127 protein-coding genes and 3 pseudogenes (2 of these 130 only partly in view) are annotated in these 113,641 nt (G+C 37.4%); 102 read left to right on the top strand and 28 right to left on the bottom strand.

Annotated features, from left to right (window positions below):
• The 7 genes from ftsB to A7P54_RS05405 all read left to right on the top strand — a co-directional run.
• Positions 1-104, top strand: the end of a protein-coding gene (gene ftsB, locus A7P54_RS05375; protein WP_004806821.1) for a cell division protein FtsB. It extends 268 nt beyond the left edge of the window; only the last 104 of its 372 coding nucleotides appear in the window; the start codon falls outside the window, past its left edge; it ends in the stop codon at positions 102-104.
• Complete coding sequence (ispD, locus tag A7P54_RS05380) at positions 88-792, top strand: 2-C-methyl-D-erythritol 4-phosphate cytidylyltransferase (protein WP_171548873.1); 705 nt, start codon at positions 88-90, stop codon at positions 790-792. The genes ftsB and ispD overlap by 17 nt, the downstream gene beginning before the upstream one ends.
• 149 nt (positions 793-941) lie before the next feature.
• Positions 942-1,418 carry a DUF6438 domain-containing protein gene (locus tag A7P54_RS05385; protein WP_171548874.1) on the top strand — a complete coding sequence of 159 codons (477 nt, stop codon included), beginning with the start codon at positions 942-944 and terminating at the stop codon, positions 1,416-1,418.
• A gap of 132 nt (positions 1,419-1,550) precedes the next feature.
• Positions 1,551-1,967 (top strand): YeeE/YedE thiosulfate transporter family protein, encoded by a 417-nt coding sequence (locus A7P54_RS05390; protein ID WP_171549203.1) that lies wholly within the window; start codon positions 1,551-1,553, stop codon positions 1,965-1,967.
• On the top strand, positions 1,967-2,377 hold the full coding sequence (locus A7P54_RS05395) for a DUF6691 family protein (protein WP_005313588.1): 411 nt from the start codon (positions 1,967-1,969) through the stop codon (positions 2,375-2,377). Before A7P54_RS05390 ends, A7P54_RS05395 begins: the two co-directional genes overlap by 1 nt.
• A gap of 10 nt (positions 2,378-2,387) precedes the next feature.
• Complete coding sequence (locus A7P54_RS05400) at positions 2,388-3,263, top strand: MBL fold metallo-hydrolase (RefSeq protein ID WP_171548875.1); 876 nt, start codon at positions 2,388-2,390, stop codon at positions 3,261-3,263.
• A 133-nt stretch (positions 3,264-3,396) separates the two neighbouring features.
• Positions 3,397-5,727 (top strand): TonB-dependent receptor, encoded by a 2,331-nt coding sequence (locus A7P54_RS05405; protein WP_171548876.1) that lies wholly within the window; start codon positions 3,397-3,399, stop codon positions 5,725-5,727.
• A 59-nt stretch (positions 5,728-5,786) separates the two neighbouring features.
• Here the strand turns inward: A7P54_RS05405 and A7P54_RS05410 are convergent, their stop codons facing one another.
• Complete coding sequence (locus A7P54_RS05410; protein WP_171548877.1) at positions 5,787-6,281, bottom strand: DUF2867 domain-containing protein; 495 nt, start codon at positions 6,279-6,281, stop codon at positions 5,787-5,789.
• Between the two features lie 314 nt (positions 6,282-6,595).
• Between A7P54_RS05410 and A7P54_RS05415 the strand changes: the two genes are divergently transcribed.
• The 5 genes and pseudogenes from A7P54_RS05415 to A7P54_RS05435 all read left to right on the top strand — a co-directional run.
• Positions 6,596-7,687, top strand: a complete 1,092-nt coding sequence (locus A7P54_RS05415; RefSeq protein ID WP_171548878.1) for an LLM class flavin-dependent oxidoreductase — start codon at positions 6,596-6,598, stop codon at positions 7,685-7,687.
• 155 nt (positions 7,688-7,842) lie between these two features.
• Entirely contained in the window at positions 7,843-8,103 is a 261-nt protein-coding gene (locus A7P54_RS05420; RefSeq protein ID WP_171548879.1) for a hypothetical protein, read from the top strand.
• Positions 8,104-8,181: 78 nt separating this feature from the next.
• The gene (locus A7P54_RS05425) at positions 8,182-8,973 is read left to right on the top strand and encodes a class I SAM-dependent methyltransferase (RefSeq protein WP_171548880.1); all 792 of its coding nucleotides are present in this window, start codon (positions 8,182-8,184) and stop codon (positions 8,971-8,973) included.
• 739 nt (positions 8,974-9,712) lie between these two features.
• Positions 9,713-10,162: a hypothetical protein gene (locus A7P54_RS05430; protein WP_171548881.1), complete on the top strand. Its 450-nt coding sequence runs from the start codon at positions 9,713-9,715 to the stop codon at positions 10,160-10,162.
• A gap of 49 nt (positions 10,163-10,211) precedes the next feature.
• Positions 10,212-10,352: pseudogene (locus A7P54_RS05435) on the top strand (G:T/U mismatch-specific uracil/thymine DNA-glycosylase); the annotation flags it as partial.
• Between the two features lie 139 nt (positions 10,353-10,491).
• Here A7P54_RS05435 and A7P54_RS05440 read toward each other — a convergent pair.
• The 4 genes and pseudogenes from A7P54_RS05440 to A7P54_RS05455 all read right to left on the bottom strand — a co-directional run bounded on the left by A7P54_RS05440 (position 10,492) and on the right by A7P54_RS05455 (position 13,333).
• Positions 10,492-11,613, bottom strand: a complete 1,122-nt coding sequence (locus A7P54_RS05440) for a phage integrase Arm DNA-binding domain-containing protein (RefSeq protein ID WP_171548882.1) — start codon at positions 11,611-11,613, stop codon at positions 10,492-10,494.
• 2 nt (positions 11,614-11,615) lie between these two features.
• Positions 11,616-11,845: pseudogene (locus A7P54_RS05445) on the bottom strand (hypothetical protein).
• A gap of 211 nt (positions 11,846-12,056) precedes the next feature.
• The gene (locus A7P54_RS05450) at positions 12,057-12,776 is read right to left on the bottom strand and encodes an ERF family protein (protein ID WP_171548884.1); all 720 of its coding nucleotides are present in this window, start codon (positions 12,774-12,776) and stop codon (positions 12,057-12,059) included.
• 11 nt (positions 12,777-12,787) lie between these two features.
• Positions 12,788-13,333, bottom strand: coding sequence for a hypothetical protein (locus tag A7P54_RS05455; protein ID WP_171548885.1), 546 nt, complete (start codon positions 13,331-13,333; stop codon positions 12,788-12,790).
• A gap of 406 nt (positions 13,334-13,739) precedes the next feature.
• Between A7P54_RS05455 and A7P54_RS05460 the strand changes: the two genes are divergently transcribed.
• A complete protein-coding gene (locus A7P54_RS05460; RefSeq protein WP_171548886.1) occupies positions 13,740-14,861 on the top strand; it encodes a DNA cytosine methyltransferase in 1,122 nt (373 codons plus the stop codon).
• Positions 14,862-14,863: 2 nt separating this feature from the next.
• On the opposite strand, the gene A7P54_RS05465 is transcribed toward A7P54_RS05460, so the two are convergent.
• Together A7P54_RS05465 and A7P54_RS05470 are read right to left on the bottom strand one after the other, a co-directional pair.
• Positions 14,864-16,768 (bottom strand): ATP-binding protein, encoded by a 1,905-nt coding sequence (locus tag A7P54_RS05465; protein WP_171548887.1) that lies wholly within the window; start codon positions 16,766-16,768, stop codon positions 14,864-14,866.
• Between the two features lie 178 nt (positions 16,769-16,946).
• The gene (locus A7P54_RS05470) at positions 16,947-17,318 is read right to left on the bottom strand and encodes a hypothetical protein (RefSeq protein ID WP_171548888.1); all 372 of its coding nucleotides are present in this window, start codon (positions 17,316-17,318) and stop codon (positions 16,947-16,949) included.
• 178 nt (positions 17,319-17,496) lie between these two features.
• On the opposite strand from A7P54_RS05470, the gene A7P54_RS05475 reads away from it, so the two are divergent.
• The 10 genes from A7P54_RS05475 (at position 17,497) to A7P54_RS05515 (ending at position 22,641) form a co-directional block, all read left to right on the top strand.
• Positions 17,497-17,748, top strand: coding sequence for a hypothetical protein (locus tag A7P54_RS05475; RefSeq protein WP_171548889.1), 252 nt, complete (start codon positions 17,497-17,499; stop codon positions 17,746-17,748).
• Between the two features lie 24 nt (positions 17,749-17,772).
• A complete protein-coding gene (locus tag A7P54_RS05480) occupies positions 17,773-18,225 on the top strand; it encodes a phage regulatory CII family protein (protein ID WP_171548890.1) in 453 nt (150 codons plus the stop codon).
• A gap of 75 nt (positions 18,226-18,300) precedes the next feature.
• The gene (locus A7P54_RS18820) at positions 18,301-18,492 is read left to right on the top strand and encodes a hypothetical protein (RefSeq protein ID WP_216077033.1); all 192 of its coding nucleotides are present in this window, start codon (positions 18,301-18,303) and stop codon (positions 18,490-18,492) included.
• Positions 18,489-19,358, top strand: coding sequence for a hypothetical protein (locus A7P54_RS05485; protein ID WP_171548891.1), 870 nt, complete (start codon positions 18,489-18,491; stop codon positions 19,356-19,358). Before A7P54_RS18820 ends, A7P54_RS05485 begins: the two co-directional genes overlap by 4 nt.
• Positions 19,355-19,957 (top strand): restriction endonuclease, encoded by a 603-nt coding sequence (locus tag A7P54_RS05490; protein ID WP_171548892.1) that lies wholly within the window; start codon positions 19,355-19,357, stop codon positions 19,955-19,957. The genes A7P54_RS05485 and A7P54_RS05490 overlap by 4 nt, the downstream gene beginning before the upstream one ends.
• 25 nt (positions 19,958-19,982) lie before the next feature.
• Complete coding sequence (locus A7P54_RS05495) at positions 19,983-20,480, top strand: hypothetical protein (protein WP_171548893.1); 498 nt, start codon at positions 19,983-19,985, stop codon at positions 20,478-20,480.
• A 201-nt stretch (positions 20,481-20,681) separates the two neighbouring features.
• Complete coding sequence (locus A7P54_RS05500) at positions 20,682-20,966, top strand: hypothetical protein (protein WP_004772361.1); 285 nt, start codon at positions 20,682-20,684, stop codon at positions 20,964-20,966.
• 80 nt (positions 20,967-21,046) lie between these two features.
• Complete coding sequence (locus A7P54_RS05505) at positions 21,047-21,307, top strand: hypothetical protein (protein ID WP_171548894.1); 261 nt, start codon at positions 21,047-21,049, stop codon at positions 21,305-21,307.
• 324 nt (positions 21,308-21,631) lie between these two features.
• Complete coding sequence (locus A7P54_RS05510; protein ID WP_171548661.1) at positions 21,632-22,072, top strand: hypothetical protein; 441 nt, start codon at positions 21,632-21,634, stop codon at positions 22,070-22,072.
• 26 nt (positions 22,073-22,098) lie between these two features.
• Positions 22,099-22,641, top strand: a complete 543-nt coding sequence (locus tag A7P54_RS05515; protein WP_171548895.1) for a hypothetical protein — start codon at positions 22,099-22,101, stop codon at positions 22,639-22,641.
• Positions 22,642-22,693: 52 nt separating this feature from the next.
• On the opposite strand, the gene A7P54_RS05520 is transcribed toward A7P54_RS05515, so the two are convergent.
• Positions 22,694-23,128 (bottom strand): hypothetical protein, encoded by a 435-nt coding sequence (locus tag A7P54_RS05520; RefSeq protein ID WP_171548896.1) that lies wholly within the window; start codon positions 23,126-23,128, stop codon positions 22,694-22,696.
• A 168-nt stretch (positions 23,129-23,296) separates the two neighbouring features.
• Between A7P54_RS05520 and A7P54_RS05525 the strand changes: the two genes are divergently transcribed.
• Positions 23,297-23,971, top strand: a complete 675-nt coding sequence (locus tag A7P54_RS05525) for a hypothetical protein (protein ID WP_171548897.1) — start codon at positions 23,297-23,299, stop codon at positions 23,969-23,971.
• A 36-nt stretch (positions 23,972-24,007) separates the two neighbouring features.
• Here A7P54_RS05525 and A7P54_RS05530 read toward each other — a convergent pair whose 3' ends face one another.
• The 4 genes from A7P54_RS05530 to A7P54_RS05545 all read right to left on the bottom strand — a co-directional run bounded on the left by A7P54_RS05530 (position 24,008) and on the right by A7P54_RS05545 (position 27,032).
• Positions 24,008-25,060 (bottom strand): hypothetical protein, encoded by a 1,053-nt coding sequence (locus tag A7P54_RS05530; RefSeq protein WP_171548898.1) that lies wholly within the window; start codon positions 25,058-25,060, stop codon positions 24,008-24,010.
• A 94-nt stretch (positions 25,061-25,154) separates the two neighbouring features.
• Positions 25,155-25,520, bottom strand: a complete 366-nt coding sequence (locus tag A7P54_RS05535) for a MazG nucleotide pyrophosphohydrolase domain-containing protein (RefSeq protein ID WP_171548899.1) — start codon at positions 25,518-25,520, stop codon at positions 25,155-25,157.
• Entirely contained in the window at positions 25,507-26,634 is a 1,128-nt protein-coding gene (locus A7P54_RS05540; protein ID WP_171548900.1) for an HNH endonuclease signature motif containing protein, read from the bottom strand. Before A7P54_RS05540 ends, A7P54_RS05535 begins: the two co-directional genes overlap by 14 nt.
• A 209-nt stretch (positions 26,635-26,843) precedes the next feature.
• Complete coding sequence (locus tag A7P54_RS05545) at positions 26,844-27,032, bottom strand: hypothetical protein (protein ID WP_171548901.1); 189 nt, start codon at positions 27,030-27,032, stop codon at positions 26,844-26,846.
• Positions 27,033-27,659: 627 nt separating this feature from the next.
• Here A7P54_RS05545 and A7P54_RS05550 point away from each other — a divergent pair.
• From A7P54_RS05550 to A7P54_RS05600, 11 genes are all read left to right on the top strand, one after another.
• Entirely contained in the window at positions 27,660-27,893 is a 234-nt protein-coding gene (locus tag A7P54_RS05550; protein ID WP_171548902.1) for a hypothetical protein, read from the top strand.
• Between the two features lie 296 nt (positions 27,894-28,189).
• Complete coding sequence (locus tag A7P54_RS05555; protein WP_171548903.1) at positions 28,190-28,735, top strand: cysteine hydrolase family protein; 546 nt, start codon at positions 28,190-28,192, stop codon at positions 28,733-28,735.
• Between the two features lie 152 nt (positions 28,736-28,887).
• Positions 28,888-29,118, top strand: a complete 231-nt coding sequence (locus A7P54_RS05560) for a hypothetical protein (protein ID WP_171549204.1) — start codon at positions 28,888-28,890, stop codon at positions 29,116-29,118.
• A gap of 148 nt (positions 29,119-29,266) precedes the next feature.
• Complete coding sequence (locus tag A7P54_RS05565; RefSeq protein WP_171548904.1) at positions 29,267-30,178, top strand: hypothetical protein; 912 nt, start codon at positions 29,267-29,269, stop codon at positions 30,176-30,178.
• 11 nt (positions 30,179-30,189) lie between these two features.
• On the top strand, positions 30,190-30,717 hold the full coding sequence (locus tag A7P54_RS05570) for a hypothetical protein (protein ID WP_171548905.1): 528 nt from the start codon (positions 30,190-30,192) through the stop codon (positions 30,715-30,717).
• 47 nt (positions 30,718-30,764) lie between these two features.
• Positions 30,765-31,409, top strand: a complete 645-nt coding sequence (locus tag A7P54_RS05575) for a putative metallopeptidase (RefSeq protein WP_171548906.1) — start codon at positions 30,765-30,767, stop codon at positions 31,407-31,409.
• 46 nt (positions 31,410-31,455) lie between these two features.
• Complete coding sequence (locus A7P54_RS05580) at positions 31,456-32,007, top strand: DUF2280 domain-containing protein (RefSeq protein ID WP_171548907.1); 552 nt, start codon at positions 31,456-31,458, stop codon at positions 32,005-32,007.
• Positions 31,991-33,307: a terminase gene (locus tag A7P54_RS05585; protein ID WP_171548908.1), complete on the top strand. Its 1,317-nt coding sequence runs from the start codon at positions 31,991-31,993 to the stop codon at positions 33,305-33,307. The genes A7P54_RS05580 and A7P54_RS05585 overlap by 17 nt, the downstream gene beginning before the upstream one ends.
• A 39-nt stretch (positions 33,308-33,346) precedes the next feature.
• Positions 33,347-34,687 carry a DUF4055 domain-containing protein gene (locus A7P54_RS05590; protein ID WP_171548909.1) on the top strand — a complete coding sequence of 447 codons (1,341 nt, stop codon included), beginning with the start codon at positions 33,347-33,349 and terminating at the stop codon, positions 34,685-34,687.
• A gap of 9 nt (positions 34,688-34,696) precedes the next feature.
• On the top strand, positions 34,697-35,803 hold the full coding sequence (locus A7P54_RS05595) for a minor capsid protein (protein WP_171548910.1): 1,107 nt from the start codon (positions 34,697-34,699) through the stop codon (positions 35,801-35,803).
• Between the two features lie 20 nt (positions 35,804-35,823).
• Positions 35,824-36,039: a hypothetical protein gene (locus A7P54_RS05600; protein WP_171548911.1), complete on the top strand. Its 216-nt coding sequence runs from the start codon at positions 35,824-35,826 to the stop codon at positions 36,037-36,039.
• Between the two features lie 144 nt (positions 36,040-36,183).
• Here A7P54_RS05600 and A7P54_RS05605 read toward each other — a convergent pair whose 3' ends face one another.
• Positions 36,184-36,531: a lysozyme inhibitor LprI family protein gene (locus tag A7P54_RS05605; protein WP_171548912.1), complete on the bottom strand. Its 348-nt coding sequence runs from the start codon at positions 36,529-36,531 to the stop codon at positions 36,184-36,186.
• A 58-nt stretch (positions 36,532-36,589) separates the two neighbouring features.
• On the opposite strand from A7P54_RS05605, the gene A7P54_RS05610 reads away from it, so the two are divergent.
• A complete protein-coding gene (locus tag A7P54_RS05610) occupies positions 36,590-36,901 on the top strand; it encodes a DUF4282 domain-containing protein (protein WP_004653661.1) in 312 nt (103 codons plus the stop codon).
• Positions 36,902-37,297: 396 nt separating this feature from the next.
• A complete protein-coding gene (locus A7P54_RS05615; RefSeq protein ID WP_171548913.1) occupies positions 37,298-38,755 on the top strand; it encodes a hypothetical protein in 1,458 nt (485 codons plus the stop codon).
• A 323-nt stretch (positions 38,756-39,078) separates the two neighbouring features.
• On the opposite strand, the pseudogene A7P54_RS05620 reads toward A7P54_RS05615, so the two are convergent.
• Both A7P54_RS05620 and A7P54_RS05625 read right to left on the bottom strand, forming a co-directional pair.
• A pseudogene (locus A7P54_RS05620) lies at positions 39,079-39,213 on the bottom strand (Arc family DNA-binding protein); the annotation flags it as partial.
• 133 nt (positions 39,214-39,346) lie between these two features.
• On the bottom strand, positions 39,347-39,688 hold the full coding sequence (locus A7P54_RS05625) for an Arc family DNA-binding protein (protein ID WP_252728592.1): 342 nt from the start codon (positions 39,686-39,688) through the stop codon (positions 39,347-39,349).
• A 37-nt stretch (positions 39,689-39,725) separates the two neighbouring features.
• Between A7P54_RS05625 and A7P54_RS05630 the strand changes: the two genes are divergently transcribed.
• From A7P54_RS05630 to A7P54_RS05685, 12 genes are all read left to right on the top strand, one after another.
• On the top strand, positions 39,726-39,881 hold the full coding sequence (locus A7P54_RS05630; RefSeq protein WP_171548914.1) for a toxin-antitoxin system HicB family antitoxin: 156 nt from the start codon (positions 39,726-39,728) through the stop codon (positions 39,879-39,881).
• On the top strand, positions 39,878-40,606 hold the full coding sequence (locus A7P54_RS05635) for a phage antirepressor KilAC domain-containing protein (RefSeq protein WP_171548915.1): 729 nt from the start codon (positions 39,878-39,880) through the stop codon (positions 40,604-40,606). Before A7P54_RS05630 ends, A7P54_RS05635 begins: the two co-directional genes overlap by 4 nt.
• Positions 40,607-40,686: 80 nt before the next feature.
• The gene (locus A7P54_RS05640) at positions 40,687-40,983 is read left to right on the top strand and encodes a hypothetical protein (RefSeq protein WP_171548916.1); all 297 of its coding nucleotides are present in this window, start codon (positions 40,687-40,689) and stop codon (positions 40,981-40,983) included.
• A 143-nt stretch (positions 40,984-41,126) separates the two neighbouring features.
• Positions 41,127-42,359 carry a hypothetical protein gene (locus A7P54_RS05645; protein ID WP_171548917.1) on the top strand — a complete coding sequence of 411 codons (1,233 nt, stop codon included), beginning with the start codon at positions 41,127-41,129 and terminating at the stop codon, positions 42,357-42,359.
• A 122-nt stretch (positions 42,360-42,481) separates the two neighbouring features.
• The gene (locus tag A7P54_RS05650; RefSeq protein ID WP_171548918.1) at positions 42,482-42,877 is read left to right on the top strand and encodes a hypothetical protein; all 396 of its coding nucleotides are present in this window, start codon (positions 42,482-42,484) and stop codon (positions 42,875-42,877) included.
• Positions 42,878-42,896: 19 nt separating this feature from the next.
• A complete protein-coding gene (locus A7P54_RS05655; protein ID WP_171548919.1) occupies positions 42,897-43,361 on the top strand; it encodes a hypothetical protein in 465 nt (154 codons plus the stop codon).
• A gap of 531 nt (positions 43,362-43,892) precedes the next feature.
• A complete protein-coding gene (locus A7P54_RS05660) occupies positions 43,893-44,042 on the top strand; it encodes a hypothetical protein (RefSeq protein WP_167247743.1) in 150 nt (49 codons plus the stop codon).
• Positions 44,043-44,125: 83 nt separating this feature from the next.
• Positions 44,126-44,917 carry a hypothetical protein gene (locus A7P54_RS05665; protein WP_171548920.1) on the top strand — a complete coding sequence of 264 codons (792 nt, stop codon included), beginning with the start codon at positions 44,126-44,128 and terminating at the stop codon, positions 44,915-44,917.
• A gap of 12 nt (positions 44,918-44,929) precedes the next feature.
• Positions 44,930-45,880, top strand: a complete 951-nt coding sequence (locus A7P54_RS05670) for a major capsid protein (RefSeq protein WP_171548921.1) — start codon at positions 44,930-44,932, stop codon at positions 45,878-45,880.
• Between the two features lie 39 nt (positions 45,881-45,919).
• Positions 45,920-46,243 carry a HeH/LEM domain protein gene (locus A7P54_RS05675; protein ID WP_171548922.1) on the top strand — a complete coding sequence of 108 codons (324 nt, stop codon included), beginning with the start codon at positions 45,920-45,922 and terminating at the stop codon, positions 46,241-46,243.
• A 3-nt stretch (positions 46,244-46,246) separates the two neighbouring features.
• A complete protein-coding gene (locus tag A7P54_RS05680; protein ID WP_171548923.1) occupies positions 46,247-46,627 on the top strand; it encodes a hypothetical protein in 381 nt (126 codons plus the stop codon).
• The gene (locus A7P54_RS05685) at positions 46,627-46,998 is read left to right on the top strand and encodes a glutamate 5-kinase (RefSeq protein ID WP_171548924.1); all 372 of its coding nucleotides are present in this window, start codon (positions 46,627-46,629) and stop codon (positions 46,996-46,998) included. Before A7P54_RS05680 ends, A7P54_RS05685 begins: the two co-directional genes overlap by 1 nt.
• A 27-nt stretch (positions 46,999-47,025) precedes the next feature.
• On the opposite strand, the gene A7P54_RS05690 is transcribed toward A7P54_RS05685, so the two are convergent.
• On the bottom strand, positions 47,026-47,337 hold the full coding sequence (locus A7P54_RS05690; RefSeq protein WP_171548925.1) for a hypothetical protein: 312 nt from the start codon (positions 47,335-47,337) through the stop codon (positions 47,026-47,028).
• The gene (locus A7P54_RS05695) at positions 47,327-47,521 is read right to left on the bottom strand and encodes a hypothetical protein (RefSeq protein WP_171548926.1); all 195 of its coding nucleotides are present in this window, start codon (positions 47,519-47,521) and stop codon (positions 47,327-47,329) included. Before A7P54_RS05695 ends, A7P54_RS05690 begins: the two co-directional genes overlap by 11 nt.
• A gap of 77 nt (positions 47,522-47,598) precedes the next feature.
• Here A7P54_RS05695 and A7P54_RS05700 point away from each other — a divergent pair, with 77 nt between their 5' ends.
• The 7 genes from A7P54_RS05700 to A7P54_RS05730 all read left to right on the top strand — a co-directional run bounded on the left by A7P54_RS05700 (position 47,599) and on the right by A7P54_RS05730 (position 52,365).
• Positions 47,599-47,967 (top strand): HK97 gp10 family phage protein, encoded by a 369-nt coding sequence (locus tag A7P54_RS05700; protein ID WP_171548927.1) that lies wholly within the window; start codon positions 47,599-47,601, stop codon positions 47,965-47,967.
• Complete coding sequence (locus A7P54_RS05705) at positions 47,924-48,367, top strand: hypothetical protein (protein WP_354667334.1); 444 nt, start codon at positions 47,924-47,926, stop codon at positions 48,365-48,367. Before A7P54_RS05700 ends, A7P54_RS05705 begins: the two co-directional genes overlap by 44 nt.
• Before the next feature lie 223 nt (positions 48,368-48,590).
• Positions 48,591-49,214: a hypothetical protein gene (locus tag A7P54_RS05710; RefSeq protein WP_171548929.1), complete on the top strand. Its 624-nt coding sequence runs from the start codon at positions 48,591-48,593 to the stop codon at positions 49,212-49,214.
• A gap of 98 nt (positions 49,215-49,312) precedes the next feature.
• The gene (locus tag A7P54_RS05715; RefSeq protein WP_171548930.1) at positions 49,313-50,233 is read left to right on the top strand and encodes a phage tail tube protein; all 921 of its coding nucleotides are present in this window, start codon (positions 49,313-49,315) and stop codon (positions 50,231-50,233) included.
• Positions 50,234-50,274: 41 nt separating this feature from the next.
• Complete coding sequence (locus A7P54_RS05720; RefSeq protein WP_171548931.1) at positions 50,275-50,793, top strand: hypothetical protein; 519 nt, start codon at positions 50,275-50,277, stop codon at positions 50,791-50,793.
• Between the two features lie 350 nt (positions 50,794-51,143).
• The gene (locus A7P54_RS05725) at positions 51,144-51,785 is read left to right on the top strand and encodes a hypothetical protein (RefSeq protein WP_171548932.1); all 642 of its coding nucleotides are present in this window, start codon (positions 51,144-51,146) and stop codon (positions 51,783-51,785) included.
• A gap of 145 nt (positions 51,786-51,930) precedes the next feature.
• The gene (locus A7P54_RS05730) at positions 51,931-52,365 is read left to right on the top strand and encodes a hypothetical protein (RefSeq protein WP_171548933.1); all 435 of its coding nucleotides are present in this window, start codon (positions 51,931-51,933) and stop codon (positions 52,363-52,365) included.
• 58 nt (positions 52,366-52,423) lie between these two features.
• Here the strand turns inward: A7P54_RS05730 and A7P54_RS05735 are convergent, their stop codons facing one another.
• On the bottom strand, positions 52,424-52,732 hold the full coding sequence (locus A7P54_RS05735; RefSeq protein WP_171548934.1) for an Arc family DNA-binding protein: 309 nt from the start codon (positions 52,730-52,732) through the stop codon (positions 52,424-52,426).
• 279 nt (positions 52,733-53,011) lie between these two features.
• On the opposite strand from A7P54_RS05735, the gene A7P54_RS05740 reads away from it, so the two are divergent.
• The 18 genes from A7P54_RS05740 to A7P54_RS05825 all read left to right on the top strand — a co-directional run bounded on the left by A7P54_RS05740 (position 53,012) and on the right by A7P54_RS05825 (position 71,578).
• Positions 53,012-53,527, top strand: a complete 516-nt coding sequence (locus tag A7P54_RS05740; RefSeq protein WP_171548935.1) for a Rha family transcriptional regulator — start codon at positions 53,012-53,014, stop codon at positions 53,525-53,527.
• Between the two features lie 75 nt (positions 53,528-53,602).
• Complete coding sequence (locus A7P54_RS05745) at positions 53,603-53,899, top strand: hypothetical protein (RefSeq protein ID WP_171548936.1); 297 nt, start codon at positions 53,603-53,605, stop codon at positions 53,897-53,899.
• Positions 53,900-54,010: 111 nt separating this feature from the next.
• The gene (locus A7P54_RS05750) at positions 54,011-54,763 is read left to right on the top strand and encodes a DUF4882 family protein (protein WP_171548937.1); all 753 of its coding nucleotides are present in this window, start codon (positions 54,011-54,013) and stop codon (positions 54,761-54,763) included.
• Positions 54,764-54,945: 182 nt separating this feature from the next.
• A complete protein-coding gene (locus tag A7P54_RS05755; RefSeq protein WP_171548938.1) occupies positions 54,946-55,710 on the top strand; it encodes a DUF4882 family protein in 765 nt (254 codons plus the stop codon).
• Positions 55,711-55,870: 160 nt separating this feature from the next.
• Positions 55,871-56,545 (top strand): hypothetical protein, encoded by a 675-nt coding sequence (locus tag A7P54_RS05760; protein WP_171548939.1) that lies wholly within the window; start codon positions 55,871-55,873, stop codon positions 56,543-56,545.
• Positions 56,546-56,645: 100 nt separating this feature from the next.
• The gene (locus A7P54_RS05765; protein ID WP_171548940.1) at positions 56,646-60,590 is read left to right on the top strand and encodes a tape measure protein; all 3,945 of its coding nucleotides are present in this window, start codon (positions 56,646-56,648) and stop codon (positions 60,588-60,590) included.
• A gap of 250 nt (positions 60,591-60,840) precedes the next feature.
• Positions 60,841-61,002: a hypothetical protein gene (locus A7P54_RS05770; RefSeq protein ID WP_171548662.1), complete on the top strand. Its 162-nt coding sequence runs from the start codon at positions 60,841-60,843 to the stop codon at positions 61,000-61,002.
• A gap of 44 nt (positions 61,003-61,046) precedes the next feature.
• The gene (locus A7P54_RS05775; protein WP_171548941.1) at positions 61,047-61,535 is read left to right on the top strand and encodes a hypothetical protein; all 489 of its coding nucleotides are present in this window, start codon (positions 61,047-61,049) and stop codon (positions 61,533-61,535) included.
• Entirely contained in the window at positions 61,528-62,013 is a 486-nt protein-coding gene (locus tag A7P54_RS05780; RefSeq protein ID WP_171548942.1) for a hypothetical protein, read from the top strand. Before A7P54_RS05775 ends, A7P54_RS05780 begins: the two co-directional genes overlap by 8 nt.
• A complete protein-coding gene (locus A7P54_RS05785) occupies positions 62,013-62,333 on the top strand; it encodes a hypothetical protein (RefSeq protein WP_171548943.1) in 321 nt (106 codons plus the stop codon). The genes A7P54_RS05780 and A7P54_RS05785 overlap by 1 nt, the downstream gene beginning before the upstream one ends.
• Positions 62,330-65,122: a host specificity factor TipJ family phage tail protein gene (locus A7P54_RS05790; RefSeq protein WP_171548944.1), complete on the top strand. Its 2,793-nt coding sequence runs from the start codon at positions 62,330-62,332 to the stop codon at positions 65,120-65,122. Before A7P54_RS05785 ends, A7P54_RS05790 begins: the two co-directional genes overlap by 4 nt.
• Before the next feature lie 286 nt (positions 65,123-65,408).
• A complete protein-coding gene (locus A7P54_RS05795; protein ID WP_171548945.1) occupies positions 65,409-67,934 on the top strand; it encodes a hypothetical protein in 2,526 nt (841 codons plus the stop codon).
• Between the two features lie 59 nt (positions 67,935-67,993).
• Complete coding sequence (locus tag A7P54_RS05800) at positions 67,994-68,275, top strand: holin (protein WP_171548946.1); 282 nt, start codon at positions 67,994-67,996, stop codon at positions 68,273-68,275.
• Complete coding sequence (locus A7P54_RS05805) at positions 68,265-68,471, top strand: hypothetical protein (protein WP_171548947.1); 207 nt, start codon at positions 68,265-68,267, stop codon at positions 68,469-68,471. The genes A7P54_RS05800 and A7P54_RS05805 overlap by 11 nt, the downstream gene beginning before the upstream one ends.
• A 221-nt stretch (positions 68,472-68,692) precedes the next feature.
• Positions 68,693-69,382, top strand: coding sequence for a hypothetical protein (locus tag A7P54_RS05810; protein WP_171548948.1), 690 nt, complete (start codon positions 68,693-68,695; stop codon positions 69,380-69,382).
• A gap of 169 nt (positions 69,383-69,551) precedes the next feature.
• The gene (locus A7P54_RS05815; RefSeq protein WP_171548949.1) at positions 69,552-70,343 is read left to right on the top strand and encodes a DUF4882 family protein; all 792 of its coding nucleotides are present in this window, start codon (positions 69,552-69,554) and stop codon (positions 70,341-70,343) included.
• 104 nt (positions 70,344-70,447) lie between these two features.
• Complete coding sequence (locus A7P54_RS05820; protein ID WP_171548950.1) at positions 70,448-71,005, top strand: lysozyme; 558 nt, start codon at positions 70,448-70,450, stop codon at positions 71,003-71,005.
• Between the two features lie 129 nt (positions 71,006-71,134).
• Positions 71,135-71,578: a hypothetical protein gene (locus tag A7P54_RS05825; RefSeq protein ID WP_171548951.1), complete on the top strand. Its 444-nt coding sequence runs from the start codon at positions 71,135-71,137 to the stop codon at positions 71,576-71,578.
• A gap of 189 nt (positions 71,579-71,767) precedes the next feature.
• On the opposite strand, the gene A7P54_RS05830 is transcribed toward A7P54_RS05825, so the two are convergent.
• Together A7P54_RS05830 and A7P54_RS05835 are read right to left on the bottom strand one after the other, a co-directional pair.
• Positions 71,768-73,732 carry an AAA family ATPase gene (locus A7P54_RS05830; protein WP_171548952.1) on the bottom strand — a complete coding sequence of 655 codons (1,965 nt, stop codon included), beginning with the start codon at positions 73,730-73,732 and terminating at the stop codon, positions 71,768-71,770.
• 133 nt (positions 73,733-73,865) lie between these two features.
• A complete protein-coding gene (locus A7P54_RS05835; RefSeq protein ID WP_171548953.1) occupies positions 73,866-75,980 on the bottom strand; it encodes a 3'-5' exonuclease in 2,115 nt (704 codons plus the stop codon).
• 425 nt (positions 75,981-76,405) lie between these two features.
• On the opposite strand from A7P54_RS05835, the gene A7P54_RS05840 reads away from it, so the two are divergent.
• Positions 76,406-77,416: a hypothetical protein gene (locus A7P54_RS05840; RefSeq protein ID WP_252728593.1), complete on the top strand. Its 1,011-nt coding sequence runs from the start codon at positions 76,406-76,408 to the stop codon at positions 77,414-77,416.
• Positions 77,417-77,439: 23 nt separating this feature from the next.
• Positions 77,440-78,030 (top strand): hypothetical protein, encoded by a 591-nt coding sequence (locus tag A7P54_RS05845; protein ID WP_171548954.1) that lies wholly within the window; start codon positions 77,440-77,442, stop codon positions 78,028-78,030.
• A 318-nt stretch (positions 78,031-78,348) separates the two neighbouring features.
• On the opposite strand, the gene A7P54_RS05850 is transcribed toward A7P54_RS05845, so the two are convergent.
• Together A7P54_RS05850 and A7P54_RS05855 are read right to left on the bottom strand one after the other, a co-directional pair.
• Positions 78,349-79,215, bottom strand: coding sequence for a hypothetical protein (locus A7P54_RS05850; protein WP_171548955.1), 867 nt, complete (start codon positions 79,213-79,215; stop codon positions 78,349-78,351).
• Between the two features lie 52 nt (positions 79,216-79,267).
• Positions 79,268-79,696 (bottom strand): Arc family DNA-binding protein, encoded by a 429-nt coding sequence (locus A7P54_RS05855; RefSeq protein WP_171548956.1) that lies wholly within the window; start codon positions 79,694-79,696, stop codon positions 79,268-79,270.
• A gap of 119 nt (positions 79,697-79,815) precedes the next feature.
• On the opposite strand from A7P54_RS05855, the gene A7P54_RS05860 reads away from it, so the two are divergent.
• From A7P54_RS05860 to A7P54_RS05885, 6 genes are all read left to right on the top strand, one after another.
• A complete protein-coding gene (locus A7P54_RS05860; RefSeq protein WP_171548957.1) occupies positions 79,816-79,974 on the top strand; it encodes a toxin-antitoxin system HicB family antitoxin in 159 nt (52 codons plus the stop codon).
• Entirely contained in the window at positions 79,971-80,744 is a 774-nt protein-coding gene (locus A7P54_RS05865) for a phage antirepressor KilAC domain-containing protein (RefSeq protein ID WP_171548958.1), read from the top strand. The genes A7P54_RS05860 and A7P54_RS05865 overlap by 4 nt, the downstream gene beginning before the upstream one ends.
• A complete protein-coding gene (locus A7P54_RS05870; RefSeq protein WP_159724749.1) occupies positions 80,741-80,947 on the top strand; it encodes a hypothetical protein in 207 nt (68 codons plus the stop codon). Before A7P54_RS05865 ends, A7P54_RS05870 begins: the two co-directional genes overlap by 4 nt.
• A 103-nt stretch (positions 80,948-81,050) precedes the next feature.
• Entirely contained in the window at positions 81,051-81,350 is a 300-nt protein-coding gene (locus A7P54_RS05875; RefSeq protein WP_171548959.1) for a hypothetical protein, read from the top strand.
• A 248-nt stretch (positions 81,351-81,598) separates the two neighbouring features.
• Positions 81,599-82,189, top strand: a complete 591-nt coding sequence (locus tag A7P54_RS05880; RefSeq protein WP_171548960.1) for a uracil-DNA glycosylase family protein — start codon at positions 81,599-81,601, stop codon at positions 82,187-82,189.
• A gap of 20 nt (positions 82,190-82,209) precedes the next feature.
• Entirely contained in the window at positions 82,210-82,833 is a 624-nt protein-coding gene (locus A7P54_RS05885) for a class I SAM-dependent methyltransferase (RefSeq protein ID WP_171548961.1), read from the top strand.
• Here the strand turns inward: A7P54_RS05885 and A7P54_RS05890 are convergent.
• Both A7P54_RS05890 and A7P54_RS05895 read right to left on the bottom strand, forming a co-directional pair.
• Complete coding sequence (locus A7P54_RS05890) at positions 82,830-83,318, bottom strand: pyridoxamine 5'-phosphate oxidase family protein (RefSeq protein ID WP_171548962.1); 489 nt, start codon at positions 83,316-83,318, stop codon at positions 82,830-82,832. The genes A7P54_RS05885 and A7P54_RS05890 overlap by 4 nt on opposite strands.
• A gap of 119 nt (positions 83,319-83,437) precedes the next feature.
• Positions 83,438-84,946 carry a phospholipase D family protein gene (locus A7P54_RS05895; protein ID WP_171548963.1) on the bottom strand — a complete coding sequence of 503 codons (1,509 nt, stop codon included), beginning with the start codon at positions 84,944-84,946 and terminating at the stop codon, positions 83,438-83,440.
• A 296-nt stretch (positions 84,947-85,242) separates the two neighbouring features.
• Between A7P54_RS05895 and A7P54_RS05900 the strand changes: the two genes are divergently transcribed.
• The 12 genes from A7P54_RS05900 (at position 85,243) to A7P54_RS05955 (ending at position 99,487) form a co-directional block, all read left to right on the top strand.
• The gene (locus A7P54_RS05900; protein ID WP_004653592.1) at positions 85,243-85,518 is read left to right on the top strand and encodes a metal/formaldehyde-sensitive transcriptional repressor; all 276 of its coding nucleotides are present in this window, start codon (positions 85,243-85,245) and stop codon (positions 85,516-85,518) included.
• 306 nt (positions 85,519-85,824) lie between these two features.
• The gene (locus A7P54_RS05905; protein ID WP_167247836.1) at positions 85,825-86,934 is read left to right on the top strand and encodes an S-(hydroxymethyl)glutathione dehydrogenase/class III alcohol dehydrogenase; all 1,110 of its coding nucleotides are present in this window, start codon (positions 85,825-85,827) and stop codon (positions 86,932-86,934) included.
• Between the two features lie 59 nt (positions 86,935-86,993).
• Positions 86,994-87,350 (top strand): LysR family transcriptional regulator, encoded by a 357-nt coding sequence (locus tag A7P54_RS05910; protein WP_171548964.1) that lies wholly within the window; start codon positions 86,994-86,996, stop codon positions 87,348-87,350.
• 250 nt (positions 87,351-87,600) lie between these two features.
• A complete protein-coding gene (gene atzF, locus A7P54_RS05915; RefSeq protein ID WP_171548965.1) occupies positions 87,601-89,442 on the top strand; it encodes an allophanate hydrolase in 1,842 nt (613 codons plus the stop codon).
• Between the two features lie 19 nt (positions 89,443-89,461).
• Entirely contained in the window at positions 89,462-93,067 is a 3,606-nt protein-coding gene (gene uca, locus A7P54_RS05920) for an urea carboxylase (protein WP_171548966.1), read from the top strand.
• 6 nt (positions 93,068-93,073) lie between these two features.
• A complete protein-coding gene (locus tag A7P54_RS05925) occupies positions 93,074-93,778 on the top strand; it encodes a GntR family transcriptional regulator (protein ID WP_171548967.1) in 705 nt (234 codons plus the stop codon).
• Positions 93,779-94,098: 320 nt separating this feature from the next.
• Positions 94,099-94,380 (top strand): hypothetical protein, encoded by a 282-nt coding sequence (locus A7P54_RS05930; RefSeq protein WP_252728594.1) that lies wholly within the window; start codon positions 94,099-94,101, stop codon positions 94,378-94,380.
• Between the two features lie 157 nt (positions 94,381-94,537).
• The gene (locus A7P54_RS05935; RefSeq protein ID WP_171548968.1) at positions 94,538-95,416 is read left to right on the top strand and encodes an AraC family transcriptional regulator; all 879 of its coding nucleotides are present in this window, start codon (positions 94,538-94,540) and stop codon (positions 95,414-95,416) included.
• A gap of 4 nt (positions 95,417-95,420) precedes the next feature.
• On the top strand, positions 95,421-96,434 hold the full coding sequence (locus A7P54_RS05940) for an NAD(P)H-quinone oxidoreductase (protein ID WP_171548969.1): 1,014 nt from the start codon (positions 95,421-95,423) through the stop codon (positions 96,432-96,434).
• 99 nt (positions 96,435-96,533) lie between these two features.
• Positions 96,534-97,409 carry a glyoxalase III HchA gene (gene hchA / locus A7P54_RS05945; protein WP_171548970.1) on the top strand — a complete coding sequence of 292 codons (876 nt, stop codon included), beginning with the start codon at positions 96,534-96,536 and terminating at the stop codon, positions 97,407-97,409.
• Between the two features lie 243 nt (positions 97,410-97,652).
• On the top strand, positions 97,653-98,348 hold the full coding sequence (locus A7P54_RS05950) for a winged helix-turn-helix domain-containing protein (protein ID WP_171549207.1): 696 nt from the start codon (positions 97,653-97,655) through the stop codon (positions 98,346-98,348).
• A 119-nt stretch (positions 98,349-98,467) separates the two neighbouring features.
• Entirely contained in the window at positions 98,468-99,487 is a 1,020-nt protein-coding gene (locus A7P54_RS05955; RefSeq protein ID WP_171548971.1) for a 2-dehydropantoate 2-reductase, read from the top strand.
• A gap of 50 nt (positions 99,488-99,537) precedes the next feature.
• Here A7P54_RS05955 and A7P54_RS05960 read toward each other — a convergent pair whose 3' ends face one another.
• Positions 99,538-100,410 (bottom strand): bile acid:sodium symporter family protein, encoded by an 873-nt coding sequence (locus tag A7P54_RS05960; RefSeq protein ID WP_005203803.1) that lies wholly within the window; start codon positions 100,408-100,410, stop codon positions 99,538-99,540.
• Between the two features lie 742 nt (positions 100,411-101,152).
• On the opposite strand from A7P54_RS05960, the gene A7P54_RS05965 reads away from it, so the two are divergent.
• The 6 genes from A7P54_RS05965 to A7P54_RS05990 all read left to right on the top strand — a co-directional run bounded on the left by A7P54_RS05965 (position 101,153) and on the right by A7P54_RS05990 (position 108,845).
• Positions 101,153-102,214, top strand: coding sequence for an HlyD family secretion protein (locus A7P54_RS05965; protein WP_171548972.1), 1,062 nt, complete (start codon positions 101,153-101,155; stop codon positions 102,212-102,214).
• 25 nt (positions 102,215-102,239) lie between these two features.
• Positions 102,240-103,787, top strand: coding sequence for a DHA2 family efflux MFS transporter permease subunit (locus A7P54_RS05970; RefSeq protein ID WP_005203801.1), 1,548 nt, complete (start codon positions 102,240-102,242; stop codon positions 103,785-103,787).
• Between the two features lie 156 nt (positions 103,788-103,943).
• Positions 103,944-104,765 (top strand): hypothetical protein, encoded by an 822-nt coding sequence (locus A7P54_RS05975; protein WP_171548973.1) that lies wholly within the window; start codon positions 103,944-103,946, stop codon positions 104,763-104,765.
• A complete protein-coding gene (locus tag A7P54_RS05980) occupies positions 104,762-106,348 on the top strand; it encodes a GH3 auxin-responsive promoter family protein (protein WP_171548974.1) in 1,587 nt (528 codons plus the stop codon). Before A7P54_RS05975 ends, A7P54_RS05980 begins: the two co-directional genes overlap by 4 nt.
• On the top strand, positions 106,345-107,679 hold the full coding sequence (locus tag A7P54_RS05985) for a TolC family protein (protein WP_216077034.1): 1,335 nt from the start codon (positions 106,345-106,347) through the stop codon (positions 107,677-107,679). Before A7P54_RS05980 ends, A7P54_RS05985 begins: the two co-directional genes overlap by 4 nt.
• A complete protein-coding gene (locus A7P54_RS05990) occupies positions 107,679-108,845 on the top strand; it encodes a hypothetical protein (protein WP_005203790.1) in 1,167 nt (388 codons plus the stop codon). Before A7P54_RS05985 ends, A7P54_RS05990 begins: the two co-directional genes overlap by 1 nt.
• Before the next feature lie 72 nt (positions 108,846-108,917).
• Here A7P54_RS05990 and A7P54_RS05995 read toward each other — a convergent pair whose 3' ends face one another.
• The 3 genes from A7P54_RS05995 to A7P54_RS06005 form a co-directional block, all read right to left on the bottom strand.
• The gene (locus A7P54_RS05995) at positions 108,918-109,388 is read right to left on the bottom strand and encodes an SRPBCC family protein (protein WP_171548975.1); all 471 of its coding nucleotides are present in this window, start codon (positions 109,386-109,388) and stop codon (positions 108,918-108,920) included.
• Positions 109,366-109,725, bottom strand: coding sequence for a metalloregulator ArsR/SmtB family transcription factor (locus A7P54_RS06000; RefSeq protein ID WP_004653570.1), 360 nt, complete (start codon positions 109,723-109,725; stop codon positions 109,366-109,368). Before A7P54_RS06000 ends, A7P54_RS05995 begins: the two co-directional genes overlap by 23 nt.
• Positions 109,726-109,811: 86 nt before the next feature.
• The gene (locus A7P54_RS06005; protein ID WP_171548976.1) at positions 109,812-110,711 is read right to left on the bottom strand and encodes a DMT family transporter; all 900 of its coding nucleotides are present in this window, start codon (positions 110,709-110,711) and stop codon (positions 109,812-109,814) included.
• 89 nt (positions 110,712-110,800) lie between these two features.
• On the opposite strand from A7P54_RS06005, the gene A7P54_RS06010 reads away from it, so the two are divergent.
• A complete protein-coding gene (locus tag A7P54_RS06010; protein ID WP_032859019.1) occupies positions 110,801-111,673 on the top strand; it encodes a LysR family transcriptional regulator in 873 nt (290 codons plus the stop codon).
• A gap of 247 nt (positions 111,674-111,920) precedes the next feature.
• Positions 111,921-113,641 carry the 5' portion of an OsmC domain/YcaO domain-containing protein gene (locus A7P54_RS06015; protein ID WP_171548977.1) on the top strand. It continues 484 nt past the right edge of the window, so only the first 1,721 of its 2,205 coding nucleotides appear in the window; its start codon is at positions 111,921-111,923; its stop codon lies off the right edge, out of view.

A 113,641-nucleotide genomic window follows, 5' to 3' on the forward strand; every position in this document is an offset into this window, starting at 1 on the left:
ATGAAACCTTCGTACAAATGAGTACCATTAGTACCCATTACAAACCAATTTATATCGATCCAAACGCAAAAGAAGACACTGCAACCAATGAAAACCCAGACTAAGCTATGGGCGGTTGTACCAGCAGCAGGTTCGGGCAGTCGTTTTTCAAAAACTGAATTAAAACAATATCAGTATATTCAAGATCATACTGTACTTGAACATACGGTTAATCGACTGAATTCCTTAGATTTGGCAGGTTGTGTACTCGCCATTGGTGCACAAGATAATTTCGCCAAAACTCTCTCTTTTCAGCACAAAGATAAACTACATTTTTGCATTGGTGGTACAGAGCGAGTACATTCTGTTTTAAACGCCTTGATCTATTTATCTGACATTGCTCATGAAGATGATTGGGTGTTGGTCCATGACGCTGCACGGCCATGCGTAACTGTAAATTGCCTAACAAAGTTAGTCGAATCAGCACAGCATTCAAATCAAAGTGCAATTTTAGCGATTCCTGTGCGTGATACGCTAAAACAGGTGGCTCAGCAAAATCAGATTGAGAAAACCGTGAGCCGTGAGTTATTGTGGCAAGCACAAACGCCACAAATGGCGAAACTCGGCGTTCTTAAAAATGCGATTGAACAAGCTTTAGCCAATCACATCGTGATCACTGATGAAGCAAGTGCTTTGGAATATATGAATGAGCCTGTACACGTGGTGCAGGGACGTTCAGATAATATCAAGATTACCTATACAGATGATTTAGAGCTTGCTCGTTTAATTCTACAATCTCAAAACCTCGCTTAATTCGCCTCAGAGTAGGCCTTATTTTTTATTTAACTCAAAATAGCCTAAGTAGATTTAAGTGATTTTTCCATTTTTTTTACATCAATCTAAATGACAAAATTTCTACGATTTGTTAAATTTGAATAACATACTTTATAACGGATCAACAAATGAAAAAATTATTCATTGCGGGCCTTTTTACTTTTTCTTTAGTTGGCTGTGCAACAACACCTCAACAAGCTCAGGATACGGCGCAAGAAACTATCCGCTATTCATCTAGTCCATGTTTTGGTGCATGCCCAATCTATTCTGTTGAGATTACCCCTGAAGGTGCTGTTCATTTCGATGGTAAACAATATACCAAAGTAACAGGTACTCAGGATTTAACTGTTGATCCTTCTGTTTATAAGAAATTACAGCAAGAGCTAAAGACTTATCGTCCTGCGACGGGTGCAAATGTAAAGACAACTGGCTGTGAAGAAACCGCAACTGACCAGCCAAGTGCTTATTTCTCATGGAAAAAGCCTGATGGTACTGTAACAAAGCTTAGCCATTACACAGGATGTATTTCTCCGGCAAATGCTGAGTTGAATAAGGTAATTGATAAATTACCAAAACTGATCGGTATTGAAGATCTAGTGCGCTAAGTGCAGTTTTGATTTTTAGAAGGCTTAATTACCAAAGGTAGTTAAGCCTTTTTTAGTTATAGATCAATTTGTTCTTTAGTTAATATTTATAATAATATATTATAAAAACATATATTGATGAGTGAGAGGATGATGACAAGTATTATTCTAGCTTTAATTGGTGGCGCGTTAATTGGATTAGCGGCTGTTGGTTATTTATACGTCAATGGGCGTGTCGCGGGTTTGAGTGGTTTGATTGCCCAATTATTACAGCCAAAAACCTTTTTTAAAAGTTCAGCTTTTTGGTTCTTATCTGGCCTAGTCATCGCGCCATTTATTTATCAAATTTTTGTAAAACCTGAAATTATCATGCAGTCATCTCCGCTCACTTTGATCATTGCTGGACTGTTGGTGGGTTTTGGAACACGTTTAGGTTCAGGTTGCACCAGTGGACATGGAATCTGTGGGATTAGCCGTTTATCGCCACGTTCAATGGTTGCCACAATTACATTTATGATCGCTGGTTTTGTGACAGTGTATGTGGTGCGTCATATTCTGGGAGCAGCGTAATGAAGAATTTGTTTGCTTTGATCTTTGGTAGTCTATTTGCACTAGGGCTCTTGGTTTCTGGAATGTCAAATCCTGAGAAGGTATTAAGTTTTCTAGACATTTTTGGCACATGGGATATTAGTTTGATGTTTGTGATGATTGGTGCAATTGCAGTTGCATTTATCCCATTTCAGAAAGCCTTGCGCAATCCCAAAACATTATCAGGTGAGGCGATTGCTTTACCAAACAATAATCAAATTGATAAGAAGTTGATTACAGGTGCGATATTATTTGGTATGGGTTGGGGAATTGCAGGCATTTGCCCAGCACCCGCAATTACCCTAATCGGACTGGGTTATTTTGAAATTTGGTATTTTATTGGAGCAATGCTGCTCGGCATGTTGATCCATCGTCTTTGGGCCAAACAGTAGGAGAAATGCAGTGCAACATCCAACAGTCAAAGCCTTTTTTGATGAGCAAAGTAATACCTTTAGTTATGTTGTACATGATGCTGAAACAAAACATTGTGCAATTATTGATAGTGTTTTGGATTATGATGCTGCCTCGGCATCAACATCTACACAGCACGCAGATGAGATCATTGCTTATATTGAATCTCAAGCCCTTACCGTTGAATGGATATTGGAAACCCATGTTCATGCCGATCATTTAACGGCGTCGCAATATCTGAAATCTAAGCTTGGCGGCAAGATTGCCATGAGTGAGAAAATTGCCATTGTTCAGGAAACATTTAGTGCAATTTATCATATTGATATGAAATATTTTAATACGCATCAAGTGTTTGATTATCTGTTCAAAGACCATGAACACTTTAGTATCGGAAACTTAGCGGCATATAATATACCGACACCAGGACATACACCTGCGTGTTTAAGTTATGTGATCGGTGATGCTGTTTTTATCGGTGATACCTTATTTATGCCCGATTATGGAACGGCGCGTTGTGATTTCCCAAAAGGCAGTGCAAATATCTTATTTGATTCTGTGCAAAAACTGTATCAATTGCCAGAACTTACACGTGTCTTTTTATGTCACGACTATAAACCAGAAGGTCGTGATACATATAGTTATGAAACAGATATTCGAGCACAGAAGCAAAGCAATATTCACTTAAATGCAAAAACACTGAAGCATGAGTTTGTACAAATGCGTCAAGCACGTGATGCGACTTTGTCGATGCCTAAGCTTATTCTACCGGCAATTCAAATCAATATGGATGCAGGCCGATTCCCAGAATCTGAGTCTAATGGAATCCGCTACTTAAAGTTGCCTCTGAATTACTTTAATCAATCATAGAATACTTAATTGCTCAAAAGGATTTGAGCGATGTCTTTTTCACGCACATTAAGAATAAAAAATGAAGCTTAGGTTTTGTTTGAATACCCAATTGCTATGTTATAACATAACAATTGAAAATAAGGAGTTCAATGTGCGTTATAAAGCCTTGGCAATAGCCATTCTATTCATTCATCAGCAAGCATCTGCAGATGAGCAGGACAGTTCTGTCATTTTGCCAAAAATCAGTTTAAAAGCAGAAACAGATCTTTCAATCGGGAACAATATTGTTGTAGAGAATCGAAATACACAAAATCAAACTTTAGGGGATGCACTCAAGCAGGTGTCAGGTGTACAGAGTAGTGCTTTTGGTCCCAATGCAGGAGCACCAGTTATCCGCAGCTTAAGTGGCAATCGTGTACAAATTCTTGAGGATGGACTATCGATTTATGGCATGAATGCTATCAGTGGTAATATTGCCATTCCATTTGATCCATTATTTAATCAATCTATTCAGGTAAATAAGTCATCGGATAGTGTGCGATACGGCGGAAATGCCATCGGTGGTAGTGTAAATGTAGAGAATGGTCTGATTAGCAAAGAAATTCCCAAGAAAGATCATAATTTAGAGTTGGCTGTGCGAAAAGGTTGGAATAATACAGATGCACATGGTTTTAAGCTGAATTTAAATAATCAAAGCAACTTTTCAACCAATTTTTTATTTTCTAAACAAGACATTTCTTCTTATAAAATTCCAGGTGACAGCAAGGCTGAGCAATGTAATAGCGCAGTATTTCCTGCAACAGGTGGTGTGAATTCAGCGTTGGCAGATGCTTGTCAAAAAGATACGCGCATACAGCAGATCTATAACACCGCATCGCAAAAATATATTGACCAATTTATGACTGAAAATCCAGATTGGGCAGATGGGAAATTTTCATTCTATACCGATAAGCCGTCATCTGTTTGGAGTGGTAAGACATATATCAACCCAGAAAATCCTGAATATATTGCTGATACACCCAAGTTTAAAGAAAACAGAATTAATAACGATGTGACACCAAATTACAATCGAAAGCTAGGCAATAGCTATTTGGAAAATCAGCATTATGCGATCGGAAGTACTTACTTTCTGCAAAATGGCTATATTGGCTTGAGTGCAGATTCCCAGAAAAATGCATACGGTGTACCAGGCTTTTCTTTAGAAAATAAGTCGTTTCAATCTTCTTATGATGATGGTCTACCTGTAGGAATAAAGACGGATCAACGAAAATATACATTGGATAGTCAATATAATTTTGATACACCATTTTTGAAGGGAATCGACTTCAAAGCGAATCAAGTGATCAATCGTTCAGGTGAATATCTCGGGACACAGTTAGCAAATGATTACCGCTTTGATACCAAACAAGCTGAAATACTATTCAGACATCAACCTTTGCCGTATTTAAATGGTCTACTTGGGCTGAGTCAGAGTAATCGAACTGTTGAAGGACAGGGGAAACTACGCTATTTACCCAATGTAAATACCAAGACACACGCCATTTTTGTTCAAGAGAAAATTGATCTAGATTGGCTTTCTTTCGATGCAGGTTATCGCCAAGAACGTATTGATCACTCGATCAAAGACAGTGATTTTAAAGTCTCTCGCAACTCGCCGAATTCTAAGTTGCAAGATACTAATTTCGATTTAGAAAGCTATAGTTTTGGTTCATATCTCAGAATGAATGACTATCTAGGCATGAAGCTTAGATATTCAGTATCGGAGCGTGCGCCTGAGCTGAATGAACTTTATGCCAGTGGTAATCACTATTCGATCATGGTTAATGAGCAAGGAAATCAAAAGTTAGCGCCTGAAAAATCTAAAAATACAGAGCTGACCGCTTTATTCAATTATCAAGATTTTAATCTTGAGGCTACCGTGTATAAGATGAAATTTGAAAACTATCTCTATCTCACTCATTCTGGCATGCAAACGGCGAACCGCTTACCACTCAAATACTGGACTCAAACAGATACTGAAATCACAGGTTTTGAAGTTGATCTAAAACAAAAAATTAATACACAGCATTTGGGGCTTTTTACCCTAGGCGTGTTTGCTGATTTTGTGAAAAATAAAAATTTAAATCCGAATCGAACGAGCTTGTTTAATGATGGCAATTATTTACCAAACATGCCAACCAGTCGCTACGGTGCAAGCGTAGAGTGGAGTAAAGGGGATTGGGCGGCACGTCTCTCAAGTATTTATTATGATAAACCGAAATACCTAGGCAAGAATGTTTCGGAGGAAGAGCCATTGCCAGCCTTCAATATGGTCGATATGCAGATTAGCAAGCATCTAAAATTAAAGAACTCTGATATTGACGTGTTCCTAAACGGTTCAAATTTACTGAATGAGGAGGCGAGACCGCATAATTCCCCATTGAAATATATTGCACCATTGCCAGGGCGTGGTTTTCAGCTTGGTGTAAGTATGAAGATATAAGGTGATATAAATCTGGCCACTGAAAGAAAATCGCAAGAAGCGCTTTCAGTGATCGCCACTTAACACGATTGATTTAAATTTTTTAATGAATTTTTGACGATTAGATCATGTACCAAGGAGACCGGAAGCATATAAATCTTTCCAAAAAGATTGTAAGTAATCACACTGGTTGTGACTGTCAACTCATTCTCCTGTTCATTATGTTCCTGAAGCTGTAATGCGACCAATACGCTGAGATGTTTATCTGTAGATTGTAAATATAATTCCTTGTCCGTAATTTTCACCACATCAAAAAAATCCAACTTTTCATTGATCTGAACATTTTCGGGTTTAACCGAATCAAAGCCGCTGATCGGTTGGACACCTCCTAACCTTAAACTTAAAAAATCTCTGATTTTAAATGCAATACGTAACCAAAAGGGTGGATGTCCTGTCATTAAATTATAAACTTGCATCACTGTTAGGTTCTTATCGATGTATTGATGTGCTTCATGTAGGTAGTTAAGCGCTGCTAATGGAGCAACCAAAGGATGAAGATCATTCTGATGTTCCATTGTGCTTATTCCTAGATTTTATAGATATATGAAATTTATAGTAATTTATAGATGAATTTCTGGATATTTGTCAATCACATAATCTCAATTATATTCTGAATGAGATGGGTGCTTCTCACCTAAAATAGCTTATTCATTTGATATTTATTTTGTTAAACTGAGTTATATTTCACATAATTTATAAAAATTTAAGTACAGTAAGATTGATTTTATAAGATAGAAACTAAGTGCTTATTACGATAAAGACAGGCTTTTTTCGAGAAGTAGGCTTTTCCATTCCACATTTTAACGATTTATATTAAAAAGGAAAAATCATGCATCAACACAACTTCAACTTATCTGATCACTTTAAATTAGGCATTTTTGCCTCTAATTGTTCTGGAGGTTTAACACCTTCGACTCTAGATGATGGTTGGGATGCGAGTTGGAGCCAAAACTTGGAATTGGCACAAATGGCCGATGATGCAGGAATTGATTTCATGTTATCCGCGGCACGTTTTATTGGTCATGGTGGCAAAAAGGATTTTCATGGAACGGTATTAGAGACCGTGACATGGACATCAGCATTATTGGCAAAAACGAAAAATATTCAGATTTTTGCGACATTGCATACGGTACTGAATCATCCAATTGTGGTCGCAAAACAAATCGCAACCATGGCCCAAGTCAGTGATAATCGTGTCGGCCTAAACATCGTCGCAGGGTGGAATAAGCCTGAATACGACGCGATGGGTTTACAATTGCCTGATGATCATGAGACACGATACGGTTATGCACAAGAATGGTATGAATTAATTAAAAAAACATGGCAAAGCACTGAGCCATTCAACTGGGACGGTAATTTTTTTCAAACGCAAGGCACTTATGGAAAACCAGCTCCTCAAGTTTTTCCACCCATTTTTAATGCCGCTGGTTCAAAAGAAGGCCGTGAGTTCGCCATTAAAAATTCAGATTTTTTATTTACGCCTGCTGCCGATCTAGCGCGTTCAATGACAGAAATTAAAGAACTTAAAGATGAAGCCGAAACATTAGGTCGCAAAATTAAAGTCTTGACCTTTGCCCATGTGATTTGCCGTGCTACTGAAGAAGAAGCCAAAGCTGAGTGGGATCGACAATTAAATAATGCAGATCACGGTGCCATAGAGCAATTGATGAATACCTTATTTTCGTTTTGCAAATCTTTTCCAGCTGATTTACGTGAACAATTACGCCAACGTATTGCCGTAGGTCATGGTGGTTTTCCGTTGGTTGGGACGCCTGAACAAGTGGCAGAAGGCTTGATACTGTTACATGAAACAGGTTTTTCAGGTAGCACCTTGTCTTTTCTCAACTACAATCAAGAATTTCCATATTTCAGAGATCATGTTTTACCGATTTTAAAGGACAGTGGCTTACTGAAAGCTTAGGCTGATGGGGTTTGAGATGATCTTTTGATGTATCAAAGATCATCTCAATTTGTTGTGAGTCCTTTATTTATATGAAAAAAATGATGGATTTTGAGTAAGCATCTTTACTTTTTATGTTATAAAAATAGCTCAATAATTAAACTTGAGAATAACAAATGTCTGAACAGAAATATCATTGGTACTTAATTGCTTATACGTTTAATGATAAGAGCAATAACGGCAATACAAGGAATTTCAGTATTCAGCTGCCGCTAGAAACATTCTTGCCCCCAGTTTCCAAATCTAAATTAAATGAATTAAGCGTTATTGGTGCCGAGTGGATCCAAAAGAATGATCCCACGACTCAGCCAGAGAATTTATTTGCGATCTCGATTTGCTATTTAGGTGAAATGACTCAATCACAATTTAATGCTTAGGTTAGATGTAAAAGAAGGCCCTAAAGAGCTTTCTCTTTATAATTAAAACTAATTTTTAAGTTCCTAAAAGGATAAAAGATGAGTGAATATATCAGTATTAATAAGAATGCTTGGAACCTAAAAACCAATGCACATATCAACAGCGAGTTTTATGACAATATTTCCTTTCTAAAAGGAAGAAATACGCTAAATCCAATAGAACTAGGTATTTTAGGGGGCATTTCAGGCAAATCCATACTACACTTGCAATGTCATTTCGGACAAGATTCTATGTCTTTGGCTCAACTTGGAGCTAATGTTACAGCTATAGATTTTTCAGAAGAAGCCATAAAAAAAGCAAAAGAGTTCAACGATGAACTAGGTTTAAATGTAGACTTTATTTGCTCCGATATTTATGAACTACCCAATATTTTAGACAAAAAGTATGATTACGTTTTTACGAGCTACGGTGTTATAGGATGGTTAGAAAATTTAGATTTATGGGCTAACGTGATATCCAATTTTTTAAAAATTGGGGGCAAATTTTTGATTGTTGAATTTCATCCATTCATATGGATGTTTGATGATGAGATTAAAAATATAACATATAGCTACTTCAAAAATGACCCTATAAATGAAACATCTACTGGCTCTTATGCAGATAAATCAGCAGAAATAAACTATCAAGCAATCACTTGGAATCATAGCCTGAGTGAAATATTTACAAGTTTAATCAATCATGGAATAAATGTTCTGGAATTCATAGAATATGATTACTCATTCTATAACTGTTTTGCCAATATGACGAAAGAGAATGAAAAATACAGGATTGAGCATTTTGGCAAAAAATTACCATTGATGTTTTCTATACTGGGTGAAAAGAACCAATAAATTTATTAAATATTAATAACTTGTTTTTTGAAACTCTTTAATTTTTTGGATGTTATATGAAAAAAGTGATGAATTTTGAGTAAGCCTCTTTACTTTTTATGCTATAAAGTTAGCTCAATAATTAAACTTGAGAATAACAAATGTCTGAACAGAAATATTATTGGTATTCATTTTCTATTTAGGTGGATTGACTCAATTACAATTTAATGCTTAAGAAAGCAGATGTTGTAAGTCCCTAATTTAATAAAATGCCAGTTTTAGAGATTGCTGTTTTATTTGGAATAAATAAAAACTATGAGGCAAGTTCGTTAGTAAAGAAAGATTTTTTAAGGTTAATTCACCCAATTTAAAAATACTTGATAAATAAAGGTGAGATTAGCAATATTGATTTGAACAATAGAGCCTAGATAGGTTTTACATTAATCAATATATTCAATAAGTTGCTGTGGAATTCAATGGATGTGACTTAGGTTGTATCGGTGTATATTTCAAAAAAAAGCAGAAGAAAATTTTTTAGTTGGCCTAGGAGTAAAAATATTCCATCCACTTTAAATATTATAAGTAATCAATTTTATACGGAACTGGTCACTGACCGCTCTAAATTACAGAATATCTACCCAACAGGAGTAAAAGTTATCTGTGGAAAAATTATCTAGGTATAAACACTTAATCCATATCATCTAAACTTTAAAAATGTTACATTTCCTTAAAAATTATCGTGTTTTTTAGGACAAATTAGATGAATGCAAAATTCAAAAATTTAATGATATTAATTCTATTTATGGCTCAGTCGACTTATGGTAAAGAAGAATTGACTAAAGATGAGTTTTTTATGAAATCAGAATTAATAAAATTAGCTTTTAGTTGTTCAGAATTAAACAATATTGCAAAAAATGATAATAATTCAAAAAGGTTAGGTGTAATAGCTATGGCTCACGGATTTGAAATTTCTAAATTTACAATTAAAGAATTAAAAAAAGATAAAAAAGTTGATCAATTTTTAATGGATTTGAATAAACACTATAAGATCAACAATGATGTATATGCTGGTTTTTTGCTTGGTAAACAACAAAATGAGATAGAAAATAAAACCAATCAATTAGTGAATGACTTGAGCGAAAATAATTATGATAAAAGAGAAAGTGTTGCTAAGCAGTTGATTATTCATAAACAATGTAATTTACTATAATAAGTTCAAAAGTTTTTTCACTTAATTTAAAATTTGGCTCTTGGTATAAATGACTGATATAGAAATAGAAACTCATCCATTGCAACCTTTTTTACCTGCGACTGCTAAGCTGCTGATGCTCGGCAGTTTTCCACCGCCACAAACTCGTTGGAAGATGGATTTTTACTATCCTAACTATCAAAATGTAATGGCGATAAATTAAATTAAGATATTGATTTATATGGATTATTATAGTAAAAATTAGCGCTTTTTAACGTAAAAATGGGACTTATAGAAACCATAGAAAACAATAACTTAGAAATCCCATTTGTGAAGCGTATTTATGTCATTTAGGCAAATGGCAGGGCAATTCCAACATCAACATCATTCCAAACAATTTCATGTCCAGCCTCGTAATGTTCGGTCATTTTTACTGAGCTATGGCCAGCCAAAGCTTGAGCACTTCGACCTGCTTTTTTATGTAAGAAAATAGCCAGTGATCGTATTTCATGAAAAGTCGGAATTTGCCTGCCTTTCAAATCAGGATATGCCTTAGCAAGTTTAACGATCTTCAAGAACTCCTCGGATAAATACTGAGGAAGAATTTGAGTCCAGTGCTCTTTATTCGCATTCTTAGTTTTACGCTTAGGGATTTGATAAATTACAAACGGAGTAACAACTTTAGCTGATTTGCATCGATCTAAAACCTTTTGCAGTTCTGCATCAATTTTAATTCGAACATATCCAGCACCTTCCATCACCTCAAATTCATCGAATGAATCAGTAGTGGTTTTCTGTTGTGCAATATGAATATATCCATCATAAATATCAGTCCAACGTAGAGCCACAATATCAGTGCGTCTTTGAGTGGTTAAAAGAGATAGGTCAATTGCGTTCTGGAGCCATAATGGGGAATGAGCCCTAATCTGTTGTAGTCCCGCAATTGTATGGCGCTTACGTTGTCTCTGAACATGCTTTGTCAAAGTAATACGGGCAGGGTTATCAGGGCAGATCCCTTTGCTCATTGCTACATCAAAAATATTACAAAGCAAGCTTCTAAGCGCCTTACGGTTTGAGGGTGTCAGCTCATCTAATTGATCATTTACCATTTTTAAAGTAATGGAGTCTAAAGACTTATTACCCCAAACTTTGAAAATTCGGTTCAGCTGAATTTGATAATTCTTCTTTGTGTTGTCCGATATAGGGCGGCCATCTTTACGTCTCTTTTCCTCAAGGAACTGTTCGCAAAAATCTTTAAATGAGACTGCTTTGCCAGTTACGCTAGAAACATAATCTTCTTCCTGAATCAGGAGTGAGTTAAGTTTACGTGCAGCTTGAACTGCAATAGCCTTGTTACTCCCCATAGAATGAAATTTACCAGTTTCAGGATGGCGATATCGCCACGATTTACCATTATCCCTATAGAGATTCGCAGGCAAGTCTTTGTTGCCTGCATTTCTAGAACGTGACATTTTTAACCTTGCAGTACTTTATTTACTAACTCATCGCCAGTTTGCTTTTCATAAGCTTCCCAGTTGATGTACCAGGTACCGCGTTTGCCATCTTCTGCGCCATGTAATTCTGCAGGTAATTTACCGATGCGGCATTTACGGGTGATGGTTTGGGGAGTGGGAGGAGTGGCGCCATTTTCAGCGTCGCCATAGACTCGTTTGATAAATTCAGAACTCGAATTAAGCAAGACATAAATATTTCACCTCAAATTAATTATTTATTTTTTCAAAAGACTGCGCACGAGCAGCCTTTTGATTGGTTAATAGCGAAACCGAGACATCCTTGATCAATTCATTGCCTTGCAATATCTGCTGTTTTGCTTGGAGAGCTGTCGTAGCCTCTACACGTCCTCGTAAGCTGCCTTTGCCGTGAAGCTTGGCCACATACTTAAAGATGTAGGTTTTTACGCACTCCAACCCTCCATGTCCTTTTTTGCCTTACATGCCTGCACAATCTGACTTTCATAGCGTGTGCCTTTAAACTGTTTATAGATCGCACCTAGATCTGCTTCTTTGTCGGTGTGATGAATTGCGTTTAAAGCTTGCTGAAAATCATTGGTTAGTTGTATTGCAGCATTGGCTGGAGCCGTCTGGTTATACTGCTGACGTTGTTGTTGAGCAGGTTGTTTGTTCTGGTTGCGTTGCTGATTTTGAGCAGGGGCATTTTGTTGATTGTTGCGAGTCTGCGTATTGGTTTGCTGATGGTATGCATCAGTATCGGCATCTTGAGTATCATCAATCAGGAACAGACCATTCAAAGCATATTTACGGGCATAGGAACTGGATGATCCAAAAGTCTGAGCAACATCCATCCCTTTTTTATTGATCTCCACGCCAGCATGTGCGGTAGTCATGGTTTGTTTGCCTTGAGAATCGGTAAAGACCGCTTTGGCTGTAATCACCACGACTGGCCCAATCTCTTGTACTTCATCGCTAACAACAAGGGTAGCACCGTACTTTTGCAATAGTGGTTTAACACCTTCAAGAATGTCTTCAAGACTACGGTAATGGAATTTACCAAAGCTGTTGAATTTGCTCTTTGGTGCTTTTAATTCAAGCTGAATAAGTTGTAAGGCATCTTGTGTACTGGTTGATGCCATTTGTTGATTCACGGCTGCATTCATCATAAATCTCCTTAGGCACCGTTATATTGGGCGTTGCGGTAATCAATCCGTTGTTCTTTGCTATAGCGTGGGGTTTGGCTTTTAACTCTGCGTTCTATGGCACGTTGGTAATTTACGATTTTCTTGATATTACCTTTTAGCCAATACACAGCTAATTCTTCATCTGTGATTGGGCGTGCTTGGCTATCTAGGGATTCTTTTACCAAAATTGAATGCCATTCAAAGCATGAAGCTTGAGCACCACCAAAGAATTCACTATCAAAATCAGGGGTGTAATTTAACGATACTTTGACCAGATAAATTTTTGGGCCAAGGCGTACGTTGTAGTAGCCGTTCACGTCTTTACAGATGAATTGCGCGAAAGGTGTGGTATAGCGTTTCTTTTGCATGACAGGCTCCAAATTCTTGGTTTTACCCTGTGTATATGATGCTGAAAACCCAGTATTTACAGGGCTTACAAGTCGCTGTGCGTCATAGCTTGTCGGTTGTATTTTGTTCGATAATGAGCCGTTGAAAGGCTTGGTTTTTGGGTTAGAAGCTGTATGTAATGGTCCCATGTGCTTATCCTCCAAAGATGCCGTAAATGACAAAGGTGAGGAGGAGCCAGAGCAAGAAAACCACTAAAATAATAGGGAAGAGCTTAAGCGCATCCTTTAGATTGGCTTTGATGAAGTCGAGTGTACTGACCTGATAATCAGTAGCAGAAGGGTGTTGGTGTAAACGTTGGGACGTTTGACTATGTATAGGCTTTTGTTTCATACTTATCTCGCTTAATTGCAAAGCCCCGTCGCCGTCCAAAGTTTCGGGGTTTTTTGTTGTCTGTGAGATAAATATTACCAAAAAGGTAATTTATTGCAAGTTAAATATTATCTTTATTTTGAGTAAATAAAAAACGGTTGACATAAAGAACGGTCGTAATTCAAGGAAAAAAAATGTATGATGCATGTGTTTGAGGGGGAGAACATGACAAAAAAAATTATTGACTTATTCGCTGGAGCTGGTGGTTTAAGCTTAGGAGCCGTTCGTGCAGGTTTTGATATAGCTGGTGCTATTGAGTTGGATCAGCATGCCGTTTCAACTCATATTAAAAATTTTCCGCTGACATCTCACATTCAAAAAAATATTTCTGAGCTTAGCGGAGTTGAAATTCTAAAAGAATTAAAAATATCAAAAAAGGATTTAAGAGGTATTATTGGTGGCCCTCCTTGTCAGGGCTTTAGTACTATGGGTAAACGTGAATTAGAAGACCCTCGGAATAACTTATTTAATGATTTTTTTCGTATTGTGAAAGAACTAGAACCTGATTTTTTTGTTGCAGAAAATGTTACAGGTATTTTAAACGAAAAATATGCCGAAATAAGAGAATCTGCTTTTTCACTTGTTAGTGAAAAATATGATTTACTCCCACCTTTAAAAATTAAAGCTTCTGATTATGGAACACCAACAATCAGAACGCGTATTTTTTTCATTGGTTTTCATCGAAAAAAAATTAAAAACCCATTACAAGAGCAAGACTTTTATCAACAAGCAGTTAAAGCGGTGACTGTAGAAGAAGCACTTAAAGGTTTACCTAAAGATATTAAACCAACATGGTTAAAAGAAGCTGATTCTTGGCAGTCAATCGATAAAGAAAAATTCGGTATAGATGAATTCTTTCAAAAAGTTGCGGGCCAAATTCCAGTGGGTGTCGGAGATCCAGTTAGTTTAGAAAGATATTTGGAACAAAACCTAGTATCAGGATGTCATGGAACAAGACATTCTCCTGAAGTTGAAAAACGATATAAAGAATTAGAGTTTGGTGAGCAGGATAAAATATCTAAATCAGTTAAATTAAAACCCAACGGTTATTGCCCAACATTACGAGCAGGAACTGGAAGTGATAAAGGAAGTTATCAAGCTGTAAGACCAATTCATTATTTAGAGCCGAGGGTAATTACACCTAGAGAAGCAGCAAGATTACAGGGCTTCCCAGATTGGTTCGTTTTTCATGAAACAAAATGGCATAGCTTCAGACAAATTGGAAATAGTGTAAGTCCAATTGTTGCAGAAGCTATTTTAAAACCAATTTTCGAAATCTTAATTTAAACTCACTCATAGCACTTTATTAGAAAAGGTAATATAGAATACCAAAAAGCATTTATATTATCTTTATCCCAAATATTTTTAGGATGATGAAGAGTATTTTGTAAGTATTGTATGCTACGAACAGTTTTTTGAGATGGATTTATATTACATAAAGCTCTAATTGAATCGACGTCTCTAGTATCATCATCAAAAGCATTTTTGCTTACCATATGGTCTAGACAACGTTCAACTTGTTCTGCTAATGAGTCGAGCTGACTTAAATTAATTTTTGATTTTTTAGTTTTAATATAATATTTACAACTAAGCTCAATAAATGCTCTTAATAAAAATAAAACAGCATAAGGAGATCCTTTTTGAGGATCTAATCTTAGTTTAGACATTTCATTAATAATTGCACATAATTTTTTTTCATCAGGTGGAATATTAAACGGGTGTTTTCCTTTGGGGAAAAGCACATTTTGACTCAAAGCGTGTGGTGGAATATCGTATAGCAATTGCTCATGAGAAGGTAACTCTTCTTCTTCATCCTCTTCTTCCAGCTGTTGGTCTTGCTGAGCTTGCTGTTGATCTTGCTGTTGGTCCTGCTGAGTTTGCTGTTGATCTTGCTGACCTTGTTGTTGGTCTTGCTGAGCTTGCTGTTGATCTTGCTGACCTTGCTGTTGGTCCTGCTGAGTTTGCTGTTGATCTTGCTGACCTTGTTGTTGGTCTTGCTGAGTTTGCTGTTGATCTTGCTGACCTTGTTGTTGGTCTTGCTGAGCTTGTTGTTGGTCTTGCTGAGCTTGTTGTTGGTCTTGCTGACCTTGTTGGTCATTACCAAACAAATCATTTTGTATAGGATTTTCTTCAGTTATCGGTCTATAACCTTTTTTTAAGACTTTAGAAACATGTGTTCTCCATGATTCAGAAAAGCTTTTCATTGTTTGTAGAGCTTTTTTATATGTAACATGATTTAAGTCGATATCTGTTTTACTAGTATTCCATGGTAAAGAGCCAGCTTGCCCAATAAAATACGCCTTGCCAATAAAACCATTATGTTCACTATGAAATTTTGTATGCCATCCTGTATCAGCAGTCCAATCAAATAATTTTACTGCTCGATCATTACAAAATACAAACCATCCACAGTCTTGTGGAGTAGCATTTGGTTTTTTGTTATAACTCTTTTCATAATTAAAAAAATGATCAGAATTTTGACCTAGCTCAATTACTACCTTAATGCCGTTATGATTAAATTCTTTTTTTCTTTTTGTAAAACCACTTGTGTCTCGTATCTTAATATTACAAGCTTCAACTAACTTTTCATTAACTGAAATATGCAAATTCTTATTTATAAATTCACTATATCTAATTGATATTTCTTTAGTAAAAGTTTTGATCCATTCTGAGTTGATAAAACTATTGCTTACGTCATTATTTAAATTATTAATTTTTATTAAAGTACCATTGGTTCCTTTTCTGGTCTCATCAGTTATTGGAAGCGTCCACTCATTATTATTTAGAAATTCTGAGACGTCGAGATTGATTTTTGAACGTTCATTGACAGTCTCTGTGCAAATATGAATCTTCCTACCTAGTTTAAATAAAGCTCTATTTAAACCAATACCATAGAAGCCGATACTAGTTGAATGATGCTGAGTTTTTGTACCGAATCTCAGTGTTTCAGAGATTAAGGAAGTACGTGGAATTCCACATCCTTTGTCTTCGATTGAAAAACATTCTTTATTAAAGTTGATTTCAATTAAATAAGGTTGGTAATCAGAAATTAGTTCTTTGTCATGCAAAGGATAAGCATCAATTGAGTTATCAATTAAATCAAATATACATTCTTCTATAGTTACATCTTTTGTAATTCCATTAACTAAATAATCTTTAGCTGGTCTTGTATCTGCTAAATAATCTTTGCTCATGCTTTTTCCACTTGAAATAAATATTTAAAAAACTTATAGAAACGATATTCTGATCTTAATTAATTAACGACTACACATACAACTTAAGTTTTGATTTTTACTTGATACAAAATTTTTAAATTCCTTTTTATAAAACAAAAAAATTGACCTATTTAAAGAATAATATTTTACTAGAAATCTAAGAAGCTAAATTTACAATTGTTTTAAGAGCTTTGATTAAATCTGGTGAAAGTCTTCCTTTTGAATCTAGATAGTTTAAAGATCTAATTAACTCTTCTAAATCCCCATTGCCTTCCATTAAGAGAGAATTATTTGCAACTAATAACTTATCCTTTTCTACATGTAACACATCCAACCATCCATGTGGCTTTCCAAATGCATCTTCGATTTCACGAGCTACTTTATTACCAATCCCTTTGATTGGTGTCGTACCTGCAAACTGACTAGTTTGAGATTGGCCTTTATTAATCTTATTAGCAAAGTTAGAAACACCGCCAACTTGGTCAACCAAGATTCGTGTGTTGTTATATCTAATCGTTTTGCTGTCCATAAATTAACTCAACATTTAGCTATATTCGCTACGGAAAAATACCTAACAGGTAGTTTTTAAAGAAAAAATACCATGTAGGTATAATTCTACTTTTATCACCTTAAAGGTAAACAAGAAAAAAGGTTGTATTTGCATTACCTAAAAGGTAATATTTGGATTGATTAAAGAGGATCAATCTATGCGATTTAGAGACTTCATTTTAAAAATGACTCCTGAGCAATTAGAAAAATATGCAAAATCTGCTGGTACAACAAGTGGTTATCTAAAAACACATCTTTTGTATGGATACAAAGAACCACGCAGAAAGCTCCGTACAGCTTTAGTTCAAGCAAGTAATGGACAAGTTTCGGAACAGGAAGTCTTGCAACATTTTGGGTTGTATCCAGCTCAAACATTACCTAATCAAAATGGTAATGAAGTAGCCATCTAATAAACACGTTCAAAAGGACTCGCAATGAACATATTAGATGCGGCTTACCACACGGTTCACGACTTTAAAGGCGGGGCAAATGCACTTGCATCACGCATGGGTATCAAAAGCCCTGCGGTACTTAATAGTAAGGTCAACCCAAACACGGAAACACATCACCTGACTTTGCTTGAAGCTTCAAAACTGATGGGCATCACAGGGGATTTTCGAATACTCCAAGCGATCTGTGCAGAACATGGCAAAGCAGCCATCGACTTACCAGATATACCTGAAAGCAAAAGAGACAGTTGCCTGATGGATACCTTTCTAAATATCGGCATCAAGAAAGGCAACGTAAGCAAGCAATTTAGAGAAATGCTTGCGGATGGGCGAATAACCAAAGGCGAGGCAATCGATATGGCCAAGGTCATTCACGACATGCATGTACTACTTGCCACGCTTGAGCAACAAATTAAAGCCTGTATTCAGAACCAATAAAAAACCGCTTCCTGTTATTAGCAGCGGAAGCGGTTTTATGGCCTTTTATTCATACTTGCTAAGCGAGACAAAAATATGAACGAACACAATCTAGCAAAACAGTCTGATAAAGATAAACACAATTCCGATGATTCGACGCAAGTCACTTTGATCATGGGCGCAGATCGCCATATCGAAAACCATATTTCTAAAAATTGCCGTGTGATTAGCAATGACGTTTCTAAATTTCTAAGTAGAGCTTTAAACGCTCAAAAGGAGATGACATGAGCCATTACTCAACTTTAAAAGGACTGGGAAGGGCAATCGCCTACTTTCCACAGCTCGGCCTATACCTTGGTAGCCCACTCGCAGGCATCTTTTTAAGCCAGCTTGTGTACTGGCACGATAAAACTGACCATGAACTTGGAGTATATAAAACCTCTGAAGAATGGCTTAAAGAAACAGGCATGACCTATAGCCAACAAAAAACAGCACGTAAATTACTTAAAGACCTTGGAATTTTGTTCGAAACAGAAAAACGTCTGGAACATAAACTGTATTTCAAACTTGATGTGGAAGCATTCGATCAATGGTTCGAAAACTGTATTCATTCCGAGGAAAATGGCGAACAACAGATCGTAAATCCCCGAACGCGAAATCCTACATTCGGGGAAGTAGAAAACTTACATTCGGGGGAGAACAAATCCTGCATCCGCGGTGATAGAAATCCTTCATCCGTTTATACAAAGATTACTACAGAGAATACTACAGAGATTACTGCAAATAATTCTTATGACCCTCCGCCTGAAAAACCTTCGCCCAAACCAAAAATATTTGATGCCAGCAGCATGGATCTATCCGAATACCCGAACGTCAATCGGGATGCATGGCTCGGATTTGTTGAAATGCGAAAGACCATCAAAAAACCACTGACGGAACGGGCAGCAAAAATCATTCTGAAAAAACTACGGGATGATTTCAAAGATCAGGCCAACGTCATACTCGACCAGTCCACGGTGAATAATTACCAAGATATTTACCCGCTGAAATCACCAACAGGCAGGCAACCGTACCATCACGGGCAACAACCCTACCAGAAGCGATTCGGCTTGGATGAACCTGCACCAATCCGTGACGTAGGAGATTATCCATGAGCAACATCGAACTTTTCCAAAGTGCATTTGCCGTGAATTTTCCAGTTGAAATTGCGGAAATGGTTCTAACCCGACTCGAAGATATCTACGGAAGCGAGTTTCAGAAAACCTATGGCCATCTGAGCAACGAGAAACTCCGTAATTTGACCTGTACGGTGCTGAATGGTTTAACGCCAATCGAACTACAGCGCGGCTTGAATCGGATGAATTCAGAAAAATGGTGTCCCAAGCTGCCTGAATTCCGTAGCTGGTGTGTACAGGCAGGTGATTGGTGGACAGCAGAACAGGCATGGGCCAAAGCACTGAATTTCAGCAATGACCCTGAATTCAAAATTACCACCTTGGCAAAGCGATGTCTGGATGAGGTGCAGTACATTCTGGCCAATCAATCACAGCGGGCGGCACACAAGGCATTCGTCGATATTTATCAGGACTATCTGGCGCAAGCGCAAAAAGCTGGACGCGTTCAGGTGATGTGGATTCCCAAGAAAACGATTGCTGAACCTAAGGCTCGGAATCACAAAGGCGTGCCATGTCCTGCTGATTTACTCGCACAGGTGAGTGGTGTGAATAAATACAACGAGGATAAGGCATCGTGATAGAGCAATTGGTAAGAGGTACAAAATGACATTGGTGATTGAAAAGATGCATATCATGCAGGCAATTGATTGGTCACGATTCGATTTAGAAGACTGGTTATACCAATTCGGTGCTTGGCTCTATAGTCATGCTGGTCCATGTGGCCAGAGTATTAACCCAATTGCTGTGGCGATGGATAACGCTGCTAAAACCCGACGTGCCAAAAAGCTGACGAAGAGGAAACGTAATCAAGTCATTGCTGACTATATTTCCAATGATTACGAGCCACCACGACCAAAGCGAGGCAAAGTCACTTGCGTGATTAATGATAATGAAGCTCGGGCTGTACAGCGTCTGATACTGGATATTTTGGGGCAGAGCGAAATCATGGATGAATGGCTGGATGCTGTGGTTGATCGTTACTTTCGAGGGCAGTCATGGTCTGAAATGGCTAATGAAGATCGTACTCAAAATAATGCGAGACAAGACGTTAAGTGTGGGTTGGCTGCGTTGCATTGTCGGTATGGGTTTATAGGGTTTTAGATAAAATCTAACTAGGAGTTAGTTTTTAGTTAATTTTTACAACTAAAAGTTAGTATTTCGCTAATTTTTCTACAAATTAAAGTTAGTTTTTATCTAATTTTTACAACCTGAAAATTAGTATTTACTAAATTTTATGGTGTAATAAGCCTAGTTTTAATAAGTAAGCGCTTACTTACTTAATTACTTAAGTAAAAGGTATATATGTCTGAATCAAATGATAGCGTTCGTTCAGAGCTAATGGACAACTTAAACGATCCAAATTTATTAGAATCAATCGGGAAAGCATACTTCGGGAATAGCTGGAAAAAATCAATGGCTATTGCATTAGCTGTTGATGAGAGACGTATTACGCACTGGATGCAAAGTACGAGACCTGTTCCAGTTGGTGTTTGGTCTGATCTAATAAAGATTGGGAAAGAACGTTTAGAAAAAATAAAAGCCGTTGAGTCACTAGCATTAGCAAAACTCGAATCTATAGGATCTTGACTGTGCAAATATAATTGCACATAATCTATCTCGATAGAAAAAGAAGTGCACAGTGCATTTCAGAACCCGAGGTGGACTATATGGAAATCAAAAATCAAGCATATGATGCCTGTGATGTTGCAGATGGCTATGCGTTGGCTTATGAGCAGGTTGCAGATCTAGCCGCCATGATTGGCGCTGTTCGTCATCTATGTGACAAGAACATTGAGTATGTGGGGAAGGTCTACGATGTACCTGACTCAGTATTCCAAGAACTGAAACGTGTTTTTAATATTATGGATGGACTGATTCAAGAGTCATTAGAGTTTAGCAAGGCGCAGGAAGATTCTTATAAGTGTTAAAAAATTAAAGCCTGTCGGAAGATGGGCTTTCTTCTATTAATATTTTTATTGATAATTCTATAATTAGGAGTAATAAATTAATTTATTGTTCTGACTAGGAAAGTAAATAAATTTCTATTAAAATATTTTAATAATTATTTTCTTTAGTATTCTATGTGCATTTGTTCAAAAATATTCTCATTCCCTGAAATCGTCTTAACATTCATTGAAAGTGTTCTAAACTATTTCTGGGTGTGGCTGGAAAGTTATAATTGGACTAATATAATATCATTTACAGCTAATTTATGCACAATAGTTGGCTTTGGCATAGCAGTTTATCTTTTTTTGACTTGGAAAAAACAACAAAACTATAGTTTTAAAAGAGATAAAGTTTTTGATCTTGAGCTGATTATTAATAAAATTAAAGGTATTGAGATTGCTTATCTAGATTTATATACAAGTCATTTGCTGACTTTAGCTAAACAGCAAAATCCTAGTAGTTTACCTCACCAACTTACAATTTTGAGTAATGACTTATTGTTAGCTATTAATGAATACTCAACAGCTAAAGAAGCTTTAGATATTATTAATGTAAATTATAATAAGGGGAAAATTATTTCAAAGAATAAGATGCAAGCAAATTTTTCAAGAGTTAGAAGTATTTTGTCGAAAAATAATACTAATGTGGCAGCTGTAATTAATGCATCGAAGGCAGCTCAAGCAGCAGCAACATTGCAATTAGATGAAATGTTGGTAGAATTATCAAAAATTCGGGAAAATATTTAGCTAATATATAATCTAAGAGAAAATAAATGACAGAAGATGAGCAAATAAAATTATTGTTAGACTTTTCAAATCCGATTTCAGAAGCAATTTCATTGCTAAATGATGGTGGGAAAGATGGTAAAATCTATTCAAATCAAGCAATAATGTTACTCTTGATCTTCTTTGATCAATTAGGTTGGTTATCGAGTCCGAAGGATTTTTCAGATGGTGGTGACTTTAAAAAATGGTTAAATACTTACATGGAATTTAGTGGCTTAAATTGCTCCGCAGAAGACTTATGGGTTGCAAGATGTGGGCTTTTGCATATGGGCTTACCTTACAATAAACAATTTAATGATAATAAAAATTATCAGATTGCCTGGTATTCAGATCTATTTTTTACAGAAGATCAAAGGAAGCTAGAAGAATCCAAGTATGCAAAACCGACAAAACTTGTAAACACCAATAGTCTCATTATAAATTTCCAAAAAGCTTTATTTAAATTTTTTAAAGATGTGCTTAATAATAAAGAATTAAATGCAGTAGTAATGTCAAAGCTGAAGAAAAGACCAATTCATTATCAGTTTTAGATATATATTAATATTTTGGAAAAATATTTTAAAAAATAGAATTGTAAGTATTCTATTCTAGCACTACCAATGGTCTTCTATCAAAATTAACCAAAAACTTCCATTGTCGAAGAAAGGGGAATTCGATAGGTGAATAATCATTTAAGATTTTGATAAATTCCTCATCAAAATCTGCTTCACGGAATAGCTGAACCTTGTTGTTAAATGAATTTACGCCATAGTGCTCTTTTGTTGCTTCTGAGCCATAAGCAGGAATCCATTCGTAAAATTCTAAAAGAATCTTTACCCGCTGATTCTTCCTCATTCCGTTCTTTAAATTACGTTCATATTCTTGGAAATGATTTAAGAGTTTTGCTTGCACCCAATTCCCATTAAAAAAGCGATGACCTTCAAATTTCCCACTTTCAAAACTACCTTCTATGATTTGATTGTTATGCAAACCTTTAAAATTGGTAGCAGGTAAGCCAATAGTGAAGCTTAAGTCCATGATGTTTTTATATTTTAGAGTTCAAGATGAAAGAATATTATCACTAAAGTATTCCAGTGCAAGGGAATATTTTGACAAGATGGTTTGAAGGTGTAAAAGATAAAAATATATTAAAAATAGTTGGTTATCTTCTATAATCAATTATAAAAATAAACAGAGAGATAACTTTTGATTAGAGCAGATTTATTTGAATTATCTTTAAGGATGGTTCTGGAACTAAAACAAGAAATCATTGAAAGTGATGTTATGGATTGTGGTCCAAGATTAGATTTGGCAGAGCAATGTATTTATATCTCATTTGAGCATGGGATCGCCGTAAATACATTGCTTACCACTGAGCTAGCTACTCAGGCAATGATATTACTTCGTGCACAATTTGAAGCAGTCGTAAGGGCTTATTGGATATTATTTATCGCATCAAATGAGCAAGTTGCCCAACTAACTTTCAGCTATACATTTGAAGAGCAATTTAAAAAAGATGAATTTATAGGTGTGACCAAGATGCTAAATGCTTTAGAAAGTGCGAATTTACCCGCTAAGCCAATAATTGATCACCTATCTGATTTCAAAAAATATCATCTTAAACAGCTACATTCTTTTGTACATACAGGTAAGCAGTCATTCACTAGAGATGTAATGGGGTATGCGGAAGATATGCTGCTTATCATGATGAAACAGTCAAATAACTTGATCACAGCAGCTGCACAACTAATGCTTAAACATACGGTTCCTGATAAACAGAAGTTCATACATCATCTGATTGAGAAATACCGAGAATGCTTTTATCTAGATGAGGATGTAGATGAGAGTTTAAAAAGAAGGGTGGAAGGTTATTTTAAATGAAAAAAGCCCATAAAATGGGCTGTAATTGTTTAATATTTACACACACTGATTAAATCTTAAAATATTTTTTGCGGGATCAAACTTTTCTATAAACTGGATGCTTTTATTTTTGGGAACTTTAAATGCCAAAAAGTAAGGTAAGTTCTCGTCGATATTTATCTCTATGTTGTTAATTTTTCTAGTGAATTCATTTTTAATGTTTTTATAGCATGTTTTTTCAATTGCTAAGTTTTTTTTGTAGGGTAAAGATTGTGTGGTATATAATCTAAATTCAAATGGGTGTTTTTTCATAATATCTTTATATTTTTCATCTAAGTAGACTTGAACATATATGATATTTTCGTGATGGTTGATTGATTCAGTTGATAAATGATAAAACGAAAAATCACTTTCGTCTGTTTTGTAATTATTTATCTTTTTTAATGTCTCTATATCAAAGTTTTCTTCTTTAATTTTTTTAAAAAAATCAAAGCTTTTAGTTGCATATATGCATTGATATTTACCACATATAACTTTAAAAATTCTTCGATTATCGTAATTGATGTAGTGGGATTGTTTCAAAACTTCAGCCTTGGAGTACTGTTTGCCATGATCATAAAATTTTAAAATAAATAGTAAGGCAGTGTAAAAAATTAGAGTGGAGAAAATAAAAACAAAATATGAGTTGAGAAGGTAGCTCGAAATTATATTTTCTTTAACCCGTAAATTTTTCTGTAAAATATTTCTAGCTGAATTGAAATATAAAACTATAGGTTTAATGTTTTTTTCTTTCTTTATAATCCTCTTCCATGCATAACTTAAAAAATATGATATTTTTATCTCTAATTTTCCAGATTTATACTTAAAAATTAGTAAGTAGACTATAAAAATAGTAAATATTAATAAGATAATTTGTGGGAAGTTAGATAGAAATATATATAGATTTGAAAAAAAGCCAATATGACTATAATCGCCGAAATCAAAATTTAGATCTAAATAATCATACCCTGTTTCATAAGTATAACCTTCTACTACTAATCTACCTGCAATGTACAAATAACCCAAAAAGAAGGAAATGCCAAAAGCTAAGAAAACCTCTTTGAATTTCATGATTTTATTCTCATTATAAACTAATAGTTAATAGTCTATTGTTCCGTCTCATCATTCTCAATATGCACTCTCTTATGGAAGTTCGTGAACAAAACTACTTCGCCAACTTCCACCAATGCAACATCTGCTGTAAATCTACATCCTGCATGGTAAGACCTTCCTGTTGAGCCTGTTCTTCAACATAAGCAATACGTTGCTCAAACTTTGAAATAGCTAAACCTAAACACTTTTCAGAGTCCAGATTTAGACGGCATGCCAAATTAAGTAAAGAGAATAAACAATCTCCAAACTCATCCTCTAAACGATCCTGATTGATTTCTGGAGCATTGATCTCAACAAAGAGTTCATCGATTTCTTCAAGAACTTTTTCTTTGGCCTGCTCATGGTTCTTCCAAGTGAAGCCTTTTGAAATTAATAAGTTCTGGATCTCTTCAGCGCGTTTAAGATTACTTTGTCCCATATCTTTTCTCATTAACTTCATTAAACTTTTCGAAATGTCTAGTCATATACTTTTTGAAAACAGCTAGATCTTTACCTCGGAAAGGGATCTTTATAACGAAATCTATTAACTGATGATTGTTAATAATTTCAAGAATTAAAGGATCTTCACACATGATGAGCCGCAGTGACTCAGGATCAAATGTGATGAAGTAACGATCAAAGAGTTTGTCCATCAAGGCAGACAATAATAAACCATTTCTAGAATCAATCCTTTCCTCATTCGTACACTCGCTCCAAGGTTTGATATGACTAGCAAGTAATAAGGATTCATGTCGAATACCAGTTAAAAGGCAAGTGTTCTTAAAGTTGTGTAAGAGATCACTTCTAAATCGACCTTGACCTAAGCGAGACTGAATAAGCCTTTCTTTGTTAGTCTCTGTTATAGATGAGCTTTGCTGGATTGCATAAATTTCTTCATCAATATCTTTCTCAGGATTGATATCGACAGCATGCGAAGGCGCACTGGATTGAAACTTATCAAAGACTTTCTTTTCACTATTACGTTGTAACACACTATCTTTCAGATCAAAGATAGTCCCTAAGTTTTTTAAAGTATTGTCTTTAATCGCTTCATCAGGCAATTTTACTGAAATATTTGTAATTAGCCCATTTCTACCTTGGACACATGAAGAGTAGCGGAAGCCTTCATAAATCTTGGCAACCTGAGGATCATCAGCAACATTAAAATAGTCTTTCTTTAATTCATAAACGTTGTTTTTAGACTTTAGAGTTGGATAGGCCGCTAGAATATTAAAGTAGAAGCGGTGAGGGTAAATGTTAGTGCCAACCTCATCGTCCCATATTTGAGGGTTATCTGCGTCTTGCTCCGCAGTAACTTCAAACATATCAGTGGTTACTTTCGCCAGAACATATTGTGTTAATTGCCCTGAGAAGCGGCTTCTTACAGGACCTAATAGCGCATGAGCAAATATCAGGTAATCACCAGCTTTAATTAGCTTTGCATTACTATTTAATTCTTTAAAGCCCCAAATTCCATGGTTAAGGCCAGTAAGGAAGTTGTTTAGGCTTGGATCTGCGACATAGATACAATGAAGATTAATATTGTTAGGCATAAAGTAGGATTATTAATAAATAAAGTAAGGATTTTGTGATTATTGGATAGGGTACCATCTCAAAACTATCAAAACAAAACTTATAGTAAATTTTTCAAAAACTTGACCCTGCGCAGGGTAAATGCTATTTTTACGTTATAGTGGTCGTAGTTTATGTGGATCATTGGAATTAAAGCTCATCGAAAGGTGGGCTTTTTATTTGCCCGAAATTAATCGGGCTTAATAGACTGAGCATAGAGTTCAATAGCTTTGGCAATGATAGTGCCTTGAGCTTCTCCAGTTTGATCAGAGAGCGACTTAATCAAGTCGATGGTTGTTTGAGGAAGGCTGTAACCTTTATTAGCAATACCGCGTTTCTCATCGCTCTTAGCTTGAATTCTTGTTCTTGTGTTAGTCATGTTGATTATACTGTAGGTTGAGATATAATCAGGAGAGTAGCCCTTTCGGGCTACCGTTATCTTAGTAAGCTGATTGAGAGATCGGTACTAAGATGATTAAGATTAGTAGTTTCATCATCTTGTCTCCTGTTGTTTGCGTTAGGTATTTCTACCGTCTCAAGTCTTGAACTGCCATTCTTGACTTGATAAATATATTAAAGGTGCACCTACTTTTTAGGTCAACCTATAATTATAAAAAAGCTCACTTTTTGTGGGCTTTTTTGTTTTTAGGCGATTGATGATTTAAGTGATTAGAGCTATTCTTTAATGGAAACAACCTCGTGTGAGGCTGCTATTTCCTTAGTACACTGATTGTGAGATCAATACTAAGAAAATGAAGGTGATTAAAGTTAATAGCTTCATCATCTTTCTCCAGTTGTTCCATGATTTAACTAAGTTAAGTCTGCGCTTGGCAGTTTTGTTTGTTAGAAATAAGCAATGACAAGATGTATATGCCTAGCATATGCATAAAAATGCGCATGCAGAGGTCGCCTAATAAGCGGCCTCTCCTCCCTTTTAAGTGACACATTTAAGCTATTAACTTTGCATTCTGTGGTATAAATTTATCTACAACAATAGGGGGTAATAATGTCAAATAACTCAACCAAATGGCTTTGTATTGGCGGTGTATTAGATGGCACATGGAGAGAGCAGCAAATGGAAGCATTTGATGTTGATCCATTTGAGCTCAATACAGATTCTTATAAACCAAAAAAGCTAAATAACCCTTTAACAGGTGAAGAACAATATTTCTTTGTTTCTACAAAGCTTAATGAAACTGCTTACGACAGAGCTATTGAGATAGCATTGTCTGCAAATTAAATTTAAGACCTCGTTCGGGAGGCTTTCTTTTATGCCCTGCTTCGGTGGGGCTTTTTAATGTTAAAAAAGCTTTGTTTATTCAATAAAGCTATGATAGGTTTAATTCTGTTTAAGTCATGATCAAGTAAAAAATAATGAGCAGTTTACTAAGTAAAACTAGCATTACCACCATCACAACCTCAAAAGAAGGCTGTGTGTGATTTTTTATTGATGTGATTTAATAAGATAACCAAACCCAGTCAATATAGGCTGGGTTATTTTTTCTCGGCTGATTATTGCATGCTAAGAGAAAGATTATGGAAAAACAAAGTTTTAGATCAAAATCTGCATTACTAGTGATAGATATGCAAAATGGACTATTTAAAGGACAGTCTACTCCATACAATGCTCAAATAGTACTTTCTAATATTCTCAAACTTATTGAATATCAAAGTTCAAATGAAATGCCAATTATTTTCGTACGTCATGTTGGGGAAAGCGGTACACAATTAGATCCAGATGGTGTAAATACTCAATTGATAGAAGATTTGCAATTAGATACACATAAAGATCTAGTCTTAGAGAAAAAGTATCCAAGTTGTTTTAAAGGTACATTTTTAAAAGATTTATTAGAAAAACTTGATGTTGATGAAGTCATCATTACTGGAATGAAAACTGAGTATTGTATTGATACAACCGTTAGGACTGCTTCGGAGTATGGATATAAAGTGGTTTTGATCTCAGATGCACATACTACATTTGATTCAGTATCTTTAAATGCTCAGCAAATCATTGGCTATCATAACCAAGTTTTAAGTAATGCATTTGCTAATGTAAAAACATTAGAGGAATACACATCTTAAATTTGATCAAAAAGAAAAATTAAGAACTTCAATTATATTTTTTCATAGCCAAGAGTATTTAGCACATGAAAACCCCGCTAATAACATGTATGTTAGCGGGACTTGTTGCTTTATGTGTTAAGCTGAGATTCATAATTTTATGGATTGTTAAGATGCTTATTTGTATTTGTGGTGATTTGGATGGTGAAGTGGTTGCCAATCGTGAAGATACATTTTTCCGAGCAAGTGAAATCGATCCAAGTAAAACTTCAACTTATAATCGTCAGACATACATTGTGGATGAAAATACATATCACTTTGGGCTTTGCGCAGAGTTACCGTATGCGAATACTACAAAGATTGCTAATCAACATTTAGCGAAAAAATACGCATTTCTCGCTTAGTTCAAAACTTCATAGATTGGGCTCATCGAAAGGTGGGCTTTTTAAGTTATACCTACTGTGTATTTGGTCATTTTGTTATTTAAACAGCTTTTAAATTCATAAAAAATATGAAAAAATACATGATAACGTATTCTAAATTCCAATCACTATGCATTCTTTAGCCCCATATACAATAAGATCTTATGAACCAAATTATTTCAAATTAAAGAAACAGTATCCACCTTTAGATAAAATTTTAGGAAGATTTGACTTATACATTTTATTTAAAGATTTTCTTAATGAACAGGGTACTGATTTTCATTTAAATGAACCAGAAAAAAAAATTTTTAGATTTTTAGATTTGAAGTTTAACGATGAAACTAGAATTATCCAAGGTTACTTAGAGCAAGGCCATTACGGCTTAAAGGCAGACATTATTAATATTGAACTTGGGACTGTAGACTATGAAAAAACAGAAAAAAATGCTGAATTAATAAAATATTATTTTTATTTGAAAATTCCTGTTACCTATAACGAAGGTTTGGCTTTATTTCAGGTTTATAAAAATGTAAGTGCCAAGACTTTGATTTTTAATATATTACTGGATAAATACAAATTAAAGACTGACTTAAACTTACAATTTAACTCTTTAAGTGATCTAAAATCTTTAGAAAAATGGAAAGATGCTCAAGTCAAAGAAATCAAACTAACGAAGTTTAATCCCATCCAAGATAGGGCACAAAAACTTATGAATTTAGGTCATAAAGAAATTGATTCTAATTTATCAATTAGACCTAAAACTGGTAATTTTGGTCCTTTGAGGAGTTTTTATAAAACTGATTCTGACCAATTTAAAGCTGTTGAGGTATGGGAAGAGCAATGTGCTCAGGTAAAAACAGTTGTAAACCTTAATGGTAAAAATAGAACTTTTACAGTTGGTAAAAGCAAAACTTTAGGTTTGTGTGAAATTGAGGCACCTGATAATTTAGAGATTGATGGTGGGCTTCCTACAAATAGTGCTTTGGAATTGTGGTTTGATCAAACTGATAAAGACTTATCCAAAGAGTTATATAAGCCATAAGGATTTAAGTAATGAGCAGTAGAATTAACTTATGTGACATAGTGCTTGGTCATTTTAGGACTCTTAAACAAACCAACAATAAGTTTGGGACTGCTGAGCTTTTGGTATTTATTGTAATACCAATAGTTCTTTCAATTTCGATCATATTTATACCACTTAATAGCAAAGATATAATTTCATTATTAGTTAATTTGGGATCAATTTTTTCAGCCTTGCTTTTATCTGTTTTAGTTTTAGTTTTTGATCAAGAACAAAAGTTAGAGGATAGAAAAGAGATAGCAGAGGAAAAAGGTAGAGCAATTGATCCTTTGTTTACTACTAAAAAAATATTACTAGAAGAGTTATATTACAATATTAGCTATTCTGTTTTCTGTTCAATTGTTCTTGTAACATTGTGCTTGGTTTATTCAACAGTTAAACATGTTGATATTTTACATTCATTTATATTAAAACCTCTAATTGCATTTATGCTTATTAATATTTTACTGAATATATTAATGATTTTAAAAAGAATGCATGCTCTTTTAGTCAATAGATGATTTATTCAATAAAAACCACTTCGGTGGTTTTTTTATGGGTGAAGCTTATGAAAGAAGTTGAATTTGTAGTTCAGCAACGCCCATATCCACCAGACTGGATCTTTGCCCAAGACACACCAAACTTTGCACCGGCACCTGAATTATGGCGATGGATAAAATCAATATTTCTCAATCCTGAACATAAGCTTTTTAACCCTGATCATGCTCATCTAGGAGCGTTCCACTATCCACAGATCGGCGTGATGTGGGCTAAAGGTGGATTCCAGAAACAAGGTCGATTTGTGGTTGGCCAAGCTGAAAAAATCATGATTAATGCGGGTGGATGGAAGAAAGAACGGCAGGAAGAACAGTTTTATCAATGGTTCAATGATTTACCTGATTACTTAATCACGATTGATGCGACCTATGCCCAGCATGCAAATGATGTTGATTTCTGTGCCTTGATCGAACACGAGCTTTATCATATCGCCCATAAAAAAGATGAATGGGGAATTCCATCCTATAACCGCGAAACGGGTAAGCCTAAGTTAACGATACAAGGGCATGACGTAGAAGAGTTTACTGGTGTAGTTCGCCGTTATGGCGCTAATAAGGAAATACAAGAAATGGTGAATGCTGCAAATCAACGGCCAACTGTGGCGAAGGCTGATATCTATCATGCCTGTGGGACTTGCTTTCTAAGAGTGGTTTAAATTTTTTTGCCATTCTTCTTGGATGTACTTGGATGGAATGGTTGAAATGGCACGTATTACCAAAAAGGTGAAACTGTTCATCGTGAGGATGCTTGCCGAGTTTGAAACTCCTACCCAAACATCCAAATCAGTTAAAGATATTTTCAATATTGAGGTTAGCCCTCAACAGTGTGAAGCATATGATCCCACCAAAAGAACAGGGCAAGACCTAAGCCAGGAATTACGAGATAAGTTTTTTGAATATCGCCGTTTGGCCAATGATGAACTTGAAGCAATCCCGATAGCCAATAAACGTTACCGTCTACAGCTATTACAACAGCTCGTAGAGAAATTCCCCGATAACCCTGTATTAACTCCTAAATGGGCGGAACAAGCAGCAAAAGAAATGGGTGGGTTGTTTACCAATCGTCAGGAAGTTGCAACAGCCAACGGTGTTGAAAAAGCTCAAACCAAAGCTGATGTAGAACTTGAGATTAAAAAGTTAGAACTGCAAAAGCTGCAGCGTGAAGTGAATCCTCCAGAACATCGACCTCCTGATGAGGATTACAAAATTGCTCTGAATCCTGATGAGGAGATACCAGATGAGCCAATTCTTTAATCCTCCTGAAGGTTCAGTTCAATTAACGCCTAAGCAAGCTAATATCTATTTATGGGGCTGGCAGAAAGAAGCTCGATTTCGTGATGCGGTTTGTGGCCGCCGTTTTGGTAAAACATTCTTGGCCAAAGCTGAAATGCGTAGGGCAGCCAGACTGGCAGCACAATGGAAAGTATCCGTTGAAGATGAGATCTGGTATGCAGCACCTACATTCAAGCAAGCCAAGCGGGTTTTCTGGAAACGATTAAAACAGGCAATTCCTGCATCATGGCGAGCAGGCAAGCCAAATGAAACCGAATGTTCAATTACTTTAAGAAGTGGCCACGTTATCCGTGTGGTTGGTCTGGACAACTATGATGACCTTCGTGGATCTGGCTTATTCTTCTTAATTATTGATGAATGGGCGGACTGTAAGTGGGCAGCATGGGAAGAAGTACTTCGACCAATGCTCTCAACCTGTAAATATATGATCAACGGCGAACAACGTGTCGGAGGACATGTACTAAGGATCGGGACGCCGAAAGGCTTTAATCATTGCTATGACACATTCATGGATGGTCAACCCGGACATGAGCCTGATTGTAGAAGCTTTTCATATACCTCACTTCAAGGTGGGAATATCCCTGAATCCCAGATCATTGTTGCTAAACGCAAAATGGATCCTAAGACATTCAGTCAGGAATACGAGGCAAGCTTTGAAAGTTATCAGGGCGTTATCTTCTATTGCTTTAATCGAATGCTAAGCGCATCGAGTGAGACGGTTAAGCCGAATGAAGTACTGCACATCGGGATGGACTTTAACGTCACCAAGATGGCAGCTGTGGTCTATGTGCGCCGTGGTGAGCAGATGCATGCGGTTGATGAGTTTGTAAATCTGTTTGATACCCCTGCAATGATTGAGGCAATACAGGAACGCTATCCAGATGATGAGATTGCTATCTATCCCGATGCTTCAGGTGAAAACCGCAAGTCGAGCAATGCCAGTGAAACCGATCTGGTGTTACTCAGAAAGGCTGGCTTTAAGGTCCACGTCAACAGCAGAAACCCTGCTGTGAAGGATCGAATCAATTCAATGAATGGCATGCTCTGCAATACTTTGTCTGAGCGTCGTTTATTCGTAAACGTAACCAAGTGCCCACACTTTGCAAAATGTCTGGAACGTCAGATCTATGATGATTATGGCCAGCCTGATAAGAAGTCAGGCTTTGACCATATGAATGATGCAGGTACTTATCCAATCGCATATTTATTCCCGATCGACAAAAAGTCAGCAGGAATGCGCAGGATCCGAGGAATGGCTTAACCAACGCACCTTTACAGGTGCTTTTTTTATGGTGTTTTTATGGCAGTGACTGATAAACATCCGCAGTATATTGCTGCACAAAAAAGCTGGCAGTTGATGCGTGATGCTGTTGCTGGTGAGGAAGAGATTAAGCAAGCCACGACAAAATACCTTTCTAAGTCCGCAGGCATGATCGAAGCCGAGAAGCAGGGCGATACTGCAGGTGAGATCTATAAAGCTTATGTGAATCGTGCTCAATATCCGTTATGGATTCAGGATTCATTACGTACCATGATTGGCTTGGTATCAAAGCTTGAGCCGGACATTGTGATAGAAAGTAATCTTCTCACTGGTTTGATTAATAACGCCACCAATGATGGATTTGGGCTTAAACAACTTTTTATTCGGATTTCCCTAGAACTGCTTGAATACGGGCGCTGTGGCTTATTGGTAGATGTAGATGCGAATGGTGTTCCATATTTTGCGATGTACGATGCGCTGTCAATTATCAACTGGAAAGAAAACAGCATTGGCGGCCGTAAAGATCTAAAGCTTCTGGTGCTCGAGGAGCAGTTTGATAACAGTAATGATGAGTTTGGCCATGAGACTAAAACTGTGCACCGAGTTTTATCCATGCAAGACGGCGCTTTAACAGTACGTTTATTTGATGGAGCAATACCAGAAGATAAGACCCCTGATCTAGGTGGTAACCAACTTTCTTTTACGCCGTTTGTATTTTGCGGTACCACGGACAATTCGCCTGATGTGGGTTCGGTACCATTGCTGACGATGGCCAAAGCTGCACTGAAGTATTACCAGTTAAGCGCTGATTATTTCCAGTCTCTGCACCACACGGCGCATCCACAGCCATGGATCAGTGGTTTGGATGATGATTCAGATATCAGTGTGACTGGCGTAATGGCCGTTTGGGATTTACCTAAGGATTCAACATGCGGTTACTTGGAAATCTCAGGTGATGGGATAGATATGACCAAAAAGGAAATGGATGCCCAGAAAAACTCAGCATTGGAAGCAGGGGCTAAGGTCATTGATACCAATAATCAGGAATCAGGGGAAGCCCGCCGTGCACGTCAGGATGATCAACATGCAAGCTTACACAGCATCGTGATGTGTGCTGCCGAAGCCATTGAGCAAGCCATTAAATATGCGGCACAGTGGCTCAAGCTAGATCCATCTAAATATGCTTTTACGGTTGAGCCAGAATTTATTGTTCAACAATACGATATCAACTTGGCCAAGCAACTTTATGAAGGTGCACTTGCAGGCAAAAACTCATTCAAGACCTATTGGGAATATATCGCGACAGGTAAGCTTCCAATGCATGAATATGAAGAGGAACTTGACCGGGTTCAGGATGAGCGAAACAGTCTGCCGTTATAAGAGGGCTAAATGGCTTCAAATGACCATAAAAATCTGATTGAGATACTCACTCAGCACCAGGCTTATTTGTATCGAGCATCATCTCAATCGGTGAATGAATTAACCAGATTATTTAATTCAGAATCAGACCAAATGCTGTCAAAGCTTCGGGATCTACTGGATGAGTTGAATGATGCAGAGAAGGTGGCTTTAGCGGGTGGCCAATACACCACAAACAATCTTAAAGAGATTCGAGATCTTATTTCTCAATGGTTCGCCAGCTTAAGTGCTTCCATTCCTGAAGTATTTGCCGTTTCAGCAGTAGCTTTGGCGGTATATGAGGTGAATTACACTGCCAGACTATACGGCGGCAAGATCAAAAAGCAGAACGGCAATAAGCTTTATTTTTCAGCCAAGAAAACGCCACTGGTAGGCGGTGCTCTGGTTGATGATCTGCTGTCTAAAATTGCTGAAAGTGCTCGTCAAAAGGTGGAGTATGCAATTCGGGATGGCATTAGCAGCGGTAAGACAAATCAGGAAATCATCAAGCGCATCCGTGGTACCAAACGCCAGAATTATGAGGATGGCATTCTAAATACCAGTAAATCTGATATCGATCGCACGGTGAGAACCATACGTAGCCATGTAGCGAATCAAGCTTACCAAGATAGCTTTAATCAGCTAGGTTTTGAATACTTAAAGCTAGTTGCTACGTTAGATGGGAGAACATCAAAACTTTGTGCGTCTCTAGATGGTACTGTTTGGGAGTTCCATGATCCTGCAAAGCGCGTACCGCCGTTGCATCCTAATTGCCGGAGTATTTTAGTACCCGTTGATAAAGATGGTCTGTTGGTTGGCCAACGTCCATTCGTGATGGATGAACGTAAAGTTAAAGACATTCCAAAGGATGAACGTGAACAGCTGATTGGTCAGATTGATGCAAATACCACTTTCAAAGCGTTCTTTAAGAAAACAGATGATTTCTTTCAAAAGGAATGGCTAGGGCCTAAACGGTACAAGCTTTATAAAGATGGGAAGTTTGATTTTGACAAGTTCTTTGATCCCGATGGGCAGCTTTACACACTAGAACATCTTAGAAAGCTAGATGAGCTAAAATTTAAGGAGCTTGGAATTTAACAAATGTAGAGGTACTTACTATGTTAAAGGTATCAATTTGCGAATGTAGGACGCGCAAGGAAGAATTAGAAAAGGCTTTAACCAATCAGATTGCAGAGTTAGTCAATAAGTTTGAGATTGAAACAGGGGTAAATATTCGTGATATTTACCTGAATTTTACTGATGTGTCTGAGATCGATCGACCAGATAAGTATGTATTCACCAGTGTTACGATTAGAACGCTGGAATCTGATTAATAGCTTAAATAGAAATGATTATTCTGGCCTATAGATTGATCGGTCTATCTCGAATAATAAACAGTAAGGCGTAACCATTGAAAAACAATCCCTAAGGGAATTTCAATGGCCTACACCTTTGATAATAGCTATAGTTCGTGCTGTTTATTCTTGTAGAGATTTTAAATAGTCAATTCTTTGGCTAATTAAGTCTGTTTGGCAGGATAATGAAATAGAATTCGATGCTGGACTATGATTGGAGTCAGCGTCAACAAAATCCGCACATTGTAAATCACGATAAGTTATCCATGCTTTTTGAGCGGCATCGAGTTGAGGTTTTGCTTCAGTTTGAGTGTAAACCTTGTTGTAAGTTTTATTTAACTTTGCTTTTAGTGATTTAACACTTTCAGCCATACATTGTTCTATTTCAAATGAATTACTTGTCTTGCTACAATTCCCAGCCCAAGCGTTAGCCCCAATTAAACAAAAAACGATTAGAAGTAGTTTTTTCATTTTTAATTCCATATGATTAGGACGTTTTGCAAACATAATATTATTAATAGGGGTGGAAATGAAAAATATTTTTTTCTTAGATGCTGTTTTGTCTACAAAAATAATTACAGTTATGTACTGGCTAATGCTTTTGTCGGTTTGGATAGTAGGCTTGGCATTTATTCTTAATTCTGGATCAGGGACAAATATAGCTTCACATGAGGTAGCAGGCGGCCAAAGTATATTTATTGGTATTCTTATTCTGGTTTTTGGCTCAATCCTTGTTCGCGTTATGTCGGAATTTTGGGTCGTAATTTTTAAAATTCAACAGAACACTAGACGGACATCGGAACTTCTTGATGAAGTAGCTAATAATAGGAATACTTTTTAAAAGGCTATATCAATTGTTTGAAAAAAATCCACCTTCTTAGGTGGTTTTTTTCACTTTAAAAAAGTACTTCAAGGTTTCACTTTATTGTTTAGTTGGTGGAAGGATATGTTTAGCAATCTCATGACCAATATCCATTAAAGACGGCATTCGATCAGTGGCGACAAGCCAAGCTAAAACAAGTACGACAACAATTATTAGTATGTTTTTTCCCATAATGATTCCGGAAGGTTTTTATGAAACTAGAAAATATTGTTCTAATTGAAAATATAATTCAATATTTTAATAATTAGACTTAATATTAATTCCTTTAATTAAATTAACTTTTAAATAAATATTACAATTGACTTAACAATCTTCTTTTGTTATTTTTCTGTAAAAAATGATGAAGTGAAACTAATGAAAATTTATGAAAATGCTTTAAGAGACCTCATATACAATGACTACAAAAGAAACTTGTTTGAGCAAATTATTGGAGTGAAAAGCTCAGATCAAATTGAAATAGAGGACTTGTATAATTTTCCTAATCTATTAAAAAAACAAACTGAAGAAAAAATCAATAATCTAGTCAACAGTTTAGAAGATATAGAGTTTATTGGGCGTGAAATACGTTTAAAAAAGGAAGATTCCTCAACAACACGTATAGATTTAGTTGCAATGACTTTGGACAATGGTCCCGCTATTATTGAATTAAAAAAGTCAACTCAAACAGAACGAGAAGCTTTTACAGAACTATTAGCATATTCAAACTATTTTTGCAGTCTCTTTCCTGGTGCAGCTGAAAGTACTTCTGTTATCTCAATTCTTATTGCTCCTATGCAGACACGAATTGTGCAAGATGCTTATTTTCAAGAGTTGATGTTAAATAATAAAAATATAATTGCTTTGATTCCTGAACCAAATGAGGATGAAACTGAATTTAAATTTAGAGTCTATTATCCACAAGATAACTCTTATGTAACTTTTTCTAATTCTATGTTTCATGATGACTCTATTAGAGTTGCAACATTAGCTTTTGAGCTGGTAGATGGTTGGGTAGATTCTTATGAAAAAGAGAGGGGGAATTATAATAGTTATGTCAAGGATGCATTTGATGCTATAACTAGCAATATTGCTTTAGAATTAGAATCAAATGGTTATCATGCTTTTGTGTATGGTTCTCAAAGATGGAAAGAACACCATTCTATTTTCCCATTACCAAATGTTATTTATATTGTAGCATTGAATCCTTTTGCAAATGATAATTATGGACAGAACTTTTACTCTGAAGCCAGAGAAGCCCGTTTAAGTTCTTTTATAGAGCAATTAGATAATGGAGCAATAAACTTTTTTGATGATTGTGAAATCTCTAATACAGAATTTTTTGAAAAGGCCGATAATGGTTTTGATAACAGATTATGGGCAATATGCTCAAAAGCTTTTGAAAATTCTCTTTTAAGTAAAAATATGCATATATCTAAGGAATATGGCAGTTTACCATGGTCATATTATAAAAAGGAGATGATGGAAAGTGTCACTTTTCATCATTTTAATATTTATCAAACTGGACTTTTCAGAAAAACAATTCTTGAATATATAAAACAGATGTATACGCAATGTGAAGATAGCGAGTTCTATTCAGATGATTTACCAATATTTGCGTATGATACGTATAGAAAATTTTTCTTTAATTGGCAAGTTATTGAAGGTTTAGGTTATAAGCAAGAAGAAGATTATATTAGTTCTGATATGCATAATATTTGTGATCACTGTGGTAAACCCAAAGAAAAACTATATGCTTATTCAGTAACTGATAATTTTGAAGAAATAGAAGAAAGTGTTTGTATAGAATGCATAGATAGTATACGCAATAGTTAGAAAAAAGCACCTCATGGTGCTTTTTTTATATCTACATATTTTTGCAAAAGATCCTTTGTTTCATCATCAAGTGATTTCATATTTATATTGTCAATATCTTCACTATATAATTTCTTCAAATTCTCTATAGCAGTATCTCTTTCTAATATCATAAATTCTTTAATAGTATTCCACTTATTAGCTTTCTCAGTATCTTGAGTGTGGGCTTTTATTAAATAATTAACATTACCGATCTGAAGTTCAAGACGTTCAATTGTGTAAGTCAGATTCAGAATTCTTTTGTTTATATATCTTTTATATGCTTCTTGATGATTAGTTGGGGGAAAGCTTTCCTCAAGTCTAGAAACCATTTCAGCACTTTGTGAACGGTTATTTTCTTCAGCAGATTTTTCAATTTTTTCTTTTAAATCAGGCGGAACACGTAATCGAACGATGGTGTGATCAGCTTGGTTACTCATGAATGACCTCGAAAGCCACAAAATGTGGCAAATATTTTAGTTAACTTATTTACATTACCACAAAGTGTGGCTATATTAATTAAAAGCCACACTTTGTGGCATTTTAAGGAGGTCTGAAATCTAAAAAATTTATTTACTCTGTAAAGTCTGTTTTTTCACGTTTTGAAATTCGTACTTCGCAATCTTTTTCTGCCAGACGCTCAGCAAGAATGGAGATTAAGTCTTCAGTTTTTAAACTTCTAATAGCAAATACTGCTCGGTTAAAACTTTTTTCTAAACGATTCACAATTTCGGCGTTCATAGAGCGGTTGTTTTCTTTTGCTGTATTAACAAGCTGCTCTCTAAATTCGGGAGTTACACGTACTTTCATGGTAACAACTTTATTGTCGTCTTCAGTCATAGCAAAAGGCTTAAAAAATAAAATTGATGTTAACCCCATTTTGGGGATTGACCAATAACCCCAAAATGGGTACATTGGATTAACACCCCAAAATGGGGTCATTGGAGGGAGTATGAAACCTAAAGAATTCGTCTATGTGAAAGTCCGCTTGGAAATTGATTCTCACAAACAGCTTAAGGCTAAAGGTGAGTCTGACGAGCGATCTATGAATTATCTGATTAATAAAGCGGTCAAATTGTTGATCGTTGAAGAAGGAGTTAAAACATGAATGCGATTGTTCCATCATTACACGTACAATCCATGAATCATATTGAGATTGCTGAACTTGTTAATAAGCGATCTGACAACGTGAAACGGACTATTGAAACTCTTGTTGATAAAGGTGTAATTCGGCTTCCTCAAATTGAGGATATCGATAAAATCAACAACTTAGGGTTAAATATTAAAGTTAAGACTTACATTTTCACAGGCGAACAAGGCAAAAGGGACAGCATTATTGTAGTCGCTCAACTTTGCCCGGAGTTTACAGCTCGCTTAGTAGACCGTTGGCAGGAATTAGAAGCTCAAGTTGCTAAACCAATTGATCCAATGAAACTACTGGCAGATCCACATGCTTTACGAAATGCCTTACTCACATATTCAGAAAAAGTCATTGAGCTTGAACAGCAAGTAGAAGTTATGCAACCAACAGTTGAAGCTTTTGATCGTATTGCAACAGCGGATGGTAGCTTGTGCCTAACAGATGCCGCAAAAGCATTACAAATGCGACCGAAAGATCTGATCTCATGGCTGAATCAAAAACAGTGGATTTATAAACGCACAGGCTCAGCACATTACTTGGGCTATCAAGAAAAAGTACAGTCTGGGTACTTAGAACATAAGGTAACTGAAATCACCCGAGGAGATGGCTCAGCTAAAATCACAGAGCAGGTGAGAGTAACACCAAAGGGACTAACCAAGCTTTCAAAGCTATTAGGAAATCACAATGCATAATTCAGGCAATAAAAAAGCCCTCACGAAACTTGCAGGAATCAAAGGGCTTAGCATTGTCATCACATGGAGTAATAAACAACATGAACAGTATGACCCAGTTAGTTGCTGAAAATCAAGTCTATGATGCAAGTGATGTTGCTGAGGGCTTTGCACTCGCTTATGAGCAAGTTGCCGATATTGCTGCAATGCTTGATGCAATCCAGCATAAGCAAGAGCGAACCATTGAATATGTGGGTAAGGTGTATAACGTACCTGAATCGGTATTCAAAGAACTCATTAGGCTTTTCCATATCACTGAAAGCATGATTCAGGACTCATTAGAGTTTAGTAAAAAGCAGGAAGATCATTATCAAGCTGAAGTAGGGAGCAGTTCATAATTTATATTCAATTAAGTGAAAACCACCTTTCGGGGTGGTTTTTTATTTGAGAAAAGATCATTTTAATTATTTAGTGTGATAAATGAGTTTTAAAATATAGTAATTCATTGTAAGTTAACGAATTCTGTTTTTTACGCGATAAAATGGCTATTTATACTTTTAACGAGAAAGAAATAAAACCTGTTGAAACTACAACTTTTAAAAACGAATCAATTTATGAAAGGATTCATCTTCAACAAGCAATCAAAAACAATATCTCAGTTATTGCTCCAGATTGTTTGATTATTTCCGAGGAATACTCTGAATGGGATGGTTCTAAGAAAAGAATTGATCTTCTTGCAATTGATAAAAATGCCAATCTGGTCGTTATTGAATTAAAACGGACTGAGACTGGAGATCATATGGAACTTCAGGCATTAAGATATGCCTCGATGGTCTCAACTATGACCTTAGATATCGCTGTAGATAATTTCTATAGATATAAGAAGGCCAATGGGTTTCCTGATTTTGATAAAGATAAAGCATTACTAGAAATTTCTAGTTTTGTGGATATAGATAACTTGGATGAGAATACTTTCTCTGTTGATGTAAGAGTTATTCTGGTTTCTCCTAACTTTTCCAAAGAATTAACCACATCTGTAATTTGGTTGAATGAGCGAAATCTGGACATTACATGTATCAAAATACAGCCCTATACCTATAATGAACAAATTCTCTTAGATATTCAGCAAATTATACCGTTACCAGAGGCTAAAGATTACCAGATCAAAGTTCATAAAAAGTCAGAGGAAAGACGGGAAGCAAAGAATTCAAGCTCTAAAGATTATTCAAAGTTCTTGTTTAATGGCAATGCTTTTAATAAAAGAAATCTTGCACTGGAAATCATAAAAACGAGATTTAATGAGCTAAATCTTAAAAATTTTGAAGCTTTGTGCAATGAGTTTTCTCAGTATGACAATCTGGAAAAGCTATTTGAAAAGTATGAAGAGGTTGAAGAACATAGAAAAGGACGCTATTTCTTTGATGATGAGCATATTCTTACAATGAATAATGGCGATAGATATGTTATTTCAAATCAATGGGGTATTGGTAATATATACAAGTTGATTGAGATAGCTGATAACTTTAACTATGAAATTATTGATCAGTCCCGAAATAGCACCATTCGCTCGTATAGTGCGGATAACTATGAAATTATACAGTTAGAAGATAAAACAATCTTGGTCAAGTTAGATAGAGAAAAGATAAAAGCATACCCATTTCTTGAACAATTAGGCCTTAAGTATGGCGTAAATAATTTTACTGATTCTGGTGGTAAAAAGAATACCAGACAGCTAGGAAAGGAAATATTAGATAAGCTATTAGAATTGTCCTAATTGTGGATAAAGCGTGTGACGGTATGTCTAAATTCTACGTTCCACGCGGGATTATAACTGTGACGGTAAAAAAAGTTACAGAAAATTAATGATTTGAGATATTGATAATTTGAGGATTTTTGATGAAATTATTTGCTTTTATAATTTGTTTAGTTACTGCTAATACATGTTTTGCTTTAACTCCTGAAGAATTTGAACAGGAATATGTGCGTCTTAAAAGTGAATTAAATAGAGCAGTACTGCAAAACGCGATTGATTCTCGTGATTATAACGATGAAAAAATTCCAGAAGAAGAAAAGTTTCAGTCTCAAAGCAGTTGGTGTAAGTTAGCAAAAAAAAGAGTTAACTTATTAGATTTTGTAGTTAAAAATTATCCTGACTACAAAGAGCTAATGAAGAAGAATAATCAGGATGATGATTCGACATTGAAGGATTTTAAAAAGTTTTACAAGAGTCAAAATGCTATGTATTTACGTTTGAATGATGCTTTGAAGGATACTGAGTATAAATGTGAATAATAATAAAGGTGAATTCACTATGGAATTAATTGATGATTCAATAAGTTTTTTATCAGGATTCTTAAAGGGACTTGCAGAGATTGATGGTGATATAAGGGAAAAAAACTTATACATCTTTGATGTTGAGAATGACTCCTCATTATCAGTAGAAGGTAACTTTTTTAAGCATTATGATAATTATGTTGGACGAGATTTCACGTATGAAAAAATTAATTTTTCTAAAATTGAAACATTAATTCAGGATTATTTATTAACCAAACCTTTAGGTATGACAATTGATACCACAGATCGTAAAAAGTATTTAGCTTTTCGTATCATGGATTACCTTAGTTGGTGCTTTAGTGATGATGTAGATGTATATGATTTAGATGTGTATTTTGCAAAAATGACTCAACCAAGTGGAGTATTTGTAAGATTTTTCATCATCCCTTTTAAGGGAAAAGCACTTTATTTTCTCATTGAGGAAAAAGTAGCTTTAGAATAGTTTTATCTTCTAAAGGAATAGAGCTACACGTATAAGAGAGAAGAAATCGGAAATAGGAAGCTGCCTTAGGGCGGCTTTTTTAACGAATAGATAAATTGAAGGAAATACTCCCTGAGAATACTAGTAGTGAAAACGAAGTAATTTGAGTTCACAATTTAATCATCTAATGTTTAAGATCAAATCAGTGTTTTTATATTTAACAAAGACTTAAAAATAAGCGAGTGTAAAATTTAATCAACAAGAATAATTTGCCCTTTTTAGGTCTTTTCAACCCTATTGACATGATTTATTATTTTTTCAAGCGAAGCCGACTCTCAACAAGTCGGCTTTTTTAGTGCCTGAAAAAAGTTATGGAACAAAAATCTAGAGGACTTTTTAGATGTGTAAATATTCAAATTGATAGGAACGCGTTCCGTCTAAACAATGGCTTAGTAAAGAAATATGCTAGCCCAATAAAGCAAAAACCCCAGTGCGCTAACACTGAGGTTTTCAATTCAACTCAACCGGTGAAAGTTAAGGAGAAATATCTCTATGCATAAGAATACATCAAAATCCGAGTTAAAGGTAGATGGAAAAATGAGTGAGAAAGGTGCCGATCGAGCAGGACTAATGCAGGCGATTACCAATTTTGGATTAGTCATAGGACTTATCATTATCGCGATTATTTTAGCACTGAAATAATCGCATTTACTTATACACCGCCTTAGGGCGGTTTTTTATTGCCTTGAGAAAAGGCTCAACCTAATCAAACGAGAGGTTTGAACATGTCATTACCATTTATTGTGACTTCACTAGAAGACGTTAAAGAGGAACATCGTGGCTTATATGTCGAGGAGGACGGGAAGTTTCGCCTTGATCTGGATGGTTACGAAGATCCTAAAGGTCTGAAGACTGCATTACAAAGCGAGCGTGATGCCGCCAAGAATGCGAAGCAAGAACTCCAGAAGCTACAAAAACAGTTTGAAGGGATTGATCCTGAAATTGTCAAAAAGCTGTTTGCCCAATTGGAACTCGATGAAGATGCGAAATTAATTGCTGAAGGCAAAGTCGGTGAAGTCATTCAAAAGCGTACCGAGAAGATGCGTGAACAACATGACAAATTACTAAATGCTGAAAAAGAACGTGCGGATAAGGCCGAAGCCTATGCCAATAAGTTCAAGCAATCTGTTGTCCAAGGCCAAATTGTTCAAGCAGCAGTAGAACTTGAAGCCTTACCCGAAGCAACCGCAGATATCGCATTCCTAGCTCAATCTAAATTTGTACTCGATGAAGACGGCAAGGCTGTCGCTATCGATGCACATGGCGACGTCGTTATTGGGAAAGATGGTAAGACGCCATTGTCTCCTAAGGAATGGGTTGAAACCTTACGCGAGCAAAAACCTTATTTCTGGCCAAAAGCAAATGGTTCGGGTTCACCAGGTAGCACCAATACAAAAACTCAGGTCGATATCACTAAACCTGATGGCTCGGTGAACCTCACCAAACTCGCGCAATTACGAAATGAAAATCCGCAGTTAGCCAAAGAGCTTGCTGCAAAACATGGTATTAAACTTTAAGGAGAAGGCCACATGGCTGAAACAAAAATTGCTGATGTAATCGTACCAGAGTTATTCACTCAGTACGTTTTAAACAAAACCACCAAGAAATCTGCTTTATGGCAGTCGGGTATTGTTGGTGAACTGGATGTTGAGGTGGCATTCGGTACCCAAGGCGGCTCTACTGTGAATATTCCATTCTGGAACGATTTAGACGGCGAGTCTGAGGTCCTATCAGATAATCAGGCCTTAACCGTGAATAACATTGCAGCGGGACAGGATATTGCGATTTTACATGCTCGTGGTAAAGCTTGGGGTGCCAATGACCTTGCTAAGGCATTGTCTGGTGATGATCCATTGGGTGCCGTTGGTGATCTTGTTGCAGATTACTGGGCACGAGAGTTCCAAGGTTTCACTGTGAATACACTTAAAGGTGTGTTCGGTTCTGCCAGTATGGCCAGTAATACCCATGATATTTCCGCTGGTGCCGGTGCTGCTGCAGTGATTGATGGTGTTTCTTTTATCGATGCTTCTTATAAGTTAGGCGATGCGGTTGATAAATTAACAGCAATTGCCATGCATTCAGCAACGATGGCTGCATTGGCGAAACAAGGTCTGATTGAAACGGTCCGTGATGCTGATGGTGTGGTGCTTTATAAGACCTTTATGGATCGCCGTGTAATTGTCGATGACGGCATGCCGGTTGATGGTGATGTATTTACATCGTTCCTGTTTGGCCAAGGTGCAATTGGTTTTCAGGATATTGGAGCACCAGTAGGCGTGGAAACAGATCGCGACAGTTTAGCCGGTTCAGATATCTTGATTAACCGCCGTCATTTTGTTCTGCATCCTCGTGGTATCAAATGGTCGGGAGCAATGGGAGTTGCACCTAACAATAGCGGCCTTTCAACAGAAAGTAACTGGGAACGCGTATACGATCCAAAGCAGATTCGTATTGTGGCGTTTAAACATAAGGTCAAATAAAGGCGGTTAATACCGCCTTTTCTTTTTGGAGATCCTTTCATGGGACTTTCATCATTCAACCGAGTACGGGAACGACAAATGACACAAGAAAAAGTGAATGAACTTGAAGAACAACTGGCAGGCGTAAAAGGCGAGTTTATTGCATTCATGAATGATCCTGAAGCAATGAAAGCACGTATTGCAGAACTGAATGAAGGTAAAGGAATACCTGATCCTTTAGATGGTCCACCAGCAGGTGATTATGAAAACTGGAAGGTAGATCAAATCAAGGCTCACTTAACCGATCTTGGTATTGAGTTTAAGAACTCAGCCTTTAAGCCTGAATTGATCGCCCTTATTCCTCAGCAACAACAAGGGGAATAATCTATGAGCTTTATCACTGAACAAGAAGCGATTGAACATGTTGTAGGCTTTGATGCTTTATCTGCCAGTGATAAGGCTGATTATTTGCAAAAGGCCGAAGCCTATCTGATCGCCCGTAATGTGAAACCTTATGATGATGTGACACTAGTGCCTAAGGCACTAAAAACAGCCTCATACGAGATCATTAAGGGCATCATGAACGGTGAGCTCTACCAAGGGCAGGAACAGGCCTTAAAACGTAAAAAGGTTAAGGCCGATACAGTTGAATCAGAAAAGGAATACCAGGAAGGATCCCTAAAGCTGAATGCAACTGAGCAATATATTCTGGATCTGATTAAACCTTTCACTAAACGCTCTGCAGTGTTCTTTGTTAGGAGGATTTAATGGGCTTACGTGATGAACTGCAGGCAGACATTGCCGAGGCATTAGATGAGGATCTAGCAGATGCTGTTCAAACTTTTTCGTGTGAGCGGATAATCAAAACAGAATGGGATCCTCTGACTGAAACGCATAAGACGATTAAAGAGAACTATTCTGGCCGTGGTGTGCTGTTTGGCTCATATAGTCAATACGAGATTAAGACACTTGGAGTATTAGCCACCGACAAAAAAGCGATTGTTCTGCAGAATGAAGTAACCATGGTGCCGAAAATTGATGATGAGTGGCTTACACCCCATGGTAAGTTTCGAGTCGTGCATATTCAGCAGGATCCAGCCGAAACGATTTGGATTATGTGGCTTAGGGAAATTGGATAATGAACGAAACATTATCCAACATAGTGTTTATCCGAATTTTTTTAGAAGTAGTTCAGTAATATTCTTCAAAGAACGTTCAACAAATTCATCTTCAGACTCATTTTCAAGTGGTTCACCTACAACATCGCTAATACTTTTAATGGAGTTAGGTGAGGTCACATATTCAATAATTTGCTTTTCAAATTTGCTGGCCTGTGATTTATCTAGTGGTAAATCACTAAGTACTATAGATTGTCCTAAGTTACTAACTAGTTCATTTTTAGGTGTAGCTACAATAGCTCCTGTAGGCTCAGAAGGGGTATTTATAAAATCTTCTAAAGTAAATTGATTATTTTGCATTATTAAATGCTCCTTCTTTAGTCTCGTTCTGTTTTTCTTTATAGTCTTTATAGTAAGCCTTAAGAACTACTGTGAATCCCTCTAAAATTACTTTAATAATTTCATCCTTTTTTTCATCGGGGAGTTTTCCCCAAAATCCTTTAATAAAATTGAGAATTTTATTAAAAACACTTGAAATGAACATGCTAACCCTTAGTTTTTGTTAAAAGTATAGAGTCTGAAATCATACTTTTACATATCAATAATTTGCAAGGTGAAAATATGACTTGGAAAGGAAAAAAACCAACTGATTTTAGCGTAGCAGTTATTAAGGGGACCGAAAAACACATTCAGAAAATCACCATGGATACGGTGCAGTCTTTAGTGGTTTCAAGTCCAGTTGATACGGGTGCTTATCGCGCATCTCATATTGTATCGATTGGATCTGGTAACTTTGGTAAACGTGGTCCTGAAACAAACGCCGTACAGGATGCTGCAGTTCAGGCAGTAAGGATTAAGCTGGGCAATCTAGTCTACATACAGAACAATCAGCCTTATGCTGAGCGCTTAGAAAATGGGTGGTCGAAGCAAGCACCGCAAGGGATTTATAGCACTACGTTTAACTTCATTTCTCAAAAGTATGGTGGCTAAGATGGCAATGTCACTTGAACAAGCAAGACAAGCTATCGTGGGGCGGATGCAGTTATTTACAGGTCTTTCTCAAGATAGAATCCAGTATCCCAATGCACCAAATTTTAATGTTCCTGTTGATGGGTTATGGTGCCGGCTGAGTATTCTTGGTGGTCCAAGCATGATCTCAGGACTAGCTGATACGCCATGTACCCGAAGAACGGGAGTGATCAATATTCAATGTTTTGCTCGACCACATACAGGAGAGAAAGATTTAACTGTTTTGAGTGATGCTTTGCTTGGTCATTTTGAATATTTCAGTGTAGATCATTTGGAGTGTTTGCAGGGACAGGTAAATCGTGTGGGTACTGATAAGGATTTTGTGCAGTACAACATAACTATTGGGTTTAGGGTGAATTGATATGGATAAATATAAAAAAAGACTTTACGAAATTGAGGGTGAATAAATAAGATTTTGAAGCAAAACTTATACAAGTGACCGACCAGTCGTTGGAGAAATGCTAAACTAAACAACAATTGGCAGCACAGAGTGTTTATATTAATTTAGCCTATAAATCATTACTTATTGTGTTTTTAGAATAGATTTAGTTTTTATAAAAAATTTTTTGTTATTGAAGTGTTTTATGTTAGAAAAAATTCTTATAGCTGTTTTGGCCGCAACATTAACGTTTTTAACCTCTATATATATGGAGTGGTTTAAATCAAAAATTGGCCATAAAAAAAATGTCATAGATCAATGGAAAACTGATTTTGAAGTAGCCGAAAAACTAAGTGGCATTTTTTTACTGCCGAATAATAAAATGACTAGACCCCAAAAGGATAGATTTTCTAAATTGTTTTTCAAAAATGACAATGCAAATTTCTCAGATTTAAAGCTTTTGATTGATTTAAAAGATCTGGATAATTTGGCTGAAAATTACTTTAGAGCAAAAGAGTATTTCTATTTTATTAAAGATTCTGAAAATGAAGATTACAAATTGATAACTTTTGAGTATCCAAAATTTAAAATGTTGTTGTTCCTAGCAGGTTATTTAATATTTCTTATATTAGGAGCATTACCCTATTTATCAAACACTTTTGGTCTCTATTTGAAGTCATTAGTAGATTCAGGGGCGTATGTTTGGTTTTCCATTTTAACTAGCACCATACTGATTTGTTTCTATATTTCATATGTTTGTGTACGTAAACTATCAGATATTGTTAAAGCTAAGATTTTCTTGGTCAAACTAAATGAACATTTAATTTAAACTCTATTTAAATTTTTCTTATTTAATAGCAACCTAACTCATATTTTCGTAAGCCACCGTTATCGGTGGTTTTTTTATGCTTATAAGGAGTAAAAGCCATGTCGAGTGGTGCAAAGATCCGCCTCTATTATGCCGAGGAGCAAACCCCAGAAGTCTTACCAACTACACCAGTATGGAAGACTATACGACGAATTACAGACGGTTTAACAGAAAACGTTACAATTGAAGCTTCTAACAGCATTGTAGACACCCGTTTCCGTCAGGGAGGTATGGCCACTGAAGCAGAAATTACAGGTTCACTTGAAGTTGAATTATCAGTTGGTTTGTTTGATGACTTCTGGTCAGCTGTTGCTATGAATAACTGGGCCAGTGATGTTCTTAACTTTGGTGGAGATGTTCGTAAAACATTTACGTTCGTCAAAGTCTATTCAGATATTAACCAAGTCTTTATCTACCGTGGTGTTCGAGTTAATGAAGCATCATTATCTCTTGCCACAACAGGAAAGATTACTGCCACATTTGGCCTAATGGGAACCGTGTTTGAGCGAACTACAACAAGTCCTGTTACTTCGCCGTTACCAGTACAAGAAGCTGTGCTTGTTTCCGCTTTGAATGTTGGTGACTTAAAAGTTAATGGTGAAACCGTAGTCGGCAGCGCCTGTATGCAGACACTTGAGCTATCCATCAACAACAATATGGAAGCGATTCGTTGTATTGGTTCTCAAAAGCTCACAGCAACAACTTACTTAGAAAAGATTGTAGACATCACCGTTAACACTCAATACATGTTCTCGGCACAATCAGCAAGCTATATCGACTTTATTAAGACACGTGACACGATGCCTTTAGAGTTCTCAATTGAAGACAGTGCAGGCAATGGTTATGCCTTCCAGTTCCCACAATTAGAAGTTGCTGAGGCGCCTCATCCAGATGGTGGTGGCGATGACACAATCACAATCGACATTAACTACAACCATGTTCGTGTATCACCCGTGATTACACGTGTTATTGCGCCTTAAGCAAAATGGTAGCGTAAGGCTGCCTTTATCCGGAGAAGATCATGGCTTTAGAAGTGAATATTCAAATCAATAAAGACGTTAGTTTGTGGCGCGAATATAAAGATACAAAAGGGAATGTTCTTGCAGAATTTAAGGTGCGTGGAATTGGCTATAAACCTTATCAGGTAGCTTTAGAGCGAGCCAATCATCAAATAACATCTAAAGGATTTGATGTTAAAAGTGTTGCTCAAGGAGATAAGCTTTATCATGAGCTAGTTCTTGAGGCAGCAGCTTGTCATTTAATTGAAGACTGGAAAGGTGTGGTTTTCCTTGAAACTAATGCTGAAGGAGAATCTATCCGAAGCGAGCCTAGTTATGATCCAGATAATGCTTTAAAGCTCTTAGGGATGGGTGATGTTGGGCTATCAATTTGGCTGTTCGTTAAAAATGAAGCAGAACAGATTCAAACTGAAGCTGATGCCTATAAGGTTGAAATTGTGGGAAAGTCACAACCCTCTACAAGTTCTCCAGCCGATATGCAGGGCTCTCGGAGCATGAAAAAGCGCAAAGGAAAGCCTTAGGCCTTCCCGAAATAGCACCACCTGAATATTCATTCACAGCAAATACTATTCTATCAGCCTATAACACCATTGCTCGATCTAGACGATACGAGCAATGCGTTCCACTGGCCTTAGACATAGCCGCTATCAATGCGTATGTTGAGCAGTACGATTTACCAGTAGAAAGATACATCTTTAATGAATGTATCTTCACACTGGATAACCTATTTCTTGATGAAGCTCATAAGAAGGCTAAAGCGGAAGCAGATAAATTCAAGAGGCAATACTGAGGTCTATCGAATTTTTGTTGACTTGTCCCGTATATGATTGTTTATTAAAAGAACAATTATTAAAAATGGGATAAATCTTAAATGAAAATAATATTAGCAATGTCAGTGCTTTTAATTGTATCTGGGTGTAGCAGTATTAGTGCAGACTTGACGAAAAATGAGCTAAATATACAAAACAAAATGTTGTTAGCCGAGCAAATTAGCAAGCTTGATGAAAAGACGCAAAGAGAAGAGAGGCTTAAAAATCTCCAAAATAGATTCCTAACAATGGAAATAGACTTACAGAGAGCTATCAATTACGCAGTTAAGTTGCAAACCAAGGATTTTGAAAAGCGTAGAAATATTGGAACCATAGGTGCTTTTATGGGATTGGTGGCAACCACTTTAAACGTTGCTTCAAAAGCCAATATTGTCACATCAACGGCATTTACTGGAATGCAAACATTGGCCTTAAACCATGTAACTAATAGTGATCTCCAAATCGTAAACCCTAATTCATATGAACAAATGCAAAAAATACGAGAGGATTTGGAAAAACTATATGTGAAATATGATGAAAATTTTAAAGTTCTTTTAGATCCAAAAATGAATCAAAGCGAATGGGATATTGTATATCGTGAGACAGACTCTATCTTGACGCAAATGAAAATAAAAATGGCTTCTGTTTTATCACCTAAGGATTATACAGAAAAAAGCAATCGGCTTAATGGCGAGGCAGATTGAGTTAAGTGACTCATTCTGAATACATAAAAAGCATTTCTGGGCTTTTCTTATATAAATTAAATAGTTAAAAAATTGCACCAAAATTCGTAAACGAATGATTCTGTCCTATAGAGCATCAAAATTGAATTTGTTAAGCTATTTTTAAATGAATGATGTGCTATCAAGAAAGGTGTCTGTTTTGTATTCAATTTCTGATGATTACTATGAGTTAAGCGTCGAAACGGCTTTGCGTTTTGGGTACAAAAGAATTACTGAGGGTAATTATCCGTTTTACCGAGACGAGTGTTTTGTTCGTTATGGCAAGGTTTGGATTCATGATTTGGACGAGTTAATGACACGTATGGGGATTACTGAAACAGATCACCCAAAGTTAAAAAACTACAATTTGAGGGACTATGATAAGTTTCAAGGTGAGTTGCAGGATAGAGAATTAGAAAGATTTAAGATCGATTGTGAAAATCACCGTTTAGATCAATTGGAGAATGAAAGACAGTTTCTTGAAACGACTTATCCTAATTTCGATGAAATGAGTGAGTATGATCAACAGTATTTACGATCACGTTATCGAAATAAACATTAAAAAGCCCGTCAGGGCTTTTTTCATATAATGGAAATTATATTGAACTAAGTTAATTTTTTTAACGAGCTCTTCTAATTTTTTCAGCTTCATCAAGCATAAAAAGAGCGATTTTCTGTATTTCTGACCATTCAATACCTTTTTCAGAAAGTACACGGCCCAATGCTAAAGATGTATGTGTCATTGCTGTTTTATAACCACTTTCAAAATCAATTTGATTTCTTGAGGCATTATCAAAACTTTCCTCTAAACGTGTTGTAATTTCGGCATTAATCGAACGATTTTTATCCTTAGCTGAAGCTGTAACTTTATCTCTCAACTCTTCTGACCATCTCAATTTGTATTGAGGGTCTTTTTGATTTTCGCTCATAAAACTAACCATATACCGCAAATTTAGCATACTCATATTAAAGTACCTCTTTGATGTTGACAATGACATAAAAGAGGTACACAATAAAACGTACCTAAATGATGCTATGGAGGTTTTAAGTGGGTGGTAATCAAAATGGTCGACAGTATAAAATTCGGTTTATCAATAATACGGATCATGAAAAACTTAAACAAATAGGAAAAGATGAGAGTAGGTCAATTAATTATTTGATTAATTATGCAATTAAACAGTTCTTAAAAGAAAAGGAGGAGTAAGGGTATGAAGATTGATTTTAATGCACTAGTGATGCTCGATCATGGAGTACCAGTTACAACAAGTTTTCGAGTAGCTGAAATTTTTAAGAAACAGCATAAAAATGTTTTACAGGCCGTTCAAAAACTAGAATGTTCAGAGAATTTTACAAAGCTCAATTTTAAGCTTTGCTATAAAATCAATGAATTACAGAACGGAAAACCACAACCATACTATGAAATGACCAAAGATGGATTTGTTTTTTTAGTTATGGGTTTCACAGGTAAGGAGGCAGCCCAATTTAAAGAAGCGTATATCAATGCCTTTAACTGGATTCAAGATGAACTAATGAAACGAGGAATGTCTCTAATGCAGCGATACAACTTTGTTTCTTTAAAGTTTAACACGCGAAAGGATGAGGTTAGCAATTCAGCAAGAAGCATGCGTTTTTGGCAGGATGAAAAGCCAGAGTTCTTAGGTGAGTTGGAAATACTCGAGAAAGAGTTACAACCACATTTAACAGGTTTGGAACTAAAACAATGAAAATTTTAGGCAATAAAAAAGCCCCTAACTTTCGACGGACAGAGGCTTTTAGTTTGCTACATAAGGAATGTAACTATGAATAGTATGGTACAGATAGGATGTAAAAATCAAGCCTATGACGCAAGTGATGTTGCTGATGGCTATGCACTGGCATATGAACAGGTTTCAGATGTCGCTGCGATGCTTGGCGCAATTCAGTATAAGCAAGAGCGAATCATTGAATATGTGGGCAAGGTCTATAACGTCCCTGAATCCGTATTCAAAGAACTTACTCGGCTTTTCCAGATTACGGAGAGCATGATTCAGGACTCACTTGAGTTTAGCAAAAAGCAGGAAGATCATTACCAAGCAGAAGTGGATAGTAATTCATAATTTATCTTCAATTAAATGAAAGCCATCCTTTGAGGTGGTTTTCATCTGATTTCACACAATTTTATAAATGATTATTTATACTGAACGTTCAATTATAAAAAGGTGAAAGATGTGAAAAAGATAATATTAGGAATCTTAATCAGTGCCGTTTCTATTTCAAGTACATTAGCTGCTTGTACTTATAACTTTGATGCGACACAAAGTGAGATTTCTGCATACTCGCCCGGGATGTTAAAATTTCCAAATATTTCAGGACAACAAGCTTCTTTTAATGTAACTGCAGATACTGGGGTGAAGGGGTATATGGCTGTTAGTAGTCAATATCTAAGTACTAGTCTTGGTGATATAGCAACTCCAAGTACAGGAGTTTTTGCATATGAATATAAATTTAAAGTACCAACTTATTTGCTTTCATCAAGTGAGGGGTTAACTTTCTTTCCAATAGGTGGGGTAGGTTTTAGTGGCGGAGAGAATTCTTTAGTCGTTTTCGGTAGCTATGCAAACAATGTTGCGGCACTCCCAGGTCAAAATGTTTTAAAAATTTTTATAAATGATTTAGGGACAGAAGTAGCTTCAATACCAATTACTACCACCAGCAATGGATATCAACGCTTAGGTGTTTATGTTAACCAAACTACAAAGCAAGTTGGATTTATATTTAATGGTATGAATTCTGGTTACATACGATCTTTTGCTAATAAACTGGATTCTTTTGCATTTGCGAATGTGGCAGGACAATACGGTATTCCAACAGGTTCACCTACCATTGGACAAAATATTTCAATCGAATTAATTACTGATCACGCGGGTCTTCAGTTTACTTATCCTACAGGTGCAAAAGACATTTGTGGAAATACAATTTAATTGAGTTAAACCTCCCACGGGAGGTTTTTTATTCCCCGCTGATCAAGCGGAAGTGGATAGCGGTTCATAATTTATCATTCAATTAAATGAAAGCCATCCTTTGGGGTGGTTTTCATCTGATTTCACACAATTTTATAAATGATTATTTATACTGAACGTTCAATTATAAAAAGGTGAAAGAAGTGAAAAAGATAATATTAGGAACTTTAATCAGTGCCGTTTCTATTTCAAGTACATTTGCTGCTTGCACTTATAACTTTGATGCGACACAAGCTCAAATAACAACAGCTTTCGCAGGGTTTCAGAAATTCCCCGCTATCTCAGGACAAAAGACATCTTTCACAGTAGCAGCAACTGCGGAAAATTCTCAACAGATGTTTATTGCAGCCAATGGAAATGCAATTTCTGGGCAAAATAATGGCAGTAACGTGCCGCAAAGTGGAATTTTTGCATACGAATATAAGGTTAAAGTTCCTACAATTTTACTGACCAACAATGAACAGATATTTATGTATCCAAACTATGCTGACGCTTATTACAGTAATGGTAAAGGTCAGATAGTAGCTTTGTATGCAAATCATTTACAAGGCAGTACTACCCCTAATAAAGTTATGTTTGCAGTTGGTAGTACTGTTGACGGGGCAACAGGTATGATTGAATTACCTGTAACAAGCACTAGTGATGGTTATCAAAATATTGGAATATATGTAAATCAGGATACTAAGCAAGTTGGTGTGATTTTTAATGGTGTCAATAAAGGATATGTCTCTACTAATCCAAATAAAATTATAAGCTTAGCTTTTACTAATGGAATGGCTTATTACGGTATAGATTCTACTTCTCCAAATATTGGCAATGTGTATTCTATAGAACTTATTACTGACTCAACTAAACTGACTCAAACCTACCCAACAGGTACAAAAGACATTTGTGGAAATACAATTTAATCGTGTTAAACCTCCCGCGGGAGGTTTTTTATTCTCCATGACCAAGCTGAAGCAGATAGCAAGTCATAATTTATATTCAATCAGATGTACCTCATGGGAGGTCTTTTAATGACTTCAATTCGTCCTTTTGATAAATTACTTCCAAACATGGGGGATTTTTATGAAAAAGATTATTTTAATTGGTTTGGTATTGGGGTTGGTAGGCTGTGCAACTCCAAAATATAATTATCTAGCCATTCCACAAAATGTAAGTAAACCACCGATAGGTTCGACTAATCAGGTTTTTGTAGGCGATAAAATGCTTGAACAAGGTGTCTTTATTGAAAGAGAGGCACTATATATTCCTAGAATAACTAAGCGAACAGGCTATACTTTTAATGAAGGTTATTACTTAAAAACTGGTGAAGATAAAAATGGCCAATACTTTCAAGCTATAAACATGGTGCCAAATGGCGGCAATGTTCAGAAATCTTTTATTGCTGATCCATTCAGAGCAGTAATGTTTGATGAGAAATCTCAAATCTGTGTCATCACTGTATTTAATGCCAAGGCTTGTACAGACGAACATGAAGCTAAATTATCCAAGATTGGTATTGCTGCAGATAACTCCTTTCAGCAGACTTTAATTTACAGTGGGAAAGTTGGTAATAAAATCAATATAGGTTATCGCGAGTTTTCCAGTAATCTTGCTCGTCCAGCCTTTAATAATGATGTTGAATATGACTTAAATGAATCTAAGCAAATTGGATATAAAGGAGCTTTGCTAGAAATCGTAGATGCCAACAATCAAAATATTACCTATAAAGTCCTAAAAAACTTTAACAAAGTTGATTAGTCTAGAAAAACACTGCTCTGTAAAACAAAAGCTATATGAGGCTTTCAACTAATTTTCATAGCGCCTTGAGGCGCTTTTTTATTGCCTAAAGGAACGTGATATGACCCAAGAATCCCGCTTAGTCATTGTGATTGACTCAAGAAATGCAGCAAGAAATGCCCGTAATTTAAGTGATGAACTAAATAGTATTGAACGAAATGGAGATTTCGCAACTCGTTCTACAGATAGACTTAGTGTCGCAACACGACGGTTAGCAGGGTATATGGCGGGACTTGTAACTATTGGGGCTGCTGTGTCAAAAATGGACGCATATACCAACTTATACAATAAACTCAAAGTGGTTACTGAGACTCAAGAGCAACTAAATGGAGCGATGAAGGATACGTTCGATATCGCTCAAAGGGTTGGTGCTCAGTGGGAATCTGTTAATGATGTGTACTCTAAGTATGTAGCAAACAGTAAAACGTTAAATTTGAATCAAGAGCAATTAGCAAGATTAACAGAAATTACCACCAAAGCCGTGGCTATGAGTGGATCTACAGCTCAGGCAGCCGCAGGGGCTTTGTTTCAATACGGCCAGTCAATCGATGGGAATATTCTCAGGGCTCAAGAATATAATAGCCTAGTCGATGGCGCAGGTGGGCTTTTAAATGCTATGGCAAAGGGCTTGAATGTAACACGCGGCGAATTGCGTCAAATGATGTTGGATGGAAAATTAACAGGCGAAGTTATTACGCAGGCTTTGCTGAAGGCTGGAGACAGTGTTGATCAACTTTATGCAAAAACGGATACATCCATCGGTCAAACGCTTGCCCAACTTAACAATGAAATTACTAAGTTTGTTGGTGAGGCGGGGAAAGGTAGTGGTGCAGCTCAAGCAATAGCTAAGTCCATTCAGTACTTAGCTTTTAATCTCGAAACCTTAACCAATGTTGCAATGGTTGGGGGTGCCTACTGGTTAGGTACTCTTATCCCAGTTATGTATAAGTCTGTCGTTGCAATGGGAGTTAAAACCAAAACTTTAGCAATGCAAATTACCGTGCAGTATGCCGCTATTCAAGCCGAACGAGCAGCTGCGGCACAAGAAGTTGTAAATGCTCAAGCTAAGTTAGCAAGTTTACAAGCAACCAGAGTTCAATTAATTGAAGAGTTAAAACTGGAGCTTCAGCGAAAGAAAAGTCAAATTTCAACTCAAGGAGCAATCAACTCTGAAATCCGCTTGGGATTGTTACGTCGCCAACAAGCTGTAATCAATGCTGAATTAGCCGCAACAGAAAATGCTTTAGCTGCAGCTCAGACTCGCACAGCTGCCGCAGGAGCTGCATCAATGGGTGCGGGAAGGGCATTATTAGGGGTATTGGGTGGACCAGTAGGATTAGGCCTTACAGTAGCTGGAGTTGCAGCAACTTATCTATTGATGCGCAATAATGGTGATGAAGCAAACAAAATGCTTAGAGCCCAAACTAACTATGCCAGTATGGCCGCTGAAGAATTAAATAAACTTAGTGGTGCTCAACTAAGAGCTGCTGAACAGGAACTATCTAAAGAGTTAAATGTTCAATCCTTGAAACTTCAGAAGGTTAAAAATGATTTTGAAGAATTAACTGAAAAAGTTTTAGACAGTAATAGAGAGAATAAGGAGGCATATAGAATCTGGGCTGAACTGAAATCAGGCACAATTGAAGTTGAACAAGCGTTTGAACGTTTAAATCGACTTGACTTCATAAGTAGCGAACAGATCAATCAATTGGTGGATAGTAAGAAAAAAGTCGATGACCAGCAAGGTGCTGTCGAAAAGGCAAATGAACAGCTTAATTTAGCTAAATCAGCTGGAGCAAACGCAAAACAGGGTTTTAGTGATGCAGGCAAAGGTGCTAGTGATGCAGCACAAGATATTGCTAAATTTGCCGAAAAACTAAAGGATGTAAATAAAACGCTTACAGACCGCTTATGGGACAATGAGTTTAAAAAATCTTTAATTGAAAAATTTGGTGCTACAGAACAAAAAGCTGAATTGTTATTACAAACTTATCGCAAGAATCAGGAAAAAGGTTTTGAAGGTGTAACGGTTCAACAAGAGAAATTGATTGATCAAATTCTCAATCAGGAAAGTGCAATTGATAAGTTAATCGATAAAGATAAAGAGAGAACCAAGGAGCTTGAAAAACAAGCTAAGTTATCTCAGCGTTTAATTGGTATTTCTGGAAATTCTGGAGTTGGTACAGGCGCACATTTAGATGTGCGTTATGGTGGTTCACGAGATGGCCAAAAGGTTTCTAAGGAGCACTTAGCAAGATTACAAGCTGGAGGTAAAGCATTATCTTCCTACAGAGTCAGTTCTGATTATGGACAACGAAAAGCCCCTACAGCAGGGGCTTCTTCTTTTCATAAGGGGATTGATTTTGCAATGCCTGTGGGAACACCAATCACGACTACAGTCGCAGTTAAGGATGTAAAAACTGCTTATGATGCTAAAGGTGGTGGTTACTATAGCACTGTGACTTTTGAAGATGGTGTCGTCTTGAAGTTACTTCACCAAGCACCATCGATGATGTCCAAAGTCAAAGGTGGCCCAAGTGATGGAACATATAAATCCAACTTGGATTTGGAGAAACAGGCTAATGAGGTTGCGAGAAATCAAATACAGTTGCAAATGGCTGTTGCAGATGAAATTACTCGTATTCGCCAAAACTTAGCTGACGATTTAAAAGAGATTGATAAAGCCGGATATAGCGATGATGAAGCGAGAAAGTTAAAGGCTCAGTACCAAGTACAAGCCAATAATGATATTGCCATTGCTCAGCAAGCTATACGAACCAGACTCGATGACTATAAGGCTTTCACAAAAACAGAAGAGCAACTGTTACGTGATAGCTTTGCGAGACGACAGTTTGAAGCTTTACATGATCTTGAATTGACGAAGAGCCAAAGACAGGAAGCTGTAAATCTTTTAAGTCAGCAGGAGCAACAAGAGCTTGCACTCATTAAGTTATCTCAAGAACAGCGCCTTTACCAATCAAAGCTTTTTCTTCTTTCTGAATCTGAAGCTATTCGGGAACGTTATAGACTTGAACGTAAGGAAATAGAAAAGACCACTAAAGATGAAGATGAACGTCGTAAACGTCTTGCTTTATCGAGAGAGCAAGAGCGGTTAGAGCAATTTAACAAGGCAGCTCAAGCAAGTAAAAATTGGGGCAGTACTTACACTGAGATGACTGGCAACAATCAGCTTTATCAGTTAGACCAGACTCGTCAAGATCGAACTAGTCAATCACTGGCAGTAGCAGATTCACAAAATGCTGATGTTATGACGAGAGCTCAAGATCCTAATGCAGATATGGAGGCTTTGGCAGCTGAGCAAGAAGCAATCTGGCAAGCACATCGAGACAGAATGGCTTTGATCGATCAGGATTATTGGTCGAAGACATCTGGTTATCAGTTAGGTATGGCAAGTGATCTGTTTGGTTCGTTAACAGGATTGGCTGAAGGTTATGCTGGCAAACAATCAGGTATCTATAGGGGAATGGCGGCAGCACAACACGCTTTCAGTCTTTTCTCTGTTGCAGCAAATAGTTTTACAGCAATTTCGTCTGCATGGGCTTCTGCTCCATTTCCTGCTAATTTGCCAGCAGTGGGTACCGCTACGCTTGAAACAGGCTTGCTTCAAGCTGCATTAAAAGCACTTAGCCCTCAGGGCTTCGCCGCAGGAGGCTACACCGGTGATATGGGTCGTGGAGATATTGCTGGTGTTGTACATGGTCAGGAATATGTATTAAACGCTGCTGCAACAAAACGAGTCGGCGTTGATACATTGAATGCTATTAACTCAGGTAGAAATGTTTCGGGTAGATCTAATGTTATTCAGCCTCAAGTTGTAATTAACAACAATGCACCTGCAAGGGTATCAACTCAGACGGGTGCTGATGGAAAGCTATATGTAACCATTGATGAGGTTGAGAACTTTGTATCCCAATCTTTAGGTCGTCCTAACAGTCCAATCTCTAAGTCTCTTGGACAGAATACTAATGCTGGACGGAGACGTTGAGTTAGCCTTTCTCTATCAAGGCACACTTAGAAGTACACGTATAAGAGAGGATTAGATACATACGTATAAGAGAGCATATGTAAATGGTTTGTAATTAAAGCCATTTGAAGATGACAGTATAAGAGAGAAGAAAGTGAGAGCTGCCTTAGGGCGGCTTTTTTAATGTAACAAAAAAGCAAAACCCTCGATTGCAGTCGAGGGTTTCTGTTTTTCCAATCCGCAAAGCCATGCAAATAGGAGAAAGTAATCTATGGTTGAAATTATAGCAGCACTAGCTGTCATTGGGAAGATTGTTGAGGCAATTATGAAAGATTATGGTTTATGGCAAACTGTATTGGCATGTATATTATTGTTTTCTGTGCCAATTCTTATATGGAAACTTGATGTAATTATTGCAGCAATTAAGTCATAAAGCCGATCTAGAAAGGTCGGTTTTTTATTACATAAGGAAAAGTTATGGCACTTAATCGAATGATGTACTGTTCAACTCAGGAAGGATATTCGGCCAACATCGGTGATGGTGTTATGTCTCAGATTTTGGATGGCGGTGCAGACCGCTATCGAAAATCACTCAAAGGTGTGGTTCACACAGTTAGTTCAAGATGGGTGGTGCAAGAGTCAGGTTATCAGTACCTTATGGCCTTTTATCGAGTGTGGGCAAGGAATCCTAGCCAGCCATTTTTAGCAAAGATCTGTGTGGATAATGCACCTGTTGAAGATTATGAATGCTTCTTTAGTGGTGCACCTACGCTTTCAAGCAAAGAAGCTGATGTCTTTACGGTGACAGCGACTCTGAAGGTTAAACCGCTACCAGTTAATGAAGCTCTGGATGACATCATAATTGGAGTTGGTAATGATGGTGGTGATTTGGCTGCATTATTGAATCCATTGGAGAAGTTGGTCAATCAAGACCTCCCGGATGCATTGGAGACGCACAATGGCTGATTACACCTCTTTTTATTTAAATGCTTCTAGCGGTGTTGTTCCTCTAGAGTGTATTGAGATATCACACCCGAGTTTTTCAAAAGTATTCCGGTATGTGAAGAATGATTCAAATGGGATCGTAGCTGAAGGTCAGAATTATGTTTATCAGCCAATGTCCATAAAGCGGAACAATGTTTCAAACGACTTGGAGCAGACACTTTCGCTAACCATTGCTGATATGGATGATGAATTGGCATTAGCAGTTTTAGCCATTCGTGAAAGCATATATTCAACGGTTAAACCTGAATGCAAATTTAAGTTATTCCGTGATGATGATCTGACTGCTCCTATGACTCAGTTGCAAACATTGGAAATACCTACAATCTCTAAAGATAGTAGTGGCTTAGTTACATTCGATGCTCAAGCACCACAGCTTAACAGTGTTAAGACTGGGCGAACCTACTCTATTGAAGATTACCCTTTGCTGCGGAGAGCGTGATGAACATTGATAACTTGCTTGATCGTACATGGTCAAAGGATTACACGTGTAATGAATTTGCTTGTGAGGCTTGGCAGCAAATTACAGGAAATGATCTTGCAAAACGCTTAAGAAAATTCTTGAATGGTAAGGGTGGTTTCGAACCCATAAGCTTACCCATTTCACCCTGCATTGTACTTTTCAAGCACAACTTCCAGACCTCGACACATGTCGGGGTCTTTTTTAATAACAAAGTTTTGCATCTCACTGGGCGTGGTGTGCAGTACATGCCATTGGAAGTTGTGAAAATTGGATTTAAGGAGGTCAGTTACTACACATGAAAAGAGTAATTATTTGCCCTGATCCATACAACCAAAGCACTTGGTCTACTGCGGATGTTGATGATGTAAGTGCATATCTAAAACAGCAATTTACTGTGTTTCCGCAGAATACGAGGATTTATCATAATAGTGTTGCACTAGAAAATGATGTAACACCTAAAAATGATTCTGAAATTAAGCGTTTGCAGTCTTTAGATGGCATATTTTATGTAGTCATTTATCCTTCATATGACCCTTTCACAATCGCATATATGGTTGTAGTGGCTATTGCTGCAATATTTAGTGTTTACACCATTCTTACGATGCCTAAACCAGATGGTGGACAACCCGGTTCTGCTAACAATGAATTGGCTAATCGATCTAACCGAATGCGAGTAAAAGGACGTGTACCAGATATCTTTGGGAATATTCGTGCATACCCTGACTTGATTGCTGTGCTGTACAACAGTTATGAAAATGACATCGAAGTTGAAGAAAGCTTGATGTGTATTGGTCGTGGGTTTTATCAAATCCATGATTGCCGCGATGGGGACACAGATGTGAATGGCATTGATGGGGTAAGTGTCAGTATTTATGACCCTGATGTCAGCATTACAGGTAATACCACAATTTACAAAGTAGGTGATGATTTTACTGAGTTGCCTTTGGATGTGGCAAAGTCATCATCTATTAACGGACAGAGCCTTGTTTCACCTAATGACGTAGTGGTTTCAGGAACAAGCATTTACTTCACAACTGGCGGGGTAATTCGCAGCACTGATAGCTCAATAGACTTTCGGGATTTCTTTAGTACTGGCGATGGAATAGCAATTTCAGGTGCTCAGTTCGGCGTTGATAATGCAGTGTTATCGGGACCATGTTCAGTAACTAGCGATTTTAAAGTCAGCATAGATACAGATATTGATGTGCCTGCTTATGCTGACTTTAAAGGATTATTACTGAATGGAGCAAACGTAGATATTGCTGGCAACAACTATGATTTGTCTGGGCAATACATTGTGTCGTCAGTGACTAGAACATTGGTCGGATCAATATACACTTACGTTGTGCAATTAGATTCACCAAAACAAGTCAATTACAACTGGAACTATGTAGATGCTGACTATGACTTAACAGCTGGTATTACGCTGAATAACAACATTGGTAGTGCTGATTTAGATGATAACTATTCGATTAGTATTGTGACTGAGACTTCTGTGACACTTGCTAATGCATCTACAGTGAATTCTGATTGGGATAAGATTCCAACTTTATTTGGTGGCACAACTCAAGGACTGAATGATGAAACCATCTATTTAGAATTGATTGCCAATAAATGGATAGGTTGGTTTGAGTTATATCATGACGCAGCCACCACATTGCAGATGAATGTATATTTCCCTCAAGGGTTATACAACGTCAACAAAGATGGTAAGACGACTTACAATGATGTAACGATCACTGTTCAGTATCAGTCAATTGACGACACGGGCAATCCTATTGGCGCAGTTCAATCACAAGATTTTTTTGTTGAATCAAAATCCAAGAGTTCCTTTGGACGTACCTTTAAAGTTGCATTAGGTTCTACAGGAAATCAGCGTTTCCGCTTAGCTAAAACAAAGGCCGGTACAGGCGCTAATCCTGTGACCGAGTGCAAGATTAAGGATGTTTACTTAACCAAGCCATTTGCAAAGGACGCATATCCGGATGTGACAGTGATTCGATCTAGAACTGTGGCAACGGATGGTGCCTTATCTGTTAAAGAGCGTGTCCTAAATTGTCGAGTAACACGGAAATTAAAGGTAGATGGCACTGGAGCATTAGTGGCCACAAAAGATGCTGGGCAAGCCTTGATTAATATGGGACTCGATCAATACATTGGACGACGTTCTGTAACTGAAATAGATATCGGTCAAATTAAGTCAGAGATTCAAGCAGTAAGAGATTACTTTGGAGCTCCAGTAGCGACTGAGTTCAGCTACACCTTTGACGATGAGAATCTAAGTTTTGAAGAACAGGCAGGCATGATTGCAAGTGCTTGTTTCTGCGAAGCCATGCGCTTTGGTAATAAGCTGCGTCTTAAATTTGAGAAACCTCAAGACAACTCAGTTTTACTTTTTAACCATCGAAATAAACTTATGGGTTCAGAAACTCGCACCTTTAAGTTTGGTATTGATAAAGACTACGACGGAGTTGAGCTTGAGTACACATCTCCTCTCGATGACAAGCGAGTTACTTATTCAATCCCAAGTGGCAGCCCTTTAACCAATCCATTGAAGATTCAAAGCACAGGCATCAGAAATGAAGCAGTTGCGAAGACAAGGGCTTGGCGCGAGTGGAATAAACTGAAATTTCAGAATGTGAACTGTGAGTTTACTGCCTTGAATGAGTCAGACCTATTAATTCGTAATGACCGAATTCTTGTTGCTGATAACACTCGTTTGGAAACGCAAGATGGTGAAGTGGTTGCTATTGATGGATTGATCTTAACTTGTTCGCAAGATGTGGACTTTGTCTCTGGCGAAACCTATTACTGTCATCTTCAAATGCAGAATGCAACTGTAGACATTGTTGAATGCACAGCAGGTGAAATGACAAATCAGATCATTTTAACTAGACCACCAATGCAGGCTCTTGTTGTTGATCCAGATCGTTATGTCAAAACACTCTACACGGTGATTAAAGGTGCTGATTCTAGCAAAAGCATATTCATGCTGACTGAGATGACACCCAACGATCAGATGACCAATAAGCTTACATGTATCAACTATGACGATCGTTACTATCAGAACGATCACGATTTCATTTAGACAAAATTAAACAGATAACCGCCTTAACAGGCGGTTTTTTTATGCCTGGAGAAAAGTTATGCCTATCGTAACAAGAGAAAAACTAGAGAATGCCGATATTGATTGTGACACTTGGGAAGCTGTCATGAGTGGTGACGAGCAATCTAATGTTACTTCTAGACTTGGACGTATTTACCCGACTATTGCAAAAGCACTTTATCAGGTAATTCAGGCGGGAGGATATGAGCCTTTCGATACTGAAGAACTTTTGATTGCTAGTATCCCAACAATCCCAAAGAAAGCGGCTGTGGCATTAGATACTTTTAATGTTTTCTGTTGGCAAAACAGTTCGTGGAAAAATAAAGGTAATATTTTAAATAAAGTCGATGGACTAACACTTAATAAAAATAAGGCTTATCCACTTCGTTCAATTGCCCGTAATGGTACAACCAGTCCGGCAAATAATGTATTCAATGCGGTTATTCTGGATATCAAACTGATTGGAACGTTGCCTGATAAATACTACAAACTGTCTTATTTTAAGAATGGCAATACTTCAATTGTAGGTGCATTAGATGGTTGGGTGATTGAAGAGTTTGATAAGGCGAATTATGAGACCGCAAATAATGCCTCTTTGCGTATAGTAGACTATACACATCCAGTTGCCGATGTGAACAAAAACGGGACGATTCAGACTGTTAAAGTTGTTTCTACAATTCGATCTGAATTTCAGGCGTTCATTACTTTAGATACAGCAAGCTTGCCGCCAGTTGGTACACCGATTACATCTTTGAATGCTGGTACAAGTGGGTGGTCATGGATCATTGATCCATCTTGCTATGGAATTACGATCCCTTCAGCATTAGTTATCAATCAAGGTAAAGATTTTCCTAATCGTGCAATTCAGCGTAACAATATCACGAGTCCGTTTAACTCGTTTATACGCGATGCGATTTTAGATGTGCGGATCGCTGGAGCGCGTCAGGGCAACTATTACGGCATTCGATATTTTAAAAATGGTTCAACTGAAGCAAGTGGCGTGATGGATGGTTGGATTATCGAAGAGCAAGCAATTGCAAATTATGGGACTACAGAAACAGCACTCGCTGTTGTGCCTTTGGCAAATCCGTATACAGTGGCATTGGATCGGACAAAGGGCATTCAGACAATTGTTTTCGATAGTATTATCGTTCCGAGTCTTCGAGTTTATATAACTGTTGATCCTGCAAAATTCCCGCCATTTGGGGAATTTGTGCGAATGAATAGTGTTTCAAATGCTGGTTATTCTCATATTATTGATCCGTCAAAATATACATATCAGCAACCATTAATTGAAAATGCTTTGACAATCAATCAGGGCAAGAATTTCCCAAATAAGCGTATAGCACGTAACGCAGAAACTAGTAATCCGAACTCATTTTTACTTGATGTTTTGCTCGATGTAAAAGTAATTAATGCGCGACAAGGTTACTATTATGGCATTCGATATTTTAAGAATGGTACTACGTTGTTACCTGGTGCTGCAGATGGCTGGATTATCGAAGAACAGGTAGCGGCAGATTATGGTAATAATTCGGCAGCAACTCGGATTATTTCATATACCGATGCGGCGCCTGATATTACTCGGGGCGGTATTCAAACAATTCGCTTAACTTCACCGCGCAGTGATGTTGAATTATTGATTACGATGGATACTGATAAGTTGTTGCCGTACGGTCAATATATTTCAATGTTGAATAGTGGTAGTGCGGGATATTCATGGATTATTGATCCTTCTCGGTACGAGTACAGTAAGCCTATACCGTCAGGTGCGACATCTTTGACCGCGTTATCCTATACATGCACAGAGGCAGGACGGTTGCGTTTAATTTGGCAGTCTGGACAATATCTATATCGTTTAAGTTTTGGACCGAATGGTTATAACAGTTTGCCAAATCTTATTAGCCTCGATCGTGCTCCATTTGGTGACCGTAATACAGCACAGTGGATTAACGTCAATTCAGCGAGTACAGATTGGTTGCCGCCTCTAGTTGTTGAGGCTGTCAATGATGGTGATGGGAAAAGTCAAATTTACACTGGCGGCAATCATGGAGCAGATGGTAGCGCGGGTGGTGGTAATACGGCCCGTAATATTCATTACCAAATTTTAGCTGACGGTCAACCGATGAAAATGGGTGAAGCCTTTGGTGGTAATGCAGAAAAGGTTTCAGTACAGATCGTAAATGAGCTTATGGCATTTAATACAACTGGAACCGTTGACCCCGAAAATTTCCCTTCGCGTTATGTATTGAGCCAGTCGTTTGCGGTTGATATTTACTGTGGATCTATGGAAATCAGTTCAGAGGTAAAAGCATATGAGCAGATCTCGGTTAGAACAGACAATGGTCCACAAACTGTATCGGTTGGCTATCAGGAAAGTATGCTGTATTTGGATGGCCAATTTGAGACACGTGTACCTTTTGATAATGGTACCAACAGCGGTATCAAAACGCAGTACCCAAAAGTATGGGCCTTGATTTTACAGCATTCAGTAAACGGTCAGTTTGTAGCTTGGATGGATCGTGAATATGAAGCTGGCGATGGCCGATATGTGAGTGGTAATGCACCATACATTCGGGGAGGGTTTACAACAAATACCAAGTTTTATCATGCTGCTGTTGCGGGTGGAATTAGAGCAGAATTACAAATGGGTGAAAAGTATAAATGGCGCGGCGGTTATGCTTGGCAAGCCCCAACACTACAAGGTACTTTTGATTCTACGATTGTGTTTCATAAAAATGGAAAGATGACTACAGCCATAGTCAAGACAGCTATCGATTATACAGTTGTTTAAAGTCCTAATTTATTTAAAAGCCCTGAAATATGGGCTTTTCCCATTTCTGGAGACAGGAAATGCAAGAGCAAGCAGCAAATGCGGTTGAAGCTGCTGCAAGTACAGCCGCAGCAACAGCGCCAAAAGTATCTTATATATCAGCGGGGGCATCAGTGGCAGCGTATGCAGCAAGTGTAGATTGGGCAGTATGGTTTTCTGTCTTTATTGGTGTGATCTCTTTTTTCACGACGTTGTATTTCAAACGCCGTGAAGATAAGCGGGCTCAAGAGATCCACGAATTGCGTAAGAAGCAATATGAGCAAACCAAAGAACGGTTAAAAGGAGATTTTGATGACAAGTGAAAAGACTCGAGCATATTTGGCCTTTGCCTTGGTTGCATTGATGTTTGTCCTGGTAATTGCATTATTCTTTGTCGATATGCCACGAGAAAACAGCAACTTAATAAACACGGCCTTGGGTTTTATTGCAGGGGCAATGACAACAGCATGCGGCTTTTACTTCGGTAGTTCAGAGCAAGAAAAGAAAAAAGATATTTAAATCTTGTAATTAATAAATGGCCGCTTTTGGGCGGCTTTGCTCTAATCAAGTTTCTTATCATATGTAAACTAATTATTTGACTTCAACTCTCTGTATTTCACAAAAATCTAATGTAAAAATAAAGGAGTTGTTCAAGTACTACAGAATAGCTCTTAAGGGCAATTATTTGAATAACCTAAACTTTTAAAGCAACTAAAACATAATTTTAAAGGAGTTTACTCATGGTAAACAACGCAGTAGAAATGCTATTTGAACAATTAACAGATACTAGTATTCCAGAAGGCCATGTCGCACTAGTACGTATTCAAAATGACGTATCTTATGATCAGGTTATGACTAATCTTGAACAGGTTGATGTGTTGCCTGGATTTGATGTAATTGGAGTTACTAGTATTCCTAATACTGATACTTCAGACTGGAAACTGACTAACTGTACGTATGAGAATGGGGTATTGAGTTGGACAGAGGGGCAGCTGGATTTGGGAACCGAAACATCCCCTGACGTAGTATATGGTTATCATGCTGGTATTCAGGCAAATATTGGTGACAAGCTTGAAATGATTGTTCCTAATGTGACAACTTTAGCTCGAGTATTGAGTGGTGCACGATTAGCAGATATCAATGGTGTCGCAGCAGGTCAATCCAATATTGGATTTAATTCAGGCAATTCGGAACAGGGATTAACTCTGGAAGGCAGTTCATATCAAACCACGGACTTGCCTGTAAAATACACAATGATTTATGTATCAGCAATTGCTGTAGAGCATGTTATAACTTCAACTGATGGAACGATCGAGCATTTTCGTGAAACACAAAGTATCCCAGCATTTGAGGAAACTGCATATTTTAACGTGATTGCTACTGTTAACGACGAAATTGAAATGTTTACGACCACTGTTTCGGTAAGCTAAAGCAGGATCAATACAAGAAATGACCTTAATTAAGGCCAATATGTAAACAAGGGTGAGTAGAAATTAAAGCACCTTAGGGTGCTTTTGTTTATTTCCACTCATCTGATTTAGCAATGTTTTATAGATGTTTATTTATACTGAACGTTCAATTATAAAAAAGGTGAAATAAGTGAAAAAACTAATAATTGGTACATTAATTAGTGTGAGCACCATAGGAAGTGCTTTTGCGGCCTGTACTTATAATCTTGATGCCACACCTGCGGAAATTTATGCGTTACCTAGTACTATTCCAACTGTAAAATTTCCAACTATTACTAATCAAAAAAGTTCATTTTTAATTCCTAGCTTTCAATCTACTTCAAATACAGTCCAAATGTATGTGGGGACTAGTTCTGCTGTAGCACAAAGTACAACGGCTAATAATCAGAATGTAATTTCTGATAAAAATATTGGTGTAAGCGGGGAATATGCTTTTGAATTTTTGATTGATAACTTTATTAATACGCCTATTACGACTGATGGTTATATTTCTTTAGGGCAGAGTTTTATACTTTCGGATACGAACAAAACTATAAAAGTGGGATTTGTAAATTTAGTCAATGATCCAAGAAATGGAATCAATCTCATTGTTTCTTTTAGCAAAAATGATGGAAGTGGTGAAACTTCTCAATCATATCCAGTTTCATCTATACCTGCATCGGGGTTAAGAGTCGGTCTTTTCATTAATCAAAATTCAAAACAAATTGGTTTAAATATCAATGGAGTGAATAAAGGTTATATCGATTCATTTAGTGGTACACCAAGTAGAATCGGATTTATCACATATGGTGTTGCAATGGGATTTAAAGGAAGTGATCCAAATATTGGCAAAACAATTTCTGGTGAGCTTATTACGGACAAAAGTAAAATTGCTCTAACTTATGCAGCTGGTACAAAAGATATCTGTGAAATACCGCTCTAATTTCGATCTCATTTATCGGTATCATTATTTGAACAGTTGAAATTTATTAAATAACAAGTGACCCACTCTTTGAGTGGGTTTTTTATTACCCGGAGGAAAGTAAAATGGACAGAAAACCTTTTTTTGATGCAGCTCGTGTTCTAGCGGGTGGTAAACTTACACAGGTCCAAGTGAATGAGTTAAACAACGTAGCAGATGCGCTTAACCCTAAGCAAGCAATGACAGTAAGCTCTGTTGGCATCAACTTAATCACCAGTTTTGAAGATCTGCGTTTAGCTGCCTATGACGATGGAGTGGGAGTCTGGACGATCGGCTACGGAACCACGATTTATCCAAACGGCGTTAAAGTGAAAAGAGGTGATACCTGTACTAAAGCGCAAGCAATGTCCTTTTTTCAACATGATTTGAGGCGCTTTGAAGTTGTTATAAACCAAGCTGTAAAAGTTGTGGTTAATCAAAATCAGTTTGATGCGTTGGTGAGCTTGGCTTACAACATTGGTGAAACTGCGTTTAAAGGATCTACATTGGTCAAGGAGTTGAATACTGGCAATTATAAAGCTGCAGCTGATCAGTTTCCCAAATGGAATAGAGGCGGTGGGAAAGTATTACGTGGGCTTGTTCGCCGCCGTGCAGCAGAGCGGGAGCTCTTCTTAAAAAAGTAATACCTCACTGTAGGTGCTCATTGGTTTCATTGATCATGAGTGCCTGTATTTTTATTCTTTTATCTGCTTATACTGCCATTCCACAAACATTACATAAATATTGGATACCTGATAAGGCTACTCAGGACTATGAAAAATTTAACATTAAAACATTACTTGGCACTTATTCTAGTTCTTTCAGGCATTCTGGCTATTTGCTTTGAGTCTCTTACAAATGGTTTTGTCACTTACGTACCGTATGGCGGTGGTGAGTTTGTTTACTTGAGGGAAATGGAAGGATCAAATGAAGATGAAAGTGTACTCTTGTGGTTCTTCGGTATCATAAGCGCTATTCTTGGAACCATAATGTATTTTGTGAAGAATATTACATATGTTCTGAGAATTGGTTTTTTCACTTATGTATTCTTGTTTTTAAGTGCACTCATGACCGATAGCGACCCTCTAAACCAACTCATTATTAATACGGTTAAGTTTGATCATAATATTTATCTCGTCTTGTGGTGCCTTTCAGTTGCCATCTACACAGGTATTTTCCTCAAACTATCTATTCAGCAAGATAAGTTACGCGATTAAGAAATATAAATAAAATCATTAGCATCGCCACAATTTTTATTAGATGGTTCGTCTCTGGATAAGTAGCCACAGCATAAACACGGATAGAGCATTCTATTTCTCTAATTTTCTTTATGTTCCAGATCCTATATAAGAAAAGCCCTCAACAAAGGGCTTTTCTTTTTCCAACGATCATCTTTGTTGGTAGTCTTAATTATTAGATGTCGCTATGTGATTAAAGATTTTTTCACAAAGAGATTTTGCTGGTTCAGTAAGCTCCCAATCTTCATATGTCATTAATACTTTACATATTTCACAAAAACTAACTTTATCATCAATTGTTCCAGAAGCATCTGAAAATAAACGTAGGGTGTTATCAGTGTTATCTATGCGTATAGTATCATCAATAATTTTTCCAATACCCTCGTCACTTATAAAATTGATTGAAGAGCTCAGCTTTTCAATATCAAATTTACCGGTATCTCTAGTAAAACCTTTTTGTGTTAATTTATTTTTCGTGTTGGAGTTCAATGAAACTTGTGCAGAGGCTTTTTTTATTCCCATAAACTTAATTAGACAAGCTTTGTAGATTATTGATGCTGTTAATGTATTCTCTATTTCTTTACAAGGTAGGGTATATACATTTTCTTTTAATTCAACTCGCCACTCTAGAAGTCTTTCCGCTTTACCTTCATTATCACCATCAGCTAAAAGTAAAATATTCTTTGTAATTGCTTTAGCTGTCAAACCTTTATTATTCTCTAAAAATTCTAAAGCCTCTTGTCGCGTTGAGTAATCATCAAGAAAACTCCAGTGTGTGATGTTTCCACCAGCATATTCAATAAATGCATAATGGAAATTAGGCATAAAACTCTTATATTTTTTAGCTTTATCTTTATCTTTTGAATCTGGACTATTATCAAGAACTTGAATATATTTTTGCATTAATTTCGATAAATACATGCGATCCGTTACACCTTCAACCCAAATTGTACAATTGGCTAAATATAGAGAAGATGGTCGAACACCTAATGAACTTAATAATTCATGGTCTTTATCACAGCGATAAATTTTAAAATCAAATTCTTTAGTATTACCCACTTTAGGTTGCTTGACGAATTTTTGAATTATGACTTCATCAGACTCATCGACCATATCCAAGAGATGATTTGAGTGTGTCGTAAAAAAATAATAATGATTGGTTTCATTTAGATAAAAATTCATGAGTTGACGAACCATACCTGCATGCATATTTAACTCAGGTTCTTCGATAAAAAATGCATGAATTTGCTTGTTACCATTTTTATCTACATTTTTAATGTATGCTTCATAAGTTAAAATAATAGCTTGTTGTAAGCCATCACCTAGTTGCGAAATTGGAAACTGTTTTTCAGAACCAATTTTAATGTTTACAACATCTTGATCATGCTTAGGGATGAGCGATACATGTTCATTATCAAAAAAATATTGACTCAGTTTTTCTTCATAACTTTTAATCAGATCTCGTTGTTCCGGCTCACCCAATAAGTGAGTTTTTAATTCATAATAGAGACGTTCACCTGTAACAATGTTATCTGTACCAAATTTTTCTTTTTCGGGGAAATAGTCTTTTTGTGCGCGTTCGATATAGGGTTGCTTATTTTCTTCCTCAGTTACTGGGCGCATACCACGGAGTATTGGTATATAAAATTTTGAACTTTCATATTCTATTGTAGTTTCATAATCATTAACAAGACCTTGAATATCTCTAACTTTTTTTTCGAAATCTTTTTTGTAGTCGGTTTTTACAGTTTCTAGTCGACTAATAATATTTGTGTAGTTTTCTTTATATTTGTTTTTAGGAAATAGTGGGAATTCTATAACATTATCAATTAGTCTTAGTACTAGATTGCGAGTATCCCTAGAGCTTGAGTCATTAATAGATATATTTTCTGAATATCTTGGAATAAGTTCTTTTAACTCATTAAAAATATTGGTTAAATCTGGAAAGGAAAAGTCTTGTATTGTATATTTTTGTGTTTTAAAAAAACTTCTAATAAAACGACTTTTACCAGAGTTATTTTTGCCTATAAAAAAGTTTAATTTCTTAATTTCGATTGAAAAGGGAGCTTCCTCATCAATATCAGAACTATAGTTTTCTAAATTTTCTGCCCAATAATATAATTTTTCAGCCATAAAAACCCCAAATAATGTAATTTACGTTAATTTTCTACCAATGTGAATAAGAGTAAATTTTTATAAAATCGCTCTCATTTCTTACTGTTAAATCTTTAAATATTCTACCTAAATGCCTATTTCATAAAATATCTCACTCAATCAATCTTAGCTTTCTAAGGCGAGATCTAATAGCACCAGAACTTCGTTTTAATAACTGGGATATTTCCTTAACACTTTTTCCTTCAGTCATGAATAAATCTATTAATTTAACTTCTTCATCCTCTGACCATGATTGGTATGCGTTGGTACCATCAGAATTTTCATCTCTCTTGAACTTTTTGATAATCTTTTCAGGTTCAGGTTCAGGTTCAGGTTCAGGTTCAGGTTCAGGTTCAGGTTCACCAGTTTTTAGAATCTGAACTATTTCATCAAAGAAGCCCGTATTTTGATTGGCGATCATATAAAGGTTTTCTTTCGCTCGAGTCATTGCCACATAAGTTAACTTACGTTCAGTATCTTCATCACGATTAACATTAGGGGAGATCCTTGGCATATTCTCTAAACCGACCAAGAAAACATGCTCAAACTCCAAACCTTTTGATGATTCAAAATTAAGGATTTTTATTGTTGGATCTTTTAAGTTTAAAGTCTTTTTATCTTGGCTTGTCAGAATAAACTTAAAGGCAACATTGGGCGCGAAATCAGCAAAAGCATTTCGAAGTAACATATCGACCTTAGCCTGTGATACATGCCTTGCTACTAAAATGGCAATCGAGCTTTCAGAATAGCCATTTTTAATAAGATAATTGCTCTTCTTAACGATAAGATTGATCGTTTCTTCAAGATCTTTACTTTGATAGGCGACAGGTATAGTACCAACTTTGCATTCACCGGTATCAGGATCTAATACACGATCAAAGTCATCTTCGGCAATTAGACTATCCAGTGTTCTACTGTTTAAGAAACTTCTAGCTGTCATCAGAATTTCTTTAGTATTCCGATAACAACGCATCAATTCTGTAGGTTTTTTACCTTGAACTTCTAAGCCAAAGGACTTCCAGCTCGGTCTTTTTCTATTAAAGATATTCTGTGCAGGGTCATAACAGAACAGAATGCTATTAGTCTCTGGGTTCAAGACTCTGATCAAACTCTGAATCCACTCTTGAGCAAAGTCTTGGCCTTCATCAATTAGAATGGCATCATACTTTTGATTAAGCTCAGTATTGTCTAGATGTTTATTTAATATATCGGTAATTCTCAGGCTATATTGATCTTGAGTTTCTTTATCGAGCATAGTCAGATTTGCATTGGTAATCTTCTTAACTAAGCCATGGAACGTTGAAATGTCTATCTGATCAATATGATTTTCATTCATCATATTGAGGATATGATTACATAGGGTATTGTTGAAACATACGACAAGAATTTTCCAGTCTGGATAGACTGTTTTTAAATATTTAGCTCGGCATGCAATAACTAAGGATTTACCACTGCCTGCCACACCTTTAAGAATCCTATGTCCAGTACCAATATTCTTAGCAATCATCTCTTGTTGAAGATCTAGAGCCATTAAATCTTGGGGCTCTGCATCAAACAGTTCGTGATTTTCAAGTGCATTGATTCGTATTTCTGGGAATAATAAATATCTTAGAGTCTTGAGCTGAGTATAGTTGAGAGGCTCAAAATCAAAGAACTCTTTAAAGTTAAGATGAATTTTTCTAATCACTTCTTTTCGATTATCTTTGTGCTCTAGGTCGTACTCAAGTTCATCTTTGAATAAGATTTTATTCTGCTCATTTATGCCATCTTCTAATAGGCCCAGTGAGGCAGCATCACTACGATAAATGTTTGTATAAAAAACGCAGTAGGTAATAGGGAATATGGTTTTACCTTCATAATGACCAGATTTTGCTATTAATGAATCATTTCGCTTACATTTATTTAAAAGATTCATTGCAACAGTGCGCACTTGAATTCTAGGGTTGGTTACAACATCTGGTTTATCTTTACGATAAAAGTTACCCTGAAAGTGTGTAGGGTTAACTTCTTTAAAATTGCTTTTGGTCCAGTCTTTGACTTCAATGGCAAGTAAGCCATGGGTGGGGAGCCATAAAATAAAATCCGAATAACGCCCTAAAGCCTCTGTCTCATACCAGACAATAGCATCTTGATCTATGAATAGGTCTTGTAAAAATTTATAAACTTTTTTTTCACCCGGTGTGATGTTGTCTACGTTAGTTAGCGTTGTAGGCACCATGTCTACCATGATTTATTTCCTTGTTCACTCGTTAAATCAAAATTTTCTTGTGCATTGTTGGCTGCTTGCTAATTAAACAAACATTATAAGATCATAAAATGATACCGTAACAAATAGTGTAAATGATACCCCTTAATACCCTCAGAGTGGGGTATTTTTTGCTGATAGAAAATAATTCCCATAATGTTTTAAAAAATTTCCTAAATTGTTTTTTTGGTTTTAATCAGAAATCTTTTGAAAGGAATTAATTTTGAACATACAATACCCCACTATGAGGTATAGTTTAAATTTTCATTAAGCGGACTATTATTGTTTGAAAGCTTTTTGAAAAAGTTGAAGGCTTAGCAGTGATCTAAGCATAAATGATCAAGTAAAAAGTTGGCATGTTAGCTGACTAAATAAATTTTAAAAGTTTAACAGCAGGAATTTTTAATATGTCAATATGTGCTACTTATCATGAATTGACGGCATCAGTTGAGTCTTTGGAGCGAGGTAATCCTAAAGCTATAGCTACAATCAATTTATATGAATATTTTGAAAAGTTAGTTGAGTGGGGATATATTGACTTTAAAAGAAATTTTGCAAATGATCGGTTTTGTGGGTTGATATCAGATATTCATTTTGATAGTGCTGTTTTAGCAATTAAATTTACATTTATCATTGCTGACGTAAATGCAGATAATCAAATTGCTCGGAATTTAAAGACTAATAAAACTCGGACATTAAGACGAACTAGCATTGAAGGTGCAGATAAGCGCGTAAATGTTGTACTAAAAGTAGATAGAACAAATAAAGAAATTGCCAAAATAGCCTTAGAGTATGAAAGAGGTATTTCAGTAACTAAACTTATTGATACTTTAAATTACTTCTTTGGACACGCTAGAAAACATGGAGGCTTTGAAGACTATTTTGTTGGAAATGATCCTGTTGAAAGATATCAAAAAGGTGCCAAAATCGGTCAGCCTAAACCATTGTCTTATAAACCAAAGTTAGAAATCAAATCTGAAGTAGATCCTAGCATCATCAAGGCTTTTGAGGAAGGGCGCATTCAGCATGTAGACTTCTATAAGCAAGCACAAAATAATACAGCTTTTGATGCGACAGGACACTTTACTCAGGATAAGATCAAAGTATCAATGAAAGTAGGTACACAGGTCATTAATCCTAACTCTACATCAAAAGTAGATGATCTTATAGATGTATTTAGACGATTTAAAAGAGGGCAACCAGAAATGCAAGGCTCTGTCTTTACCATTAATTTTAAAGATGATAATGGAAGCCCGCGTACAGCAGAATATGATGCAGAAGATGAGGTCTTTCGGTTAGTTAAGAAAGAATATTTTCCTGAAGAGCTGCGACAAGCTATGTCGGAAGATGATGAGAATGGTGAAAACCCAGCTCGTACCAATATTAGGCTGTGTGATAGAATGTTAGCTAAAATATAGTCCAGTCTCTAGAGGGGGTAGTTATGCTTGAATTGATTTTTAAGCCATTAAACTATCTTAGCATAAGATGGGATAATGGGATTATTAATAAAACGAGATTTGATTTTGTTATACCTATTATAATTTCTATTTTAGTTAGTGTTTTTTTTACTGCAATATGGTTTTTGGTTGGAACACCAAAAGCCAATATCTTTACAAATGATATTTCATACTATTTAATTTGTTTTTTGCAAACAATGCCAGGTTTTTTTATTGCTGCATTAGCTGCAATTTCCACTTTAAATAGTTCGACCATGGATCAGCCAATGGCTGGTGATCCACCTAAAGAGAAATATGTGGAGCATAATCCATATCAGGTATTTTGGATTGACATGAACCGTAGACGGTTCTTGGCTAGGCTATTTTCTTATCTTACTTTTATTAGTATTGTAATATTTGTATTGCTATTATTGATAAGATTTTCTTATAGTTTAGATATACATATTACGAATACCTATTTGATTTTTTTTACATATTTTGTTGCTTGTTTCTTAGTTGCATTTGGACTTGTTCAACTCATAATGATGACTTTTTTGAGTCTCTATTATCTAGGTGAAAGAGTTCATAAAAACTAGATGAAAAGCCCCTATAGGGGCTTTTTTTTATGTTTTTTTCTTATAGGTTTTCTTTTTAATACCAAAAGTTGTAGTATATTTATGTTTCAGTAAATAGTATATTGGCTTGATAAAACTAGATTTTATCCTTTACTTTTAAAAATTTATTACATATTAAAAGAAGCTGCTATGTCCCTAAATTATTACTTCTTCGAGTCGACTATCAGTAATGGATGTTCTTACCATCATGTGAAGTTTCAATGTTAATGTAATGTATTGGTACTACAGATTTAAACATTTTGCATCAGTTTTTGATTGTTAATTATTTAGAAGAAAAAATTAACTCTGATTAATTTTTTCTTCTAATTTCTTCCAAAGTTTATATTCTGAAAGAATAATTAATAAATTTTCATCTGTTATTAGTTGATTGTCTTTTGAGTTGAATAGTAGATTGGTTATTTTCAAACTACATAATGCGGGTCCTAAAGCAGCTGTAATAGTATATATAATTACATCGATATATTCTTTTAACAAATGATCCATAAGTTTTTTGTCAATATCAAATGAATGAACCCATTGTTCATTGTTTGAGATATCTAAAAAAAATGGTTTAAGTGAGTATACAGACGGGTGAGTTACTTGGCAAAGTTCAGAATACAATTTATTTATTTTCTTATTTTTTAATGAATCTAAATAGGTTCTCACTTGCTCTGCATTATGAGTATTATCACATTTCCCTTTTTCAGATTTTGTCAAAGTTCTGCCATATATGTAATGAATTAACATATCTTCAATTTTTTGAGAAGCAATTATTTTGTTATTTTTTATAGGCTTTTTCTCCAGTGCTAGTTTGATTTGTGAGAAATTTTCAGCAATTGTTGTCACGCATCCATTTAGTGAATAATAAGAGTCTGCACAAGCTTCAATTCCACCTCTCAAGGATGAACAAAAGCTATAGTAATTTTGACTTTCATAAGCAGATTCTGTTGCCTCATACCATTTTTTTAATCTTAAAAGCGTTGTTAATCCACATATATGAAATTTTTGAATATTTTCAAACCAATACACATATTGTAATTCAATCAAAGGAAGATTTTTAAATTCATCATTTGATATATATTTATATGAAATTTGAGAGACACTGTTCCCTATACCCAATAAAAATGAATATAAATTTCTTAATTGGTCTATATTCTCTTGATTCATATAAAATCCCTCAAAAAAATTTTCTGATAAATTTATTATTTGTTAAGTCTAATCAATGATCTTCAACGGTTAACCATCCAAGACTACCTTCGCCATTGTCGACAACATCAATATGATTGTCACCTTGATAAACAAGGACATCTTTATTAAAAAACTTTAAAGAATTCCAAAAAGAAGAGTTACTTAAAACCTCCAGAGAAAGATGAATATCATCACGAAGACTCGATAGTTCTTGAGTGTAATCCAAATCCAAAGTATTCAGTAATTTTCCATAAATCACACGCTTTTTTCCATTGCGCAAGGAAATGATTCTGACGTCAGCCTGATTGCTACTAACAGTCGTAGTATTTAAAAAACTTTCTTCCAATCGCGCAACAACATCAGAATTTATTGATCTACCAAGATTCACAGCAGATTCAGTAATTTTATCTTTTAGTTCTTGAGGAAGGCGTACTTTTAACTGTGGGTCTTCTCTGCTCATAAAAGGGGAAACCGTAAAAATTTAATCTTATTTTATAGATCACGGTGGTATTGACAATAGAACCACGGTGGTTTAAGTTTAAATTAATTGAACCACGGTGGTTCTATTTTGGAGTAACAATGGTAAAAGACCAAGTAATTGATGTAAAAGTTCGTCTTAAAGATGAATTACATAAAAAGCTGAAAGCGAAAGCTCAGCAACAGGAACGCTCAATGAATTATCTAATCAATAAAGCAGTTGAGTTATTAGTAAACAAAGATAAAGGGGTTAAGAAATGAGTACGCAAATTGCTACTTTCAACTTCAATTCAAATTTGGTACGAACCATGATGAAAGATGGCGAGATTAGATTTGTTCTTGCAGATGTTTGTAATGTTTTAGAAATTGGTAATCCTAGTGATGCTGCGCGTAGACTTGATAGCGATGAAGTTACCCTAGATATTATCGAGGGTAGCCATCGACCAGTAAACTTAATCAATGAATCAGGTCTTTACTCATTAGTTTTAACGAGCCGAAAACCAGAAGCCAAACAATTCAAAAAATGGGTGACATCGGAAGTACTGCCTAATATCCGTAAAAATGGTGGCTACATCTCTGGTCAGGAAAGTGATGATCCTGAACTGATTATCGCTAAAGCTTTGCAGGTTGCTCAAAACGTCATTGATCGTAAGATTCAAGAGTTAGCACAGGCAACTGCAAAAGTTGAAGTACTTGAACCTAAGGCTCAGGCTTTAGATGTCTTGTCGCAAAATAGAAATGGTTATTTATGTTTAACGGATGCCGCAAAGCACTTACATGTAAGAGTTAAGGATCTAACCAACCTTTTAGCGAACAAAAAATTTATTTATCGTCGAGCAACGTCCAATCCTATAAAAAAAGGGAAGTGGGCTGCTTATGATCGAATCATTCAAAAGGGTTGGTTGTTTCATGATTACGTAGCAGGTGAGAAGCCAGATGGTACAGACTATGCACCACAAGTATTAGTTACACCAAAAGGAATGGCTCATATTGCCTTGTTAGTAACTCAAACAAAAGGAATTTTGGTATGAATAGTCAACCGAAACGCTATAGAACCTTGGGTTATTTTAAGACAAGTTCTGAAGCTACTACATGTACTCAAGAATATGTCAGCAAAGGTGAAACCATTTTTCAATGTGACACATTAGATGAAGCTCTAAATCAAGTTAAGACTATTTCAGAAAGTCATCCTGAATGTACTAGATTTGAGATTGAACGTGGTGAATGGCTGTGAAGAAGAAAAATTATGAATAATTCAGGCAATAAAAAAGCCCTTGCGAATTTCTTGGCGGAAAACAAAGGGCTTAGTATTGTCATCGCATGGAGCAATAAACTACATGAACAGTATGACGCAGTTAGTAGCTCAAAATCAAGTCTATGATGCAAGTGACGTTGCAGAAGGCTTTGCACTGGCTTATGAACAAGTTGCCGATATTGCGGCAATGTTGGATGCAATCCAACATAAGCAAGAGCGAACGATTGAATATCTGGCCAAGGTCTATAACGTACCTGAATCTGTATTCAAAGAATTGACTCGGCTTTTTCAGATTACTGAGAGCATGATTCAAGATTCCATGACTTTCAGTAAAGAGCAGGAAGACTCATATAAAAACTTAGATGAAGGGAAGGCTTCTTAACTTGTTGACCTCTACTGGAACCGCTTATTTAAGCGGTTTTTTTATGTTTTGAGAGCAGGTTTTCACTCAATCTATTGCTGTCAGAAAGGCAAATTCAAAGCTCACTGAAAAAAATGATATTGCGAATATTTTGTGAAAATTTTGTGAAGGTGAAATTTTCACCAACAAAAGATCCAAGCAAAACACTGGAAGATTCTATAAAATAAACGAAACTTTTCGCTCAATTTAAAATTTGGCTCTTTGTATAAATGACTGATATAGAAATAGAAACACATCCATTACAACCGTTTTTACCTGCGACTGCGAAGCTGCTGATGCTCGGCAGTTTTCCACCGCCACAAACTCGCTGGAAGATGGATTTTTACTATCCCAACTATCAAAATGATATGTGGCGAATCTTCGGTCTGATTTTTTTTAATGATAAAGATCACTTTTTAGATTTGCCCAATAAAAACTTTAAAGAACAACTGATCCGTGAGTTCTTGACTCAAATTGGAGTAGGAATCTTTGACACGGCTTATCAAGTGAAACGATTACAAGGTAATGCTTCTGATAAATTTTTAGAAATTGTCATGCCCACAGATTTATCCAAATTACTGGAGCAAATTCCATTGTGTCATACCATCATGACCACAGGCGATAAAGCGACAGATACGCTGATGCTGCACTTTCCAGAGCAAATCAGTAAGCCTATGATTGGACAGTCGGTGCAGGTAAGTTATGCTAATCGAGAATTGAATTTATACCGATTACCATCATCATCACGAGCCTATCCATTAGCACTGGAAAAGAAAGCTGAAGCCTATAAGCAATTTTTTGAACAAATTGGCTTGGTATAAATATAAATAAGAGGAAATAAATGCAGGATGTCGCAAGCCCAATTGATTTAAGAAATTTCGCTGATGCTTTGGAGTGGCAAGAAACGGCGAATATAAAAAGGCCGTGGCGCAAGGACTTCTTTGAGTATTATGCCAATCTCATTAGACAGCATGTTTCTGAACAATATCAGGTACTAGAACTTGGTTCTGGGCCTGGTTTTTTAGCCCAACATTTGCTCTCACAGCTTACTAACATTGAATATACTGCTTTTGATTTTTCAGAAGCGATGCATCAACTAGCACAAGAAAAGCTTAATACCACTGAAAGAGCACGGGCAACCTATATTGTTGGAAGCTTTAAAGCTGCTGATTGGCAGAATACATTCTCTCAGAAGTATGATTTGATTATTATCCATCAAGCATTACATGAGCTTCGACATAAATGTTATGCAACCGATTTCCATAAAATCGTAAAAACTTTATTAAAACCTCAAGGCCATTATTTAGTGTGTGATCATTTGTGTGCAGCACATGCGATGCAAAATGATCAGCTTTATATGACCAAACAAGAGCATTTGGATGCACTTGAACAGGCATCTTTTACACAGATCAAGATGCCGTTAGAGATAGAAGGGCTGTGTTTGTTTGAAATGACTTTGGATTAAGTTAAATGCGCCATCATCCGGGGATATTTAACCCATCTAAACGTATTGATTTTGAATTCTCTTACATGAGTAAATTCAGTCCAAATTAATTGACTGCCCTTTGTCCATTGTAGTGGTTTAGTCCGCCGATCAACTGCAAGCTTTTCCTGTTCAGTGGCTGGACGTAAATCACCAATTTCGACATATAAGCGTATGCCAAAATGATGATCAAAATGACCTTTGATGAAGGATTTTAACCAGAACCACTTATTGGTATTAATCGCTTGAATACAAGCTTTGGTGTTTTGAGCAAGGTTCTCACTTAGCTTTTCAGTATATGTATCAAAGAAATAAGCGGCCTGGTTGTCATTTAAAAAGATTGTACCTATCGGGGTGATGGTAGGCTGCCCTGAAGGGTCTACTGTTGCAATAGACGCATGCAAAGATGACTTTTGTGCAGCAGCAAATACCTGCTGAATATTTTTCCAATCTTTTTCTGAAATCATATGGCTATCTTTTATGTTAATTATAATCGTAACTTAGCACAGAATAATTAAAAAAATATCGCTCTTTAGAATGAGAAAAGAGGTCAATTCAGCAAATTAAATCTTATTGAATGGATGATTTACATCATCCATTCAACGGGAAAATAAGACACAAAGTGCATGGTAAAACGTTGGAATCTGGTACTTTCAGGGTCGTGGTGGTGCTCAATAACCTCACCATTTTCTTTATGTTCATACCAAACAATGTTACCGTCTTTATCTAATTTGAGTTGATAAGCCACTTGTAGCAAATGCTGATCCAGCATGGCGGTAATTTGGTCTTGTAAATGATCAGATTCCACCACTAAACCAACTTCTGTATTTAGATGAGCAGAGCGCGGGTCAAAGTTAAACGATCCAATAAAAACTTTTCCATCAACATCAAAAAATTTGGCATGCAAACTTGAGCGATTCTTGCCTTTAACCGGGATCACGCTCCCTGTCGCGATTTCATACCAAGTCCGTTTTTTACGTTCAATATTCGGTTTAAACTCATACAGTTGTACGCCATTTTGTAAAAGTGGTTTACGGTATTGGCTATAAAAAGAATGCACCACGGCGACATCATTCGCCACCAAGCTATTGGTTAGGACGCGGACTTTAATACCATCTTTGGAGAGTTGATTGAGGTAAGCAGTTCCTTGTTGCGTAGGAACAAAATAAGCCGAAACTAACTCCATATGTTGTTCTGGTTTACCCATAATTTTCAGAACTTGAGCATATAAAAGTTCCTGATCTTTGGCTTGTCCTAAGGCCTTATTCGGATGATCTGCGACAAAATGTGCTTTTGCCCATTGGATTGGATAGTTTTGTAGACGTAATTTTAAATAATCTTGAGCGGCTTCAAGTTTATCTTCGGTGGGTGTATCTACCTGATCTAAGGCTTTATAAGTATTTCTTAAACTTTCCAGTTGTTGGGGCGTACCAGAACCCATTAATTGCTCAGTTGAATAGCTGAGTTTATCTGACCAGAACTCATCGAAAACCTGTTCCGCGTGATCGACGGCTTTACCGTAGAACAAAATGTCCATGTCGCTAAACTGAAACTGGTCACTGGCCTCAAAGTATTCACTACTGATATTACGGCCACCTGTCACTGCAATTGAATGATCGGCAATAGTAAGCTTATTGTGCATACGATGATTAATCTGTTTTAGTCTAAAAACATAATCAATAAAGCGTAAGTGTCTAAATTTATAAGGATTGAAAATACGGATTTCAAAATTTGGATGTTGAGCAAGGGCTTTTAATGTTTTATCTAGTTTTATGCCATTCTGATCATCAATCAATAAACGGACTTTTACCCCACGATCAGCAGCTTTGAGCAACTCATGCAGCATCATGTTGCCGATCGCATCGTCATTCCAAATATAATATTGTAAATCCAGTTGATGCTTGGCATTTCGAATTAAATGAATACGGGAAGCAATACTTAAAAAGGCATCATCCAATGCTAAAAATGCAGTTAAACCTTTTTCAATATTAAGATCGGCTTGTGGATCATTCATCCACTTTGTTTTTGTATGCAAGGAGTTACTCCGATCATGGCTCTGATTGGGTGGCAAAGAACAGCCACCAATTCCTAACATGATAACAAGTGTCATTATCTTAAAATGGTATGAATTGTTTATCATTTTATTGATCAAGCGTGTGGGTCCAACAGTAATTTGTAGGTGATTGATTTTCTTATATATCTAAATGCCTGTTTGTTCCAAGGGTGAAATGTAATTATCAATATAATCAATTGTTTATTTCGAAGATTAGTTTTTTATTTATGTAAATTAGGTCCATGAAATATCATTTTATAGAATTAAAAACCATATATATTGAATTAATTTACTATACTGGTGTATAGTATATTTTTAGATTTAATGTGGTCGACATTATGCCTAAACAGTTAGAGGATAAAAAAAAGATTCTCACACGTGTAAGACGAATCCAAGGTCAAGTTCAGAGTGTGGAACGGGCTTTGGAAAATGACACAGAATGTGCTGATATCTTGCAGCAAATCTGTGCAGTTCGTGGTGCATTAAATGGTTTGATGACGGAACTTCTCGAAATTCACCTCAAAGACACTTTAGTTGTCGGTGAGTCATCTGAGTTGCAACGCAGTCAAGAGCTCATTCAAGTCAGTAAAATTCTTAAATCTTATTTAAAGTAAATTAGGGGCAGCTGACATTTCACAGATGCTTGTGACAGAAGGGATTTTTTAAGCGGTACAAGGCAGGGTTTGTGAAACTTAGTGATTCTAAGTCAGCAAAACCTAACGCTGTAACGATAAAAAATCTAACTGTCCCGTAGGGTTATGGCTAAAACTTCCGTAAACTGCGTTATGAAACTTGACAAGGGAGCCGCCTTTGCCTGTCTTTCATGCCTTGTTTATTTACGGAGCTTTAATTGCTCCTCATTTAGCCGATAACACAATGCATGGTTGAAATATCAACTGACCCAAAGGAGTGTCATTGTGATTAAATCTCGTGCAGCCGTTGCTTTTGCCGCAGGCGAACCATTACAAATCGTAGAGCTTGATGTTGAACCACCTAAAGCGGGTGAAGTCCTGATTAAAATTACCCATACTGGTGTGTGCCATACCGATGCCTTCACTTTATCAGGTGATGATCCTGAAGGTGTTTTCCCCGCAGTACTTGGACATGAAGGTGCAGGGGTTGTGGTGCAAGTTGGTGAAGGTGTGACCAGTGTTGCAGTCGGTGACCATGTGATTCCATTGTATACCGCTGAGTGTAAAGAATGCTTATTCTGTAAATCGGGAAAAACCAATTTATGCGTTGCTGTTCGTGCAACTCAAGGTAAAGGCGTAATGCCAGATGGCACAACACGTTTCTCTTATAATGGCCAACCGATTTATCACTATATGGGGTGTTCAACCTTTAGTGAATACACCGTTGTTGCAGAAGTGTCTCTGGCAAAAATTAACCCTGAAGCCAACCACGAACAAGTATGTTTACTCGGTTGTGGTGTAACCACAGGGATTGGTGCTGTACATAACACGGCAAAGGTACAAGAGGGTGATAGCGTTGCCATCTTTGGTTTAGGTGGTATTGGCCTCGCAGCAGTGCAAGGTGCGCGTCAAGCCAAAGCTGGACGTATTATTGTTATTGATACCAATCCTGATAAATTTGAACTGGCAAAACAGTTTGGCGCAACTGACTTCTTAAATCCAAAAGATTATGATCAGCCGATTCAACAAGTCATTGTTGAAATGACAGGTTGGGGCGTTGACCATTCTTTTGAATGTATTGGCAATACCAATGTCATGCGTTCGGCACTGGAATGTGCACACCGTGGTTGGGGCCAATCAGTGATTATTGGCGTTGCGGGTGCGGGTCAGGAAATTTCAACGCGTCCATTCCAGTTGGTGACAGGGCGTAAATGGATGGGAACTGCTTTTGGTGGGGTAAAAGGCCGTAGCCAATTACCGAAAATGGTGGAAGATGCAATGAAAGGTGAAATTGAATTGGCACCATTTGTAACGCATACCATGCCATTGGATGATATTAATCATGCCTTTGACTTAATGCATGAAGGTAAGTCGATCCGTACCGTGATTCATTTCTAATTTAAAAATGATAGGATTTGATGATGTCAAATACATCATCAAATCTTGGGTAATATGAAATGTCAAAAGCACAATTAAAGCTACATGTGCGAATCTTATCTGATGAGCAGATTGCTTTTGGTCCGGGTAAAGCTGAGCTACTTGAAGCAATCCATCGTACAGGATCAATATCCCAAGCCGCGAAATCTATGAAAATGAGTTATCGCCGTGCATGGCAATTGGTGGATACCATGAACCAATGCTTTCATTCTAATCTGGTCGATACCCAAACGGGTGGAACGCATGGTGGTGGTGCAGTGCTAACCGAATTGGGGCAAGTGGTGCTCAAGAAGTTTAGAGCCATGGAGCAGCAAGCAACTCAGGCTGTCGCAACTGAGTTTGAAGATTTAGCCAACTATCTGAAAGTAAATAAATAATCTTATAAATATAAATAATTTAAATAGCATTTCATGGTCTTTGTTTTGATCCTTTCTCTCTCAATAAAAATTTGCTGAGTTATAGCGCATCGGTATTTTTGCCGAATCTTTTTAGCACCATCATTAAACCATTCAAACGAATTAGCATTTTAGTTTTTTTATTAAGCCATTAATTTATATATTAAAAATATTTTTGGCACGCTTTCTGCTTCTATCTATTCAAACTTGTATACAAGATAGGATTCATAAAGTGAGCGAAATAAAAACTTTAGGCTGGACAATTTCTGAATGGCAAACAGCGTATTTAAAGCAAGAAATTCAACTCGATATTTTGCAGGAGCTAGTTTCAGCACTTGATCCAAAGGATGTTGCTTGGATTTCTCTTGCGAGTACAGATTTAGTTGAGCAACAAATCCAATCTTTAAAGCAACTGACTCAAGATACAGAAAATCTGCAAAAACAATTTCCTCTCTATGGTGTGCCATTTGCAGTCAAAGACAATATTGATGTCGCTGGTTTTGTTACCACAGCAGCATGCAAGGCATTAAATCGTGTTGCAACACAAGATGCTGAAACGGTTCGATTACTTAAACAAGCAGGAGGGATTGTCGTTGGTAAAACCAATCTTGATCAATTTGCCACAGGCTTAGTTGGCACACGTTCACCCTTTGGGGCTGTACCGAATAGTTTTAAACCTGAATATGTCAGTGGTGGTTCAAGTTCAGGTTCTGCCAGTGTGGTAGCAAGAGGTTTAGTTCCATTTTCTTTAGGAACTGATACCGCTGGATCAGGTCGTGTGCCTGCAGTATTCAATAACATAGTCGGTTTAAAGCCAACCAAGGGCCGCTTTTCTAATCGTGGCCTATTACCCGCAGTAAAAAGTATTGATTGTATTTCAATCTTTGCTCTTACAGTCGCTGATGCTGAATTGGTGGCTGCTCAGGTCGAAGCTTATGACACTTTAGATAGCTATTCACGTCAGCATCCTAAAAATGTACCTGCACGTTTTTCCAGCAAATTGAAATTTGCCATTCCGAATAAATTGAACTTTTTTGGTGACAAGCAAGCAGAAAAAGCCTTTCAACACACCATTCAATTACTGGAAAGCTTAAATGCTGAAATTACACCGATTGATTTTTCTGCTTTTGAGCAACTTGCAGCACAACTTTATCAAGGTCCTTGGGTGGCAGAACGCACTGCAGCGGCTGCCGATCTCCTCAAAACCAATGCTGCTGATTTTGATCCAACCGTTTTAGAGATTATTCAACACGGTGAAAAATATTCTGCGGTGGATGCCTACAACGCTGAATATTTAAAACAGGATTTGACTCGAAAAATCCAAGCTAGCTTGGCTGAGTTTGATGCCTTGATCGTACCAACTTCACCAACGATTTATACCATTGAACAAATGCAACAGCACCCGATTGAGTATAACGCGCATTTCGGCACGTATACCAATTTCACCAACCTCGCTGATTTAAGTGCCTTGGCATTACCTGCAGGCTTTAGAGCTGACAACTTACCTTTTGGTATCACCTTAATTGCACCTGCTTGGCATGATGCAGCCTTGGTGCATTTCGGCAAAGCATGGCAGAACTATTTAGCACTGAAACTCGGTGCTTTAGATAAGACATTAGCTGTAGCAAGTGCACCAACTTTGTTGTCTCCTCACCATATTCGTGTTGCGGTTGTAGGGGCACATCTAACGGGAATGCCACTGAATTTTCAACTCACCACACGTGGTGCCGTGCATGTCGAAACCACCAAAACCTCTCAGGATTATGCGCTGTATGCCTTGAATGGCACGGTTCCGCCAAAACCTGGTTTGGCTCGTCAGCAAGATGGACAAAGCATCATTGTCGAGCTATGGGATGTACCAACAGCACGCTTCGGTGAGTTTGTGGCAGAAATTCCAACCCCATTGGGCATGGGCAATGTCGAACTAGAGGATGGTCGTTGGGTTAAAGGCTTTATTTGTGAACCCTATGGCTTAGGCGATGCAGAGAATATCAGCCATTTTGGCGGTTGGAGAGCGTATATCCAGCACCGTAACAGCCAAGCAGATCAGCAACCCGCCAATACAGCCAATTAATTTTTAGGGGGAAATCATCATGTTTAAGACCGTACTTATTGCAAACCGTGGTGAAATTGCTGTTAGAGCAATTCGAACGCTGAAAAAATTAGGCATTACCAGTGTCGCGGTTTATTCGGACAGCGACCGTTATGCACAGCATGTACAGAATGCAGATGTCGCAATTGCACTGGATGGTTTAAAACCAGCTGATACTTATTTGAGTATCGAAAAACTGATTCAAGCCGCTAAACAGACTGGAGCAGAAGCAATTTTTCCGGGCTATGGTTTTCTGTCTGAGAGTGCAGATTTCTCTCGTGCTTGTGAAGAAAATAACATTGCCTTTATGGGGCCAACTGCAGAACAGATTCTAGAATTTGGTCTAAAACACCGTGCACGTGAACTTGCAGCAGCGGCTCATGTACCAATGACCCCTGGTACAGGTTTGTTGGACAGTTTGGAGGAAGCCTTGACTGCAGCTGAGCGGATTGGTTATCCAATCATGCTCAAAAGCACTGCGGGTGGTGGTGGTATTGGCCTCACTCGTTGCGACACCCAACAAGCACTGGCCGATGCTTATGAAAGCGTGAAACGCCTCGGTGAGCAGTTCTTTAAAGATGCGGGTGTCTTTATTGAATGTTTTATTGATAAAGCACGTCATGTTGAAGTACAGATTTTTGGTGATGGTAAAGGTCAAGTAGTGGCGTTTGGTGAGCGTGATTGCTCATTGCAACGCCGTAACCAAAAAGTGGTTGAAGAAACACCTGCGGCGAACTTACCTGAAGCAACTCGTAAAAAGCTACATCAAGCTGCAGTTGAACTGGGTCGCTCTGTGAATTACCGCAGTGCAGGAACGGTTGAATTTATTTATGATGCCAAGCGGGATGAATTTTATTTCCTTGAGGTGAATACCCGTTTACAGGTAGAGCATCCAGTCACGGAAATGGTGACAGGTCTTGACTTGATCGAGTGTATGCTCAAAGTCGCGGCTGGCGATGCATTGGATTGGGACTATCTCAGCAATATCCAACCGCAAGGGGCTGCGATTGAAGTCCGAGTTTATGCCGAAGATCCTGTGAAAAATTTCCAGCCAAGTCCAGGTGTGCTCACCGAAGTGTCATTTCCCGAAGGTATTCGTGTTGATACTTGGGTGAAAACAGGGACTGAAATTTCTCAGTATTTTGATCCAATGATTGCCAAGATTATTGTGCATGCGGAAGATCGAGCTACTGCGATTGAAAAATTAAAAGTAGTGTTAGCGGAAACGCGTTTAAATGGCATCAGCACCAACTTGGATTATGCCCGTGCCATAGTATCAGACCAGCGATTTGAATCGATGCAAATCTGGACACGCATGCTTGACGATTTCAGCTATTCGCCAAAAGTCATTGAGGTGATCCAAGCAGGTACATTGAGTTCAATTCAAGACTATCCTGGGCGTACAGGCTATTGGGATATCGGTGTACCACCATCAGGTCCTATGGATGATTATGCCTTCCAACTGGCCAATCGTATTGTGGGTAATGATGCAAAGGCAGCGGGTTTTGAGTTTACTTTAGTAGGTCCAAGCTTAAAGTTCCATGCCGATACCACCATTGCACTCACAGGCGCAAGCTGTACTGCTATGTTGGATGATCAACGCATTGCTTTTTGGCAACCGATTAAGGTCAAAGCAGGTCAAATTTTAAAAGTTGGTCAAGTGGCTTCAGGCTGCCGTACTTATTTAGCCGTGCGTGATGGTCTTGATGTACCCTTATATTTAGGTAGCCGATCAACATTTGCATTAGGTAATTTTGGTGGTCATGCTGGCCGGACTTTACGTGTTGGTGACATGATCAAAATGGTCGATGCAGAACTTGCCAGTGCGGAACTACCACTGGCAACAGATGCACCACAAGCCTTATCCAAAGATCTCATTCCAGAATACAGCAATGAATGGGAAATCGCCGTGTTGTATGGACCGCACGGTGCGCCTGATTTCTTTAAACCTGAATATGTGGAAGAGTTTTTTGCTTCTGAGTGGACGGTTCACTTTAACTCAAACCGTTTAGGCGTCAGACTATCAGGTCCGACACCGAGCTGGGCCAGAGAGAATGGCGGGGAGGCAGGCCTACATCCATCCAATGTGCATGACTGTGAATATGCCATTGGTGCGATCAACTTTACAGGTGATTTCCCTGTGATTTTGGCAAAAGATGGCCCAAGTTTAGGCGGCTTCGTTTGTCCAGTGACTATTGCCAAAGCTGAACTGTGGAAAGTAGGTCAACTGAAAGCCGATGACAAGATCCGTTTTTACCCAATCACGGCAGAGCAAGCCAATGCATTAGAACGGAAACAAATCGACAATATTCAGAACTTTGCAGATGCCATCAAGGTCGTTGAAACCATTGAACCTGCTCAAGACGTGTTTACCACTATTTTGGCTCAACGTGAACCAACTGATTTATCACCAAAAACCGTTTATCGCCAAGCGGGTGATAGCTATATCTTGCTTGAATATGGTGAAAATGTTTTAGATTTGGCACTTCGTTTACGTGTACATCAATTGATTCAAATGATCCGTGATGCCAATCTTGCAGGTGTTTTGGAACTGTCACCAGGTGTGCGTTCACTACAAATTAAATATGATGGTCTGGTGATTCCTCAAGCTGAGCTCATTCATCAATTGCTTAAACTTGAAGAACAAATGGGTGATTTAAGCCAGCTCAAAATCCCATCGCGTATTGTGCATTTGCCAATGGCGTTTGAGGACAGTGCGACTTTAGGTGCAGTAGAGCGTTATCAGGAAAGTGTTTGCGCCAAAGCGCCGTGGTTACCGAATAACGTTGATTTTATCCAACGTATTAACGGACTAGCACATCGTGATGAAGTCAAAGATATTATTTTTGATGCCAACTACTTAGTGTTAGGTTTAGGCGATGTCTATCTGACAGCGCCATGTGCGGTACCGATTGATCCACGTCACCGTTTACTCAGCTCTAAGTACAATCCTGCACGTACTTTTACTGCGGAAGGCACTGTCGGTATTGGCGGGATGTACATGTGTATTTATGGCATGGATTCACCGGGTGGTTATCAGTTGATTGGGCGGACGCTACCGATCTGGAATAAGTTTAAAAAGAACAAGCAATTTGGTGATAAGCAATGGTTCTTGCAATTCTTTGACCAGATTAAATATTTCCCTGTGACTGAAGCTGAATTGAATGAATGGCGTGCAGATTTTGAAAATGGTCGTGCTCAGATTCAGATTGAAGAAACCGAGTTTGACTATGCAGACTATGTACAATTCTTGGACAATGAAGCGGAAAGTATCGCGGCATTTAAAGACAAGCAACAACAGGCCTTTAGCACTGAGGTGAGCCGTTGGAAAGAAGAGTTTGCTGCGCAACCTGAACAACATATTGAGCAAACCAATCATGTTGATTACAGCCATCTTTCTTCTTTAAATGCATCAATGACAGGGAATATCTGGAAGATCTTTGTGGAACATGGTCAAGAGATCAAAAAAGGTGAAACTGTTGCTATTATTGAAGCCATGAAAATGGAGTTACCTGTCTATGCGGAAGAGGATGGTATTGTTAAAGCCATTATTTGCAGAGCAGGGCAAACAGTACACAGTGGTGAACCATTGGTCTATATGGAATAAGCTTGAATGAAAGAAGTGAATATCAACATAAAAAGCACAACCAAAGGCTCAGACAATCTGTCTGAGCTGGTTTACCAACGCATCAAGAATGACATCTTTGATTTCAAATTGATGCCAGGTGAACGCTTTACTGAGTCTGAAGTTGCCAAAGCCTATGATGTGAGTCGTACCCCAATCCGACAAGCCTTATATCGTTTGCAACAAGAGGGCTATGTTGATGTGAGCTTTCGGAGCGGTTGGCAGATTCGGCCGCTCAATTTTCGTTACTATGAAGAGCTCTATGATGTTCGTATTGTTTTGGAAAAAGATTCGATTCGTAAACTCTGTCAGATTGACCACCACAATTCGGTTGAGCTGTCAGTGCTAAAAGACCTCTGGTTAGTACAACCTTCTGAATATTTAAAAGACATTAAACAGCTTTCCCAGCAAGATGAGGATTTTCATTGTGCTTTGGTCCGTGCTTCGGGAAATAATGAAATGGCGAGGATTCATCGGGATTTGAGTGAGCGTATTCGGATTATTCGCCGTTTGGATTTTTCTAAAGATTATCGGATTGAAGCAACTTATCAGGAACATCAAAAAATCTTAGGTTTTATTTTCGATCGACAAACTGAACAAGCGATCAATGCGATTGAAGCGCATATCATGCAAAGTCGTGATGAAGTGAAAAAGATTACTTTGCAGATGTTGGATTCGAGTCAGTTTTATTAGAATTAGATTATGTTAAGCCTTTTAGGGTTTTTATGGATAACTGGAAATATGCGCTGATAGCATCTGTTGTAACTGTAGTTGGAATGAATCTGATTTCTACATTCACTAGTTTTAGACTATAGAAGCTATCCATAAATGCTTTTTAGTATCAAGTATAGGTTTCTGCATTCTTGTTGTACTAGGATGCCGTTCTAATAAGATAGATTTTGATGATTGTCCATGGGTGGTGTATTGATGAAATTTCTGAACCTAGAAATAATTATAATTGGCTTGGGAGTAGATGTATTCATGGTTAAATAGTACTTTCAATGTGAGAATTCATGGAAAATCAGAGTATTAAAATGGAAGAATTATCGAGAGAAAGTTTAGAACAGATTTTAGATAATTGTTCGAAAACGACCAAAGGACCTTGGATTTCATATGTAGAGGGCAGAGATCATGAATCAGGATCCAATTTTATTATGACAGGCGATGATGATATCGAGTTAACAGGAGCGACTATTGCCGATCAGGATTTTATTGCAAATGCAAAACAAGATATTCCAAAGTTAGTTGTAGAAATTTTTAGACTTAGAACACTTTTAGGAATGGATCAAAAATAACGAATTAATAAGGGGATATCTAGGTTTAAGGACAATCTGTTCCCAGTTAGATCACATTAAAACTCTCTTTTCCATGCCTAATTCTGCATAAAACTAACAGTTTTTATCTGTTTGCTATTTAATAATAAAAATCACATTTCAAATCATCAGATAACGCATGATGAATGACCAAACGTTAATCAATTTATTTCTAAAACTGGTACATAAAGAAGGTTTTTTTTCCACTTCGATTGATGGCATTACCTTGATGCGTGTTGACCACAACACACCACCGATTGCAGTATTACAAGAACCAACCCTCGTGTTTGTATTGCAAGGCCAAAAGCGCGGTTATATCGGCACAGAAACTTATTCATTCAAGCAAAGTGAATGTTTAATTGTCTCAGTTTCGATGCCCTTTGACTGTGACACCATTGCCAGTCCAGAAGCACCGATGATTGCGATCAGCATGAAGTTAGAGGCAGATACTGTAAATGAGCTACTGGCTAAAACCTATTTTGAAAATTACCGATTTAAACCACTGACCACAGGGATGAGTGTGATTCAGTATGATCAAACCGTATCAAGTATCTTGATTCGACTGTTAAATATTCTGACTTCTGAACAGGATGTATTGATCTTGGGAGATCAAATTAAACGGGAGTTGCTTTATCGGGTCATCCAACATTCAGGTGCGGACGCATTAAATGGTTTGATTGCTCAAGGGAACCTGAGACCGATTTATAAAATTTGTGAATATATTCAACATCATTTTACCGAGAAGTTAACAGTTGAGATGCTGGCAGAGCAAGCCAATATGAGTACTTCTGCATTTCATAAAGCCTTTAAACAAGTCACACAATATTCACCATTGCAATATTTAAAAGTGGTTCGGTTGCATAAGGCAAAACAATTGTTGCAAAACGCAGACCAAAGTGTGGCTCAGGCGGCTTATGCTGTTGGATATCAGAGCTCTTCTCAATTTAGCCGAGAATTTAAAAAGCAGTTTGGTTTTCCGCCCAAGCATGCTGAATCGAATACTGAAATGGAGTCATGATCAGATGAATCAAAATAGCGTAGAACAAATGAAATATATCGAAATTACACAAGCGGGTGGTCCTGAGGTTTTACACGTGACCCAAGGGCCTCGACCAGAGATTAAAGCAGATGAAGTGCTCATCGAAGTCTACGCAACGGGGATTAATAGACCTGACATTTTACAGCGCCAAGGCCTGTATCCAATGCCTAAAGGGGTCACACCCATACCTGGTCTAGAAGTATCGGGCGTGATTGTTCAAATTGGTGAACACGTCACACAGTTCAAAGTCGGTGATAAAGTCTGTGCACTCACCAATGGAGGTGGTTATGCCGAATACTGTGCAGTACCTGCCAATCAAACCTTAAAAATTCCAAAGAATCTGAGTTTTGTCGAAGCTGCGGCTATTCCTGAAACCTATTTTACAGTTTGGGCGAATTTGTTTCAGATAGGACAATTAAATAAGAATGAAACCGTGTTGATTCATGGTGGAGCCAGTGGTATTGGTTCTACAGCAATCAGCTTATGCCATGCAATGGGCATCAAAAACTTCTCCACGGTTGGAAGTGATGACAAAGTTGAAAAGTTAGCTTCGGTGTCACAGGTAATTAACTACAAAACACAGGACTTTGAAAAAGAAGTTTTGGCTCAAACGGATGGCCAAGGTGTAGATGTGATTTTGGATATTATTGGCGCCGCTTACTTTAATCAAAATCTGAGATTATTAAAGCGTGATGGTCGATTGGTGATTATCGGTTTTATGGGTGGTCGAAAAGTTGATGGCTTTGATATACAAGAATTGATGTTAAAACGGGCTGTTGTCACAGGTTCGACCATGCGTGCTAGAACCAATGCTGAAAAAGCTCAAATTACTCAAGAACTTGAGCAGTTTGTCTGGCCTTTAATTGAAGCGGATCAATGCAAGCCAATGATCTATAAAACTTTTGCATTTGATGAAGTAGCTCAGGCACATCAATGTCTGGAAAGCAGCCAACATACGGGCAAAGTGGTACTCGAAATTAAGTCTGAATTTGCCTAATTGTGTTCAATCCATGCCTGTTCATACTCAAAACTTGAGTGTGGCAGGTGACTCAAGCAGTATGCATATAAACATAACGACCTGATGAGGAATCTCAAAATGACAACAAATCCTGATGATCGCAACCCAAGTCCAGACCATGCAGAAGATAATGCTTTTTTCCCATCGCCATATTCGCTGAGCCAATACACCTCGGCAAAAACAGATTACGATGGCACGACTTACCAAAATCCGTACCAAGGCGACAAACGGATTTTAATGATTGCAACCGATGAACGTTATATCTTGATGCAAAACGAAAAATTCTTTTCTACGGGAAATCATCCTGTTGAAATGTTATTGCCAATGTTCCACTTGGATAATGCGGGCTTTGCCTTTGATGTGGCAACACTTTCAGGCAATCCAGTTAAGTTGGAAATGTGGGCGATGCCGAATGAAGAACAGGTGGTCTTAAATACCTACAAGAAATATGAAAAGCAACTCAAAGCGCCGCTCAAGTTAGCAGATATTCTGGAACAAGCTTTAAGTACAGATTCACCTTATGCAGGTATCTTTATTCCGGGTGGACATGGTGTTCTTGCTAAGATTCCTGAAAGCAAAGAAGTCAAACAGCTATTAAAGTGGGCCATTAAAAATGATAAATATGTGATCACGCTATGTCATGGGCCAGCTTCATTGCTTGCAGCAGCTGTAGATGAAGATCCGCAAGATTATATTTTTAAGGACTACAAGATTTGTGTGTTTCCTGATTCCCTAGATAAAGGTGCAAATATTGATATCGGCTATATGCCAGGACAATTGCCTTGGTTGGTGGGTGAGAATCTCGAAAAACTAGGTGTCGAAATCTTAAATAAAGGCATCACAGGGCAGGTTCATCAAGATCGTAAACTATTAACAGGTGATAGCCCATTGGCTTCGAATAATCTTGGAAAACTTGCCGCGACAACTTTATTGGCAGATCCTGATCTTCAATAAACCTTGTTAATGGAATATCTAAAAGCCTAGCTTAATTGCTAGGCTTTTATTTTTTATGAATTCGGCGAAACGTCTTAAAGCATCTTTTTGCAGACCCATCTTGTACCAAAAGCTGAATTCTTATATTGATCTATTGTAGAAATGAACATTGAAATGACACCAAAATTACATTTATGTCATTCAAAACTATTTAAAGTTGTACAACGTTATTATCTTCTTAAGCAGGGCTTTAACAGGTTTAAGATGAAAATATTACTAGTCGAAGATGAGCAAAAAATAGGGAGTTATCTTAACCAAGCATTATCAGAAGCAGGTTATATGATCGATTGGGTCACAGATGAAATAACAGGTAAGCATCTCGCGCTATTGTTTAATGAATATGATTTAGTGGTATTGGATGTCATGTTTGCTGGTTTAAATGGCTGGAACATTCTGCATGATGTTGGAAAGAATGGAAAAACTATGCCTATTTTGTTTTTGATTGCACGTGATCAAATTGAAGAGCGAATGAAAGGGCTTGGCCTTTCTTTTACCTTGGTAGAGCTTCTCACACGGATCAAAGGTCTATTGAGTAGAGAGCAGTGGAATCATGAAATCAACCGAATTTGTGTTGCCGACCTTGAACTTGATTTATGGAAACGCAGTGTAAGCCGAGCGGGAAAACGGATTAATCTTACAGCTCAAGAATATGCATTGATTGAGTTATTCATGAGTAGACGTGGAGAGGTCTTACCTAGAGCATTAATCGCTTCACAGATATGGGATATAACCCACGATGCAGACACTAAAATGATTGAAGTGGCGATTAGTCGTTTAAGAAATAAGATTGACCGTAATTTTCTTCCTAAACTCATCCATAACATTTATGGAATGGGTTATGTATTGGCAGAATGGCATGGGGCACTAAAAAATAAAGAAAAAGAAGATGTTCCTGAATGAACATTACTCAATATTAAATTCTGTGCTTAGAAATAAATTTGTCAGCTAAGTGACAACTTAACTCCATGCTTTGGGTTAAAGTGTTGTTGTTAAGAAATAGAATCCAGCAAGGAAAATCAATGAAAATATGTATTTATGGGGCTGGAAATATTGGATGTTATCTTGGTGGGCGATTAGCAGCAACAGGGTATGATATTGATTTTATTGTACGCCCGAAAATACAACAACAGTTGCAATGTTATGGACTGACTGTTTCGGACTATCTAGGTGAAAAAAATATTGTTCCAGCGAGTAAGCTACAACTTAGTACTGATCCAAACATTGCTGCTCAAGCTGATATCATTTTTGTCTGTGTAAAGTCTGCCGCAACTGAACAAGTTGCACATGAGTTAAAAGATATTTTAAAGAAAAACACCATCATCATTAGTTTTCAGAATGGTTTAAGTAATGTTGGCATCCTAAAACAAGTGTTGTTTGACCATACAATTCTTGAAGGTATGGTACCTTTTAATGTCGCTGCTTTAGGAAATGGAATTTTTCATCAAGGTACAGAAGGCGCTTTGTATGTGAAAAAACATGCTGGTTTGAATGAGCTTGTTGCCGCATTTGATGGCGCTCAGCTTGAACTGACACTTGAAGATGATATGCAGGCGATTCAATGGGCAAAGTTATTATTGAATTTCAATAATTCAATTAATGCTTTATCTCAGCTTCCACTCAAGCAACAACTTTCTATTCGAGCCTATCGTCAATGTTTGGCAATGGCACAGATTGAAGCTCTAGAGCTACTTAAAATCGCAAAAATTAAGCCTGCACAATTGACCGCTTTACCAGCACAGTTCGTGCCATTTGTATTAAAACTGCCTAATACGATTTTCAATCTGCTGAGCAAGAAAATGCTGGCAATTGATCCGTTGGCACGATCATCAATGGCAGATGATCTTATGGCGGGGCGAGCAACGGAAATTGACTGGATTAATGGTGAAGTTGTCCGTTTAGCAACGCAACTAAATTTAAAAGCGCCAATCAATCAAAAGCTTATTGAGTTAATTAAACAAGCTGAAATAACACCCAAAGCATGGTCAGCCAAAGCACTTAGCGATCAGTTGGAAGCGGTGAATAAAACTGGATTTAAATAAAAGCCATAGCATATTTCTTTATACGCTATGGCGGTGATGGTTTAAAAAAATTAGGCTTTTATCGTTTCCTGAGCGCCAAATCTCGTAATCAAAGTCCCAAAGATAGTCGCGAAAATATACATAAAAATTGAGTAGACCGCAGCAGGCATGGCAATGGTGGTACTCGCCATAATGGTGAGTGCAATGGTCATGGCCAGCGTACTATTATGAATACCAATCTCAAACGCGCATGCACGAGCTTGATAAGAGCTGATTCCAAACAGTCGTGGTACAAAATAACCGACACATAGACTAATTGCACAAAATAAGGCAGTTGCAAAGCCAATTTGCCCGATATATTCGATCAGGTTATTTCGTTCTTTTATAATTGCGCCAAGGATGATAATGACAAGAAAAACCACCGCAAAGATGCGCACAGGGCGATTCAGTTTTTCTGCGGTATGCGGCGCATAATGACGGATTAGCATCCCAATACAAACAGGGACCAGAATGATGGCAAAGACTTGCAGGACTTTTGCAAATTGTAGTCCGACTTGTTGGCCTTCATTCATAAAATGCAAAATTGAGAAATTGACAATAAACGGTAAAAAGATGGCGGCAATAATGGCATTAATTGCGGTTAATGTAATATTTAGTGCGATATCACCTTTATACAAATAGCTGAATAGATTTGCGGTTGATCCACCAGGAGAAGCGGCAAGTAACATCAAACCGACTGCCAGAAGCGGCGGTAAAGCCAATATTTTACAAATTAAAAATGCAATGCCGACCAATAAAATAAGCTGACAAAACAAAGCAATGATCACCGCTTTGGGATGTTTGCTTACTCGTGCAAAGTCTTTGAGTGTGAGCTCCAAACCCAGCCCGGCCATGACAATCGCCAAGGCGATCGGTAGAAAAAGTGTGATTAGTCCAGAATCCATAAGCAGTCCTTCTTTTAGATCAATATTATTTTTCCAATTTTCTGGTTGTTTTGTCTGATCAGATTACAACTTACCGGTATCTAAGTTGATATAGTTCACATCTGAGCAAGACCTATAAACAGCAGTATTTAGCAATACTTTAAATTTTTACTATGCAAAGTAATGAATTAGCACATTTAGGTTATTAATTCTAATGATTTGTTTAGCTTAAATACTTTATTCACTTTTGCAAAAACTATTTGTGCGATAGTGCACAATTTGATTGAATTAAAATATGAAAATTAATAGGAGAAAAATCACTTTTTTTGCAAAAATTACATTTCTATAACGCTTCGGCTTTTTGGCATTTTACTATTTTTATGCTCATAAATAGATTAGAAAAGTAAGATGATTAAACTAAATGGTAAAAATATTAGTGAAGCTGAATTTAATAATTTATTTAAATTAAACAATAATATAGGTTTAATTTTTTACAAATGAAAACACGAATCATTTATGCTTGTGCTAAAATTTCACAAATCTTTAATAAAAGCTTTATACCATTCGAACAATTGGCAGAAATAGAAAAATGATATGCACAAATGGTCAATGACATATTATTCCATTAAGAATGATAATTTGCGCCAATTATTACATTGTAACTATTTATTTATACACAATTAAGTGAAAAGTTACGTGAAAAGATGACCATTTAACCGTGGCTCAAAATAAAAACTGTATATTACAAAATAGCGGAATAAATATGGATAACGTAGCTCAGCTCGAAACTGATACTAATTTCCAAAGTCGAAAAAAAATAACTTGGGTTGTGTTTAGTGTACTCATCTTATTTCTGATCTTAGGCATCGCGTATTATTTTTTGGTCTATCGATTCTATCAATCTACCGATAATGCCTATGTCCAAGCTGATGTCACTTGGGTGATGCCAAAAATCTCAGGTGAAGTCGTTGAATTGATTATTAATGACAATCAGTTTGTGAAAAAAGGAGAAGCTTTGGCTATTTTAGATCATCGTGATTATCAGGCACGTTATGATCAGGCGAAATCAGTAGTCACCTTAAAACAAGCTGCGCTTGCTGTTCAGCAACAGAATGAAAAGTCTGCAAAATCATCGATTAGTGAAGCCAATAGTGGTGTGGTTGCTGCCCAAGCAGATTTATCTCGTTTGAAAAAAGATTTCAATCGTTATCAAGATTTACTCAAAGACGGGGTGATTACCCGACAAAATTTTGAAGGCATACAATCCCAATATTTAACGGCTCAAGCACAGTTGAGTAAAGCCCAGGCCTCAGTCAATGCCGCTGAGGCACAGCTCGGCAGTTTACAAGCCAGTCGTGCACAGTTACTGGCAGATATTCAGAACGCTAATGCTACCTTAGACCTGTACCAGATTGATCTTTCATCCTCAAAAGTGATTAGCCCTGTTACAGGAAAGGTCGGCAGTCTTTCGATTCAGAAGGGTTCTCGTGTTTCACCACAAACACGTTTAATGGCAATTATTCCTGAGAAAAGTTTGTATGTACAAGCAAACTTTAAAGAAACCCAAATCGAGAAAATGCATATTGGGCAGGAAGTTAAATTAAAAATTGATGCTTATCCAAGTCTGACTTATACAGGGAAAATCGAAAGCTTTTCTCCAGCATCTGGCGCGACCTTTTCACTCATGCCACCAGACAACGCCACAGGAAATTTCAATAAAGTGGTGCAACGTATTCCTGTGCGGATAGCAATTGATTCGAGTCCACATATTGACCTTATAAAACCTGGAATGTCCGTCAGCGCGACTGTTGATTTAAGAACTTAATCAGAAAAGTTTTGGATATAAGAAAATGAATAAACCGAACCAAGATGAGTGGAAGTTTGCGCCAAAAACAGCTTGGCTGATTTTTGCTGCCATGATTTTTGGTAATTTCATGGCAATTCTGGATATTCAAATTGTTGCAAGTTCTTTGAATGAAGTACAGGCAGGCATGAGTGCTAGCCGTTACGAAGTGACATGGGTGCAAACGGTTTATTTGATTGCTGAAATTATTGCAATTCCAATGTCCAGTATCGTCTCTCGGGTGCTCTCGACTCGAATTTATTACACTATTTGTGCGATTGGATTCACGATTAGTTCTTTGCTGTGTGCTTTGGCATGGAATCTGGAAAGCCTATTGGTATTTCGCGCCATTCAGGGTTTTATGGGCGGCGGCATGATTCCTACCTCAATGACAGCGTTATACCTGCTTTTTCCTGAAGCAAAACGTGCATTGCCGTTGGTGATGTTTGGCATGATCAGTACTTTAGGTCCAGCCATTGGCCCAACTATTGGTGGTTGGTTGACCAATAATTTCTCATGGCACTGGATGTTCCTGATTAACATCATCCCCGGTATTTTGATTGCGACAATTATTTACTCTGGACCAAATATAGACCGCGCCAATTATTCACTGATCAAAAGTATGGACTGGTTCAGTTTGATTGGTATGGCCATGTTTTTAGGTGGTTTAGAGTATTTCTTGGATGAAGGGGCGCGACATGATTGGCTCGCCGATACAGGTGTGCGTGTTGCATTTATCATTTGTCTGATTGGTGGCATGATCTTCTTCTCACGCAGTTTTACCCAGCCTAAACCTTTGCTGGATCTGAGTGTATTTAAGAACAAAAACTTCACTTTAAGCTGCATCATTACTTTTGTGATTGGTATGGCCTTATATGGCTTGGGCTATATGATTCCTGTATTTCTTGGACAAGTCCGAGAAATGAACAGCAGTCAAATCGGACATATCATGATGGTAACAGGGATTGTGATGTTCTGTTTTGCGCCTTTCCTTGCGTGGTTGATTCCAAACTTTGATACCCGAAAAACCGTGTTTGTTGGCATGATTTTGGCGGGTTTCGGGGTTTGGCTCAATTCACATCTCAGTATTCACAGCGATTATGACTTTATGTTCTGGCCACAAATTTATCGTGGCATTGGTCTGATGATTTGTTTGATCGTAGTCTCGCATCTGGCAATGAGTACGCTGCCACTGGCTAAAGTTGCCGATGCAAGTGGTATTTATAACCTGATGCGCAATATTGGTGGCGCTGTTGGGCTGGCATTAATCAACTCATCGCTAGATTGGCTGACCGCCGTGCATGTGACGCAATTGAATCAGTATATGAACCCACAGAACTGGATTTTCATTGAAAGATTAGACCAGTTGACAGCGCAATACCAAGAAGTGGGCAGTAATGCTCAACAAATCGCGCTCAGTGTGATCTACCGAGATATTCATTACCAAGCACTGACATCAAGTTTCAATGATTTATTACGTATGCTGGCCATCATCATGTTTGTGGCGGCTTTCTTAACCATCTTTATGGATAGGGGGAAGAAAATGGACATGTAGATATTCAATGCTAGAGGGTTGTTTCATATAACGAAAAAATAATCGGGGCATCGTATACAACAACATACCCCGTCATAAAAAGAACAGTGATATGAGTTTTTATATTTCTTTATGAGATAGGGGAACGTGCATATCCAAATTTAGAGGTTGAAGCAGATGATTAATACAACATATAAACTGATTTCAAGATTCAATAATAAAGAATCTACCTATGGTCAATATGTCGAGAAAGAACAAATCGATATTGATCGGCTAAAAGTCATGTATTCGATTTACGAGCAATATTATGAAAATACCAAGTTTTCCATCTTTGCGGATGATTTCAAAAAGAAAAGTGGTGCCATCTTAATCTTTAACTCGGAAACCGATGAAATCGTTGGTTTTTCTACTGTGGTTGTTCAGCATTTTTATCTGAATGGTAAGGACTACACGGTTCTATTTAGTGGTGACACCGTTATCCTTAGAGCATATTGGGGCACACGTACGTTGCAAAGTACCATGCTCAAACTCATGATTAAATTACGTGTCAAATATCCCTTTAACGAGCTGTATTGGTTATTGATTTCCAAAGGCTACAAAACCTATCTACTGCTTGCCAATAACTATTATGTGTATTACCCAAATATCAATGATGAGAACCAGCACCTTTCCAGTGTGATTGAACATTATTGTGAAAACTTTTTTGGTGAATATTATGACAAAGAAGCGGGATTATTGAATTTCGGCGATGACTATCAACCACTCAAAGGCGAAGTAGCGCCGATTACTGAGGAAATGAGAACAAAAAATCCCAATATTCATTTCTTTGAGCAGAAGAATCCGACATGGACGGTGGGAACTGAGTTGCCTTGTATTGGCCGCTTGGGGTGGAAAGATATTGCACGTTTTCCAGTTAAGTTAATGACTAAGCCTGCCAGCAAAGGCCGATGTGAAGCTTTGTTAAAAAGTCCTGCTATTCGCCGGGGAGTTTTACAATGAAGCATACAGAGTGGTTAACCTTAGGTTCACATCTAATTTTAAAACAATGGTGTGATGTGTCTGACCGAGATTTTAAAAAGCAGTTTAATTGTCTAGAAGAAACTCAACGTCAAATCCTGAGTTCAATTTTGCAAAGCTCTCATTTTGCAAAAGAACAAAGGGTTCATGATTATGCACAATTCGTGAATGCGTTTCCTGCTTCACGTTATGCTGCATGGCGTGAGAATATTCAGCGTTATCGAGACCAAGAATTACAACTATCAAGCAGTAAACTGGTTCGTTTCCAGCCAACTAGTGGTTCAAGTGAGCAAATCAAATTTATCCCTTATACCAAACTGTTTTTAGATGAACTTGATCACGCAATTGCACCATGGATGGCGAGCCTCTATCGCAAATGTCCACAGTTACGTTCAGGCACTCATTATTGGTCTGTTTCATGGTTGCCAGAAAGCCAACGTGAAGTGCTAAAAGATAAAAATCTGAATGATGACAGTGCATTACTGGGTATAGGTAAGCGCATTTTATCTAAATTTACCCAAGCCGTGCCAAGCAATGTCGCCTTTGCAGCCAATGCCGATGATGCTTTGTTTGCCACCATTTGTTATCTGGTTGCCAACCGTAATCTGGCCATGATCTCGGTGTGGAGTCCGACCTTTGCCTTGCAGCTCCTAGATCGTTTAGAGGCCATGCAGCAAGAGGTGATTGAAGTTTTAGAAACGGGTCGATGGGGAGCACGTCAAGCTTCATTAAAAGAAGTCAAAGCGCCATTCAGCCCAGAAAGTGCAAAGTGTTTGATCGACAGTTCAAATGGTGAACACATTGATTTTAAAAAGTTATGGCCAATACTGAGTTTAGTATCGAGTTGGAATACCGCAGGTTCCAAAGCTTGGGCGGAAAAACTAAAGCAACGCCTTCCATCTGTACAATTTGAAGGTAAAGGCTTATGGGCCACCGAAGGTGTAGTCACCATTCCTTATAACGATCATTATCCACTGGCATATCAAAGTCATTTCTATGAATTTGAATATTTGGAGGGTGAGAAAACGGGACAAATCATTCCATCTTGGGAGCTGAAGATTGGGGATGTGGTCAGTCCAATTATCACTTCAGGCAATGGTTTATTACGTTATTGCCTTGATGACTGCTTACGGGTGACCAGTTTTCTTGAACAAGTACCGTGTTTTGAGTTTCAAGGTCGCCGTTTTGGTGTGGATTTAGTGGGAGAGAAGCTTGCCCCAGAAACGGCACAACAGTTGCTTTCACAACTAAATGAAACCGACTCTAAAGCAATCTCGTTGTTGGCGATTGATACAGAACAACAGGTCAAACCATTTTACTGCGTTCTGTTTGAGGGTGAGATTCATGACAGTATTGATGATGATTATATTGATCAGATTTTGCGTCAAAACTTTCATTATGAGCTGGCACGTAATCTCGGCCAGTTAGATCAGCCTCAGATTCGTCAAGCCAATAATGGTTGGAACGCCTACAAAAAGTTGGTCATGTTTGATGGCATCATCGAGGGCAATATTAAGCCTGAACCACTTAAGAAAGTTACCTTGAATAGTTTGGAACAACTATGAAGAAAGGGATGACGAAATTTAACCATCGATTCTTTAAGTCCTCCCAATACGCGTTCTGTATGGGATTTTTGTTGGCATCCAGTATGGTGGATGCCATGACTTTAGACGAAGCTTTGTCCGCCAGTTTAAGGCATGAAAGCCAATTGGAGGTGAGTCGTTTAAGTGTCAATCAATCCACAGCAATGCTTGAACAGGCCAAACAACGTGATGGACTCAAAGTGAATTTGGTTGGACAACTTGATTATGAGCGGGTTGAAACGCCGACTAACGTCATGTTTCCAACTGAAGGAAACCGAAAAGGTCGTAGTTTGCAATTACAAATGGATTACCCTATCTACACATCAGGACGACATCGCTTGGGAATTGATGTTGCTAAAAATCAACTTTCTGCGCAGTCGCAAGGACTTTCGGATCAACGATCTGAAACGATTTTGAATACAGTCATGGTCTATACCGATGTATTGAAAAAGAAAGCGATTCTGGATCTGAGAAAAAAAACCATGTCTAACTTACAGCGTTCGTTGTATGAGTCACAGCGACGTTTTGATGTGGGCATGATTACCCGTGCAGACTTGGCACAAGTGCTGGCTCAGGTGGCACAAGGTCAGGCCGATATTACGCAGGCCCAATCCAATCTCACGGTGAGTGAAGCACAGTTTTCACAAATTACGGGTCTAAGTGCAGATAATCTAAGCCCGGTTAAGCGTCTCCCTGAAATTTCTAACAGTCTGGATGAGATTTTGGCGCAAACCAAAAGTCATCCAGCTTTATTACGGGCCAAATATGAAAAGCAGGCAGCTGAAAAGCAATATGCCCTAACCAAGCGAGAACTATGGCCGACGGTTATGCTCACCAGTCGTGCGGGTGCGCAGCACGAAGCCAGTTATATTGGTTCCGAAAGTAATAATTACATGGTCGGAGTGCAGCTTAATGTGCCACTTTATGACGATGGCTTGAATCGCGCCAATACGCGTAAAGCACAAGCGGATGTTGATCTGGCCAACCAAAAAATTCGTAGTCTTGAACTGGATTTGAATCAACGTACACGGACCACCTATGCGCAGTTGCAGACCATCCGTCAGAACAAAGACGCACTACAAAATGCCATTGATGCCGCTTCAATTGCCTTTGTTTATACCCGTAAAGAATTTGAATTGGGCACCAAAACCACTTTTGATTTATTAAATACTGAACAAAAGTTATTGGATGTTCAAACTCAGAAAACGGTCAACGAGCAGGATGAAATTGTTTTTGTGTATCAGCTCTTAGACCAAATGGGACATCTCAATGATTTGGTGTCTACACAAAATACACAACAGGTGAATAATTAATGAAAACAAATCCACCAAATACTCAAAATAATTCGTTGCTTACCCGTGAAGCAACCTTGGCTGATGATCAAGCCTTACGTGAGCTGATTGCGGTGCCGATGACCACCAAAGGGGTGCAAATCAGTTTTCAGCGTGAACCCAGTTATTTTAAGGCTTCGGATATTCTGTATCGACATAAGCTGCATGTGGTGATTGAAGATACGCAAAGTCAGAAAAATGTCGCCTGTTATAGCAATGGTCATCGTCCATGCTATGTCGATAAAACAGTACAAAATGTACGCTATGCCAGTGATTTGCGTGTTGATCCAAACTATCGTGGTAAATCATTGGTCAAGGCTTTGGGTGTACATGTCAAACAAACCATGCATCAACCTGATTTTAGCCAGATGATCATCTTTAATGATAATTATGCTGCACGAGCGGCAATACAAACTGGAAAAACAGGAATTCCTGATTATTATGATGAAGGACTGATAGAAACACTAACGCTGACCCATCTTGGGACAAAGGCAAAAATTAAAGCCTTCTTAGATCAGAAGGCTCAAGCTGATACAGCGAACTGTGAAATTCAGTCACGTGCAGCGCAGCCAGAAGATATTACTGCTATGAATCGATTTATTGCAGAGATGTCGCAGCATTATAATTTTATCCCAGCATATAATTTTGAAGAATTACACGCAGGGCATCAGTATTTTACTGGCTTGAAGCTTTCGGATTTTCAGCTGTATTTTCAAGATGAGAAACTCGTCGGAATGTTTGGGTTATGGGATCAACATGGCCTTAAACAAACCAAAATCTTGCATTACAGTTCAGCGATTGGTGTACTACGTCCGATCTATAATTTACTGACCAAAGTCACTAAAGGCATGCCATTACCTAAACTTGGTGATTCCTTAAAATATCATGTGTTACACAGTTTATTGTGCCATCCACAGCAGTTAGCACTGCATCATTTAATGCTTGGAGATGCGCAAAAACTCTCTAAGCAACGCGGTGTAGGAATTGTCAGCTTTACCTTATCGCATCAAGATCCTCGTTTTCAGCTGAATCAGTTTTATAAAGGTGAACGATTAACAGGCATGCATGGCTTTATTAGTTTTCTGGGTGATCCACGTCCAAACTTTGATAAGAATTTGATCCCGTATTTAGAAGTTGGGCGAATTTGATTGGAGCAATAAAAAAACGCCTCAAAGTGCGTAAATGATTGGGCTTTGAGGCGTTTTTTATCTGTAAATAGATTAGGCTTTTAGTCCTTGAGCATACTCAACCAATTGATCAATCACTGTTCCCCAACCTTCAAAGAAGCCCATGTCTTCGTGTTGCTGGCGAGTTTCAGCAGTACGGTGTCTGGCAATTGCAGTATATTTGGTTGCTCCGTTACCTGCATCTTCAAGCAACAGAATCGCAGTCATAAATGGATTCTCAGCAGGTTTCCAGTCCTCAGTATAAGTATCGGTAAAGACCAGTTTTTTGCCATCAATCACTTCTAGGTAAACACCTTCATTCTTGATTTCATTGCCATCCACATCAAAGATGGTGTTGAATTTCCCACCCACTCGTAAATCAATTTCACAGGCTTTAATCGAGTGCGGGCGAGGAATAAAGAAGTGTTGGATGTGTTCAGGTGTGATCCAGCATTCCCAGACCAGTTCACGCGGCACATCAATCACTCTTTCTAGTTTTAAATCAGTTTTTGGATCCAGTTTCATTTTCTCTTTTCCTTTTTAATTCGAGTGCATAACGATCAAATTGATTAAGTCGTTGTTCCCAGATTGCCCGTTGCTCACTTAACCAATTTTGCATGGGGGTGAATGCATCGGGTGTCAGAGCACAAGTTCTGATTCGTCCATTTTTTTCTGAATGAATAAGTCCTGCTTCTTCTAATTTATTTAAATGTTTTAGAAAAGATGGCAGGGCCATGTCATGTTGTTCAGCCAGTTCAGTGATCGATGCTGTCCCAAAAGACAGTCGCGTTAAGATATCTCTGCGCGTTGGATCACTGAGAGCACTGAATAACAAATCGAGTTTAGAATCATACTTAGCCATAAAGCTAAGTATTGCACAAAAAATATTCATCTTGCAATAAAAAACTTAGCTTTTTAGCTAAGTTTTTTATTGCTGTTTGTATAGCTCTATTCTTCCTGTTTGTTGGTTAAAATAACACCAATAAAGCTTAGGCTGCCACCCACCAGCATTGACCAGGTGATGGGTTCATTCAGAATAAGAAATGCCAGTAAGACTGCAAATACAGGTACTAAATTATTAAATACGATGGTTCGAGATGCACCAATGCTGTGAATCGCCTCGGCATACCAGACAAAAGTTAGTACAGTACCAAAGGCACCTAGAAATACAATTGATAACCCGCTACGAAGAGAAATATGCGGCAGAGAAAACTGCATAAATTCAGGCATAAGACTGATGAATAGAAATAATGTTCCCCAAAGTACTGAATACGTGGTCATGGTTAAAGCGGGTGCACGGGTCTGCTTAAAGCAGATTGTGTAAATGACCCAACTGAAGACCGCGCCACACATCATCATTTCACCCGCGCCAAAAGATTGAGTGAATGCAGCAAAAAATTCACCTTTACTCACGACGATGAGTGTGCCGATTAAAGCGAGACATACACCTAAATAATTTATTCTCCGAAGCCTTTCCTGAAAGAAAATCCGCATTGCCAAGATGGTTAAAATAGGGGATAAACTCACAAACAGTGCAGTTCTGCCTGCTTCAATTCTGGATAGAGCAGCAAAGAAAAATAAATTATAAGCAAGTACACCGGTCAATCCCATCAAGATGGCATAGACATGTTGTTGTGCAGAAAGATTTGGAAAACTTCCTGTGCTTTTCAATAAGATTAAGACCAGTAAGACTGCAGCAAAACCAAAGCGTAATAATGCAGATAAGTTCGGAGAGAGTTCCGCAGCAACAATTCGTCCTGCGATGAAGGTACCACCCCACATCATGGCAACACAGATCAGCTTAAAATAAACAGTGGAGCTCGAAAGAGAAATGGCTAAATGACGCATGCAATTTTTAATCAATATAGAATTGAATCAAATCCTAAAACTAATTTATTTTTATAGTAAAATGAGCTTTTACTCATGAATGAATCATGATGACCCTGACCCAACTCGAAATATTTTCAAAACTCGCGGAACTAAAAAATTTTACACATACTGCACAACTACTGAATATTTCACAGTCAGCGATTTCGCATGCACTTAAATCGTTGGAAAAGAAATGGGAAACCCAACTGTTTTATCGAAATAACAATGAAGTAGAACTGACAGCTGCAGGACAACGCTTACTGCCTTATGTAAATGAAATCTTGAATGTTTCTAACATTATTCACCAAGAAGTAATGGATCTAAAGGGTCTAAAAGCGGGAACTTTAAGGATTGGGTCCTTTGGCGCATCATCTTCCAATGTGCTGATTCCAATGATTTTAAAACAATTTACGCAGCAATATCCTGATGTTGAGGTGTTGATGCTAGAAGGAACTGATAAAGAAGTATTGCAATGGATAGATGAACGCAAAGTCGATCTTGGCTTTGTGGTGTTGCCTGAAACCCACTTTGATAACTTTGCTTTGTTGGAGGATATCTTTGTTGCTTTATTGCCTAAGGATTTAGAGATTGCACAAAAGCCAGCAGTGCAATTGCAAGAGCTGATTGATCATCCTTTTATTCTGACCAGTGCGGGCAGTCAAAACCATGTCATGGAACTTTTTAAGGCTGCACAACTTACGCCGCAGATTAAGTATAACTTGTCGCAAATCCTGTCGATTTTAAATATGGTCAATCATGGTGCAGGGGTTTCAATTGTGGCGGATTTAGCCCTAGACAAAAATATTCTTCAGCTATATCCCAATGTGGTAAAACGGCCATTATCTCCCAATACCAAACGTTCAATAGGACTCGCGGTCAAAAACAAGCAACAGATGACACCGATTGCAAAAGCCTTTGTTGAGATTGCCATGCAGCTCTAAGTTTGGGTCAATATGGTAAAACCTGCTTAATTGTTCATAAAAAGGCTAGAAAAACAGACAAAAGTTATCAATTACACAAAATACTTCTATAATAGCGCCCATCAATACTAAGGTCAGTGTTTAGATAGAGTCATAAGACGACCTTAGCAACAGTTTTTTAAGTCCATTTGTGATCCACGATTCGACTTATAGATTAATATTTTCAATCTTATGTACTTGCAACACATAAGAATATTTAGGTGCTCGCATGGAAATCAAGGTTAATTATCTCGACAATCTTCGCCAAGAAGCGAAGTTTGATGACTTTACGGTAATCGCCGATCAGCCGATTCGTTATAAAGGCGATGGCTCTGCACCCGGTCCATTTGATTATTTCCTTGCTTCATCTGCGTTATGTGCAGCTTACTTTGTCAAAGTGTATTGTGCTGCGCGTGATATTCCAACCGACAACATTCGTTTATCACAGAACAATATTGTCGATCCTGAAAATCGCTACAAACAGATTTTTAAAATTCAGGTTGAATTACCAGCTGATATTTCTGAAAAAGACCGTCAAGGCATCTTGCGTTCAATCGATCGCTGTACGGTTAAGAAAGTGATTCAAACTGGTCCAGAGTTTATCATTGAAGAGGTTGAAAGCATTGATGCAGATGCACAAGCCTTATTGATGCCAAGCCTTGCCTCTGAAAGCAGCACCTATATTGCAGGTAAAGACCTGCCATTAGAAGAGACCATTGCCAATATGTCAGGGATTCTGGCAGGCCTAGGCATGAAGATTGAAATCGCATCTTGGCGCAATATCGTACCGAATGTCTGGTCCTTGCATATCCGAGATGCACAATCACCAATGTGCTTTACCAATGGTAAAGGCTCAACCAAAGAAAGTGCTTTAGCTTCGGCTTTAGGTGAGTTCATTGAACGTTTAAACTGTAACTTCTTCTATAACGATCAGTTCTGGGGTGAGGACATTGCCAATGCAGAATTTGTGCATTATCCAGATGAGAAGTGGTTTAAACCGGGTCCAAATGGCGAATTACCAAAAGAAATTTTGGATGAATATTGTCTCGAAATTTATAACCCAGATGATGAGTTACTGGGTATACATTTATACGATACCAACTCAGGGAATACAGCACGTGGTATTTGCTCATTGCCATTTGTACGCCAATCTGATGATGAAATTGTCTATTTCCCATCAAACCTGATTGAGAACTTATATCTCAGTAACGGTATGAGTGCGGGCAATACCTTGGCAGAAGCTCAGGTTCAATGCTTATCTGAAATTTTTGAACGTGCGGTTAAACGTGAAATTCTGGAAGGTGAAATTGCTTTACCAGACGTACCGCAAGAAGTATTGGCTAAATACCCAAGTATTGTGGCAGGTATTCAAGGCTTGGAAGAGCAAGGTTTCCCAGTCCTTGTAAAAGATGCATCATTAGGCGGTCAATTTCCTGTGATGTGTGTGACTTTAATGAACCCACGTACAGGCGGTGTATTTGCCTCATTTGGTGCGCACCCAAGCTTGGAAGTGGCATTAGAGCGTAGTTTGACTGAATTATTGCAAGGTCGTAGTTTCGAAGGCTTAAACGATTTACCGCAACCGACATTCCAAAGCAATGCAGTCACTGAACCAAACAACTTTGTTGAACACTTTATTGATTCAAGCGGCTTGGTCTCTTGGCGTTTCTTTAGTGCCAAATCAGATTATGACTTTGTCGAGTGGGACTTCACCAATGAGGGTGAAAATTCAAATGCTGAAGAAGCAGCAGAATTATTCGGCATCCTTGAAGAAATGGGCAAAGAAGTATACATGGCGGTGTATGAGCACTTAGGTGCAACTGCATGTCGTATCTTGGTGCCTGATTATTCTGAAATTTATTTGGTTGAAGACCTGATTTGGGACAATACCAATAGAGCCATCTTATTCCGTGAAGACATTCTCAATCTACATCGTTTAGATGACGAACA

This window comes from Acinetobacter sp. Ac_3412 (assembly GCF_013072675.1).
Classification (GTDB): Bacteria; Pseudomonadota; Gammaproteobacteria; order Pseudomonadales; family Moraxellaceae; genus Acinetobacter; species Acinetobacter higginsii.

What these genes read in the sequence shown, in the direction of transcription:
- ispD (WP_171548873.1), top strand. Translation starts at nt 88, where the DNA reads ATGAAAACCCAGACTAAGCTATGGGCGGTTGTACCAGCAGCAGGTTCG.
- A7P54_RS05385 (WP_171548874.1), top strand. Translation starts at nt 942, where the DNA reads ATGAAAAAATTATTCATTGCGGGCCTTTTTACTTTTTCTTTAGTTGGC.
- A7P54_RS05390 (WP_171549203.1), top strand. Translation starts at nt 1,551, where the DNA reads ATGACAAGTATTATTCTAGCTTTAATTGGTGGCGCGTTAATTGGATTA.
- A7P54_RS05395 (WP_005313588.1), top strand. Translation starts at nt 1,967, where the DNA reads ATGAAGAATTTGTTTGCTTTGATCTTTGGTAGTCTATTTGCACTAGGG.
- A7P54_RS05410 (WP_171548877.1), bottom strand. Translation starts at nt 6,281, where the DNA reads ATGGAACATCAGAATGATCTTCATCCTTTGGTTGCTCCATTAGCAGCG.
- A7P54_RS05415 (WP_171548878.1), top strand. Translation starts at nt 6,596, where the DNA reads ATGCATCAACACAACTTCAACTTATCTGATCACTTTAAATTAGGCATT.
- A7P54_RS05420 (WP_171548879.1), top strand. Translation starts at nt 7,843, where the DNA reads ATGTCTGAACAGAAATATCATTGGTACTTAATTGCTTATACGTTTAAT.
- A7P54_RS05425 (WP_171548880.1), top strand. Translation starts at nt 8,182, where the DNA reads ATGAGTGAATATATCAGTATTAATAAGAATGCTTGGAACCTAAAAACC.
- A7P54_RS05430 (WP_171548881.1), top strand. Translation starts at nt 9,713, where the DNA reads ATGAATGCAAAATTCAAAAATTTAATGATATTAATTCTATTTATGGCT.
- A7P54_RS05440 (WP_171548882.1), bottom strand. Translation starts at nt 11,613, where the DNA reads ATGTCACGTTCTAGAAATGCAGGCAACAAAGACTTGCCTGCGAATCTC.
- A7P54_RS05450 (WP_171548884.1), bottom strand. Translation starts at nt 12,776, where the DNA reads ATGAATGCAGCCGTGAATCAACAAATGGCATCAACCAGTACACAAGAT.
- A7P54_RS05455 (WP_171548885.1), bottom strand. Translation starts at nt 13,333, where the DNA reads ATGGGACCATTACATACAGCTTCTAACCCAAAAACCAAGCCTTTCAAC.
- A7P54_RS05460 (WP_171548886.1), top strand. Translation starts at nt 13,740, where the DNA reads ATGACAAAAAAAATTATTGACTTATTCGCTGGAGCTGGTGGTTTAAGC.
- A7P54_RS05465 (WP_171548887.1), bottom strand. Translation starts at nt 16,768, where the DNA reads ATGAGCAAAGATTATTTAGCAGATACAAGACCAGCTAAAGATTATTTA.
- A7P54_RS05470 (WP_171548888.1), bottom strand. Translation starts at nt 17,318, where the DNA reads ATGGACAGCAAAACGATTAGATATAACAACACACGAATCTTGGTTGAC.
- A7P54_RS05475 (WP_171548889.1), top strand. Translation starts at nt 17,497, where the DNA reads ATGCGATTTAGAGACTTCATTTTAAAAATGACTCCTGAGCAATTAGAA.
- A7P54_RS05480 (WP_171548890.1), top strand. Translation starts at nt 17,773, where the DNA reads ATGAACATATTAGATGCGGCTTACCACACGGTTCACGACTTTAAAGGC.
- A7P54_RS18820 (WP_216077033.1), top strand. Translation starts at nt 18,301, where the DNA reads ATGAACGAACACAATCTAGCAAAACAGTCTGATAAAGATAAACACAAT.
- A7P54_RS05485 (WP_171548891.1), top strand. Translation starts at nt 18,489, where the DNA reads ATGAGCCATTACTCAACTTTAAAAGGACTGGGAAGGGCAATCGCCTAC.
- A7P54_RS05490 (WP_171548892.1), top strand. Translation starts at nt 19,355, where the DNA reads ATGAGCAACATCGAACTTTTCCAAAGTGCATTTGCCGTGAATTTTCCA.
- A7P54_RS05495 (WP_171548893.1), top strand. Translation starts at nt 19,983, where the DNA reads ATGACATTGGTGATTGAAAAGATGCATATCATGCAGGCAATTGATTGG.
- A7P54_RS05500 (WP_004772361.1), top strand. Translation starts at nt 20,682, where the DNA reads ATGTCTGAATCAAATGATAGCGTTCGTTCAGAGCTAATGGACAACTTA.
- A7P54_RS05505 (WP_171548894.1), top strand. Translation starts at nt 21,047, where the DNA reads ATGGAAATCAAAAATCAAGCATATGATGCCTGTGATGTTGCAGATGGC.
- A7P54_RS05515 (WP_171548895.1), top strand. Translation starts at nt 22,099, where the DNA reads ATGACAGAAGATGAGCAAATAAAATTATTGTTAGACTTTTCAAATCCG.
- A7P54_RS05520 (WP_171548896.1), bottom strand. Translation starts at nt 23,128, where the DNA reads ATGGACTTAAGCTTCACTATTGGCTTACCTGCTACCAATTTTAAAGGT.
- A7P54_RS05530 (WP_171548898.1), bottom strand. Translation starts at nt 25,060, where the DNA reads ATGAAATTCAAAGAGGTTTTCTTAGCTTTTGGCATTTCCTTCTTTTTG.
- A7P54_RS05535 (WP_171548899.1), bottom strand. Translation starts at nt 25,520, where the DNA reads ATGGGACAAAGTAATCTTAAACGCGCTGAAGAGATCCAGAACTTATTA.
- A7P54_RS05540 (WP_171548900.1), bottom strand. Translation starts at nt 26,634, where the DNA reads ATGCCTAACAATATTAATCTTCATTGTATCTATGTCGCAGATCCAAGC.
- A7P54_RS05545 (WP_171548901.1), bottom strand. Translation starts at nt 27,032, where the DNA reads ATGACTAACACAAGAACAAGAATTCAAGCTAAGAGCGATGAGAAACGC.
- A7P54_RS05550 (WP_171548902.1), top strand. Translation starts at nt 27,660, where the DNA reads ATGTCAAATAACTCAACCAAATGGCTTTGTATTGGCGGTGTATTAGAT.
- A7P54_RS05555 (WP_171548903.1), top strand. Translation starts at nt 28,190, where the DNA reads ATGGAAAAACAAAGTTTTAGATCAAAATCTGCATTACTAGTGATAGAT.
- A7P54_RS05560 (WP_171549204.1), top strand. Translation starts at nt 28,888, where the DNA reads ATGCTTATTTGTATTTGTGGTGATTTGGATGGTGAAGTGGTTGCCAAT.
- A7P54_RS05565 (WP_171548904.1), top strand. Translation starts at nt 29,267, where the DNA reads ATGCATTCTTTAGCCCCATATACAATAAGATCTTATGAACCAAATTAT.
- A7P54_RS05570 (WP_171548905.1), top strand. Translation starts at nt 30,190, where the DNA reads ATGAGCAGTAGAATTAACTTATGTGACATAGTGCTTGGTCATTTTAGG.
- A7P54_RS05575 (WP_171548906.1), top strand. Translation starts at nt 30,765, where the DNA reads ATGAAAGAAGTTGAATTTGTAGTTCAGCAACGCCCATATCCACCAGAC.
- A7P54_RS05580 (WP_171548907.1), top strand. Translation starts at nt 31,456, where the DNA reads ATGGCACGTATTACCAAAAAGGTGAAACTGTTCATCGTGAGGATGCTT.
- A7P54_RS05585 (WP_171548908.1), top strand. Translation starts at nt 31,991, where the DNA reads ATGAGCCAATTCTTTAATCCTCCTGAAGGTTCAGTTCAATTAACGCCT.
- A7P54_RS05590 (WP_171548909.1), top strand. Translation starts at nt 33,347, where the DNA reads ATGGCAGTGACTGATAAACATCCGCAGTATATTGCTGCACAAAAAAGC.
- A7P54_RS05595 (WP_171548910.1), top strand. Translation starts at nt 34,697, where the DNA reads ATGGCTTCAAATGACCATAAAAATCTGATTGAGATACTCACTCAGCAC.
- A7P54_RS05600 (WP_171548911.1), top strand. Translation starts at nt 35,824, where the DNA reads ATGTTAAAGGTATCAATTTGCGAATGTAGGACGCGCAAGGAAGAATTA.
- A7P54_RS05605 (WP_171548912.1), bottom strand. Translation starts at nt 36,531, where the DNA reads ATGAAAAAACTACTTCTAATCGTTTTTTGTTTAATTGGGGCTAACGCT.
- A7P54_RS05610 (WP_004653661.1), top strand. Translation starts at nt 36,590, where the DNA reads ATGAAAAATATTTTTTTCTTAGATGCTGTTTTGTCTACAAAAATAATT.
- A7P54_RS05615 (WP_171548913.1), top strand. Translation starts at nt 37,298, where the DNA reads ATGAAAATTTATGAAAATGCTTTAAGAGACCTCATATACAATGACTAC.
- A7P54_RS05625 (WP_252728592.1), bottom strand. Translation starts at nt 39,688, where the DNA reads ATGTACCCATTTTGGGGTTATTGGTCAATCCCCAAAATGGGGTTAACA.
- A7P54_RS05630 (WP_171548914.1), top strand. Translation starts at nt 39,726, where the DNA reads ATGAAACCTAAAGAATTCGTCTATGTGAAAGTCCGCTTGGAAATTGAT.
- A7P54_RS05635 (WP_171548915.1), top strand. Translation starts at nt 39,878, where the DNA reads ATGAATGCGATTGTTCCATCATTACACGTACAATCCATGAATCATATT.
- A7P54_RS05640 (WP_171548916.1), top strand. Translation starts at nt 40,687, where the DNA reads ATGAACAGTATGACCCAGTTAGTTGCTGAAAATCAAGTCTATGATGCA.
- A7P54_RS05645 (WP_171548917.1), top strand. Translation starts at nt 41,127, where the DNA reads ATGGCTATTTATACTTTTAACGAGAAAGAAATAAAACCTGTTGAAACT.
- A7P54_RS05650 (WP_171548918.1), top strand. Translation starts at nt 42,482, where the DNA reads ATGAAATTATTTGCTTTTATAATTTGTTTAGTTACTGCTAATACATGT.
- A7P54_RS05655 (WP_171548919.1), top strand. Translation starts at nt 42,897, where the DNA reads ATGGAATTAATTGATGATTCAATAAGTTTTTTATCAGGATTCTTAAAG.
- A7P54_RS05660 (WP_167247743.1), top strand. Translation starts at nt 43,893, where the DNA reads ATGCATAAGAATACATCAAAATCCGAGTTAAAGGTAGATGGAAAAATG.
- A7P54_RS05665 (WP_171548920.1), top strand. Translation starts at nt 44,126, where the DNA reads ATGTCATTACCATTTATTGTGACTTCACTAGAAGACGTTAAAGAGGAA.
- A7P54_RS05670 (WP_171548921.1), top strand. Translation starts at nt 44,930, where the DNA reads ATGGCTGAAACAAAAATTGCTGATGTAATCGTACCAGAGTTATTCACT.
- A7P54_RS05675 (WP_171548922.1), top strand. Translation starts at nt 45,920, where the DNA reads ATGGGACTTTCATCATTCAACCGAGTACGGGAACGACAAATGACACAA.
- A7P54_RS05680 (WP_171548923.1), top strand. Translation starts at nt 46,247, where the DNA reads ATGAGCTTTATCACTGAACAAGAAGCGATTGAACATGTTGTAGGCTTT.
- A7P54_RS05685 (WP_171548924.1), top strand. Translation starts at nt 46,627, where the DNA reads ATGGGCTTACGTGATGAACTGCAGGCAGACATTGCCGAGGCATTAGAT.
- A7P54_RS05690 (WP_171548925.1), bottom strand. Translation starts at nt 47,337, where the DNA reads ATGCAAAATAATCAATTTACTTTAGAAGATTTTATAAATACCCCTTCT.
- A7P54_RS05695 (WP_171548926.1), bottom strand. Translation starts at nt 47,521, where the DNA reads ATGTTCATTTCAAGTGTTTTTAATAAAATTCTCAATTTTATTAAAGGA.
- A7P54_RS05700 (WP_171548927.1), top strand. Translation starts at nt 47,599, where the DNA reads ATGACTTGGAAAGGAAAAAAACCAACTGATTTTAGCGTAGCAGTTATT.
- A7P54_RS05710 (WP_171548929.1), top strand. Translation starts at nt 48,591, where the DNA reads ATGTTAGAAAAAATTCTTATAGCTGTTTTGGCCGCAACATTAACGTTT.
- A7P54_RS05715 (WP_171548930.1), top strand. Translation starts at nt 49,313, where the DNA reads ATGTCGAGTGGTGCAAAGATCCGCCTCTATTATGCCGAGGAGCAAACC.
- A7P54_RS05720 (WP_171548931.1), top strand. Translation starts at nt 50,275, where the DNA reads ATGGCTTTAGAAGTGAATATTCAAATCAATAAAGACGTTAGTTTGTGG.
- A7P54_RS05725 (WP_171548932.1), top strand. Translation starts at nt 51,144, where the DNA reads ATGAAAATAATATTAGCAATGTCAGTGCTTTTAATTGTATCTGGGTGT.
- A7P54_RS05730 (WP_171548933.1), top strand. Translation starts at nt 51,931, where the DNA reads ATGAATGATGTGCTATCAAGAAAGGTGTCTGTTTTGTATTCAATTTCT.
- A7P54_RS05735 (WP_171548934.1), bottom strand. Translation starts at nt 52,732, where the DNA reads ATGAGCGAAAATCAAAAAGACCCTCAATACAAATTGAGATGGTCAGAA.
- A7P54_RS05740 (WP_171548935.1), top strand. Translation starts at nt 53,012, where the DNA reads ATGAAGATTGATTTTAATGCACTAGTGATGCTCGATCATGGAGTACCA.
- A7P54_RS05745 (WP_171548936.1), top strand. Translation starts at nt 53,603, where the DNA reads ATGAATAGTATGGTACAGATAGGATGTAAAAATCAAGCCTATGACGCA.
- A7P54_RS05760 (WP_171548939.1), top strand. Translation starts at nt 55,871, where the DNA reads ATGAAAAAGATTATTTTAATTGGTTTGGTATTGGGGTTGGTAGGCTGT.
- A7P54_RS05765 (WP_171548940.1), top strand. Translation starts at nt 56,646, where the DNA reads ATGACCCAAGAATCCCGCTTAGTCATTGTGATTGACTCAAGAAATGCA.
- A7P54_RS05770 (WP_171548662.1), top strand. Translation starts at nt 60,841, where the DNA reads ATGGTTGAAATTATAGCAGCACTAGCTGTCATTGGGAAGATTGTTGAG.
- A7P54_RS05775 (WP_171548941.1), top strand. Translation starts at nt 61,047, where the DNA reads ATGGCACTTAATCGAATGATGTACTGTTCAACTCAGGAAGGATATTCG.
- A7P54_RS05780 (WP_171548942.1), top strand. Translation starts at nt 61,528, where the DNA reads ATGGCTGATTACACCTCTTTTTATTTAAATGCTTCTAGCGGTGTTGTT.
- A7P54_RS05785 (WP_171548943.1), top strand. Translation starts at nt 62,013, where the DNA reads ATGAACATTGATAACTTGCTTGATCGTACATGGTCAAAGGATTACACG.
- A7P54_RS05790 (WP_171548944.1), top strand. Translation starts at nt 62,330, where the DNA reads ATGAAAAGAGTAATTATTTGCCCTGATCCATACAACCAAAGCACTTGG.
- A7P54_RS05800 (WP_171548946.1), top strand. Translation starts at nt 67,994, where the DNA reads ATGCAAGAGCAAGCAGCAAATGCGGTTGAAGCTGCTGCAAGTACAGCC.
- A7P54_RS05805 (WP_171548947.1), top strand. Translation starts at nt 68,265, where the DNA reads ATGACAAGTGAAAAGACTCGAGCATATTTGGCCTTTGCCTTGGTTGCA.
- A7P54_RS05810 (WP_171548948.1), top strand. Translation starts at nt 68,693, where the DNA reads ATGGTAAACAACGCAGTAGAAATGCTATTTGAACAATTAACAGATACT.
- A7P54_RS05820 (WP_171548950.1), top strand. Translation starts at nt 70,448, where the DNA reads ATGGACAGAAAACCTTTTTTTGATGCAGCTCGTGTTCTAGCGGGTGGT.
- A7P54_RS05825 (WP_171548951.1), top strand. Translation starts at nt 71,135, where the DNA reads ATGAAAAATTTAACATTAAAACATTACTTGGCACTTATTCTAGTTCTT.
- A7P54_RS05830 (WP_171548952.1), bottom strand. Translation starts at nt 73,732, where the DNA reads ATGGCTGAAAAATTATATTATTGGGCAGAAAATTTAGAAAACTATAGT.
- A7P54_RS05835 (WP_171548953.1), bottom strand. Translation starts at nt 75,980, where the DNA reads ATGGTAGACATGGTGCCTACAACGCTAACTAACGTAGACAACATCACA.
- A7P54_RS05840 (WP_252728593.1), top strand. Translation starts at nt 76,406, where the DNA reads ATGTCAATATGTGCTACTTATCATGAATTGACGGCATCAGTTGAGTCT.
- A7P54_RS05845 (WP_171548954.1), top strand. Translation starts at nt 77,440, where the DNA reads ATGCTTGAATTGATTTTTAAGCCATTAAACTATCTTAGCATAAGATGG.
- A7P54_RS05850 (WP_171548955.1), bottom strand. Translation starts at nt 79,215, where the DNA reads ATGAATCAAGAGAATATAGACCAATTAAGAAATTTATATTCATTTTTA.
- A7P54_RS05855 (WP_171548956.1), bottom strand. Translation starts at nt 79,696, where the DNA reads ATGAGCAGAGAAGACCCACAGTTAAAAGTACGCCTTCCTCAAGAACTA.
- A7P54_RS05860 (WP_171548957.1), top strand. Translation starts at nt 79,816, where the DNA reads ATGGTAAAAGACCAAGTAATTGATGTAAAAGTTCGTCTTAAAGATGAA.
- A7P54_RS05865 (WP_171548958.1), top strand. Translation starts at nt 79,971, where the DNA reads ATGAGTACGCAAATTGCTACTTTCAACTTCAATTCAAATTTGGTACGA.
- A7P54_RS05870 (WP_159724749.1), top strand. Translation starts at nt 80,741, where the DNA reads ATGAATAGTCAACCGAAACGCTATAGAACCTTGGGTTATTTTAAGACA.
- A7P54_RS05875 (WP_171548959.1), top strand. Translation starts at nt 81,051, where the DNA reads ATGAACAGTATGACGCAGTTAGTAGCTCAAAATCAAGTCTATGATGCA.
- A7P54_RS05880 (WP_171548960.1), top strand. Translation starts at nt 81,599, where the DNA reads ATGACTGATATAGAAATAGAAACACATCCATTACAACCGTTTTTACCT.
- A7P54_RS05885 (WP_171548961.1), top strand. Translation starts at nt 82,210, where the DNA reads ATGCAGGATGTCGCAAGCCCAATTGATTTAAGAAATTTCGCTGATGCT.
- A7P54_RS05890 (WP_171548962.1), bottom strand. Translation starts at nt 83,318, where the DNA reads ATGATTTCAGAAAAAGATTGGAAAAATATTCAGCAGGTATTTGCTGCT.
- A7P54_RS05895 (WP_171548963.1), bottom strand. Translation starts at nt 84,946, where the DNA reads ATGTTAGGAATTGGTGGCTGTTCTTTGCCACCCAATCAGAGCCATGAT.
- A7P54_RS05900 (WP_004653592.1), top strand. Translation starts at nt 85,243, where the DNA reads ATGCCTAAACAGTTAGAGGATAAAAAAAAGATTCTCACACGTGTAAGA.
- A7P54_RS05910 (WP_171548964.1), top strand. Translation starts at nt 86,994, where the DNA reads ATGTCAAAAGCACAATTAAAGCTACATGTGCGAATCTTATCTGATGAG.
- uca (WP_171548966.1), top strand. Translation starts at nt 89,462, where the DNA reads ATGTTTAAGACCGTACTTATTGCAAACCGTGGTGAAATTGCTGTTAGA.
- A7P54_RS05925 (WP_171548967.1), top strand. Translation starts at nt 93,074, where the DNA reads ATGAAAGAAGTGAATATCAACATAAAAAGCACAACCAAAGGCTCAGAC.
- A7P54_RS05930 (WP_252728594.1), top strand. Translation starts at nt 94,099, where the DNA reads ATGGAAAATCAGAGTATTAAAATGGAAGAATTATCGAGAGAAAGTTTA.
- A7P54_RS05935 (WP_171548968.1), top strand. Translation starts at nt 94,538, where the DNA reads ATGATGAATGACCAAACGTTAATCAATTTATTTCTAAAACTGGTACAT.
- A7P54_RS05940 (WP_171548969.1), top strand. Translation starts at nt 95,421, where the DNA reads ATGAATCAAAATAGCGTAGAACAAATGAAATATATCGAAATTACACAA.
- hchA (WP_171548970.1), top strand. Translation starts at nt 96,534, where the DNA reads ATGACAACAAATCCTGATGATCGCAACCCAAGTCCAGACCATGCAGAA.
- A7P54_RS05950 (WP_171549207.1), top strand. Translation starts at nt 97,653, where the DNA reads ATGAAAATATTACTAGTCGAAGATGAGCAAAAAATAGGGAGTTATCTT.
- A7P54_RS05955 (WP_171548971.1), top strand. Translation starts at nt 98,468, where the DNA reads ATGAAAATATGTATTTATGGGGCTGGAAATATTGGATGTTATCTTGGT.
- A7P54_RS05960 (WP_005203803.1), bottom strand. Translation starts at nt 100,410, where the DNA reads ATGGATTCTGGACTAATCACACTTTTTCTACCGATCGCCTTGGCGATT.
- A7P54_RS05965 (WP_171548972.1), top strand. Translation starts at nt 101,153, where the DNA reads ATGGATAACGTAGCTCAGCTCGAAACTGATACTAATTTCCAAAGTCGA.
- A7P54_RS05970 (WP_005203801.1), top strand. Translation starts at nt 102,240, where the DNA reads ATGAATAAACCGAACCAAGATGAGTGGAAGTTTGCGCCAAAAACAGCT.
- A7P54_RS05975 (WP_171548973.1), top strand. Translation starts at nt 103,944, where the DNA reads ATGATTAATACAACATATAAACTGATTTCAAGATTCAATAATAAAGAA.
- A7P54_RS05980 (WP_171548974.1), top strand. Translation starts at nt 104,762, where the DNA reads ATGAAGCATACAGAGTGGTTAACCTTAGGTTCACATCTAATTTTAAAA.
- A7P54_RS05985 (WP_216077034.1), top strand. Translation starts at nt 106,345, where the DNA reads ATGAAGAAAGGGATGACGAAATTTAACCATCGATTCTTTAAGTCCTCC.
- A7P54_RS05990 (WP_005203790.1), top strand. Translation starts at nt 107,679, where the DNA reads ATGAAAACAAATCCACCAAATACTCAAAATAATTCGTTGCTTACCCGT.
- A7P54_RS05995 (WP_171548975.1), bottom strand. Translation starts at nt 109,388, where the DNA reads ATGAAACTGGATCCAAAAACTGATTTAAAACTAGAAAGAGTGATTGAT.
- A7P54_RS06000 (WP_004653570.1), bottom strand. Translation starts at nt 109,725, where the DNA reads ATGGCTAAGTATGATTCTAAACTCGATTTGTTATTCAGTGCTCTCAGT.
- A7P54_RS06005 (WP_171548976.1), bottom strand. Translation starts at nt 110,711, where the DNA reads ATGCGTCATTTAGCCATTTCTCTTTCGAGCTCCACTGTTTATTTTAAG.
- A7P54_RS06010 (WP_032859019.1), top strand. Translation starts at nt 110,801, where the DNA reads ATGACCCTGACCCAACTCGAAATATTTTCAAAACTCGCGGAACTAAAA.